Source organism: Rhodovulum sp. YNF3179, from assembly GCF_050586465.1.
GTDB lineage: Bacteria > Pseudomonadota > Alphaproteobacteria > Rhodobacterales > Rhodobacteraceae > CAJXYS01.
In genome coordinates this window covers 1-107,322 of sequence record NZ_JBOCEG010000010.1, presented here as the reverse complement: position 1 = coordinate 107,322, position 107,322 = coordinate 1, and the positions used below count along the sequence as shown (strand labels likewise).

The following is a 107,322-nucleotide window of genomic DNA, read 5'->3' as shown; positions in this document are numbered from 1 at the left end:
CGATCGGCATCCGCTCGACCAGGCGCTCGCCCCAGCCGATGAAGGTGCGCCCGATCAGCCCCTTGGCCATCCAGCCCACCACCATCGTGAAGATGAAGAAGATGATGACGCCGACGCCGCGGACATCGATCCCGATATAGGTTGAGGGCTGGTAGCGCGCGGGCACCCATGGCAGCACCCAGGCGTCGATCACGCCGATGGTCCACCAGACGAGGTAGAGCGTCAGGCCGACCGGTGCGACGACGACGAGACCGGTCAGGAAATTCGCGCGCAGCGACGCGAAGAGACCCGGCCGCTTGCGGCGCGGTTCCAGTCCGCTGCTATGCTCGTCATCCGTCATGGGGCCTCCGGCTACCTTCCGGGTATTTACGCATGGGCGCATCTCAAAACAACAACTAGCACACCCTGCGATGCGCGCGGACCGGTCCCTGCCTCAAAATGCGGCAGTTATGCCGCCGGGCCGGGCGCGGCGTCAGCCGCGGGCGATCTCGGCCGCGATCGCGGCAGCGAGGCGCGCGTTGTTGAGCACCAGCGCGATATTGGCCTCGAGCGAGCGGCCCTCGGTCAGTTCGAATATCCGCGACAGCAGGAACGGCGTGACCTCCTTGCCCGTGATCCCGGCTTCCGCGGCCTCGGCCTGGGCCGCGGCGATCACCGGCGCGAGCCGCTCGGCCGGGATCTCGGCCGCGTGCGGGATCGGGTTGGCCACCAGCTGCCCGCCCGGCAGGGCCATCGCCGCGCGCATCCGGTGGGCCGCGGCGATCTCGGCCGGGGTGTCCATCCGGATCGGCGCGGCCAGCCCCGAGGCGCGCGACCAGAAGGCCGGGAAGTCGTCCGTGCGATAGCCGATCACCGGCACGCCCAGCGTCTCCAGCATCTCGAGGGTCTTCGGCAGGTCGAGGATCGCCTTGGCCCCGGCCGCGACCACCGTGACCGGCGTCTCGGCCAGCTCGCGCAGGTCGGCCGAGATGTCGAAGCTGTGCTCCGCGCCCCGGTGGACGCCGCCGATACCCCCGGTGGCAAAGATCGCGATGCCGGCCAGGCGCGCGCAGATCATCGTCGCGGCGACCGTCGTGGCCCCGGTGCCGCCCGCCGCGACCCAGGCGGCGAGATCGGCCCGGCTGAGCTTGCGGACGTCCTTCGTCTGCGCCAGCGCCTCCAGGGTGCCCGGCTCGAGACCGACATGGATCCGCCCCGCGATCACGGCGACAGTGGCCGGCACCGCGCCGGCCGCGCGCACCGCGTCTTCGACGGCGCGGGCGGTCTCGACATTGCGGGGCCAGGGCATGCCATGGGTGATGATCGTGCTCTCGAGCGCGACGACACCGCGGCCCGCGGCCTGTGCCTCGGCCACCTCGGCGGAGCGGGTCAGGGGCAGGCTCACGGGTTCTCCTCGCTGGAAATATAGGCGGCCGCGGCAGCGAGCGCGGCGTCGAGCGCGGCGCCGCGATCCGCCGTCCGCCGCCCGGCGGCGATATGGGCGGCCATGAAGGTGTCGCCGGCCCCCGTCACGCGGGCGACGGTGACCTCGGGCGGGGGACGGGTGACCACGCCTTCGGCCGTCGCGTCGGCAGCCGGATCGCCGCCATGGGTGACGAGCGCCCGCGCGAGCCCGCGTGCCACCAGCGCGGCCGCGGCGTCCCCGGCCGTGGCCGGGCGCCCGCCGAGAAGCAGCCCGGCCTCCTCGAGGTTGACGTAGAGCGTTGCGCGCGGATGGGCCAGGAACGGCCGCAGCCGGTCGGCCTTGCCGGGCGAGGCCGGCGCCACGCGAAGATCGGCGGCCGCGAAGAGCGGGCTGTCGGCGATCTCGGCCATCAGCGCCCCCGTGAGGTTCCCGTCGAGCGCCACGGGCCCGGCCCAGGGCGCCGCGGCGCTGCCCAGCCGCCCGTCCGCGAGCGGCGCGAGAATCCGGTCGCCCGCGGCCTCGAGCGAGCGCGCATCGGCGATGGCGGCGATCAGCCCGTTGGCGCCCTCGACGGCCATGTAGCGGTCGGTGGGCAGGTCCTCGGCCACGTGGACATGGTCGGTGTCGAGCCCCAGCGCACGCGCGGCCGCCAGCAGGTCGCGCCCCTCGGGATCGGTGCCGAGCGCGGTCAGAAGGGCCGGGCGCATCCCCATCCGCCGCAGCGTCATGGCGATGTTCATCGCGACGCCCCCCGGCAGCCGGGTGATCCGGCCCGGCATGTCGGCGCCATGGCTCATCGTCACGCCGGCGCGGCCGATCACGTCCCAGAGGACGGAACCGATACAGAGGATGTCGGGCCCGGTCATGGACAGGTTTTGCCGTGGACCGCGCCGCACGGCAAGCCTTGACTGCGGGGCAGGGCGGGCGCATGTGACCGATACGGGCTTGCCAACCCTCCCGGCATGGAGTAATGGCACGCCACTGAAATCCGCAGGCGGGGTCTGGGCCGCGCGGGGAGACATCCCGCAAGGTCCGCCGGTTGGGCAGATGCCCTGAAGCCCCGCCAAGGCGCAAACCGGAAAGGATAGGATATGGCGCTTCCTGAATTCTCGCTGCGTCAGCTTCTCGAAGCTGGCGTGCATTTCGGCCACCAGACCCATCGCTGGAACCCCCGCATGGCCCCGTTCATCTACGGGGACAAGAACGGCATCCACATCGTCGACCTGACGCAGACGGTCCCGATGCTGGACGCCGCGCTCAACGTGATCCGCGAAACCGTGTCCAAGGGCGGACGCCTGCTCTTCGTCGGCACCAAGCGCCAGGCACAGCGTCCGATCGCCGACGCGGCCGAGAAGTCGGCGCAGTACTACATGAACCATCGCTGGCTGGGCGGCACGCTGACCAACTGGAAAACCGTGTCGAACTCCATCGCGCGGCTCAAGCAGCTGGACGAGCGGCTCGACGGCGGGGCGGAGGGCCTCACCAAGAAAGAGCGTCTCGGGATGGAGCGCGAGCAGGCCAAGCTGCAGGCGTCGCTCGGCGGTATCCGCGAGATGGGTGGCATCCCGGACCTGCTTTTCGTCATCGACGTCAAGAAAGAGCAGCTGGCCATCGCCGAAGCCCAGAAGCTCGGCATCCCGGTCGTGGCCGTGGTCGACACCAACTGCTCGCCCGAGGGCGTGGACTACATCATCCCGGGCAATGACGACGCCGCCCGCGCGATCTCGCTCTACTGCGATCTCGTGGCCCGCGCGGCGCTCGACGGCATGTCCGCCCAGCTGGGCGCGGCCGGCGTCGATGTCGGCGAACTGGCCGAGGGCATGGAAGAAGAGGCCGTGACCGGCGCGGACACCGGCGAGACCCCGGCCGAGGAAGAGCCCAAGGCCGAGGCCTGAGCCCAGCCCGTCACGAAACAGACACAGGGTCGGGCTAAGCCCCGGCCTGAGATGCAATCGAGCATTTAGGAGACCGATCATGGCAATCACCGCAAAGCAGGTGAAAGAACTCCGCGACCAGACCGGTGCGGGCATGATGGACGCGAAGAAGGCGCTGACCGAAACCGACGGTGATCTCGAAGCCGCCGTGGACTGGCTGCGCACCAAGGGCCTGGCCAAGGCGGCCAAGAAATCCGGGCGCACGGCGGCAGAAGGGCTGGTCGCCCTGGCGGTCGAGGGCGGCACGGGCGTCGCCGTCGAGGTGAACTCGGAGACCGACTTCGTCGCCAAGAACGCCGAGTTCCAGGCGATGGTGAACGACATCGCCAAGGCGGCGCTGAACGCCGACGATCTCGAGGCGCTGCAGGCGGCCGATCTCGGCGGCAAGAGCGTGGCCGACACGCTGACCGACAAGATCGCCACCATCGGCGAGAACATGACCCTGCGCCGGATGGCCAGGGTCGAAGGCGACGCCGTCGCGGCCTATATCCACAACCAGGTGACCGACGGCATGGGCAAGATCGGCGTGCTGGTCGGGCTCAAGGGCGCGGATAACGGCATCGGCAAGCAGATCGCCATGCACGTCGCCGCGGCCAACCCGGCCTCGCTCTCGGAAGACGACATCGACCCGGCGCTGGTCGAGCGCGAGAAGGCCGTGCTGACCGAGCAGGCGCGCGAATCCGGCAAGCCCGAGCAGGTCATCGAGAAGATGATCGTCGGGCGGATGAACAAGTTCTTCGAGGAAGTCACGCTTCTGAAACAGAAATTCGTCATCAACCCGGACGTCACCGTGGGCGAGGCCGCCGCCGAGGCCGGCGTCGAGATCACCGGCTTCGTCCGGCTGGAAGTCGGCGAAGGCATCCAGAAGGAAGAAGAGGATTTCGCCGCCGAGGTGGCGAAGGCCGCCGGCCACTGAGCCGACGCGGACGGGACGAAAATGGACGGTGCCGCCCCGGGGGGCGGCACCGTTTTATTTTGCCTGGGTCTGGGGATGAAAGACCGCATTGGCAATGCACCGGGCCGCAGGCCGAAAAAAGACCCTTGCCCGGCATCCGGGGGTCCCGGACCCGGCGACCGCGTGCCAGAAATACCTGGACCCGGCGCCGGATGTTCCATGGCATCAATTGCCACCACTCACGGAACTTTCTCAGGATGACAGGTTACCCTGCGTCACAAAAGTAAGGGAAACCATACCCCCGGCGTAAGGAGGGCTTTCACTCGATCAGGAAAATCTGGTTCTGGATCGCCGCCTTCATGATCGCATGGGCGGTCGTCTCGGCATCGAGGGCCTGGCGCGCGCGGCGCAGATGCTTTTCCACCGTTGCCGCGGTCAGGCCCATGACGCAGGCCACGTCCTGCACGGTCTTGCCGTCGGCGACCCATTGCAGCACCTCGCGCTGGCGCGGCGAAAGCCGGTCGCCCTTGCGGTAGGGAAGCTGCAGCAGCTTCAGGTGCATCACGTTGTTCATCGCCACGATCTCGCCGCCCGAAATGGCCCAGAGCGCGTCGACCGCCTCCTGGCTCATGCCGGAGCGCGCGCAGAGCCCGATGGCCCCGATCGAGATCGCCGAGACGCCCTTGAAGCTGATCGTGTAGCCGGCCGTCAGGCCATGGGCGCGGTTGAACTCCAGCACGCGCCGTTCCTCGTCCGAGAGCAGCCCGCGCTGCATCCGCTCCGCGGCATAGGCCCAGCTGAGCGCACCGGGATTCTCCGCCGCCCAGCGAACCATCGCGGCCTGGGTGTAGAGACCCTCGTCGATATAGGCGCGGCGGTAGTCCTCGCTGTGATTCGTCAGGATCACCGCGTCGTGCATGTCGGCCATCGTGACCGTGCTGCGAAACCGCGTGAAACCATAGATCATGCGGTCGAAACCGAACTCGGCCATCTTGTCGATATGCCGCGCCCAGACGTCTTCCATCGACCGGGCGAGGGTGATTTCGCGAATATGCTCAAGCGTCGAGGCGCTCACAGTCACATCCGTATCGCGCATCAGCTCGCTCCGGGCGCTAGGAGCCCGGCGAGGGCATCCATCGCCAGGACGTATCCGCGCGGACCGAAGCCACAGATCTGTCCGGCGGCCACCGGGGCGATGTAACTCTTGTGACGGAACGCCTCGCGCGCATGGATGTTCGACAGGTGCAGCTCCACCACGGGCAGATCGACGCCGGCGATCGCGTCCATGAGCGCGACGGAGGTATGGGTATAGGCGCCGGCGTTCAGGACGATCCCGTCATGGCGGCCCGCGGCCTCGTGGATCGCGTCGACCAGCGCGCCCTCGTGGTTGGACTGGGCGAAGGCCAGGTCGACGCCGATGGCGGCCGCGTGCGCGCGGCAGCGACTCTCGATCTCGGCAAGGGTGGTGCGACCGTAGACCTCCGGCTGGCGCCGGCCGAGCAGGTTCAGGTTCGGGCCGTTCAGAATCAGGATGGAGGTCATGAGGCTTTGTCCCTTAAGCCTTGGCAAACTACAGAGAAACTGAGCTATCTGTCGAGGGCGCGACGGTGATTCCGATGCAGGTGTTGCCGCCGCATGACGCTGGGTCAGCTGAAGGAGGCGCCGGTGCCGGACCGGAAGAGCTACGACGTGGTCATCGCCGGCGGGGCCGTGATGGGCAGCGCCTGCGCCTACTGGCTGACACGGTTGTCCGGGGGCAGGGCGCGCGTGCTGGTGGTCGAGCCCGACCCCGGCTACGCGCGGGCCTCGACCGCGCTGAGCGTCGCCTCGATCCGGCTGCAGTTCTCGAACCCGGTCAATATCGAGATCTCGCGCTTCGGTCTGGAGTTCATCCGCAATATCTCCGCCTATCTCGGTCCGGCGGGCGGGCCCGGCGATCTGGGACTGCGCGAGAATGGGTACCTGTTCCTGGCCGGCACGGAGTTGCAAGCCGCAAATATGCGCCAGAACAGGGATATACAGGTCTCTCTTGGCGCAGAGACAGAACTTCTGGACCGGGCGGCGCTGGCCGCGCGGTTCCCGTATCTGGCGCTCGGGGATGTGCGGCTCGGATCCTTCGGCCCGCGCCACGAGGGCTGGTTCGACAATATGGGTCTGCTGGGCGGGCTGCGCCGGGCTGCGCGCGCCGCGGGCGCGGACTACCTGCAGGACAGCGTCACCGGTATCGACGCGGCCGACGGGCGCGTAACCGGGGTGCTCTTGGCGTCTGGACGCCGGGTGACGGCCGGGCATGTCGTCAACGCGGCCGGCACCCACGGCGCCGGGGTTGCCCGGATGGCAGGCCTGGATATTCCCGTAGAGCCGAGGAAACGCACGGTTTTCCTGATCGACGCGCCGCGCACCAAACATCCCGACGCACCGCTTCTCGTCGATCACACCGGGTTTTACCTGCGGCCCGAGGGCGATCACTGGATCTGCGCGACCGTGCCCGAGGACGATCCGCCGGTCGATCACGATGATTTCGAACCGCGCCACTGGGAATTCGAGGACGAGATCTGGCCGCGTCTCTACGCGCGTGCGCCGGAATTCGACGCCGTGAAAGTGCTGCGGATGTGGGCCGGGCATTACAGCTTCAACCGGTTCGACGCGAACGCGATCGTCGGGCCGCATCCGGACCGCCCGAATTTCCATTTCGCCAACGGCTTCAGCGGGCACGGGCTGCAACAGGCGCCCGCGGTCGGGCGCGGCGTTGCCGAGGCGATCCTTTACGGAGAGTTTCGCAGCCTTGATCTGAGCGAGCTGTCGATAGGGCGCATCCTCGCGAACCGTCCGTTCCGGGAAAAAGCCATCGTGTGAGGGATTTACACGCAGGGCTTCACCGGGGCCACCATCTATAATTATTACATAATACCTATTATGAGAATCCCTGATGGCCGATACCGGCCGTCATGCGCAGGCCACCCCGCCTGTTGCAAGGATCACGGTCGCGCGTTCCTGTCCGCCGTTTCGGCGATCGGCAGGATCACCGAGAACGTGCTGCCATGGCCGCGTTCGGACTGGATCTGGAATCGTCCGCGATGGCGGTTGATGATGTGCTTGACGATGGCCAGCCCCAGCCCGGTGCCGCCTTTCTCGCGCGACCGGTGGCTGTCGACACGGTAGAAGCGTTCGGTCAGCCGCGGAATATGCACCGGATCGATGCCCTCGCCCCGGTCGATCACGTCGATCCTGAGCGCGGGTCCGCGGAAGCCCGCGAAATGCTGCACGATCCGGGCCTCGACGCGCACCACGCCGCCCGAGGCACCGTATTTCAGCCCGTTCTCGATCAGGTTGGAGATGACCTGCGTCAGCTGGTCCGGATCGCCCGCCACGGTCGCCGTGTCACATTCGGCCAGGAGGTCGATCTCGGCGCCGGCGCTTTCGGCCAGCGGCCGCAGTGCGGCGATCGTGCTGCGGATGAGCGCGATCACGTCCACCAGGTCGCGCGGGCGGACGCGCTCGTTGACCTCGACCTTGGTCAGTGACAGCAGATCGCTCACCAGCCGGTTCATGCGGTTGGCCTCGCGTTCCATGATGGTCAGGAACCGGTCGCGCGCGGCCTCGTCGTTGCGGGCCGCGCCCCGCAGGGTCTCGATGAAGCCGGCCAGCGCGGTCAGCGGCGAGCGCAGCTCGTGGCTGACATTGGCGACGAAGTCCCGGCGCATCTGCTCGGCTTCCTCGACATGGCTGATATCCTCGAAACTGACGATCACGCCCGAGAGCCCCGATCGCGCCCGGTCCAGCGGAATGGCGACCATGCGATAGGTGGTCTCGGTCGAGGCGCCGGCCCGCATGAAGCGCCCTTCCGACCGGCGGCGGTGGCGCAGCGCGTTCTCGATGCAGTCGAGCGCGCCCGGCTGGCGGATCACGGCGACATAGTTGCGCTCGGCCGGTTCGCTGCCCAGCAATTCGCGCGCGGCGTCGTTGGCGATCCGGATGCGGTTCTCCGAATCCACCACGAGCAGCGGGTGCGGCAGCCCGGCCAGAACGGAATTCAACTGGTTAAGGTCCATCGCCCCCTGCCCTCGCTCGGCGTGTCGGATCGCGGACGGCCACGACACCGCTCCCCTGCCCTGCGAATGTAAAATTTATATGACAAGGCCGCGCGGCCGCCACCGGGTCCGCGGGTGTCAGGCGCGTTCCTCGCGCAGGTTGCGCGGCGCCGCGGCCCGTGCAGCCGCCTCGATCGCGGTCTCGAGTTCGGCCTTCAAGAGCTCGATATCCTCGATCCCGACCGAGACCCGGAAGAATCCCTCGACCAGCCCCAGCGCGTCGCGCTCGGCCGCGCTGAGCGCGCGGTGCGACGAGCTTGCCGGATGCGAAAGGGTCGTGCCGATGTCGCCCAGGGTCGGCGCGAAGGCGATGTTCGGCGCGGCCTCGACCAGCGCGTTCGCCGCGGCACGCCCGCCCGGCAACACGAAACTGACCATGTTGCCGCAATTCCCGTTGAACAGGCGCTGCGCCAGCGCGTGATCGGGATGGTTCGAAAGCCCCGGATAGATCACCTGCGAGACGCCCGGCACGTCCTCGAGGAAATGCGCGAGTTCCTCGGCGTTTTCCTGGGCACGATCGAACCGCACCGCGAAACTGTGCAGCCCCCGCTCGGCCAGCCAGCAGTCGAACGGGCTGGCCGTCATGCCCCAGGTCGCCACGGTGTCCGAGATCGCCTGGGCAATCTCGGGATCGCGCGCGGCAACATAGCCGAGCGTGGCGTCGGAATGCCCGGCGAGCAGCTTCGTCACCGAATGCACCACGATATCGGCGCCGTGATCGAAGGGCCGGAAGGCGCGCGGCGTGGTAAAGGTGTTGTCGACCAGCAGCAGCACCTCGTTTTCCGCCGCGATCTGCGCGATGGCCGGGATGTCGGCCACGCGCAGGGCCGGGTTGGACACGGTCTCGATCACGATGACGCGGGTCTCGGGGCGGATCGCCGCGGCGATGGCGGCCGGGTCGGCGGGATCGGCAAGGCTGACCCGGACGCCGAAGCGCGGCAATTCCTGGCGCAGCATGCGCAGCGTCCGGCCATAGAGCTGCGTGCCGCCGATGACGTGGTCGCCTTCGGACAGCACCGCGAACAGCGCCGCCGAGATCGCCGCCATGCCGGACGCGGTGACGACGCCGCCCTCCGCCCCTTCGAGCCAGTCGATCTTGGAGGCGAGCACATCCGCGTTCGGGTGCCCCTCGCGGGCATAGGCATAGCCGGGCGCGCGGCCTTCATACATGTCGTCGAGCGCGTCCGGGCTGCCCGCCGCATAGACCACCGACGGCATGACGGGTGTCACCACCGGCCGGAAGCTGTTCTCGGGCATGCGGCTGCGTCTCACGATGGAGCGGCTCTCGTCGTCGCGATCGGACATGTCAGTTCCTGGTTAACCTGTACTCAAAAACCATGACGTGGGTGATCTTACAAGGTATTTCAGCCCCCCCGATACCCTCTCTCGTTGCAGGGACGCGCGCATCGGGATAGCTTCGCGCAAGTGTATCAGTGCTCCGTCCATGTGAGAGGTTTACCAGTGATGATCCGTAGAAACACCGTTTCCATTCTGTTGACGATCGCGCTCTGCCAGGGTGCCCTGGCATTCCGCGCGGCGGCGGACGACACGTCCGCGCTGACCGTACACCTGGACGGGGTGACCGGGGACGGCCCCGTCTATATCGGCCTCTACGACTCCGCCGAAACCTTCCTCGATGACAGCGCGTCCGCCTACCAGCTTCGGGTCGCCGCGGGCGTCACCGAAGTCGAGCTGCCCGATTTCGCGGCCGGGCTCTACGCCTTCGCCGCCTATGAGGACCGGAACGGCAACGCGGAACTCGACACCGGTTTGTTCGGCGCCCCGTCGGAACCCTACGCCTTCTCGAAGAACGCGCGGCCGATGTTCGGCGTGCCGAAATTCTCGGCCTGCGCGCTCATGCTGGCGCCGGGGGACAGCGTCACGCTCAAGCTGCGCTAAACCCGCCCCGTGCCGCGTGAGTTTCGCCGACGAAGTACTTGATTCTGCGTCGGGACCGTGCATGGCCGCACGGTTCCGCGGGTGTCGTGGGGCGTGATTGTGATCTGGCGGTCCCGACAGGATTCGAACCTGTGACCTCATGCTTCGGAGGCATGCGCTCTATCCAGCTGAGCTACGGGACCGCACTGCGGGTGGTCTATAGCGGCTCGCCGGCGCCGCTGCAATCGGGAATCAGGCGAAAAGCTCGTGGCAGAGTTCCAGCGCATCCACCAGCGCGTCGACCTCTGCCCGGGTGTTGTACAGCCCGAAGCTCGCCCGGCAGGTCGCGTTCACCCCCATATGCGCCATGAGCGGCTGCGCGCAGTGATGCCCGGCCCGCACCGCGACGCCTTTCTTGTCGAGCACGGTGGAGATGTCGTGGGCATGGGCCGCGCCTTCGAGCGTGAAGGAAAAGATCGCGCCCTTCGTCGCGGAGGTGCCCTGCATGTTGAGCCAGTTGAGCCCGCCGAGCCGCTCCATCGCGTAATCGCGCAGGCCGGCCTCGTGCGCGGCGACGTTCTCCATCCCGAGATCCATCAGGTAGTCGAGCGCCGCGCCCATGCCGATCTGCTGCACGATGCCGGGCGTGCCGGCCTCGAACTTCATCGGCGGATCGTTGTAGCTGACCGCGTCCTTGCCGACCTCGCGGATCATGTCGCCGCCGCCCATGAAGGGCTGCATTTCCGCCAGCCGCTCGCGCTTGGCATAGAGCGCGCCGGACCCCGACGGGCCATAGAGCTTGTGCCCGGTGATCGCGTAGAAATCGCAGTCGAGCTGCTGGACGTCCACGGGGCCGTGCACCGCGCCCTGGCTGCCGTCGACCAGCACCGGCACGCCCTTCGCATGCGCCCCGGCGCAGATCGCCTCGACGTCCACATGCGTGCCGAGCACGTTGGACATGTGGGTGACGGCGACCAGCTTCGTCCGCGGCCCGATCGCGTCGATCACCGCCTGCGGGTCCAGATCCCCGCGGGAGTCGACATCGACCCATTTCAGCACCACGCCCTGGCGCTCGCGCAGAAAGTGCCACGGCACGATATTGGCGTGATGCTCCATCACCGTCAGCACGATCTCGTCGCCCGGCTCCATGCGGGGGGCGGCCCAGCCGTAGGAGACGAGGTTGATCGCCTCCGTCGTGCCCGAGGTGAAAACGATTTCGTCCTCGGAGCCCGCGTTCAGGAAGCGTTGCACCTTGCCGCGCACCGCCTCGTATTTCTCGGTCGAGAGGTTCGACAGGTAATGCAGCCCGCGATGGACATTGGCGTAATCCTCGGCATAGCCGCGGGTGACGGCGTCGATGACAGCCCGCGGTTTCTGGGCCGATGCGCCGTTGTCCAGGTAGACCAGCGGCTTGCCGTTCACCTCGCGCGACAGGATCGGGAAATCGCTGCGGATGGCCTCGACGTCATACACTTTGCGGAACCCCCGGAATGAAAGATGAGAAGAGCCCGAGCAAGATGCTCAACGCGAAGATAATGCCGATCATCGATGCGACAATCCCGGCGAACACCGCACCGGCCGAGGAAAACCCGTGAAGTTCGGTCACGAAGAGCGTGAAAATCCAGAAGAACAGCACGATCGAGACAAGTCCGATCATGGCGGCGAGGGGCGCGAAAAGGATCAGCGCCACGAATTGCGCCGCCTGCACCAGCAGCATCACCACCTGCATCCAGGCCACGATCTTGAGCGAGGCGTCGAAGCTGCCCCGCCCGCCGAAGGCGCGGCCGATCTGGTAGGTCGCGAGCACCGTGACCACGAAGATCGTGCCGTGAGCCCCGAGGACCAGCGCCGGGTTGGACAGCATCTCGGCCATCGGGCCCATCGCGGTCGACGGGTAGAGCAGCGTCGACAGCTGCGAGATAATCACGCTGAGCACGACCGCCAGCGCCCCGATCATCCAGAGCGCCTGGCGCGGCAGGTCTATGGACAGCACCGCCCGGGCCCCGTCTCGCGGCGCGGTCAGGCTCAGCCGCGCAAGGCCGATCATGTCGTTCAGCATGGGACTCCCGGGGTTGGCTGGATCCGCTGGCGCGAAGATAGAGCCGCCCCGTCCCGGCAGCAAGGGCCGGCGATCATCCTGCCGGTCCGCTGCGGCGTTCGGCCTCGAAGAGCCCTGCCAGCCAGAAAAAGAGGAAGACGCCACCGGCGAGGCTGCCGGTGATCGTCAGCGCCGGACCGGCGCCGATGAATCCGGCCACCAGCCCCCGCAGCAGCATCAGCGGCGCGGCCGCCAACAATGCCCAGAACAGCGCGATCCGCGCGCCAAGCCAGCCCCCCTGCCCGCCGAAGATCCGCGCGACGAGATGGCTGAGCGCCGCCAGCCCGTAGAACATCAGCGGGGCGATCACCACCGCGCCCAGCAGCGCCCCGGAGGCCAGCGCCGCAAACGGCGGATCCCCGCCCGAGAGATGCGCCTCCCGCGCGAGCGCGGGCAGTTGCGCCGCGAAGAGCAGCACCGCCGCGGCCATGAGCCATGTCAGCGCCCGGCCCTCGCTCGGCCCGTCGGACAACAGGCGCCGCAGGGTTTCCCGCGGCGCCCGGTAGGTGCGGAGAATGTCGCGCGCGACGGACATCAGCCCTGGCGGCGCCGTGCCATCCAGCCTTCGAGCCGTCCGAGCAGCTCGTCGGCAAGCGTCCGGTCCTCGATCTCTTCCAGCGCCTCGGCGAGGAAGGCGATGACCAGCATGTCCTGCGCCTCGGCCCGCGGCACGCCGCGCGCGCGCAGGTAGAAGAGCAGGTCCTCGTCGATCGCGCCCGAGGTCGAGCCGTGGCTGCACTGCACGTCGTCGGCGTAGATCTCCAGTTCGGGCTTGGCGTAGAACTGGCTGTCCTCGTCCAGCAGCAGCGACTGGCTGATCTGGTAGCCATCCGTGCGCTGCGCGTCGGGCTTCACCAGGATCTTGCCCTGGAAGACCCCCACCGCGCCGTTGCGCAGCACCTTCTTGAAGACCTGCCGGCTCTCGCAATCCTGCGCGTCATGGGTGACGAACACGGTGTCGTCCTGGTGGAACACCCCGTCGCCCACCGCCGCGCCGGCCACATGGGTCACCGCGCGGTCGCCGGTCAGCTCGATCACGCATTCGTTGCGGGTCATCACGCCGTTCACGGTGAGCGTGAAGGACTTGAAGACGCTTTCCTCGCCGAGCCGCGCGAAGACGTGGGTGGCCGAGCGCCGTTCGTGGTCGCGCCCCTGCGCGCAGACATGGTGGAACGTGCCGCCGTCGGCGACGTCCACTTCCATCACCTTGTTGAACCGCGCGGCGGCCGGACCGTTTTCCAGCACGGTCAGTTCCGCGCCGCTTTCCACCCGGATGACGTGATGGAGGTAAGCGTCGGAACTGTCGGACTTATGGAGGTAAATCAGGCTGACGGGTTTCGGCGCCCGGCCGGTGGCCCGGATCACCACGCCATCTTCGGCCAGCGCCGTGTTCAGCGCCGCAAGCGGGCGGTCGACCGGGGTCTGGCCGCGGGTCTCGAGCGCGCCGTAGAGATCCCTGGCCCAGTGGATGTCGGTCCCGGCGGCCTCGCCCAGGCGCTGGATCTCGATATGCTCCATGGCCAGTTCGTCGGATTGCGCGGGATCGAACACACCGTCGACGAAGACCACCTTCAGGCGGTCGACCGCGCCGAAGACCGGGCTTTCGCCCGTTTCCAGGACCGATGCCGCGGGTGGCTCGGCCTGGACCAGCGTCGCCGGGTTGGTGAACTTCCAGTACTCGTCGCGCCGTCCCGGCAGGCCCATGGAGCGCACGCGCGCCAGCGCGGCGGCGCGGGCCTCGTCGGCCCATTTCGCTCCCTTGGGCAGCGGCCGGTCCGCGATGCGGGCCTCGGCGGATTCGCGCTTCGCTTCAGCGACCGCCATCAGGCCACCTCCTTCAGGATATCGCCGTAGCCATTCTCCTCGACCTCGAGCGCCAGCTCGGGCCCGCCGGTCTTGATGATCCGGCCATCGGCCATGATGTGGACGACGTCGGGCACGATGTGGTTCAGCAGCCGCTGGTAATGGGTGATGACCAGGAAGGACCGGTTCTCGGTCCGCAGCCGGTTCACGCCGTCGGACACCAGCTTCATCGCGTCCACGTCGAGCCCCGAGTCCGTTTCGTCGAGAATGCAGAGCCGCGGCTCGAGCACCGCCATCTGGAGGATCTCGTTGCGCTTCTTCTCACCGCCCGAGAAACCGACATTGACCGGGCGCTTCAGCATCTCCTGCCCGATTTCCAGCTCATTGGCCTTCTCGCGCACGAGCTTCAGGAAATCGGCCGAGGAAATCTCCTCGTCGCCGCGGGCCTTGCGCTGCGCGTTGAGCGCGGTGCGCAGGAAGGTCATGTTGCCGACGCCGGGGATCTCGACGGGATACTGGAACGCCAGGAAGAGACCGGCTGCGGCGCGCTCCTCGGGATCCATGTCGAGGATGTCCTGGCCGTCGAAGCTTGCGCTGCCATCGGTCACCTCGTAGCCCTCGCGGCCCGAGAGCACATAGGACAGGGTCGACTTGCCCGATCCGTTCGGCCCCATGATCGCATGGACCTTGCCGGGCTCCAGCTTGAGGTCGACCCCCTTGATGATCTGCTTGTCCTCTTCCTCAAGTTTGACGTGCAGGTTCTTGATTTCCAGCATTTTCGTCTCTTTCTTCGCGTGTGTTTCAGGCAATGGTCACGGCCGTGCCGCTGGCCGAGACCATCAGCATGTTGTTGATGACTTCGTAGTCGAGATCGACGCCCACCACGGCGTTGCCGCCAAGCGCGCGGGCGCTCTCCTCCATCTCGCCGAGCGCGACGCCGCGCGCCTTGGCGAGTTCTTCCTCATAGGCGCCGGAACGCCCGCCGAGCAGGTCGGTGATCCCGGCGAAGACGTCGCGGATGACGTTCGCGCCGAGGATCGCCTCGCCCACGACGACGCCGTGATAGGCGGTAATGGTCTTGCCCTCGACCGAGGGGGTGGTGGTCACGATCATCTCGGGTCTCCTTGCACGGGACGGCGGGCCGTCAGCCCACCGATCCCTCGAGAGAGATCGCCACGAGTTGCTGGGCCTCCATGGCAAACTCCATGGGCAGGGCCTGCAGCACCTCCTTGGCGAAGCCGTTGACGATCAGGGCGACCGCCTCTTCCTCGTCCATGCCGCGCTGGCGGCAATAGAACATCTGGTCGTCGTCGACCTTGGAGGTCGTCGCCTCGTGCTCCACCCGGCTCGAGTTGTTCTTCACCTCGATATAGGGAACCGTGTGCGCGCCGCACTTGTCGCCGATCAGCAGGCTGTCGCACTGGGTGTAGTTGCGGCTGTTCTTGGCCTTGGGATGCATGCTGACGAGGCCGCGATAGGTGTTCTGCGCGCGCCCCGCGCTGATCCCCTTGGAGACGATGCGCGACTTGGTGTTCTTGCCCAGATGCACCATCTTGGTGCCGGTATCGGCCTGCTGGTAGTTGTTGGTGATGGCGATCGAGTAGAACTCGCCCTGGCTGTCGTCGCCGCGCAGGATGCAGGACGGGTATTTCCACGTCACGGCGGACCCGGTCTCGACCTGGGTCCACATGACCTTGGACCGGTCGCCGCGGCAATCGGCGCGCTTGGTGACGAAGTTGTAGATGCCGCCATTGCCTTCCTCGTCGCCCGGATACCAGTTCTGGACGGTCGAGTATTTCACCTCGGCGTCTTCCTCGGCGATGATTTCGACGACGGCCGCGTGCAGCTGGTGCGTCTCGCGCATCGGCGCGGTGCAGCCTTCGAGATAGCTGACATAGCTGCCCTTGTCGGCGATGATCAGCGTCCGTTCGAACTGGCCGGTGTTCTCGGCGTTGATGCGGAAATAGGTGCTGAGCTCCATCGGGCAGCGCACGCCCGGCGGCACGTAGACGAAGGAACCGTCCGAGAAGACCGCCGAGTTGAGCGTGGCGAAGTAGTTGTCAGAGGGTGGCACGACGCTGCCGAGATACTTCTTCACCAGCTCCGGGTGATCCTGGATCGCCTCGGAGATCGAGCAGAAGATCACGCCGGACCTGGCAAGCTCCTCCTTGAAGGTCGTGCCGACCGAGACGGAGTCGAACACCGCGTCGACGGCGACCTTGCGGCCCTCGGCCGGGGCCGTCTCGTCGGCGCCCTCGACGCCGGCCAGGATCATCTGTTCCTTCAGCGGGATGCCCAGCTTTTCATAGGTCGCGAGCAGCTGGGGATCGACCTCGTCGAGCGATTTCGGCTTTTCCGCCATGCTCTTGGGCTTGGCATAGTAATACTGTTCCTGGAAATCGATCGGCGGGTAGCTGACCATGGCCCAGTCGGGCTCCTTCATCTTGGTCCAGCGGGCATAGGCCGACAGCCGCCACTCGGTCATCCATTCCGGTTCGCCGTTCTTGTCCGAGATCAGGCGGACGATGTCCTCGTCCAGGCCCTTCGGCGCGAACTCCATCTCGATCTCGGTTTCCCAGCCGTACTTGTAGCGTTCGCCGACCGATTTGACCGTTTCGACCGTCTCGCGGTCGACGCCTTCGCGGATTTCGGTGTTGTCCAGTGCCGTCATGTGCCTGTCCGTTCTCCTGTTCGCGCCCCGGTCGGGGCCGTTTCGCGTCTCGACTGTCCTCAGGCGGCGCGCGCCTTGTGCTTGCGGTACTGCGCCTCCCAGACATCGGCGAAGCGCATGATTTCGTCTTCCGTCGTCTCCGGCCCCATCGAGACCCGGATCGCCGACGCGGCGGTCGTCTCGTCCTGCCCCATCGCCAGCAATGCGCGGCTGGCCTTGACCTTGCCGCTGGAACAGGCCGCGCCCGACGAGATCGCGAAGCCGGCCAGGTCCATCTGCATCACCTGTGTCTCGCCCTTCCAGCCGGGTACGGCGAAGTTGGACGTGTTGGGCAGGCGCTGGGCGCCCCTGCCGAGGAAGATAGTGTCCGGTGCGGCGTCTGCCAGACGGGCCTCGAGCCGGTCGCGCAGCGCGGCCACGCGGTCCCAGGTGCCGTCGGCCAGCTCCCGCTGCGCGGCCTCGGCGGCGGCGCCGAAACCGGCGATGCCGATCAGGTTTTCCGTGCCCGACCGGCGGCCCATTTCCTGGCCGCCGCCCCTGATCCGGGCCGTGACGTCCAGCCCCTGGCGCAGCACCAGGGCGCCGACGCCCTTCGGGCCGCCGAGCTTGTGGGCCGAGAGCAGCGCCATCTCGACGCCCGACCACGCGAAGCTCACCGGGATCTTGCCGAAGGCTTGCGTGAAGTCCGACACGGCCAGTCCCGCGGGCAGGGTCTGGACGACGCCGGTTTCGCCATTGGCTTTCTGCAGCGTGCTGGCCGCGGGATCGGCGACGGTGACGCGGCCCTCGGCATCGGCCGCGAGCCCGTCGGCCGTCCAGGCCGCGACCGCGTCATGCTCGATGCCCGCCGCGGCGAGATCGCGCCCGGCCAGCGCCAGCGCCGCCGCCTCCGTCGCGCCGGAGGTAAAGACGATATCCGCCCCGCTGGCCCCGAAGGCCTCGGCGATCTGGGCGCGGGCCCGTTCCATCAGCCCCTTCGCGGCGCGTCCCTCGGCATGGACCGAGGACGGGTTGCCGACCACGTCCATCGCCGCGATCATGGCGTCGCGGGCCTCGGGGCGCAGCGGCGCGGTCGCGTTCCAGTCGAGATAGCTCCGTGCCGTCATCCGTCGTCCACCACCTGGAAGAGCGCCGGCACCGCCGGGCAGGGCTTGAGCTGGTTGTCCACGATATCCGACAGCCGGACCTGGTGGAGGAACACATAGACCTGCGCCGACAGGCTTTCCCAGAGCCGGTTGGTCAGAGACTGCGCCCGCGTGCCCGACAGGCCGCCCGAGGCCCCTGCCCCGGTATGCATGGCGCTCACGGTTTCGTCGACGGCCTCGAGCACCTCCGACACGCGGATCGCGTCGGCCATCCGCGCCAGGCGATAGCCGCCGCCCGGCCCGCGCACCGACTCCACCAGCCCCGCGCGGCGCAGCTTGACAAACAGTTGCTCGAGATAGGGCAGCGAGATGTCCTGCCGGTCGGAGATCGCGGAGAGCGAGACGAGCTCGCCGGGCTCGGCCGCGGCCAGATCGGTCAGCGCGACCATCGCGTATCGGCCCTTGGTGCTGAGTTTCATGTCTGTCTCGCTCTGCGTTGGAGTTGACGAAGCCGCGAACGGGGCTTAACTCCGAAATCTCGATGGACGGGAGGCGGCAAGCCTAAATTTAGAATAGTTCTAGGTTCTCTGAGCGATTCCGTCAAGATTCACGGTCGCACAGGGCCCGATCAGACCTGAGACAGGGGACCCGATGCCAGAAGTCATTTTCCCCGGCCCGGAGGGACGCCTCGAAGGCCGGTATCACGCACAGAAAGAACGCGACGCGCCGATCGCGCTGGTGCTGCATCCGCACCCGCAGTTCGGCGGCACGATGAACAACCGCGTGGTCTACAACCTTCACTACGCCTTTCACAACATGGGCTTCACGGTGCTGCGGTTCAACTTCCGCGGGGTCGGCCGCAGCCAGGGCGAATACGACCAGGGCGTGGGCGAACTCAGCGATGCGGCCTCGGCGCTCGACTACCTGCAGTCGATGAACCCCAACGCCAAGCACTGCTGGGTGGCCGGCTTCTCTTTCGGGGCGTGGATCGGCATGCAGCTGCTGATGCGGCGGCCCGAGATCACCGGGTTCGTCTCGGTCTCGCCGCCGGCGAACATGTATGACTTCAGCTTCCTCGCGCCCTGCCCGTCCTCGGGGCTGATCCTGAACGGCTCGGCCGACCGCGTCGCGCCGCCGGCCGACACCAAGGCGCTGGTCGAAAAGCTGCAGGAGCAGAAAGGCATCACCGTCACCCACGAGGAAGTCGAGGGCGCCGGGCATTTCTTCGAGGATCCCTACATGGACCCGATGCTGGAAGCGGTCGACACCTATGTCCGCCGGCGGCTGACGGAAACCTCGCGCTAACCGATGAGACGATCGCCGCTCCCGTGGCGCGCCGCGTAATGCTGGCGTAGCCGCTGGAGCGCTATCCGCAGCACGATCTTCCCGGACCGGGCCGACCATCCCATGCGCTTCTCGGCGGTCTCCAGGCCTTCGAGGAAGCAGCAGCAGCGCAGCGCGATGTCCCCGAGACCCGGACCGAGATCGGCCAGTGCCGCCTGAACCCGCGCCCGGGCCGACCGCGCGCCGCCATCGGCGGCGTCGGCCCCCGCCGCCGCGCTCGGCCGCGCGCCCGCGGTCAGGAACCGATCCCAGTCCTGGGTGATCCGCGGCCCCATCTGCGCCAGTTCGAAATCCTCGCGCAGCCGTTCGCCGGCCTCGACCAGTTCGGGCGGGAGGAACGGTTTTCCGTCCTTGTCCCTGCGCCGTGCCAGCGCGGTCAGGGGCGATTCCGCAAGGTTGTAGCGCAGCTTGCGCGGCGTGCCATCGCGCTCCTCGCGGATCTCGCGCGTCTCCCAGCTGCGATGCTGTTCGGCATAGGGGCTGGGCGCCTCGGCGAAACCGGTCGGCGCCACCGTTTTCTGCCGGTCCTCGGCCAGCAGCCGCTTCAGCGCCGCCCGGCCCGCCGCGGTGATCTCGTAGGCGTTGACGCGACCGCGCCGGAAACAGGCGATCCAGTCCTTGAGCGCGAAGGCCTGCGCGATCTCGCGGTCGACCACCGCGGTGCGGGTGGTCCTGTCATCGGGCATCTCGCGCAGCACGACGGCCTTGTCCATCTCGGGGGCCACCGCGAGGAACGCGCCGGTTTCGCAAAGACGCCGCAGGATGCGGCGGGCTTCCCGGTCGATGCGCGCGGCACCGGACACGTCGCGGATGCGGGCGGAATGGGGCATTTGGGGGCACTCCTCTGCATGGGGGGACGGGCCCTGGCGCGGCCGTGCCCGGTGCAGCCGGTCAAGCACGGCATCGACGAGCGGATCGTCGCGCCGGATCTCGAGCTGACGCACCTGGCGGAGCACGGTGGAGGCGTGGCAGCCCTCGGCCCGCGCGACGTCACGCAGCGAGAGACCGAGGCTCGTATGCAAGAGATAACGCCGCGCGGCCGCCGGCAGCCAGGACGGGAATACCGGACCGAACGCGGGGTCCGGCCGGGTTCGACCCTGCCGCATGCCCACTGCCCCCACGAAAACCATCGCCAAAGCCGAAACAACCTAAGGTTGCTTTGGTTACGGGGGCGTTAAGCCACTTCGATTTTCGTAAAAATGTTTATTCTGCGTTAACGCCCTGTTAGCTTGCGTACGCGCGCTTCCGGCAGCTGCAACAGCATCCCAGGCAGCGCCTAGTCTTCCCGGTATCACAACCCAGGGGAGATTTTTATGTCCGATTTTTTCGCCGCGCTCCACAGCCTTCGCCGGCCGAAACTGCTGATCCGCGCCGCCCGGCTCGGACTGGAGGACTACGTGCGTGACCGCGATCTCGCGCGGATCACCCGGTCAGACGCCCCGCCGCCGCCGGGGCGGGCGCTCGACCGTCTCATGGTCGAGGAGGACCTGCTCGAACAGACCCGCCGCGCGGGGGACGCCGGCTACAGCGTCACCCGCCATGTCGAGTTGCTGATCGCGCTCATGGCCGAAGCCCGGCTTCTGCCGCGGCCCGTTGACCGGCTCAGATAAAGGCGTCGGGTTCGGCGTCCTTCTTCTGCTGGACAAAGGCGCGCAGCGCCTCGTCGATCGCCGGATCGAGCGCGGGCTGCTCGTAGTCCGACAGCATGCGCCGGACCCGCTCTTTCGCCAGAACGCCCGTGTCGCGGGCGCCTTCCTCGTACCAGGTCTCGTAAGGCTTGTAGTCGAACAGCTCGGTTCGCCAGAACGCGCTCTGGTAATTGGCCTGGGTGTGGGCACAGCCGAGGTAGTGCCCGCCCGGCCCGACCTCGCGTATCGCGTCCATGGCCTGGGCGTTCTCGTCCGTGGCCACGCCGGCGGCCAGCTTGTGGAGCACCCCCAGCTGGTCGGCATCCATCACGAATTTCTCGAAGCTCGACACGAGCCCGCCCTCGAGCCAGCCGCAGGAATGCAGCATGAAGTTCACGCCGCCCAGCAGCGCGGCATTCAGCGTGTTGGCCGTCTCGTAGGCGGCCTGCGCGTCCGGCAGCTTGGACCCGCAGAGCGCCCCGCCCGACCGGAACGGCAGGCCGAGACGCCGCGCGAGCTGCCCCGCTCCGTAGAGGATCTGGCTGGCTTCCGGCGTGCCGAAGGTGGGCGCGCCCGAATTCATGTCGATCGAGGTCACGAAGGCGCCAAAGATCGCGGGCGCGCCCGGACGGATCAGCTGGCTGTAGGCCACGCCGGCCATCACCTCGGCCAACACCTGCGTCAGCGTCCCCATGACCGAGACCGGGGCCATCGCGCCGCCCACGATGAAGGGCGAGATGATGCAGGCCTGGTTCGCGGCGGCGTATGTTTCCAGCGCCCCCATCATGACGTGGTCGAAGGTGAGCGGCGAGTTGATGTTGACCAGCGAGGTCATCACCGTGTTCTGGTCGACGAAATCCGCCCCGAAGAGGATCTTCGCCATCTCGACCGAGTCCGCCGCGCGGACCGGCTCGGTGACCGAGCCCATGAAGGGTTTGTCCGACAGCGTCATGTGCGCGTAGAGCATGTCGAGGTGACGCTTGTTCACGGGGATGTCGGTCGGCTCGCAGACCGTGCCGCCGGAATGGTGCAGCCATTTGGACATGTAGCCCAGTTTCACGAAGCTGCGGAAATCCTCCATCGTGGCATAGCGGCGCCCGCCGTCCTGGTCGCGCACGAAGGGCGGGCCGTAGACCGGCGCCAGCACCATGTTCCGTCCGCCGATCACGACGCTTTTCTCGGGGTTGCGGGCATGCTGGGTGAAGCTGCCCGGCGCGGTCTTGATCAGCTCGCGCGCGAGCCCCCTGGGCAGGCGCACCCGCTCGCCCTGCACGTCGGCGCCGGCCTCGCGCCAGCGTTCCAGCGCGGCCGGGTTGTCGACGAAGCTGACGCCGATCTCTTCGAGCACCTGCTCGGCATTGGCCTCGATGATCTGGAGGGCCTCTTCGTTGAGAAGATCCAGGTTGGGAATGTTGCGCTCGATATACTTGACGGTCTCGATCCGGCGTGCGGTCCGCTCGGCGCGGCGTGCGGCGCCACCACCTCCCCGGGAACGACGGCGTGCTGCGGCCTCGGTCATGACGCTATCCTTTATCTTCGGCCGGGCGGCCCGGCTGTGCGATCGTCTGGCCTTGGATTTACCTGAGTCACGCCCGCCGGTTTGCGCGATTTCCGTCCAATCACGTCCCTTAGCGACATGAAGGCGCCGCGCGGGGCCAGTTTGACGCTTGATTGTCGCCCCGCCCGGGCCTATTCCGCCTGCATGACCGACCGATCCCACGACCGCCTTCTCATCGTCGACTTCGGCAGCCAGGTGACGCAGCTGATCGCGCGACGCCTGCGCGAGGCGAATGTCTACTGCGAAATCCATCCCTTCCAGAAGGTCACCGACGCGCTGCTCGAGACGGTCGCGCCGAAGGCGGTGATCCTCTCGGGCGGGCCGTCCAGCGTGACCGAGCCGGGCAGCCCGCGCGCCCCCCAGAAGGTCTTCGAGCTGGGCGTCCCGGTGCTGGGGATCTGCTATGGCCAGCAGGTCATGATGGAGCAGCTCGGCGGGCGCGTGGAATCGGGCCATCACCGCGAATTCGGGCGGGCCTTCGTGGAGCCCGCGGGCCGGCACGGGGGCGACTCGATCTTCTCGGGGCTCTTCGCGCAGGGCCGCGAGGAAGTCTGGATGAGCCATGGCGACCGGGTCACCGCGATCCCGCCGGGCTTCGAGGTGATCGGCACCTCGCCCAACGCGCCCTACGCGATCATCGCCGACACGGACCGGCATTTCTACGGCGTCCAGTTCCACCCCGAGGTGCACCACACCCCGAACGGCGCGAAACTGCTCGAGAACTTCACCTGGCTCGCCGGGTTCCGGGGCGACTGGACCATGGGCGCCTACAAGGACGAGGCGATCCGCAAGATCCGCGAACAGGTGGGCGACGCCAAGGTGATCTGCGGGCTGTCGGGCGGGGTCGATTCCTCGGTCGCGGCGGTGCTGATCCACGAGGCGATCGGCGACCAGCTGACCTGCGTCTTCGTCGATCACGGGCTGATGCGGCTCGGCGAGGCCGACGAGGTCGTGGGCATGTTCCGCGATCACTACAACATCCCGCTGATCCATGCCGACGAGTCCGAGCTTTTCCTCGGCGCGCTGGACGGCGTCGCCGACCCCGAGGAAAAGCGCAAGACGATCGGCAGGCTCTTCATCGACGTCTTCGACAAGCATGCCCGCGAGGTGGGCGGCGCCAAGTTCCTGGCGCAGGGCACGCTCTACCCGGACGTGATCGAGTCGGTCAGCTTCTCCGGCGGGCCGTCGGTCACGATCAAGAGCCATCACAACGTCGGCGGCCTGCCCGAGAAGATGGGCCTGAAGCTGGTGGAGCCGCTGCGCGAGCTGTTCAAGGACGAGGTGCGCGCGCTCGGCCGCGAGCTGGGTCTGCCGGCCAGCTTCGTCGGCCGCCATCCCTTCCCGGGGCCGGGCCTCGCCATCCGCTGCCCGGGCGAGATCACCCGCGACAAGCTGGAAATCCTGCGCCGCGCGGACGCCGTCTATATCGACCAGATCCGCAAGCACGGGCTCTACGACGACATCTGGCAGGCCTATGTGGCGATCCTGCCGGTCCGCACCGTCGGCGTCATGGGCGACGGGCGCACCTACGACTATGCCTGCGCGCTGCGCGCGGTGACATCGGTCGACGGGATGACGGCGGATTACTACCCGTTCAGCCACGCCTTCCTGGGCGAGACGGCGAACCGGATCATCAACGAGGTCACCGGCATCAACCGCGTGACCTACGACATCACCTCGAAGCCCCCGGGCACGATCGAATGGGAATGATCCGCCCGGTCCGGGCCGCCCGCGCCGGAGACCGGACATGGCCCGTGTTGCGCTGAGCGGTGCGCTGCTCTGCCGGTCCCTGGCCGAGGCCGAGCGCGTGGCCGCCCTGCTGCCCGAGCATATCCGCCTGACCCGGGCAGAGCCCGGCTGCCTGCGCTTTCACGTCGCGCGCGCGGCAGATGATCCGACCCGCTTCGAGGTGGAAGAGCTTTTCGCGGACGCGGCCGCCTTCCATGCCCACCAGGCCCGCACGGCGGCCTCGCGCTGGGGGCGCGAGACGCGCGGCCTGCGCCGCGACTTCACGGTCACCGGGCTGCCCCGGGAGACAGGCCCATGACCCAGTCGCAGCCGCTCCGGGCCGCCGCGTGGATGGTCGGCGCCGTCGTCTCGTTCTCGGGGATGGCCGTGGCCGGGCGCGAGCTCAGCAGCGAACTCGATACCTTCGAGGTGATGCTCTACCGCTCTCTGATCGGGGTCGTGGTCGTGCTGGCCGTGGCCCGCGCGGCAGGCACGCTGGGCCAGGTCTCGCGGCGCAGTCTCGGCATTCACACGATCCGCAATCTCAGCCATTTCACCGGCCAGAACCTGTGGTTCTACGCGGTCGCGACGATCCCCCTGGCGCAGGTCTTCGCCTTCGAGTTCTCGCAGCCGATCTGGGTCGCCCTGGCCGCGCCCTTCCTCTTGGCAGAGCGTATGACGCGGACCCGCCTGCTGGCCGCCGGGCTGGGCTTCGCCGGGATCCTGATCGTGGCCCAGCCCGGCGCCGCGCCGATCACGGCCGGCACGGTCGCGGCGATGCTCTCGGCCTTCGGCTTCGCCGGATCGGCGCTGGCGACGAAATTCCTGACCCGCACCGAGACCGTAACCTGCATCCTGTTCTGGCTGACGGTGATGCAATCGGTTCTGGGGCTGGTCTGCGCTGGCTATGACGGCGACATCGCGCTGCCCTCGACGGGCAACCTGCCCTGGGTCGCGGTGGTGGCCCTGGGCGGGCTGCTGGCGCATTTCTGCCTGACGACCGCGCTCTCGCTGGCGCCGGCGGCGGTGGTGATGCCGCTGGACTTCGCGCGGCTGCCGCTGGTGGCGGTGCTGGCGATGCTGCTTTATGCAGAGGCGCTGGACCCGCTTGTGTTCCTGGGCGCGGCGGTGATCTTCGGGGCGAATTACCTGAACATCCTGACCGAGACCCGCGCCGCGCGGCGGGCCGGGATCCCGCGATAGTTGTGGATCCTGCGCCACGTTCCCGCACGCGGGTCGCCGGCGCACCCGGCGCGGTCTTGCCCCCCGTCATGACGCCGCGTAACAGATTGACCGCACACGGGGCGAACGGGCTAGTCTGGCCCGGAAAAACAAGACAAAGGGGAGGAGTAATGAAGCGTTTACCAGTGATTATGGCCGCCCTTGCGGCAAGCGCGACCGCGGCAAGTGCGGGCGGTATCGACCGTTCGGGCCAGGGGATCGGGGTGATCTTCGAAGAGGGCAACTACGCGCAACTGTCCTTCGGCAGCGTCACGCCGGATGTAAGCGGCACAGACGTGGGCTTTGCCACGGGGGCGTCGTCGGGAGACATGACCGGCGACTACACGCAGTTCGGCGCGGCCTACAAGCACGACTTCGGCAACGGCTTCTCGGCCGCGCTGATCTTCGACCAGCCCTTCGGCGCCGACGTGGATTACCCGGCTGGGACGGGGTATTTCGCACAGGCAACGACGGCCGAGCTGGACAGTAACGCCCTGACCGCGCTGGTGAAATATACCACGGCGCAGAATTTCAGTGTCTATGGCGGTCTGCGCTACCAGACGCTCAGCGCAAAAGCCGATATTCCCTTTGCCACAGCCCCCGCAGGGGTTCCCTTTCCGGGTGCACCATATTCCGTGAACGGCGAGCGCGACGGTGCGCTTGGCTACCTGGTGGGTGCGGCTTACGAACGGCCGGACATCGCGCTCCGGGTCGCGCTGACCTACAACTCGCCTGTCGAACATGAGCTGCCGACAACGGAATCCTCCGTTCTGGGGCCGACATCTTCGACGACATCGATCGAAACGCCCCAGTCTCTCAACCTCGACTTCCAGACCGGCATCGCAGAGGATACGCTCCTGTTCGGCTCGGCACGCTGGGTCGAATGGTCGGAGTTCGTGATCGCCCCGCAGGCCTACCAAACCTTCGTGCGCTCACCGCTCATTTCCTACGACGACGACACGATTACCTACAGCCTCGGGCTCGGCCGGCGTTTCAACGAGAACTGGTCGGGCGCGGTGACGCTCGGCTACGAGCCGGCCACGGGCGGCTATACCGGCAACCTCGGCCCCACCGACGGGTTCCGCAGCATCGGCGTCGGCGCGACCTATACCCGCGGCAACATGAAGATCACCGGCGGCGTGCGCTACGTCGATATCGGCGACGCCGAGAGCGAGATCGCCTCGCGGAACATCGCGCCTGCCGGCGATTTCGACGACAACCACGCGGTCGGCGTCGGGCTGCAGGTGGGCTTCTCCTTCTGACGGCCCTGCCCCGCGCGACCCTCGAAGCCCCGCCCGACGGCGGGGCTTTTCGTTTGAGTGCGGGCGCGGCTTGCGCTAGGTCGAAAAAACGGTGCGGAAACGGGGCAACGGCATGGTCTACGAGACGGGCGCGGACTGGCGGGCGGCAGGCGCGAAGCGGGTGCTGCTCTTCGGGATGTCGGGGCTGGGCAAGACCCATGTCTCCAACATGCTGCGCGACTCGGGCGGATGGTTCCACTATTCCATCGATTACCGCATCGGCACGCGCTACATGGGCGAGCACATCGCCGACAACTTCAAGCGCGAGGCGATGAAGGTGCCGCTGCTGCGCGAGCTGCTGCTGTCGGACAGCGTCTACATCCAGTCCAACATCACCTTCGACAATCTCGCGCCGCTCTCGACCTACCTCGGCAAGCCCGGCGACCCGGCCAAGGGCGGCATCCCCTTCGCGGAATACAAGCGGCGCCAGGAGATCCACCGCCAGGCCGAGATCGCGGCGCTGCGCGACACGCCGCATTTCATCGATCGCGCCAAGGAGCTGTACGGCTACGACAACTTCGTCTGCGATTCCGGCGGCTCGATCTGCGAGGTGGTCGATCCCGACGATCCCGGCGACGCGGTGCTGCGGGCGCTCTCCGACACGCTTCTGCTGGTCTGGATCAAGGGCACCGACGCCCATGCCCAGGAGCTTGTGCGCCGGTTCCGCAAGGCGCCGAAGCCGATGTATTACAGCCCCGACTTCCTCGAGGAAAAATGGGCCGAGTACCTTGCCGCGAACGGTGTCGCGGAAGACGCGGTCGATCCGGACGATTTCGTGACCTGGACCTACTCGCAGGCGCTGGCGCACCGGCAGCCGCGCTACGCGGCGATGGCCGAGAACTGGGGCGTCACCGTCGAGGCCGCCGAGATCGCCGCGCTCGGCAGCGCGGAGGAATTCGTCGACCTGATCGGCCGGGCGCTTGAAGACCGGGCCGCGCCGGCCTAGGTTCACGTTTCCTTCAGGATATCCCGCACCCATGCCGATCAGACTGCCCGAAGAGCTGCCCGCCTATTCCGTCCTCGACCGCGAGGGCGTCATGGTCATGGGCGAAGGCCGCGCCGCGCGCCAGGATATCCGGCCGCTGCATATCGGGCTGCTGAACCTGATGCCGAAGAAGATCCAGACCGAGACGCAGTTCGCCCGGCTGATCGGCGCCACGCCGCTGCAGATCGAACTGACCCTCATCCGGATGACCGAGCACCAGACGCGGAACACCTCGGCCGAGCACATGGAGGCCTTCTACCAGCCCTTCCACGAGGTGCGTGCGCGCAAGTTCGACGGGCTGATCATCACCGGCGCCCCGATCGAGCATTTGCCTTTCGACGAAGTGACTTACTGGGACGAGCTCACCCAGGTCTTCGACTGGACGCAGACCCATGTGCACTCCACCTTCGGGGTCTGCTGGGGCGGCATGGCGATGATCAACTACTTCCACGGCGTGAAAAAGCACATGCTGGCCGAAAAAGCCTTCGGCTGCTTCCGCCACACAAACCTGAAGCCCGCCTCGCCCTATCTGCGCGGCTTCTCCGACGACCTGCTGATCCCGGTCAGCCGCTGGACCGAGATGCGCCAGGCCGAGATCGACGCGGCGCCGGGACTCGAGACGCTGCTCGGCTCCGACGAGGTCGGCCCCTGCCTGGTCGAGGACAAGGCGCACCGGGCGCTCTACATCTTCAACCATCTCGAATATGACAGCCACACCCTGAAAGACGAGTATGACCGCGACCTCGGCGAGGGCCGGTCGATCGGGGTGCCGCGCGACTATTTCCCGGACGACGACCCCGCCAACCCGCCGAAGAACCGCTGGCGCAGCCACGCGCATCTGCTCTACGGCAACTGGATCAACGAGATCTACCAGTCCACCCCCTTCGACATGGCTGCAATTGGCCGTTAAGCCCGTCATCTGGATCGCGGCCCTGCTGCTGGCGGGGCTCGCCTTCGCCGCGTGGACGCATTACCGCGCCGCGCGGGCCGAGGCCGCGGCCGAGGCCGCCTATCCGCCGCAGGGCCGCCTGATCGACGTCGACGGCGTGGCCGTGCATGCCCGCGTGATGGGGGCCGGGCCGGACCTCGTGCTCTTGCACGGGGCGAGTGGCAATACACGTGAATTCACCTTCCGCCTGACCGAGATGCTGGCCGACCGCTACCGGGTGATCCTGTTCGACCGCCCCGGGCTCGGCCACAGTGACCCCTTGCACGGCCGCGGCGAATCCCCGCGCGAGCAGGCCCGCGTGCTGCGCGCCGCCGCGGCCGAGCTGGGCGTCGATACCCCCATCCTGGGCGGGCACAGCTATGGTGGCGCGGTGGCGCTGGCCTGGGCACTGGAGGCGCCGGAGGACGTCGCCGCGGTGGTCTCGATCGCGGGCGCGGCCTTTCCCTGGCCCGGCAAGCTTGCCCCCTTCTATCGCTACCTCGATACCTGGGCCGGGCGGCGGATCGCCATCCCGCTGATCACGGCCTACCTGCCGGAGCCGGTGCTGCACGAGCAGGTCGCGGGCGTCTTCGCGCCACAGTCCCTGCCCGAGGGCTATGTCGACCATATCGCCGCGCCGCTCTCGATCCGTCGCGCCACGATGCGCGCCAATGTTCGCCAGGTCGCCGCCGTGAAGCCGCATCTGCGCGCCATGGCGCAGGATTACGCGCGGCTGGAGATGCCGATCGAGATCGTTCACGGCACCGCCGACGATACCGTGCCGCTGGACATTCATTCCGGGCCGCTGGCCGAGACCGCGCCGGGCGCGCGCCTGACCCGGCTCGAGCAGGTGGGCCACATGCCCCACCAGGTTACCCCCGACATCGTCGTCGCGGCCATCGACCGGGCCGCGGAACGGGCCGGATTGCGCTCTGCGGGGCAGACGTCATACTGACCCGACACAGCGACGGAGAAGACCATGGACCTGCCATTCGACGGCGCGATTACACGGTATTACGAAGACGAGGCCCCCGAAGAGGTGCGCCAGGCAATCCGCGACACCCCGCGCGGCGGCCTGCTCGACCCGTCCTATCCCCATGACGCGCCGCTGGGCAAGAAGGACTACCGCGCCGCGCTGGACGCGCTGCAGGTGGAACTGGTGAAGCTCCAGGCCTGGGTGCGGGACTCCGGCACCCGGCTGGCCGTGATCTTCGAGGGCCGCGACGCCGCCGGCAAGGGCGGCGCGATCAAGCGCGTGCGCATGAACCTCAATCCGCGCGTCGCGCGGCTCGTGGCGCTCGGCAAGCCCTCCGACCGGGACCGCGCGCAGTGGTATTTCCAGCGCTACATCCCGCATCTGCCGGCGCGCGGCGAAATGGTTCTCTTCGATCGCAGCTGGTACAACCGCGCGGTGGTGGAGCCGGTTTTCGGCTTTTGCACGCCGGAGGAACGGGAGCATTTCCTGACCCAGGCGCCCGAGTTCGAGAACATGCTGGTCGACGAGGGGATCGTTCTGATCAAGATCTGGCTCAATGTGGGCCGGGCCGAGCAGCTGCGCCGGTTCCTCCGGCGCGAGTCGAACCCGTTGAAGCAGTGGAAGATCTCGGAGATCGACGTCGGCGGCCTGCCGCTCTGGCATGCCTACAGCGATGCGATCGCGGACACCTTCCTGCGCACGCACACGGGTCACGCGCCGTGGACGGTGATCCGCGGCGATGACAAGAAACGCGCGCGGCTGGCCGTGATCCGCCGCATCCTCTCGGCGGTCGACTACAGCCGCAAGGATCGCGACGCGGTCGGTATTCCCGACCCCTTGATCTGCGGGGGGCCCGAGATCTGGAATGGCTAAGCGGGGCTATCACCACGGCAATCTCCGCCAGGCGCTGGTCGACGCCACGCTGGCGCTGATCGAGGAGAAGGGGCCGCAGGGTTTTACCATGGCCGAGGCCGCGAAACGCGCCGGTGTCTCGGCGGCGGCCCCCTACCGCCATTTCAAGGGGCGCGAGGATCTCATCGCGGAAGCCGCCCGGCAGGGGTTCGAGATCTTCGCGGATCTCATGGACTATGCCTATGACAGCGGCCAGCCCTCGGCGCTCAAGGCCTTCGAGGCGACGGGCCGGGCCTATCTGGCCTTCGCGCGGCGCTATCCCGGCCACTACATCGCCATGTTCGAGAGCGGCATCTCGATCAACGCCACGCCGGACCTGGCGCTGGCCGCCAACCGTGCCCACGGGGTGCTGTCGCGCGCGGCCGAGGCATTGTCGGAGCATATTCCCCCGGACCGGCGCCCGCCGGCCTCGATGTTCAGCGCCCATATCTGGGCGATGAGCCACGGGGTGGTCGAGCTTTTCGCGCGCGGCGCACCGGGCGCCCGCGGTCCCTTCTCGCCCGAGGATCTGCTCGAAACCGGCATCGGGATCTATCTGCGCGGTCTCGGGCTGGTTCCGCCGGACGAATAGTTCGGAAATATTACCGCGGTAAATCAGGGGCCTGGACGACGCGCCCGTCTTGGCAACGAAAATTTTCACCCTTCCCCCTTGCGCCCGGCTTCGCCAGCCCCAAGTATGTAAATGTGATTTACATTCACATGAACTGGCAACCACAGGAGACCCCGATGAGTTCCGTCGCCACCTGGCCGTCACAGGCCGAATCCTGGCTCGATCAGCGCGGCAAGGGCGCATGGATCGCCGCCATGGTTCTGGGCTTCATTTTCTTTTGGCCCATCGGCCTTGCCCTTCTCGCTTACATGATCTGGAGCAAACGCATGTTCAACGGATGTTCGACCCGCGCCGAACGCGGCTGGAAAGCGCGCCGCCACGGCTTTACCCCCACCGGCAACACCGCCTTCGACAGCTACAAGGCGGAAACGCTGCGCCGGCTCGAGGAAGAACAGAAGGCCTTCGAGGAGTTCCTGGCCCGCCTCCGCGAGGCCAAGGACAAGTCCGAGTTCGACCAGTTCATGGACGAACGCGCCCGCAAGGCCCGCGACGGCGCCGAGGCCGCGCCGGCCGAAAGCTGAACCCGGACCGGGCCGCCCGCGGGCGGCCCTTCCATTCCCCGTTCCGATCACCTAGATGAGCGCCATGATCGATGATGCCCTCTGGGGGCTGCCCGACCCCGACCGCAGCCCGGAATTCTATGACGGCGTGCCGTTCAAGCGCCTGTTGGCCTGGCTCGTGGACACGATCCTGGTCACGCTCGCCACGCTTCTGATCGTGGCGGCGACGCTGTTCGTGACGGTCTTCATCTTCCCGGCGATCTTTCTCGCCGTGCATCTCGCATATCGCATCTTCTTCCTGGCCCGCGATTCCGCGACCCCCGGCATGCGGCTGGTCGCGATCGAGATTCGCACCCATCGCGGCGACCGGCTGGATGCCGGAATGGCAGCGCTTCATACCCTCGCCTACAGCGTGATCGCCGGGTTCGTGCTGCCCCAGGTCGTCGGGATCGTCATGATGCTTACGACCGCACGCGGCCAGGGCCTGCACGACATGCTGCTCGGCACCACCGCGATCAATCGCCCGGCCGAACGGTTCTGAACCGGTCCGAAAACTGTTGTTGGTGCGATTCGGCCTTGCTAGGCTCGGCCTGTTAAGAACAGGGTGACGGCGGATATGCGGCACACGCTTCCGGTAGCTCCACAGTTTTACGTCACGGCCCCGCAGCCCTGCCCCTATCTCGACGGGCGGATGGAGCGGAAGCTGTTCACGGCCCTGCATGGCGATCATGCGGGGACGCTGAACGATGCGCTGTCCAAGCAGGGCTTCCGGCGCTCGCAGAACGTGCTCTACCGGCCGTCCTGCGCGGAATGTTCCGCCTGTCTCAGCGCCCGGGTGCGGGTGGCCGATTTCAAGCCGTCCCGGAACCAGCGCCGGGCACTCAGCCGGAACCGCGCGCTCCGGCGCAATGCCACGTCGCCCTGGGCGACCGAACGGCAATACGACCTCTTCCGCCGCTATCTCGATGCGCGGCACGCCGATGGCGGCATGGCCGACATGGATATCTTCGAGTTCGCCGCGATGATCGAGGAGACGCCGGTGCGCTCGCGCGTGGTGGAATACCTCGCCCCGGACCCGGAGGGCGCCGAGGACGCGCTCACCGCGGTCTGCCTGACCGACCTGCTCGATGACGGGCTGTCGATGGTCTATTCCTTCTTCGACCCGGACGCCGCGCAGCGGTCGCTCGGAACATATGTGATCCTCGACCATATCGAGATCGCACGCGAGGCCGGCCTGCCCTATGTCTATCTCGGCTACTGGGTGCCGGGCAGCCCCAAGATGGCCTACAAGGCGAAGTTCTCGGCGCTGGAGATCTACAAGGACGGGGTCTGGCAGGATATCGGCGATCCCTCCGATCACGCCGCCGAGGCGCATCCGCTGTCGGTCGATCCGATCGTCGAGCAGGTCGCCAATATCAGCCTGCCAGACACCCGCGCGCCCCGGGGCGAGACCGGCTGACCGCCGCGGAAGACCGCCAGGAAAATCCCTGACAGACGCAGGGCGGGCCCGGCCGGCCCGCCCTGTCCGCCGTCCGTGGCCGCCCCGTCAGCCCGTGGGCATCAGGCTCGGCACGATGGTCACCACCTCGGGGAAGAACCACAGGAGCGCAAGGCCGATCACCTGGATCAGCACGAAGGGTGCAACGCCGCGGTAGATATGGCCGGTCGTCACCTCAGGCGGGGCGACGCCGCGCAGGTAGAACAGCGCGAAGCCGAAGGGGGGCGTCAGGAAGCTGGTCTGCAGGTTCACCGCGATCATGATCGTCACCCATTTCGGGTCGAAATCGCCGCCATAGATGACCGGCCCCACGATCGGGATGACGATGTAGATGATCTCGAGGAAGTCCAGCACGAAACCGAGCAGGAACAGCACCAGCATGACGATCAGGAACACCTTGTGCTCGTCGTCGAAGCTGCGCAGGAAGTTCTGGATGTAGTGCTCGCCCCCGAAGGAGATCACCACCAGGTTCAGCAGCTGCGAGCCGATCAGGATGGTGAAGACCATGCTGGTCACCTTGGCGGTCTCGCGCACCACCGGTGTCAGCACCCCGCCCCGGAACAGCACCCAGCAGCTGTAGAGGATGCCGTACATCGCGAAGTAGAAGGCGCCGAAGCCGACCAGATAGGCGATCCAGTCCTCGAGCCCGACATCCTCGCGCGCGATCCGGAGGTCGAAATTCGCGCCGATCACCAGCATCACCGCGATGGCCATGGCCGCGCGCATGATGATGGTGCCGGACCGGCCCTCGTCCTGGAGCTTGCGATAGGCGGCGAGCATAATCGCACCGCCCGCGCCGAGCGCCGCCGCCGGGGTCGGGTTGGTGATGCCGCCCAGGATCGAGCCCAGCACCGCGACGATCAGCACCAGCGGCGGGAAAACCACCCGGATCAGGTCGTTGCGCGCCAGGCGTTCGGCCGCGTGGCGGCCGCCGTAGAAGATCATCGCCAGCGCCGGGATCAGGATAAGGAAGGTCACGCCCGGTGTCGTCAGCGGCGAGATGAAGAGCGCGTCGACCACGAGCCCCAGCAGGATGCCCCCGGCCCCGATGATCAGGGGGCGGGTATCGTCGGTGGGCGCGACGCCGCGCGCGATCGCCAGCAGCAGCCCGGCCAGCACGAAGAAGGTCAACAGGCCATTGCCGATCGGGTTGATGCTTTCCAGCTTGGCGGCGCGGGCCTCGACCAGTTCTTCCTCGCTCAGCTGGTGCGATTCCTCGACGCCGCCGGCGGCGGCGATTTCGTCGGCGCGCTGCACCGAGGCGTCCCAGGCCTCCTGGCCGTGAAGCTCGATCATCGCTTCCTGGCAGCGCGGCGAGACGTTGGTGCGCAGATCGGGCGTGTCGGCGACCTCGGAATAGCTGCGCACGGTCAGGTCCTGGCTGCCCGCCAGGCCGCCCATGCCCAGCATGAAGGCCCCGCCCACGATCAGCACCGGAATGGCGAGGAACCAGGTCAGCCCCTCCTGGCGGGTGATGACCTCGCCGGTATCGGCGTCCAGCTGGACCGGCGGCGCCTTGGACGGGTTGAAGACCGCGAAGCCGAAGGCGTACGCCGCATAGAGTGCCGCCAGCAGCACGCCGGGCAAGATCGCCGCCTGGAAGAGCGTCCCGACCGAGACGACCGCGGCCTCGCCCAGGTAGGTCAGCGCGTCGGTGCAGCCGAGCGACTGCGCGCGCTGTTCCTGCGCGGTGGCATAGATATCGCCGGCAAGCGTGCCCAGCAGGACGATCACGATCGAGGGCGGGATGATCTGCCCCAGCGTGCCGCTGGCCGAGATGACGCCGGTCGCCAGTTCGGGGCTGTAGTTGTTGCGCAGCATCGTCGGCAGCGACAGCAGGCCCATGGTCACGACGGTGGCGCCCACGATCCCGGTGGAGGCCGCGAGGAACGCGCCCACGACCACGACCGACACCGCCAGGCCGCCCGGCAGCGGGCCGAAGACGCGGGCCATGGTCGTGAGCAGATCCTCGGCGATCTTGGACCGCTCCAGCACGATGCCCATCATCACGAACATCAGCACCGCGAGCAGCGTCTCGATCGAGGCGCCCGCGAAGACGCGCTCGTTCATGCGGTTCACGATGAAGGAGAGGTTCCGGTTCAGGGCCTGCTCCCAGCCGCCCGGGAAGAGCGGCTGCTGCACCGTGGGCAAGTCCGGGTATCGGAAATGCGAGATGTCTATCGGCGGTACGCCCGTCGCCACCAGGTCGCTATAGGCCTGCGACGCGGTGTCGATGGCCTCGTGGCTCAGGATGCCCGCCGAATCCAGCGCCGCGATGATGGCGAAGGAAATCGCGCCCGACCCGGCGATCGCGAAGGCGACCGGGAAGCCGGTCAGGATGCCCCCGAAGAGGAGCAGGAAAACGATAAGGAGACCGACTTCGACGCCGTCCAGTCCGAAAAGCATGGTATCCCGCCCTTAGATCTCGTTGCCGGCGTAGGCGTCTTCGCCCTCTTCGACGCCGTCCTTGTCCAGATATTTGTCGGCGCTCTCCTCGCCTTCGACGAATTCGAGGAAGGAGCGGTAGAAGAACGCGAGGGCCTGCAGGAAGACGAGGCCGGTGAAGGCGACCATCAGAACCTTGAACAGGAAGTAGCCGTCGAACCCGTTCGGCGAGAAGCCGATCGTCTCGACGTTCCATTTCACGATCCGCGACTTCCGCAGCATCAGTTCCAGCTGGTCGCTGGCCGATACCTTGGGCGTGATCAGGTGGCGCCACATGAAGAACCAGGCATACATCCAGACCAGCACCGCGACGGGCATCATGAAGAAGAGCGCGCCGAACATGTCCACCACGCGCTTGGCGCGGTGGCTGATCGCCGAATAGACGAGGTCGACGCGCACATGGCCCTTTTGCACGAAGGTGTAGGAGACGCACAACGCCACCACCATCGCGTTGTAAAGCTTGAGTTCTTCCGAGAACCACCCGACCGACTGCGTGAACCCCAGCCCAAGCGGATTGATCGTGATCTCGCCCAGGCGGAACACCGACTGCAGGAACACCACGATGATCTGCTGGAGCACCATCAGAAGCCCGGCCCAGGCGAACAGCCGCCCGACGCCGTTTGCCACGCCCTCGAGCCCGACCACGACGCCCCAGAGAAACCGGCGGTAGAAGACCCCCGCCACGGTGACCACGAGGACCAGGTCGAGTACCGCGAAGAAAAACTCGACCGACCCGCCGTAATAGATGAAGCGCATCAGCGCCTCGCCGTCGGACCAGTTGAGCCAGCTCGCCGGATGGGTCAGCGCATAGCCGATGTTCCAGAAGCCGAGCGCGATGTTCTGAGCCAGCCACCAAAGCGCGTCCAGCATGGTCGGTCACTCCTCGCAGCAAGGGATTGCGCACGGGTACCGCGCGCAATCCCATTTATTTTCAAGGCTGTAGGCCCTGGCCTTACATCTCCGACAGCACGCGGTTGCGCTGCTGGCTGTAGGCGCTGTCCGACTGGGCCAGCCACTGCGAGGATTCGCGCAGCGAGGCCTGGGCCGAGTTGTGGATCTTGGCGAAGATCTCGTCGTCCATGAAGCCGTTCAGCACTTCCATCGAGGCGTTGCCGAAGGCGTTCCAGATGTCCGCCGAGAACTCCTGGATCTGGGCGCCGCCCGAGATCAGGCGCTGCAGCGCCGGACCGTTATTGGCGATGAAGACCGAGTAGTTGTGCTGGTGCGCATCGGCCGAGGCCACCTCGATCGCGCGCTGCTGCGCCGGGGTGAGGCTGTTGAAGACCTCGAGGTTGCAGGCCACCGACAGCGCCGCGCCCGGCTCGTGGAAGCCGGCGGGATAGTAGTGGTCGCAGACCTCCTGCAGGCCCAGCTTCTCGTCCGACCAGGGGCCGATCCATTCGGTCGCGTCGAGCGCGCCGGTCGACAGGGCCTGGTAGATCTCACCGCCCGGAATCACCTGGACGCTGGCGCCCAGCCGGGACAGCGCCTGGCCGCCGAGGCCCGGCATGCGGAACTTGAGGCCCTTGAAGTCGTCGGCCGACTGCACCGGGCTGCGGAACCAGCCGCCACCCTGGGCGCCGGTCTGGCCGGCGATGAAGCTGCGCAGGCCGAAGATCTCGCCCAGTTCGTGGTGAAGGTCCTTGCCCTCGCCGCCGTAATACCAGGTCATGATCTCGGGCGCGGTCATGCCGAAGGGCACCGCGGTGAAATAGGCAAAGGCCGGGTGCTGGCCGACGAAGTAGTAGTCGGCCCCGTGATACATGTCCGCCTGGCCGGCCGTCACGGCGTCGAACACTTCCAGCGCGCCGACGAGTTCGCCAGCGCCCTTGGCGTCGATGGTCAGCTGACCATCGGTGATGTCATTGACGTTGTTGACCACACGCTCGACCGAGTCCCACACGCCGGCGAGACCGCGGGGCCAGGTGGTCACCATGGTCAGGGTCCGCTTGCCCTGGGCATAGGCCGGGGCGGCCAGCGACGAGGCCGCGGCCGCCGTACCGCCGAGCGCGGACGTTCTAAGAAAAGAGCGACGATCCATTTCATTCCTCCCATTTGAAGCCCGGCGTACGCCCGGGCGGATCGGACAGTGCGGCGGAACCTAGCGTGGCCCCGCGCCTATGGGAATACCTAGTAACCCGTAGAAGCTGCGACAGGACCGCCCTTCACGTCGCGGAACCCGCCCGGCCGGGCCGAGATTGACGCGGCCGGACCGATTTCGCATGCTGCGCTGGCGTCCTGCGGGGCGTCACTGGGGATGGGGGGATGAACCCGAGGATACGTTCTATGCGCCGCGCGTACCGGCTGAGCTATGGCCAGAAAATCTTCGTGCTGGCCACCGTGCCGCTGGTCGTCGCCGTCGCGGCCATCGCGCTTCTGGTCGCCCACCAGTCGCGCGCGTTGTCCGAACGCGAGATCGCCGCGCTCGAGAGCCAGCTGATCGACGCGAAGAAGGCCGAACTGAGAAACTACCTCACCATCGCCAAGAAGTCCTTCTACGACGTCTACGGTCCCGCCCTGCCCGACGATGCGGCGGCCAAGCTGAAGGCCACCCAGACCCTGTCGTCGATGACCTACGGCAATGACGGCTATTTCTTCGTCTTCGACTATGACGGGACGAATCTCGTCGCGCCGCGCCAGACCGGGTTGATCAACCGCAACTGGGCCGGGCTGCGCGACGTCGAAGGCACGCCGGTCACCGACCGCCTGATCGAGCTGGCCCGGATGGGCGGCGGCTATCACAGCTATCTCTGGGAAAAGCCCTCGACCGGCGAGACGGCGCGCATGATCACCTATGTGACCGGGCTGCAGGACTGGCGCTGGGCGATCGGCACCGGTGTGTTCATAGACGACGTGCTCGACGGCGTCGCCGCGGCGCGCGCCACGACCGAGGCGCGGGTGCAGCGCACCTTCCTCTGGATCGGGGCGATCGCCTTCGGGGCGCTGCTGCTGGTCTTTCTGACCGGGATCTTCCTCAATATCCGCGAGCGCCGGCTGGCCGACGCCAAGCTCAAGGAACTCACGCAGCGGATCTTCGACACCCAGGAGGAGGAACGCGGTCGCGTCGCGCGGGAACTTCACGACAGTATCAGCCAGATCCTCGTGGCGGTGCGCTACGCGCTCGAACTGGCGGCGCGCCGGGTCATGGCCGGCGATGCCCGCGCCTCGGAAAACATCGGCAAGTCCATCGAGGGCCTCAACGGCGCCATCCAGGAAGTCCGCCGCATCAGCCGTGACCTGCGCCCGGGCGTGCTCGACGACCTGGGCCTCGGGCCGGCGCTGCAGACGCTGACCGACGAGTTCGAGCGTCGCACCGGGGTCAGGACGCATTTCAAGACCGTGGTTTTCCGCAACCGCCTCGATAAGGATGCCAAGATCGCGCTTTACCGGATCGCGCAGGAAGCGCTGACCAATGTCGAACGCCACTCGGAGGCCAGCCAGGTGTCGCTGGAGGTGTTCGGGCATTCGTCCGGGGCCACGCTGCGGATCAGCGACGACGGCCGCGGCATTGCCCCCGAGGCGCGCGCCGCGGGAACCGGGCTCGGCATCCGCAACATGCAGGAGCGCATGGAACGCCTGGGCGGCACGCTGCGTATCCTCAGCACCGCCTCGGGGACGACCATCGAGGCGCAGGTGCCGCTGACCCACATGCTTCCGCCCGAACAGACCAGGAAGGTGCCCGCCGAATGACCCCGATCCGCGTGCTCATCGCAGACGATCACCCGATGGTGGTCGACGGCATCCGCGCCGTGCTGGAGACCTTCGACGACATCCAGGTGGTGGGCGCCCTGTCCTCGGGCCAGGAGGTGATCGACCGCTTCGAGGCGCTCGCGCCGGACGTGATCCTGCTGGATCTCAACATGCCGAATGTCGGCGGGCTGTCGGCGACGGAAATCATCCTCGAGCGCCGGCCGGAAACCCGGGTGCTGATCCTGTCGATGCATGACAGCCCCGAATACATTTCGACCGCCCTGCGCCACGGCGCGCGCGGCTACGTGCTGAAGGACGTGCCCACCGAGGAGATCCGGACCGCGATCCTGACCGTGCATGGGGGCGCGCAGTATCTCTGCACGGGCGCGGAATCGCGGCTGACCCCCGGCACCGCCGACGGGCGCGAGCCGCTCACCAGCCGCGAGCAGACGATCCTGCTGGAACTGGCACAGGGCAAGTCCAACAAGGCGGTCGCCCTGGCGCTGGAGATTTCCGTGCGCACGGTCGAGACCCACCGAAAGAACATCAAGCGCAAGCTGGGCATCTCCTCGACCGCCGGGCTGACGCGCTATGCGCTCGAACACGGCGTGCTGCAGGGCACCAGTGTCGATCTCTGAGCGATATTTGTAATTTTCTTTCGCAAGGCGGCTCCATGCCGACATTTCCGGTAAAAAATGCGGTTGACGCCCCCCGCCCCGCGCCATAGGTTCCGCCGCACGCAAGGAGACCGCGATGACCAAGACCGTCGTAATCGTAGACGCGTGGCGCATGGGACCGGATCGGTAGATCCACCGGTCATTCCCCATGCGCCCCCGTCCGGTTTCGGGGGCTTTTTTTTGCGGGTTCGACAACACGGAGACCAGGAAGATGACTCGTCAGATGACCGGCGCACAGATGGTGGTTCAGGCCCTGAGGGATCAGGGTGTGGACGTCGTATTCGGCTATCCGGGCGGTGCGGTACTTCCGATCTATGACGAGATCTTCCAGCAAAACGACATCCGCCACATCCTCGTCCGCCACGAGCAGGGCGCGGTCCACGCCGCCGAGGGCTATGCCCGCTCGACCGGCAAGCCGGGCGTCGTCCTCGTCACCTCGGGTCCGGGGGCGACCAACGCCGTCACCGGCATCACCGACGCGCTGATGGACTCCATCCCGCTGGTCGTCCTGACCGGCCAGGTGCCCACCTTCATGATCGGCAACGACGCCTTCCAGGAGGCCGACACCGTCGGCATCACCCGCCCCTGCACCAAGCACAACTGGCTGGTGAAGGACCCGGCGAAGGTGTCCGAGACGATCCACCAGGCCTTCCAGGTGGCGACGAACGGCCGCCCCGGCCCGGTGGTGGTGGACCTGCCCAAGGACGTGCAGTTCGCCCAGGGCACCTACACGCCGCCGCAACAGGCCAATCTCGGGCACTACAACCCGCAGGTGAAGGGCGATATCGACGCCATCACCCAGCTCGTCGAGATGATCGAGAGCGCAGAGCGCCCGATCATCTATTCCGGCGGCGGCGTCATCAATTCCGGGACCGCGGCCAGCCAGCTCCTGCGCGAACTGGTCGACGCGACGGGCTTCCCGATCACCTCGACGCTGATGGGACTCGGCGCCTACCCGGCCAGCGGCAAGTCCTGGCTCGGCATGCTGGGGATGCACGGCACCTACGAGGCCAACCTCGCCATGCATGGCTGCGACCTGATGATCAATATCGGCGCGCGCTTCGACGACCGGATCACCGGGCGCATCGCGGATTTCAGCCCGAAGTCGCGCAAGGCGCATATCGACATCGACCCCTCCTCGATCAATAAGTCGATCCATGTCGACCTGCCGATCATCGGCGACGTGGGCCACGTGCTCGAGGATTTGCTGCGGGTCTGGAAATCGCGCGGGCGCAAGACCGCGCAGGCCGGGCTGGAGAAGTGGTGGAAGCAGATCGCCGAGTGGAAATCCGTCAACTGCCTCTACTACAAGCCCTCCAAGCAGGCCATCAAGCCGCAATACGCGCTCGAACGGCTGGAAGCCCTGACCCGCGGCCATAACCGCTACGTCACCACCGAGGTCGGCCAGCACCAGATGTGGGCCGCGCAGTTCATGGGCTTCGAGGATCCGAACCGCTGGATGACGTCGGGCGGGCTGGGAACGATGGGCTACGGCCTGCCGGCCTCCGTCGGCGTGCAGGTGGCGCATCCCGACGCGCTGGTCATCAACGTCGCCGGCGAGGCGTCCTGGCTCATGAACATGCAGGAGATGGGCACCGCGGTGCAGTACCGCCTGCCGGTCAAGCAGTTCATCCTGAACAACGAGCGCCTCGGCATGGTGCGCCAGTGGCAGGAACTGCTGCACGGCGAGCGCTATTCCCACAGCTGGTCCGAGGCGCTGCCCGATTTCGTCAAGCTGGCCGAGGCCTTCGGCTGCAAGGGGATCATGGTCAAGGATCCGGCCGATCTCGACGATGCGATCCAGGAAATGCTGGAGTATGACGGCCCGGTGATCTTCGACTGCCTGGTCGAAAAGCACGAGAACTGCTTCCCGATGATCCCCAGCGGCGAGCCGCACAACAAGATGCTGCTTGGCGATGCCAGCACCAAGGACGCCATTCAGCAAGGCGGCGCGGTGCTGGTCTGACTCTAACCCGGGGGGCGCCGGGCGCCCCCTGCCCCGACCCGGTTTCCGAAGAGAAGAAGAAGGCCCATGTCAGCGCTGAAGATCAAGAAAGGCACGTCGAAGCATTCCGCCTACGACCTGCGCGACCCGAATGCCGAGGTGATGGAGACCCACACCCTGGCGGTGATCGTCGATAACGAGGCCGGCGTCCTGGCCCGCGTGATCGGGCTGTTTTCCGGCCGGGGCTACAACATCGAGAGCCTCACCGTGGCCGAGGTCGACCACGAGGGCCATCGCTCGCGGATCACTGTGGTGACCACCGGCACCCCGGCGGTGATCGAGCAGATCAAGGCGCAGCTGGGCCGGATGATCCCGGTCTACGACGTCCACGACCTGACCGTCGAAGGCCCCGCGGTCGAGCGCGAACTGGCGCTGATCAAGGTGGCCAATACCGGCGAGAAGCGCGTCGAGGCGCTGCGGCTGGCCGATATCTTCCGCGCCAACGTGGTCGATTCCACGCTCGAGAGCTTCGTTTTCGAGATGACCGGCACCACCGACAAGATCGACGCCTTCGCCGAGCTGATGCGCCCGCTCGGGCTGGTGGAAATCGCGCGGACAGGCGTGGCGGCGATGTCGCGCGGCACCGCCGCCTGAACCCCGGTCAGACCAGGCGCGGCCGCCCGGCCGCGCCCGGCTGCGCCAGGCCGCCCGCGGGCTCGACGCCGTGGGTCAGGGCCGCGGCCTCGAGCTTCAGCATCTCGACCAGCCGGGGCATGCCGTCGCGGTTGACCAGTTCCGCCGCGCGCGCCCGGCGGACGTCACCCTCCTCGTGGAGCGCAAAGAGAATGAGGTCTCCCGAGGCCAGCGCCACCCCGGTGCGCTTGCAGCTGCCGCCTTCACGGGCGCCGTCGAGAAAGGCAAGTTCGGCCTGATCGTCGCACCAGATCACCGCGGAGCCGTCCGCGGCATCGCGCCATAAAACGATGCCGTAAACTCTTTCGATACTCATTATGCAACCTTTTTACTCGTTACGTGGTACTGTAATGGTAGCCTCGAGCTAACCTTTTAAAGGGTTGCGTTTTCAAGAACAGCAGGCGCAACCGGTTGTGTCACCACACGTTTTTTTCCGCGAAAAGTTCAGGCCGGCTGATGCTCATTGGCGTCATTCCGGGGCTGCCTGACACAAAACCCGCGTGGTTCAGGGGTAACGCGTTAACTACCCTTTCCCGGGTTAGGGGCGAGTGGGTAACAATGAAAAAAGTCGAGCTGGACCGTCCCGGTCGTAATACGCCTGCCCGGCAGCGGGCCATTTTTGGCAGGAACCTCAAGGATCTAATCGCGGAGAAGGGCATTTCCGTTTCGGGATTGTGCCGGCAGCTCGGCATCAATCGCACCCAGTTCAACCGCTACCTGTCGGGCGAGAGCTTTCCGCGGCCCGACATCCTCGCCCGCATCTGCAACCATTTCGAGGTTGACGCCCGAATCCTGCTGGAACCGGTGGAGCTGATCAGGCAGCCGGCGACCGGCTTCCTGTCGCATCCCGAACTGGACAGTTTCCTGTCGACCGGGATGGCGACCGTTCCCGAGGACCTGCTGCCGAACGGGTTCTTCCGCTACGTCTTCCCAAGCAGCCTGGCGGAGGGAAAATTCCTCGTCGGGATCGCTTACGTGTACCGCCGTGGCGGCGTGACCTTCATGCGCGGCTACATTCCGCGTTCGGCGATGGCCCATCTCGGGATCGGGTATGCCGGGGGGGCGCATGAAAGCCGCGGCTTCGTCACGCGCCAGGGCGCGGGCCTTGCGGTATTCGCCGTGCGCCGCGGGGCCTCTTCCGCGGATTTCACCTATATCCAGCGCGTTTCCCCGCAGCGGAAACGCTGCTGGCACGGCTTCAGAACCCGCGCGGTACCCGAGTCCGATGCCGGTCTGACCGTCGGCCGTATCATGCTGGAATACCTGGGCCGGGCCGTGTCCGACGCCCTGCCCGCCGCCCGCAAGTCCGGCTACAGGACCCGCGGCGACCTGACCCAGGTGGAGCTCGACCTGCTGCGCCCCGACGAACCCGTGCGCTAGGAACCGGCGCCGGCGCCGCGCGCCCGGCGCGCCGAGATGTCGCAGCCGGTCGGGTGAGCGGTCGCAGACGGGCGGTCCGGCATGGCAGCGCCTGTCTACTCTGGCGGGACAGACCCCGCAAGGAGTGCCGCCATGACCGACATCGTCACCGACCTGTCCGCGGTTCACCGCCCCGTGGCCGAGGCCCGCGGCCTGCCCAACGCGCATTACGTCGATCCCGCCGTCTTCGCCGAAGAGCGTGACGCCGTGCTCTACGGCACCTGGGCCGGGATCGGCTTTGCCAAGGACGTGCCCGAGCCGGGCGACGCCTTCCCGGTCGATTTCCTGGGCTACCCGCTGGTGATGGTGCGCGATCGCGCCGGCGCGGTGCGGGTCTTCCAGAACACCTGCCGGCACCGCGGCATGATCCTGGTCGAGAAGCCCGGCCGCCTGCGCGGCATGATCCGCTGCCCCTATCACAGCTGGTGCTACGGTCTCGACGGCCGGCTGGTCGCCACCCCCCATGTGGGCGGGCCGGGCCGGAACACCCACGAGGCCGTGGATCGCGACACGCTGGGCCTGATCGAGGTGCGCGCCCATGTCTGGCGCGACGTGGTCTTCGTCAACGTCTCGGGCGATGCCCCCGACTTCGCGGAATACGCCGCCGACGTCATGGCCCGCTGGGCCGAGTTCGACCAGCCGCTGTATTTCGGCGGGCCGGAGTCGGCCTTCACCCTCGACGTCGCGACCAATTGGAAGCTCGCCGTCGAGAACTATTGCGAGTCCTACCACCTGCCCTGGGTGCATCCCGGCCTGAACAGCTATTCGCGGCTGGAGGATCACTACAACATCGAGGTGCCCGGCGCCTATTCCGGCCAGGGCACGCTGGTCTACCGCCAGTTCCGGGGCGCCGATGGCGGCACCTTCCCCGATTTCGCCGGCCTGTCGGAGAAATGGAACGAGGGCGCGGAATACATCGCCTTTTATCCCAACGTGCTCTTCGGGGTGCATCGTGACCACGCTTTCGCGATCATCCTCGAGCCCAAGGGGCTGGAACGGACCGAGGAGCATGTCGCGCTCTACTATCCGGCGCCCGACACCGACCCGGAGCTGCGCGCGCAGAACGCCGCCCTCTGGAAGACCGTCTTCGAGGAGGATGTCTTCGTGGTCGAGGGCATGCAGCGCGGCCGGCACGGCGCCGGCTTCGACGGCGGACGCTTCTCGCCGGTGATGGACGGGCCCACCCATAATTTCCACGCCTGGGTCGCGCGCCACGTGACCGCTGCCCGCAACAAGGGCCTGGCGGCGGAATGAGCCCCGAGAACCGGCGCCTCGAGGCGGCGCTCCTCGCCGCCCACGCGACCGGCGATGCCGAGGCGCTGGTGACGCTGTATTTCGAGGCCGGCCGCCGGGCCGAGGCCCGGGCCGAGATCGACGCGGCGTGCTTCTTCTACACCTATGCCTATGTCTACGCGCTGGAACACGGGCATGGCGACGCCCATGCGCTGCATGCGCGGCTCAAGGCCTACGGACGCGAAGAATAGCCTTCAGGGTATTGGCCTGAAAAGAAAAACGGGGGGCAACGTGCCCCCCGGAGTTTCGCTGTCCAGGCTCATAATTCATACCGCTCGGTTTCTGCCTGCGGCCTGAACCGCGTCTAGGGCGAGCGCACCCGCCCCGGAACCCCTCCCCCGGCCCCGCGGCGGGGACCGGAGGGGGTGACCCTCAGCTGCAGCCGCTCGTGCCGCCGCAGGTGTTGCACTTCATGCAGGTGCCGTTGCGCACCAGCGTGTAGTTGCCGCATTCGCCGCAGGGATCGCCCTCGTAGCCCTGCATGCGCGCCTTGGTGCGGGCGTCCATGGCCTGCGAGGTGCTCTCGTAGGTCTGCACCGCCTCGTAGGTTTCCGTGGCGGCGATCGCCTCGACGGCCGCGGCGCTGCCGGTGGCGGTCAGCCCGCCCTGGTGCACCACCAGTTCCTGCGGCAGCCGCTTGCGGAGATACCCGGTCGAAGAGACCTGCTTGAGCCATTCCAGCGACTGGCTCGCGGCCGTGTCGGTGACCTCGGCCACGTTCGGCTTGCCTTCCTCGTCGCCCCGGCCAAGCTCGTCGAAGCTTTGGCCGTTCGGCTTCACATGCGCCAGGTCCGTGCGGTCGAGATAGCTGACCGCCAGTTCCCGGAAGATGTAGTCGAGGATCGAGGTGGCGTTCTTGATCGAGTCGTTGCCCTGGACCATCCCCGCCGGCTCGAACCGGGTGAAGGTGAAGGCCTCGACGAACTCCTCGAGCGGCACGCCGTATTGCAGCCCGACCGACACCGCGATGGCGAAATTGTTCATCATCGCGCGGAAGCCGGCGCCTTCCTTGTGCATGTCGATGAAGATCTCGCCGAGCGCGCCGTCCTCGTATTCGCCGGTGCGCAGGTAGACCTTGTGCCCGCCGACGATGGCCTTTTGCGTGTAGCCCTTGCGCCGCTCGGGCAGCTTCTCGCGGTGGCTGCGGACGAGTTCCTTGACGATGACCTTCTCGACCACCTTCTCGGCCAGCATCTCGGCCTTGGCGTGCATGCTGCCGGTGGCGAGCACCTCCTCGGCCTCCTCGTCGTCCTCGACCAGCGCGGCGGCCAGCGGCTGGCTCAGCTTGGAGCCGTCGCGGTAGAGCGCATTGGCCTTCACGCCGAGCGACCAGCTGAGTTCATAGGCCTGCTGGCAGTCCTCGATGGTGGCGTCGTTGGGCATGTTGATCGTCTTGGAGATCGCCCCCGAGATGAAGCTCTGCGCCGCCGCCATCATGCGGATGTGGCTGTCCACGCTGAGGAAGCGCTTGCCCTTCTTGCCGCAGGGATTGGCACAGTCGAAGACGTGGTAATGGTCCTCGGCCAGGTGCGGCGCCCCTTCCAGCGTCATGGTTCCGCAGACATGATCGTTCGCGGCCTCGATCTGCGCCTTGCTGAAGCCCAGGTGCCGCAGCATGTCGAAGGTCGGGTCGTTGAGCTTCGCCGCCGGGATGCCCAGCACCTCGGTGCAGAAGGCCTCGCCCAGCGTCCACTGGTTGAAGACGAAGCGGATGTCGAAGGCCGAGGGCAGCGCCGCCTCGATCTTCTTCAGCTCGGCCTCGCCGAACCCGTGCCCGATCAGCGCGGTGTGGTTGATGCCCGGCGCGTTGCCGAGGGTGCCGTGACCGACGGCGTAGGAGACGATCTCTTCGACCTGGGCGGGAGTGTACCCAAGCGTCTCCAACGCCGCCGGGACGGAGCGGTTAATGATCTTGAAGTAACCGCCACCTGCCAGCTTCTTGAACTTCACCAGCGCGAAGTCCGGTTCGATCCCCGTTGTGTCGCAGTCCATCACCAGGCCGATCGTGCCGGTCGGCGCGATCACCGAGGTCTGGGCGTTGCGGTAGCCATGGGCCGTGCCGAGGCGCAGGGCCTCGTCCCAGGCCGATTTCGCCAGCGCCACAAGCCCCTCGTCAGGACAGTTGCCATGGTCCAGCGCCACCGGCTTGACCGCCAGCTCCTCGTAGCCGTCGCGGTCGCCATGGGCCGCGCGGCGATGGTTGCGCATGACCCGCAGCATGTGGTCGGCGTTCTTCTCGTAGCCCGGGAAGGGCCCCAGCTCGCCGGCCATCTCGGCCGAGGTGGCATAGGCCACGCCGGTCATCAGCGCGGTCAGCGCCCCGCAAAGGGCCCGGCCCTCGTCGGAGTCGTAGCCAAGCCCCATGTTCATCAGGAGCCCGCCGATATTGGCATAGCCCAGACCCAGCGTGCGGAAGTCGTAGGACCGCCGGGCGATTTCCTTGGACGGGAACTGCGCCATCAGGACCGAGATTTCCAGCGTCACGGTCCAGAGACGGGTGGCATGCATGTAGTCCTCGGCCTGGAACGTGCCGCCGCGGTAGAAGGTCAGCAGGTTCATCGAGGCCAGGTTGCAGGCCGTGTCGTCCAGGAACATGTATTCCGAGCACGGGTTCGAGCCGCGGATCGGGCCGTCCGCCGGGCAGGTGTGCCAGGCGTTGATGGTGTCGTGGAACTGGATCCCCGGATCGGCGCAGGCCCAGGCGGCGTGGCCGACCTGCTCCCAGAGCTCGCGGGCCTTCACGGTCTTGGCCACCTTGCCGTCGGTGCGGCGGATCAGCTCCCAGTCGGCGTCGTCCCGCACCGCCTGCAGGAAGGCGTCGGTGACCCGCACCGAGTTGTTGGAATTCTGCCCGGAGACCGAGTTATAGGCCTCGCTGTCCCAGTCGGTGTCGTAGGTCGGGAACTCGATCGAGCCGTAGCCCTGCTTGGCGTAGTCCAGCACCCGCTTGACGTAGGTTTCGGGCACGCGGACCTGCTTGGCGGCCTTGACCGCCTGCTTCAGCCCGGCGTTCACCTTGGGGTCGTAGGCGTCTTCGGGGGCGCCGTCCCAGCTGCGGATGGCGGCGAAGATGTCGTTCAGCATCGACTCGTGGATCTTGGACCCGGCGACGAGGCTGGCGACCTTCTGCTCCTCGATGACCTTCCAGTTGATGAATTCCTCGATATCCGGGTGATCCATGTCGCAGATCACCATCTTGGCCGCGCGGCGCGTGGTGCCGCCCGACTTGATCGCGCCGGCCGCCCGGTCGCCGATCTTGAGAAAGCCCATCAGGCCGCTCGACTTGCCGCCGCCCGACAGGCTCTCGCCCTCGGCGCGCAGGCTCGAGAAATTGGTGCCGGTGCCCGACCCGTATTTGAAGAGCCGCGCCTCGCGCACCCAGAGATCCATGATCCCGCCGTCATTCACCAGGTCGTCGCCGACGGACTGGATGAAGCAGGCATGCGGCTGCGGATGCTCGTAGGCCGACTTGGACTTGGTGAGCTTTCCGGTCCTGTAGTCGACGTAGAAATGGCCCTGCCCCGGCCCGTCGATGCCATAGGCCCAGTGCAGGCCGGTGTTGAACCATTGCGGGCTGTTCGGCGCGGCCATCTGGCGGGCCAGCATGACGCGCATCTCGTCGAAATAGGCGCGGGCGTCTTCCTCGGTGGAGAAGTAGCCGCCCTTCCAGCCCCAGTAGGCCCAGGCGCCGGCCAGCCGGTCGAAGACCTGCCGCGCGCTGGTCTCGCCGCCGTAGCGGGCATCCTCGGGCAGTTCCGCCAGCGCCGCCTCGTCGGGCACGGACCGCCACAGAAATTCGGGAACGTCCTTTTCCTTCACGGGCTTGCGCCGCGCGGCGACGCCGGCCTTGCGGAAATACTTCTGCGCCAGCACGTCGGAGGCCACCTGGCTCCAGCGCGCGGGCACTTCGATTTCGTCGAGCTTGAAGACGGTGGTGCCGTCCGGGTTGCGGATCTCGGACGACGTCGTGGTGAACTCGATCCCGTCGTAAGCGTCGGCGCCGGCTTTAGTAAATTTGCGTTCGATTTTCATTTCTGCCCCGTAGTCAAATCTCTCCCGGTCCGGCCATGCGGTTGTCCCGCCGTGCCGGTTGCTCTCGTGCCAGTGATGAGGGCCTGGTGGCCTCCCCGCTTTGCCTGTTCTGCGGACCTCTCTGCGCCTGCCGGTTCGCGCTTCCCTGGCGCCGATCGTTGGTCCTGTCAGAACGCCGCCCCGATGACACTAAATGTGGTGGTCGACGATGCGGCCCACACAAGGTGACGTAGGTTGGCCGGTTCGGTCAACGCCATTTTTTGCGGTTTCGTGACATTTTTCCGTTGACCATTCCGGGGTGTCCGGTTCCCGGTCGCGCCCCCCGCCCGCGGCAGACGGATCGGCGGCGCAGGGAACGTCCGGATTCCGGGTGTCAGGCCAAAGATTTATGGGGGCCGGCTGAAGCGCCGCCTGAGGCCACCGCCCGCGACTCGCCCCGGGGTCGAGTCGTCCCGCCACCACGGGCGGGGGTGCGGCGCGGCGGCAACAACGATATCTGGTGGTGGAATATTGGTCGGGGCGGCGAGATTCGAACTCACGACCTTCGGTACCCAAAACCGACGCGCTACCAGGCTGCGCTACGCCCCGACCGATGCCTTCTCTCTATTGCCTGCGTGCCGGCTTGAAAAGCCTTACTCGCACGGCCAGGCCGCGATTTCCTGCGGGATCGCCGGGTGGCGCAGCTCGTCGCCGGGGGCCAGCCCCAGCCTGGCGGCCATCCCGCCATTGATCTCGAGCACCGCCTGCACGCCGGGACCGCCATCGATGGTCGCCAGGCTGCCCGGTTCGGCGTTCTCGTGGATCCGCAGCACGGCGCCGCGCGGATCGAGAAAGATCATGTCGAGGGGAATCAGCGTGTTCTTCATCCAGAACCCGACGCGCCGCGGCGACGGGTAGACGAAGAGCATGCCCGAGAACGTGCCGAGCGACTCGCGGTGCATCAGGCCGTCCGCGCGTTCCGCGGCATCGTCGGCGATCTCGACGGTGAAGCGGGCGCTGCCCCAGTCGCCGCGTATCTCGGCGACGTCGGGGCGGCAGGTCGCACCGGCGGTCCCGGCCAGGACCAGCCCGGCCGCCACACCCAGGAGAAGGCGGATCACGCCTCGTCCTCGTCCTCATCCTCGCGCTGGCCGTATTCCCAGCTGCGCACCTCGGCGGCCATGCGCCCGCGCGGGCCGTCCACGACCCGGAGGCAGACCGCCTCGCCCGGGATCAGGTCGGCCATCCCGCAGCTGCGCAGAACTTCCATGTGGATGAACACGTCCTCGGGCCGGCCGAAGACATTGCCGAAACCGAAGCCCTTGACCTTGTCGAACCATTTGACCCGGGCCGGTTCCAGCGGCACGTCGGCCAGTTCCGGCGGCGTCTCGGCGATCTCTTCCTCGACGTCGCGCGGGGCCTCAATGGCGAGCACTTCGGTCGCCTGTTTGCCGCGATCCGTTTCCTGGACCTCGATCTCGACGACGGATCCGTCCGCGATGGAGCTCTGCCCGAAATTTCGCAGAACATTCGCGTGGAGAAGAATATCTGGCCCGCCATCGTCGGAAACGACGAAACCGAACCCCTTGGTGGCGTCGAACCATTTTACCTGGCCGCGCGTTCGTATTGCAGTGGTCAACTCGGAACATCCCCCGTAGTCATGATTACCCGTACTTTCACCCCCAAACGAGGTAACTAAACGGCAACCCGAGCCGCGATTCAAGCTTAAACTCAAGGGGCCTCACGGGGTGCGCATTTCACGCATCGTGAAATTCAGGGGCTGAGACGGGTGATCGACCACCCCTCGTCAGGGGATTTCCGCGCCCATCTGAACCGGTCGTGCAGCCTGTGCGCCCCATCCGCCCAGAACTCTATCTCGACCGGATGGATACGGAAACCGCCCCAAAAGGATGGGCGCGGCGGATGCAGGCCCTTGGCCGCCCCGATGCGTGCGACCTCGGCCATCAGCGCGCTGCGCGAGTCCAGCGGCTGCGACTGTTTCGACGCCCAGGCGCCAAGCCGGCTCTTCAGCGATCGCGAGGCGAAATACGCATCCGCCTGCGGACCTTCCTCGCGCGCCACCAGCCCGCGGACGCGCACCTGGCGGCGGAGCGACTTCCAGTGCATCACGAAGGCCGCCTTGCCGGCCGCCTCGATCTCGCGCGCCTTCACGCTCTCGTAATTGGTGTAGAAGACGAAGGCCGCCGGCTCGATCTCTTTCAGCAGCACCATCCGGGCATTGGGCAGCCCGTCGGCATCCACGGTCGAGAGCGCGATGGCGTTCGGATCGTTCGGCTCGCTCTTCTCGGCCTCGGCCAGCCAGCTGCGCGCGATCTCGAACGGATCGTCGCCGGCGAAGATCCCGGTGCGGTCGCTCATCCTGTTCCTTTCCCGGACCCGTTGCGCGGCAATCGGGTCGCAACTGCGGCCAGAAAGATGGGCCAGCCTTGCGGCCCTTATCGCTTTGGCCTAAACGAAACCCACGCAATAGGTCGTTCAGGGGCAGAGAATGTCAACCGGGTTGATGCAAGGAAAACGCGGCCTCGTCATGGGGGTCGCCAACGACAAATCCATCGCCTGGGGCATAGCGCGCGCCTGTGCCGAACAGGGCGCGGAACTCGCCTTTTCCTACCAGGGCGAACAGCTCAAGAAGCGGGTCGGCCCGCTGGCTGACTCCCTCGGCGTCGAGCACATCATCGAATGCGACGTCAACAACGGCGAGTCGGTCGACGCGCTCTTCGCGCGGCTCGAGGAAGTCTGGGGCCGGCTCGATTTCCTGGTGCATGCCATCGGCTTTTCCGACAAGGGCGAACTGCGGGGCCGTTACGTCGACACGAGCCAGGAAAACTTCCGCATGTCGATGGACATTTCGGTCTACTCCTTCACCGCCGTCGCGCGCCGCGCCGAGAAGCTGATGACCGAGGGCGGATCGATGCTGACCCTCACCTATTACGGCGCCGAAAAGGTCATGCCGCATTACAACGTGATGGGCGTCGCCAAGGCCGCGCTCGAGGCATCCGTGCGCTACCTCGCCGCCGATCTCGGCCCGCAGAACATTCGCGTCAACGCGATCTCGGCCGGGACGATCAAGACGCTGGCGGCCAGCGGCATCGGCGATTTCCGCTACATCATGAAATGGAACGAGCTGAACTCGCCGCTCCGGCGCAACGTCACCACCGAACAGGTCGGCAACGCAGCGATGTACCTGCTGTCGGATCTCGGCGCCGGCGTGACCGGCGAGGTGCACCACGTCGACTCGGGCTACCACGTGGTCGGAATGAAGAACGTCGATGCGCCGGATATCGAGCGCGTCCTGAAGACCCCCGAAAACAACGGGTCCTGACATGGCCGAACGTCTGCCTCATGAAAAGGGCTTCCACGTCTCGTGGGACCAGCTTCACCGGGATGCACGGGCGCTGGCCTGGCGGCTTGACGGGCACGGGCCGGAAAACGGCGGCTGGCGCGCGGTGGTGGCGATCACCCGCGGCGGCATGGCGCCGGCGATGATCGTCGCGCGCGAGCTCGACATCCGCACCGTCGACACGATCTCGGTCAAGTCCTACAACCACCAGACCCAGAGCGAACCCGTGGTGATCAAGTCACCGGACATGCGCCTCGTCGGCGATGGCGAGGGCGTGCTGATCGTCGACGATCTCGTGGACACGGGCCGAACGCTGGAAGTGGTCCGCGCGCTTTTGCCCAAGGCCCATGTGGCGACCGTCTACGCCAAGCCGCAGGGCCGCGCCCAGGTCGATACCTTCATCACGGAGGTCAGCCAGGACACCTGGATCTTTTTCCCCTGGGACATGGCGCTGCAATACGTCGAACCCTATCGCGGCACGGACTGAGCCGCGTCAGCGCCCCTCGAAATCCGCCGCGCGCTTTTCCAGGAACGCGACCACGCCTTCCTTGAAGTCGCGCGTCTCGCCGCATTCACCCTGCAGCTTCGCCTCGAGGTTCAGCTGATCCTCCAGCGTGTTGGCGAAACTGCCGCGCAGCGCCTCCTTCACGCGGGCATAGGCCGCCGTCGGCCCTTGGGCGAGATGCACGGCGCGGGCGTACCAGTGATCGGCGAAGCCCTCGTCCGGGACCGCCTCCCAGATCATGCCCCAGTCGGCCGCCTGCCGCGCGCCGATCGGCTCGGCGAAAAGCGCCGCGCCCATCGCGCGGGCAAATCCCATCTGGCGCGGCAGCCAGTAGGTGCCGCCGGCATCCGGGATCAGCCCGATCCGGGTGAAGGCCTGGATGAAGCTGGCCGATTCGGCCGCGATCACCACGTCCGCCGCCAGCGCGAGGTTGGCACCGGCCCCCGCCGCCGCGCCGTTGACGGCGGCGATGGTCGGGATCGGGCAGTCGTAGATCGCGCGCAGAAGCGGCTCGTACTCCTCGCGCAGGGTGCGTTCGAGATCGATGTCGGAGACGGCGGTGCGGTCGCCCAGGTCCTGGCCCGAGCAAAAGGCACGGCCCTTGCCGGTCATTACCAGCACCCGCGCGCCCTGCCCCGCCGCTTTCACCGCGTGCAGAAGCTCCGCGCGCATCTGCGCGTTGAGCGCGTTCATCACCTCGGGGCGGCGAAAGGTGATCGTGGAAATCCCGTCGCGAATCCCCAGCCCGATCGTCTGGTACTGCATGGCCGTCTCCGCTCTTGCCGGGGTCCAGCATAGCGCCCCGCGCGGCGCGGGAAAGCCGGACGCGGGGTCAGGATTTCATGATTTCCTCGAGCCGCGTCCGTTCGTCCTCCGAGAGCGCCTCGGCCGGGCTCTCGGTGGCCTGCCGGCGCCGCCGCAGATAGACCCCGCCGATTCCGAGCGCGACCAGCAGCATCGCCGGGCCAGCCGCGTAGAGCAGGATGTTGGCCCCGGTGGCCCGCGGGTTCAGCAGGACGTACTCGCCATAGCGGTCGACCACGTAGTCGATCACCTCGGCGTTGCTGTCGCCGGCCACCAGCCGCTCGCGGACCAGCAGCCGCAGATCGCGGGCCAGTTCGGCGTTCGATTCGTCGATGGACTCGTTGCGGCAGACGAGGCAGCGCAGCTCGGCCGAAATGTCGCGCGCCCGTTCCTCGAGCGCGGGATCGTCGAGCACTTCGTCGGGCTGCACCGCCAGCACGGGGCTGGCCAGCAGAACGAGGATGAGGACCAGTCGTTTCATGCGCCTCACTCCGCCGGAACCGCGCCGTTGGCGGACGTGGCCTTCCGCGCGCCGGCCGCCACGCGGTAGCGCCGGTCGCTCAGGCTGAAGAACCCGCCGACCGCCATGATGATCGAGCCCAGCCAGATCCAGTTCGCGAAGGGCTTGATATAGGTCCGCACGGCATACCCGCCGCCGTCCTGCGGATCTCCGATGACCACGTAGAGATCGCGCGCCAGGCTCTGGTGGATCGCGGCCTCGGTCGTGGGCATGCCCGCGACCGGGTAGATGCGCTTTTCAGGCGTCAGGGTCGCCACCGCCTCGCCGTCGCGCCGGGCCGTGAAGAAGCCCATCGTGGACAGGTAATTCGGCCCCTGAACCTCCTCGACCCGATCGAAGGTGATCGCGTAGTTCCCCACCTCGAAGGTATCGCCTTCGCGGGCAACGCGGATATCCTCGACTTCCCAGGCCATCAGGGTGGCGACGCCGAACATCGTGATGCCGAGGCCGGCATGGGCGATCGACTTGCCCCAGTCGGCCCGGGGCAGCCGGACCAGCCGGCGCAGGCTTTCCCGCGCCGGGACATGGCCCGCGCGCGCCCGCTGCCACAGATCGGCCCCCGCGCCCAGCACGAGCCAGGCGGCCAGCGCGACACCCACCGGGGCCAGCGCGCTCTTGCCGGTCTGAAGCGTCCAGACCAGGGCGCCCAACGCCACCGACAGCGCCATGATGCCCCAGAGCGGGCGCATCACCCGGTCGAAGCGGCCGCGTTTCCACGGCATCATCGCCCCGATCGGCAGAACCATCGCCAGCGCCACCATGAAGGGCGTGAAGGCCATGTTGAAGAAGGGCGCGCCGACCGACAGCTTGCGATCGAAGGCCATCTCGGCCACCAGCGGCCAGATCGTGCCGAAGAAGACCACGAGCGCCGAAACGGAAAGCAGGATGTTGTTGAGCACCAGGGCCGATTCGCGGCTGACGGTGCTGAAGACGCCCTTGGCTTCCATCGCGCCGGCGCGCGCCGCGAAGAGCGTCAGCGCACCGCCCATGAAAAAGGCCGTGATCCCCAGAAGGTAGACCCCCCGCGTGGGATCGTTGGCGAAGGCATGGACCGATGTGATGATCCCCGACCGCACGATGAAGGCGCCGATCAGCGAGAAGCCGAAGGCGAGGATCGCCAGCAGGATCGTCCAGCTCTTCAAGCTTTCGCGCTTCTCGACCACGATGGCCGAATGCAAGAGCGCCGCGGCGATCAGCCAGGGCATGAAGCTGGCGTTTTCCACCGGGTCCCAGAACCAGAAGCCGCCCCAGCCAAGCTCGTAATAGGCCCACCACGACCCGAGCGCGATGCCGATGGTCAGGAACACCCAGGCCGCCAGCGTCCACGGCCGCACCCAGCGGGCCCAGGCGGCGTCCACGCGGCCCTCGATCAGGGCCGCGACGGCAAAGCTGAAGGACATCGAGAGCCCGACATATCCGAGGTAGAGGAAGGGCGGGTGGAAGGCGAGGCCGGGATCCTGCAGCAGCGGGTTCAGATCCTGCCCGTCCATCGGCGGCATCGCGGTGCGCAGGAACGGGTTGGAGGTGAAGATGATGAAGGCGAAGAAGGCCACCGCGATCAGCGCCTGCACGGACAGCGCCCGGGCCTTGAGCTGCGGTGGAAGATTGCCCCCGAACCACGCCGCCATGGCCCCGAACAGCGCCAGGATCAGCACCCAGAGCAGCATCGAGCCCTCGTGATTCCCCCAGACGCCCGTGATCTTGTAGAGCATCGGCTTGGCCGAGTGCGAGTTCGTGACCACCAGCTGCACCGAGAAATCCGAGGTGACGAAGGCCCAGGTCAGCGCCCCGAAGGAGATCAGGGTCAGGAAAAACTGGGCCGAGGCGGCGGGCACGGCCAGCTCCATCCAGCCGTACCAGCGTTTATGCGCGCCGATCATCGGCACGACGGCTTGCACGACGGCGATCAGCGCCGCGACGATCAGTGCGAAATGTCCGAGTTCTGCAACCATGTTACCCAAGATCCATCCTGTTCGGGACCGATCATAGAGATAGCACAGTCAGGGGCAAATCACATCGCGATGCGATCATTCGTCCCGGTCGCGGCGCCAGGCCTCGAGCGCGGCATTCCGGTCTTCCGGCGGCCCGCCGGGCGCCGGCGCGGGCGGTGGCGTCTTCGCCGGCCGGCGGAGGTAGTGCATCTCCCTGGCGCCGAAATAGAACCCGACGACGGCCCCCAGAAGCCACCAGAGCGGTTCGGGCACATGGGCCAGCCCCTGCATCCGCTGCGAAAAGCCCGCCGGATCGGCCATCGCGTAGACGAAGAGCCCCAGCGTCCCGAGCGCCAGCAGCGGCCGCGGCAACCGGTTCAGCGCATCGACCGCCCGGTCGAAGACACCCGTCCGGGCGTGTCTGTATTCCGCCGCGTGGGCCTCGAGCGCGGCGATGTAGGCCGCGTGGCGCTGGGTCATCCGCTTGGTCGCGTTGGGCACGAAGACCTCGGCCACCCCGGTCGCCGCCTGCCCCAGCGCCCGCGTCGCGCCCGCACCGCCGAAAATGCGCCCGATCAGCCCCATGCCGCCACACGGGCCCGATGCTCGGCCTCCGTCAGGTGATAGCGTTCGGCGATGAAGGCCTCGGCGCGGCGGATCCAGCCGCCCTTGCCGCCGTCGCGGCGCCGGGCGAATTTCCGCGCCGCCGGCCGGCGGTCGGCCAGCCGGTAGTAGTAGTTGCGCCGCGCGATACCGTAGGCATCGGCCAGGTGGCGGGGCGCCATGCGGGCCGCGGCATGGGCGGCCCGGATCGTCTCGGGGCCGATGACCCCGTCGACGGCGACCTCCAGCCCCATCTCGCCCAGGAGCCGCTGCAGGATCCGCACGGCATGCGCGCCGGCGTTCACCTGCATGTCGAACACGCTCGCCCGGAGCCGTTCCGGCAGGGCGTCGATCCGCGGGCGGCGATAGTAGTGGGTGATGAAGATCTCGGCGGCCTCCGACCGGCTGAGCCGCTTGACGTCGGACACCGTGACGACCCCGTCTCCGTCCAGATCGACGCCCAGCCGGCGCAGCGTTTCCAGCGTGACGCCGTGCTTGGTCGGCCCGCCCGGATCGTCGGGGTCGTTCACGAACCCGCCTTCGCGTGCGACGATCTCCGCCGCGATCTGCCTGATGTCCTGCATGGCCACCCATCCCTCTCGATGCGTGGCCAAGCCTCCTCAGCGCAGGTTAAGAACCGCCTGCGGCACCGTCCGCCGGTTTGAACAGCCCCTGCTCCTTCAGCGTGTCGGCGACCTCCTTGGGCATGTAATCCTCGTCGTGCTTGGCGAGGATTTCGGAGGCCTCGAACGTGTCGCCCTGCAGCGTCCCGGTGGCGATCATGCCCTGCCCCTCGGCGAAGAGATCGGGCAACACGCCGGTATAGGCGACCTTTACCGAGGCGGCGCCGTCGGTCACGTTGAAGGTGATCGTCTCGCCCTGGCCGCGGACCAGCGAGCCCTCTTCGACCAGGCCGCCGATGCGGAAGCGTTCCTCCGCCGACGGCGGCGTCTCGGCCACCTCCGACGGCGAGCGGAAGAAGGCGATACCGTCGCGCAGCGCGTAGCCGATCAGGCCGCTCGCGACGGCAAGCGACACGAAGGCGATCACGATCAACTGGATTCGGCGTTTCTTTTTAAGACCCTTCATGGCTTACCTCACGGGAAGAGCGGCGCAAGCATCAGCCCCGCCGTTTCATCGAGACCGAGGGCCAGGTTGGCGTTCTGGATCGCCTGGCCCGAAGAGCCCTTGGTCAGGTTGTCGAGTGTCGAAAACACGATCGTGCGCCCGGGCTGGCGGTCCCCCACGACCCCGATATGCACGAAGTTCGAGCCGCGCACATGGCGCGTCGCCGGTGTCTCGTCCATCGGCAGCACCTGCAGGAACGGCTCGTCGGCATAGCGCCGCGTCAGCGCCTCATGCACCGCGCCGGGCGCGCCCTTTACATAAACACTGGCCAGTATCCCCCTGTTTTGGGGCAGCAAATGCGGAGTGAATGTCGCCCGGACAGGAGCGCCCGCCATCTTCGAGAATTCCTGGTCGAACTCGGCCAGGTGCCGGTGCTTGGCGACGTTGTAGGGATGCATCCCCTCGGATATCTCGGAATGGAGCAGGCCTTCCTTGGCCGAGCGCCCCGCCCCCGACACCCCCGTCTTGAGGTCGATGATGATATCGTCGGGCTCGATCACGCCTGCCTCGAGCAATGGCAGGACGGCGTAGTGCCCGGTCGCCGCGTTGCAGCCCGTTCCCGCGATCAGCCGTGCGCCGCGGATCTCGTCGCGGTAGAACTCGGTCAGGCCATAGACGGCCTCGGCCTGCAGCTCGAGCGCGGCATGCGGCTGGCCGTACCATTTTTCGTATTCCGCCGGGTCGCGCAGGCGGAAATCGGCGGAGAGGTCGATCACCTTCAGGTCGCGCGGCAATTCGCGGATCACCGCCTGGCTCGTGGCATGCGGCAGCGCGCAGAACACCAGGTCGATGCCACTGAAATCGATCTCCTCGATCCGCACGAGATCCGGCAGCTCGAGGTGACGCAGATGCGGGAACACCGCCCCAATCGCCATGCCCGCCTTGCGGTCGGCGGCCAGCGCCGCGATCCGCATCGACGGATGGGTCGCGATCAGGCGAACGAGCTCGGCGCCCGTGTAGCCCGACGCCCCGAGAATGGCGATGTTCTGCGTCGTCATGGACGAAGTCCTTCCAGGTTCTGTCTATGATGTAGGGGGTCCGCGGCGCGACCGCAATTCAGGCGGCCTGAAACGTGATCTTGCGTCGCAGGAACTGCGTGGCCTTGCGCGAGACACGCTCGGCGTCGCCGGTCGTCAGGAACGTCCCGCCGGCGCCCGTGCCCAGCATGTCGGGATGGCGATCGATATAGTCCGACAGGCTGTCGGCCACCAGGTTGGCCTGGCTGTAGACGTCCACATCGGCCCCGAGCGCATCCTGGAACACGTCGGCCATCAACGGGTAGTGGGTGCAGCCCAGCACGGCGGCCTCGGGCCTCGGCATCCGGCGCTGCAGCGCCTCCACATGGGAACGCACCAGCGCCTCCGCCAGGATCATGTCGCCGTCCTCGATGGCATCGACCAGCCCGCCACAGGGCTGGGCCTCGACATCGACGCCGATCGCGCGGAAGGCCAGCTCGCGCTGGAAGGCCCGGCTGGAGACGGTGGTCGGCGTCGCGAAGAGCGCCACATGCTTGACCCCCACCTCGCGCGGGGGCGAGTTGTCGCCCCATTGCCGTTCGGTCAGGGCCTCGATCAGCGGCACGAACACGCCGAGCACGCGCTTGTCACCCGGCACCCAGGTTTCCTGCATGCGGCGCAGCGCCGCGGCGCTCGCCGTGTTGCAGGCCAGGATCACCAGGTCGCAGCCATCGTCCCAGAGCCGCTCCACGCCCGCGCATGTCAGCCTGAAGATGTCGTCGGTGTCGCGCACGCCGTAGGGCGCGTGGGCGTTGTCACCGTAATAGACAAGCGGAAGCTCGGGCAGCCGGCGCGCGACAGCCTCGTGGATCGTGAGCCCGCCAAGGCCCGAGTCGAAAATGCCGACCGCCATCAGTTCCTGTGCTTGTCCTCGAACTCGAATCCGTAATCGAGCGATTTCAGTGGCTTTGGCGACAACTTGTACGTCTCGGCGCGCAGGAAGTCCATCATTCCGCGCGGGTCGCCAAGCAGGGGGGCCAGGCGGGTGCGCGAGACCGGCGCACCGACGACCACGCGCACCGGCTCGTCGACCCGTTTGCGGAACTCCTTGATCAGGAGGGCCATCCGCAGCGTGTAGTGGACATGGCTCGCCAGCTGGAACAGGCGCGAATTGGCGCCGTCGAAATAGATCGGGACCACCGTCGCGTCGGACCGCGCGATCAGCTTGGCCGTGAAACTGCGCCAGCCCGGGTCCATCGGGGCGCCGAAGGGGCGCTGCGCGGTCGAGACCGTTCCGCCCGGGAACACCCCGATGCAGCCGCCGGCCTTCAGGTAATCGTGGCTCTGGCGCCGGACCGCGATGTTCTGGCGCGCGGCCTCCTTGGTCTCGTCGAAATTGATCGGCAGGACCACCCGGTCGAGTTCCTCGGCCTTGCGGAAGACCCGGTGCGCGAGGATGCGGAAATCGCCCCGGGCGCGGGACAGGATATGCCCCAGCATCAGGCCGTCCAGGATGCCGTAGGGATGGTTGGCGATCACCACCACCGGACCGGTGGCCGGAATGTTCGACAGCGCCCCCCCGATCACCTCGAGCGAGAGCCCGTAGCGGTCGACCATGACGTCCCAGAACCCCCGCCCGGCCGCGACCTCGTGCTCGTAGCCCTCGGCACGCCGGATCAGGCCGATGCGTCCGGTCGCGTTTTCCATGATCCGGATGAAGGCGCGCCCGCCGCGCGATTTTGCCGATGTGGCGTAGCTGATTTCACGCGCCACCCGTGCCTGCCTGCCCATCTTCCCAACCTCGGAGACCTGCCTCGGCGTCCCGGTAAACCAATCCCGTGGCCATATCCAGTATTTATGACACCCGCGTAACGGCGCGATGACAGCCGGGAACGCAAAAGACCCGCGCCAAGGGCGCGGGTCTTTCCGAGCATGTGCCGTGCGCCGGACGATCAGCGCTTGGCTAACTTGGTGTCTTTGTTTTTGCTTATATTACAACAGGTTGCTGTAGGAATATACTTCACGTAAATTATTTGTTAATCGCGCACTGCGCCTGCTTGCAAAGGCAGTTAGCTAACTGGAACGTGCTTTTGTCGCCAATGCAACCGCCTTATCCAGCTCACCCGTTTCTGCAGCTTTTTTGAACGCCTCAAGCACTGCACCCACGTCCTGCAGCCTGTCCACAAACACAGCGTTACTCTTGCCGTTGATATTCAAAATACGACTGCCGTATCTGCACTGCACATACCAACCGCCATCTTGTTCAAAAAACCAAGCCCTAACACGCTTGTCACGTTCAACCCGCGTTCGTTCGCCCGTTTCGTTCGTTTCCCACCGCTTCACCTTCACCGTGTATTCGTCACCAGCAAGCGCAGCAGCAAGCACCCTACCCTGTTCTTCAATGCCTGCAGCCAGTTTTTCACGTCGCGCTAAGACGGGATCCTTTTGCACGTTACGGTGAACGGTTTTGAGGTTGAGTTTTGCAAGATGCGACATAGCAACAGCTCCTTTTCCATATCAGCTGCTGCAATGCTATGGTCAGCACATAACAAGAACGACCAGAATTTTACTCGTCATCCGTATCTTGTGTTTCTTCAAGTCGTTTCCTGCGCTCACTAAGCGTTTCACCGTCATATTGCCAATACTGCCAACCATTTACAGTGCGCCATTCATAGCCAGCTCGCTGCAAAACTTTTAGAGCTGCAGCACTTACACTTTCTAAAGCACCTTCAAACTCAATTTTCTTGTTGCTTTGTACAAAGGCAGTATTGGTTTCGTCGTTAGCAAACGTAAGCACATCACCACGTTTCAACCCAACATCAAACAGCCCAACAATACGTCGCCTTCCTTCAGCACGTTCAAGTGCAACAAGTCCTTCTTCGTCGTCTGCAATATCTTTATGCGGTGTTACATCACGTCCACCAGTCAGCTTAAGCGCAGAAATTACACGCTGTGGATCAATTTCAAAAAACTCCCTGCCTGAACGCACGCGATGATCTGCAAATGCGTTGTGAACAAGTCTCTCAACACCTGCATCATCGTCAACCTCAACTGCAAACACACAACGAAACGGCAACGGAACACTTGTATTGTCTAACGACCTTAGTCGTTGTTCCAAGTTCGTCGTTCGCCCTACCTTCACGTAACTGTCAAACGCTGGGTTAACCAACACGTATACGACCGCCATTATCTCGCCTCTTGCACTGCCTTTGTGTCAGCACACTATCCAAGCTGTAGTCTTAGTTCAATTTTTCTCTGCCTTTGCAGACAAAGGATAAATAACTGCGAAAGGAACGCGGTTATGAGCAGGAAACAGGAACAACAAGCAATGCGTGACTGGGTTGTAGCTGAAGGTTATGACACATTCTGCACGCTGAAATTTAAAAACGGCTACGACATAGATGAACGACAGGCAGAACGTGTCGTCCAGCTATTTCTACAGTGTGTAGACAGAACATATTGGGGAAAGCGTGTTGAGCGTGAAAATCTACGCTGCCCACGCTTTGTGTTTAAGCAACGTGGCATAAGCAGACAAAATACGCATTTTCATATTGTCATGCAGGCACACGGAGACATGCACACATTCCTTCAAGTTCTACGCAGTACATGGGTAGGCTTTAATGAAGCTTGCCCTATCGCATCAAGATTTGAAAAGGCACGAAACACGGCAGCAACAGGCACCTACTGCACACACGAATGGACACACTTAGGCAGCGAAACATTTTGCGACAAGCTCTCTCACACAGCAAGCACAGCAGGCGCACACGCAGGCAACAACATTCATAAACTACGCAGATTATTAAAGGCACTGTAACACGATACAGGCAGGGCTGCACATAGCGTGGAACGGCGATGCTGAAAACGCTGCAGCATACATGACAGGCAACAGAAGAAAGCAGCGCACTGCAGGCGCTGCTATTCTTCAGTATATTCAAACAAAACAATTAAAGCTAAAACTAATCAACTCAAACAGCAACGGTAAATACAATGGAGGCACAGCACAATGACATTACTTGAAACAACATATAGGCAACTACGCTGCGCAGGGCTGGTGCACTGCGCTGAGGAATTTAGCAGGTACTACTTAGGCAAGAACAGCAACTGGTATGCCTATCAAAAGCACACAGGGCGCGATTACAGCGTGAACGCGGCCATCCAGTGTCTACGCAGCATACGCTCCAAACAGCACAGTAACGAACTGTCCAAAGCGCAGGTGGAAGCATTACAACGTGTAGAGCAACGTATGATCGCGCACTTGAACATGCAGCACTGCATAGCTGAAGTATGCTAACACTTGACATTACCAGCATATTTCACACCATCGTAACAGCATGAACATAGGAGCTGAGCGATGCCAACTGTAAAAGAGCTAATGGAACAAAAAGAACAGCTGGAAAAAGAAATTGACGCGGCAATGAAAGCGGAGCGCAACGAGGCAGTGAAGCAAGTGCGTGACTTATGCAAGACATTCAATATTACCGCTACTGAACTGCGTGGTTGTCTTAAAACACGCAAGGGCAGGAAGGCGAAAGCGAACAGCTAACTAACTTGGGGGGAATGTTATAGAACTATAAATCTATAACATTTCTCCAATACCTCCAACAAAAACAGTGAATTACTTCAAAAGCAAAAAACGGTCGTCCAAAACAATGTGTGAGTTTACGTTTAGACGTAGGAAAACCACACATTTTAGGGAACGACGCTATGAAACAGGCCAAGCTACTTACGCAACAGGAACGCAAGCGGCTGGCAGCTGTGATTGACCACAAACGCCACGCAACTCGCAATCACACAGCTGTGGCGCTTTCGTTTTACGCAGGTCTGCGTGCGTGTGAGATTGCTGCACTGCGGATTGGCGACGTGTTTGACGACACAGGTGCTGTACGTGACACAATTCATCTTCGTGCAGCGCAGACAAAGGGCAAGGAAGCGGCCACAGTTCTCGTTAACAAACGATTGGCAGCACAGCTCAAGCGCTATGCTGCACAGCACCCAAATCGCTTATTGCAACCAACTGCCCCACTCATCTACAGCGCAAAGGGTGGCAGCTTCACAGCGCAGACCATCGTCAATCTATTTCAGTCACTTTATCGTGCAGCTGGCATTTCTGGTGCAAGCTCACACTCAGGTCGCCGTCAATTTGTAACGGAATTGGCAGACAAGGGCATCAACGCACGTGTCATCCAAGCTCTTGCACGCCACAAGCACCTCAACACCACTATGCGCTATATTGATTTGAACGAGAATAAACTGCGTTCAGCTGTTGAGCTGGTGGACTACTGAACGAACGAAAGAACGAAACGGACAGAAGAACAGTATTTGCACTATGCCTGTCGTTCCTTCTATCAAAAGTTTTCACAAGCAAGCTTTGACATGGAAAAATCGTGCAATTATCCGTCACTTGTTCGCACAACTAATCAAGCTTTACAGGTTTTATAGGTGAATTTGCATCAAGCGCACGCTCTTTACTGCGCAGCTTGGTCAAGTTCTTTTCCCAATCTGTTTTGTGCGTGCGAGCAACAGGCTTGCGTCGCTTTTTCTTCGTCTGTTCTGTAACCTCGTATATGCGCAAAATCACCACCTCAAAAACATAAGTACTTCACCAGCTCAAACCGCAGCTGTCAAAGTGCAGCGCTGTAAACTACTTTCACATATTTATGCACGTATTTTCTACGTCACAAACTCAGCTTACGCCCAAGTTTCTTTTCAAGCTGTTCTTTTTCGTCTTGTTCCGTTCTCTCGCCAAGCTCACGTTCCAAATCAGCAATAACTTTTTCCACCACTTGTAGCTTGGTTTCAGTTTTCGTTTGCCATCTACTTAATATGCCGCCGCCCCTATTGTCGTTGCTCCTGCTTGTAACAGGTAACGGCATATGTCCTGGTGCTGGGTGCACTTCATCATTTTCGCTGCCAAACACATCTCTATCAAACCACTGCTGCAAACTTGGGTTAGCTTGCACTTGCTGCTGCACGGTAGCCAACGCCTCTGCATATTCGTTTAGCGCTTGATCTTCAAAATTGCCCTGTGCAGCGCTTCCCTTCGCCTCAAGCGCCTCAGCCCTACTGTTGTAGAAATTAGCATTGTGCAGCCGTTGTTCGTATTCCTGCACTGCAATTGGTTTGTGTTTCAACTCCTCGCGCAAGTCCTGCTGCTCTTGCCAAGCTTCCAAATATGTTTGGTAGTGTTCACAAAGCCAATTCTTAAGCGTTCGTGTATCCACGCCCTGCCCTGTTTCTAACTTGCGAGCAATATCACGCAGTTTACGCAAGCGTGTTTCTTGGTTTTTCACCACAACACTTACTCAAAAAACTTAGAGTAGGTCGTTTCACCAATATCAAACTCGCCACCAGTAAAAAGCGTCTGCCACTTCTCCATATTCGCCTGCATCATAAGCGTCTTTTTTTGACAGCTTGTACATACAGCTTGGTAGGTTTTTGCAGCACCACCAGCAGCACCCAACTTTTCAACTGTTGTTTTGAAAACGAAATTCTCGTCACAACCATCCAATTCACACGCAAATTTACGTATGAACTTTAGATCCGCATCTGTAAGGTTTTGCTTCTTCAATGCCATTCTGCACCTCAGTCAATTTCAAGCTTAGGCAAGTTACGCACGATTTCCATAGTCTCCAAGCTCACAGTTATGACACGCTGGAACAGGTGCAGCGGATAAGCTGGATTGTTCATTGTCTCGTTCGCGTAATCGTTTGCATCGTTCACAATACCGCTTTTCTTGTCCGCCTTAACGCACTGCCGCTCCATCACCCAGTCAAGCGCACTCTTTCCATTTACTACGTAATCGTAAGCAGCAAGCGGTATGTTTGTGATCGTGATATTGTTGTTATAGTGCACTGTGGTTTTGTCTAAATTTGGTCGCTTGCCTGCAAACTTCATTTTCTCAACCCTGTAAAAGCTTACGGGATCGTCAATCGTTGCAAGCTCAAGTGCACCTTCTGCAAACGTAACGGGATATTTGTCTACGCTCTCGTAATTCACGTGCAAGTCACCCAGCTTGCGCCCTGCCTTAGCAAAAGCCCAAAAGTCTGCTTCCTGCTTGACAGCTGGAATGCGTGGAAGCTCTTTGCTTAGGTTATCTGCAAAACGTGTTCTGTAGTCTTCACTGTGCAGCAAGCCATATGTGTAATAAAACACATCTTCCTTTGTTATTGTCGCGTTACTGTAAGCAGTTTGAAAATGTTTCAAACCGTAGTCTGTTATGCCGTCTTTTATGCGATAGCCATTTTCCACGCCATCGCCTGCAAACAGGTCTTCATCGTCAGCGTCTACTTTTTCGTAGAGCTTAAGCGGAAAGTGCTGCGCAGTTTTAAGGGCGTGTAAGTCAGGAAGCAAATTAACCATCATTACCGTAAAATCAGAGCTTTCACCAACACCACTCACTGCAATAGTTCTGTTTTTAGCATTTGAATTTGGGTATACGCGCTGCGTTTGGTACATTCTTTCGTTTAAATTGCGTCCATAGTATAGCTGCTGCTTGGTAAACGGACGGTATATTGATGTTACGAATTGTCCGTCACTTATTTCCAACATTTTTTTCTTTTCAAAATTTGATATGAGTGAAGTTGTCCACGTAATTTTCTTATTATTTTCCACAATGTAGTGAGACGCTACTTCTTCGCTGCCTGACTGCTTATAGATTGCGACTTGGCTATTGTAGTAATTTAACGTATTTTTAACATTTAGTTTGAGGTTAATTGTACTTGAATTATAGCACCAAGCATCTCGCTGTGTTTTTACTCCACTTGTATAGCTTTCAAACAAAACACAGCCCGTTTTATCTTTCTTGTCGCCAATCAACAGATGATTTTCAAAGCTGTTATCGCGCTTGTTTATCCAATCTCCGTGTTCGTCAGCCTCAATCAGTTCCCACGCATCCGCTTTCGTAATACCTTGCACGCTTTCATAAGCTTCAACTTTAGCAAGTTTCTGCTCACGTGTCAGGTAATCACCAATGTCGTTATAGTAAATCTTACCTTTATCAGCTGCGCTCTTGTTCTTAACTAAGAATGACACAGCAACAGGTGCACGACTGCCCTCGCCAAAAGCGTTACCACTCTCTTTGCGTCGCTGTTCGCCGCTTGTGCGTGCATTCCCACGCAAGTTAAAAACATAAATGCTGGAAAATTCTTCCTCTAAACACTTACGCATTCCATCCATTGCATTGCCGTCAACCCAACCACCGTTCGTTACAAACCCAATAACGCCACTGTCACCAATCCTGTCGCTCGCCCAACGTATAGCTTTGATGTAGCTATCGTATAGCGAGTTTTTATTGGTTGAGCTTGTACGAGCAGCGTATGTATCTGCAATTCGTGCATTCAAGTCTTTATAAGTAACGCCCGTATCTGCAACGTTGTATGGTGGATTTCCAACAATAACACGTATGTCTAAAGCCTTCTGCCTGTTGCGTCGCTCACTGTTATCCTCCATCAAACGTGCAACAAGGTCATCGCTTTCATACATTTCAAACGTATCAGTTAAGCATATCCCATTAAACGCAGCGTAATCGCCACCACTAAGTGCGTGATAGGTTGCTTCAATGTTTATAGCTGCAATGTAATACGCCAGCAGTACAATCTCGTTCGCGTGTATCTCGTTCTTGTATTTGTATTCAAGTTGATCTTTTCTAATCAGCCCGCTTTGCAGCAGTCGCGTAATAAACGTTCCTGTACCCGTAAACGGATCAAGTATGTGTACACCTTTGCTGCCAAGTGTTTGTCCAAACTCCTTCTGCAATATGTCGTTTACACTGTGGATAATGAAATCCACCACTTGCACAGGTGTGTATACAATACCAAGTTTTTCAGTTAGTTTTGGAAAGGCGGTTTTGAAGAACTTTTCGTACAGCTCCACAACAATCTTCTGCTTGCCTTCTGCACTATCAATACCACTCGCACGTCGCCTTACGCTTGCGTAAAAACCTTCAAGCGCCTCAGCTTCCTTACCTATGTTCTGCTGCTCAAGTGCAGTCACAACCTTCTGCATAGCTTGGGACACTGGGTTTTGTGCAGCAAAGTTGTAGTCTTCAAACAGCGCATCAAACACAGGTTTGGTAATGAGATGCTGTGCCAGCATCTCAATAGCTTCATCTTCCGTTACAGCCTCGTTCAAGTCGTCGCGTATCTCTGCTAAAAACTCGTCAAACAGTGCCTTTTCTGCATCGCCTGTTTCCAGTGTCGCTTTGATGCGTTCAATATGCTGCTGCGCTATTTTACCAATGTCTTTAGCCCAGTCTTCCCAATACGTTCGTCTTCCACACTTTTGTACGATCTTAGCCCGTATAGCTGCAGGAAATTCGTCAAATATAAAGTTAAGCTGATCTTCTGTGCGTGCGCTTGTGTCACGCTCATCGCCTTCACCGCCACCTTCGCCAATGCCAGCACCTTCCTTGCCTTGCTGTTTTTGCGGCAGGTTTTCAGCAACAGCTACGACTTCAATCTGTCCACCAGTGTCGTTTGTAAGCTCAAGCTTGTTTATCGTTGCATCAAAACGATCATCGTGCGCACGCAAAGCGTTGAGAATTTGCCACACTACTTTGTAACGTTCATTGTCGTTTAGTGCGTTTTCTGGTGTTGTATTTGCTGGAATGACAACGGGCAAAATTACATAGCCCAGCTTCTTGCCTTCTGCCCTACGCATAACGCGACCAACGCTTTGAACTACGTCAATTTGTGATTTACGTGGGTGCAAGAAAAGGATTGCGTCAAGCGCAGGTACATCTACACCTTCGCTCAAACAGCGTGCGTTGCTCAAAATCTTGCATTCACCATCTGCAACATCGTCACCCAGCCAATGCAGCAACTCACCTCTTGTTTTCGCATTAAAACTACCATCAACGTGCTGAACTTGGCAACTTACGTGCTCTTGTGTTTCATCTTCAATCAATCCAACATCATTAAATTCATCAACAACAGCACCAAATTCGCGTGCTATAAGCTTGCTTGAGCGAATATCTTTACAAAACGCGATGGCACGACGCATTGGGTTAGCATCAACGCTAAAATCGTCATTGCTGCCTTGTTTCATTAGCGCTTTGTAACAGCCAATAATCTTTGTTGCGTCGTCCAGTTTCAGTTCGTTGTCAGCTGCAAGCCTGCTTTGAACACTCCTGCTTACAACGCTTTCGTCCATAGCTAACACAACCACCTTGTAGTCAGTCAGCATTCCGTTCTCTACTGCCCAGCTAAAGCCACGTGTAAAAAACGTTGGTCCATATAATGTTTCGTCGTCCATATCGCAAAGCTTCACACTTGCGTCTGCAGCTTTTGCGCGAGCATTTTCGCCGTAAATGCGCGGTGTTGCCGTCATATATAGCCGCTTCAAACCGTTCACGTATTTGTTTTCGTGCACCCGTATAAAATTGCTATCTTCTTCCCCGTCAATTTTCGCGCCCGTCGTCCTATGTGCTTCGTCACAAATAATTAGGTCAAAAGTCTGCAAGCCTTGTTCCTGCGCTGCAGTAATGACTGGAATGCTTTGATACGTACTAAACACCACAGTCATACGCTCAGCGTCTTGTGTAGCTGCACGCTCTGCAAGCTTTGTTGGGTTAGTTGTTGCTGGAAAGTTTAATTCGTGCGCTTCAATCTCAGCAACGTCACTGCTGTTTTTTCTGCGCTTGCCTACTTGTGCATCACTGCAAACAGCAAAACTACGCAGTTCAGTTTCTGTATCGTTCGTCCATTCGCGCACTGTCTGTGCTATAAGTGCGAGCGAAGGAACAAGAAACAGTACTCGTTTGCCTTTACCTGCAAGATTTTCAGCAATCTTAAGTGCTGTAAATGTCTTGCCTGTACCACAAGCCATAATAAGCTTGCCTCTATCGTGTTCCGCAAACCCTGCTTGTACGTGTTCAAGTGCTTGCAGCTGATGGGAGCGTAACGACTTTTTGGTTTGCAGCTTTACTTCTTCCGTTGCTTCAAACACGCTCCAATCAATAGCGCTCTCTCGCAACGCTGTAAGACCAACGCGCACAACTGGGATACTTTGATTTGTAATGGTAGCGTCTGCGTTCTCGCTCCAATCCACTTCTGTTGTGTCAATAAACACCCGTCGTGCAAATGGTTGACGTGAACTTGCACTTAGAAAACTATCAATATCCCGCTTTTGTATGCGATGCTGTGGAGAATAAAACTTGCACTGTATTGCTGCGTAACCTTCTTCATCACGCAGCTTCGCAACCAAGTCAATGCCAGTATCGCGCCCGTCTTCACCGTTTGCAGCAGCCCATTCCCCAAAAGTCCAAACGTCGCTGTATTGCTGCACCTGTACAAGGTCGTTTTTCAAATACGCTAAAGCCAAGCGCTCAAAGTATGTGCCCTTTTCGCGCTCCGTTACTGCCGCGTCTCTATAGCTTTTAAGAATACGATCAAGTGCTGACATTGCTGCTTCACCTCACTGCTGCTTGCAGTTAGCGTAGACCAGCCAAACACGTGTTGCCAGCAAAAATGCAGATATTTTCGTCGTCTAAAGCAAGTCAGCGCCCTGCCAAGCCTGCTACACGCAATGTAAGCGCCCTGCAGCCGTCGTCCAGCGCTGCTGCGTATGCTGACAGCGGACAGCCACCTAAACGCACTGTGTGAAGCACTTTGGCGCAACACCACTTACTCTTATGTTTACGTTGACTTTATCTCCGTCACTGTGTTTAGAATTGAACCGCTTAGCCTCTGCTCCAGCCAGCGAAGAAATGGGTGGAAGACATTAAGTTAGTTGAAAGATAAAGCACTGCCATAGCTTATTTGATCCTTGTTGTTGAGAATATTATGTGGACAGTCGCAGTTTCTAAAATCAGCTATCTTTCTCACGTCGTTGATAAAGATTATAAACCTCTAAAAGGATGTGAAAATGGTAACTTTAAATGAGTTTTCCTCTTATTTTGGCAAATTCGTTTCAAATAAAATAAACGAATTTTACAGCTTTGATCATTGGCGTTCACTCGCGATAGCACAAGGTGATGATGAGCAGGCGCCTGCATCAACTTACGGTGATTTTGAGGTTTTAGGAGATGACTTTAAAGTAGTTTCAATCAACACTAAATCTGAGGAACCCAGTACAGAGTGGTCAGTCCCACTTTTCATTGAATACATTTGGACGTTTAAGGATATTAAATTGAATATCGCCGTCTACATTGAGAATGGTGAATTTTGTGTGGGCTATTGTTGGAAAATAACGAAGGCCTTAGAAGACAGGCTCGTTAAAGAGTTTGACTTAATTAGAGAGTTTGACAAGAGGATGACACTTGCAGCATTGCAAGGAAAGTAGTGTTAGCTAAAACTTGATACTGAACCGCTGATTATAATATCAACATTGCACTGACCATTTTTAAGAAATGCTTCAATCAAGTCGTTGAAGCTTAAGTTGCCCTAACACTGTCACGCCTACAGCCGCCATCAAGCCCTACAACGCACACTGGCAGCGGCCAAGCACCTAAACGCACTGTGTGAAGCACTTTGACGCCTAAACACTGTCACGCTCTCCCTGTGTCTTGTATCCGTGCCGCGTGCGCACCAGTGCTTCCGCATCAATCACGCCGCGCCTAATGTAGAAATTTTCCAAGTAGTCGCGCCCTGTGCCCATATTCACAGCAAGCATATCAAGCACAGCGTGCGTGTGCCCCAGTTCTGCAAACATCTGCTCAGCATAGTAATGGCGCAAGCTGTAAGCACTGCGCCTGTCACCATCTTCCGTGTATAGCAGTCCAGCTTCATCAAGCAGCTTTGCAAACGTTTTATAGAAACCCGTTACTTGCTTTCCCTGCGCATTACAAAATAGCCAATCGTCACGTTCTGTGTGCCCTGTCAGCTTGCATAGTTCTTCGTACCAGTACATCAAATCTGCAGTGCTTGTAACTTCACGTGCGCCTGTTTTCGTGTCTTCTGCAACTTCAATGCCCAAGCCAGTGTCACCAAGCATAGTAAGCGTAAAACTTATGTCCTTGTGCTTTAGCTTGAGCACTTCGCCTGTACGCATTCCAGTGTAAGCAAGAAAGTGAACGTAAATCTGCAACAGCTTGCGATTTCGTTTATGCGCAGCATTTACACGCCTGTCGTTTTTTCCACGCCCTTCAACCCATTGCTGTAAATACTCTTGCAGCTGCAAAAATTCGTGCTCGTCAAAGCTTGCACGTCGCTTTGCTTTTATGCCTTTGCGTGCGTAAGGATTTTGTATTTGCGGTTGGTAGTTGATGAGCTTCATACTGTTAGCCCACCCAAACACCTCACGCAGTGCGCTTTGCTCCATATCCAAGCTTTTTTTAGCAGGATTTATTGCAAAATTAGGATACTTTTTGCGTTCTTCTTCGCTTGCCCGTGCCCAGTATGTTTGTCGCCAATTCCAATAACCTTGCACAAAGCTGTGTGTTAGCTCTTCAACTTTATGATCGCCAAAGTAAGCCAACCAGTACCGTTTTGCGTGTTTTTCATACCATTCCACACGTTTGTTTTTACCATTGCGCCCCTTAGCAAACCACTGCTGTTCAAGTATCTTTTTCTTGTCAGCCCACCACAGCTCGTACATGTCCCTAAAAGTCAGCGTCGTTACAGCTTGCTTCGCACGCGCTTTCAGTCGCAAGTCGTCATAAGCGTCAAGAGCAATACGTCGCGCTTCTTCCAAGTCAGTTTCACCAGTACTGCGCTGTACGTAGGTAACTTTGTTACCTTTAACGTCCTTCATACCCTTCACGTGTATACGCATATGGTAAACTGGACGTTTTGAGTTTTGGCGATGGAACAAAATAATTTGCCCATCTTTTAGCTCTACTTTGTTTAGGTAGCTTTTACTCATCGTCACGCTGCCAGTACCGTTTTGCTGTAAAGTTAACGTAAAATCAGCACTATCCCCTGTCTATCAAAACTGTGTTGTTAAACTTTTGCAATCGCAACATATAGAAAAGGCGCTGCAAAAAACAGCGCCTTTTCAAGCATTTAGCAAATTTGAGCAAGCTCCAAGTCTAACGCTTGGAGAACTGGAAGCTCCGGCGTGCCTTGGCGCGGCCGTATTTCTTCCGCTCGACCACGCGGGCGTCGCGGGTCAGGAAGCCCGCGGCCTTGAGCGGCGCGCGCAGCGACGGATCATACAGCTGCAGCGCGCGACTGATGCCGTGCTTGACCGCGCCGGCCTGGCCCGAGAGCCCGCCGCCCTTGACGGTCGCCATCACGTCGAACTGGTCCTCGACCCCGGCCACCTTGAAAGGCTGGCGCAGGATCATCTGCAGAACCGGGCGCGCGAAATACTTGCTGATCTCCTTGCCGTTGACCGACACCTTCCCAGAGCCCGGCTTGATCCAGACCCGCGCGGTGGCGTCCTTGCGCCGGCCGGTGGCGTAGGACCGGCCAAGCTCGTCGCGGACGGGCTGGCGTTCGATCGCGGTCTCGGGCGCGGCGGTGGCGGCGTCGCCGGTGTCGACCGCCGACTTCAGATCGTCGAGGGATTTGAGTTCTTCGGCCATCGTCATGCGCTCCGGGTGTTCTTGGCATTCATGGATTTGACGTCGACCACCTCGGGGCTCTGGGCCTCGTGCGGGTGCTCGGCGCCGGCATAGACGCGCAGGTTGGTCATCTGCTTGCGCGACAGGCGGCCGCCCGGAAGCATCCGCTTGACGGCCTGCATGACGATCCGCTCGGGGTGGTCGCCCTCGAGGATCTGGCGCGTGGTGCGGTTCTTGATGCCGCCCGGATAACCGGTATGCCAGTAGTGGATCTTGTCGTCCTTCTTGCGGCCGGTGACCTGCACCTTGTCCGCGTTGATGACGATCACGTTGTCGCCCATGTCCATGTGCGGCGTGAAGCTGGGCTTGTGCTTGCCGCGCAGGCGCATCGCGATGATCGAGGCGAGCCGGCCGAGAACGACGCCCTCGGCGTCGATCAGCACCCACTTCTTCTCGATATCGGCCGGTTTTGCCGTGTAGGTCTTCATCTGTGTCACCCTGGGGTTTTGGGATCTGTGGCGCGCGGGGCACGCCGCTTGAAATCTGAGCCGTGGTTCTACCCGAATGCCACGCACAGTCAAGCGCATCTTCCGCTATTTTTTTATCTGAAAACAGGAGGTTGCAATTTTGGTATAATAATACCCCAAACCGCGGACCGGCTGGCCGGAAAGAATTTCGCCGCGTCGCAGAAATGGGGTTGATCGAATCCCGCGTCCCCCCTAGATGCCGCGCAACAAGGGGAACCGATCCCAACTTCGGGCCGTCGTGGTCCGGGGGGGCGCTAAGGGACCTCTGGATTAGTCACTGGAAAGAAGGGGGTGCGGCCATGAAGGACGCCAACCTCTTCCAACTGGGGATCGGTCTGGAGACAGGCGCCCACGCGGAAGACACGACCATCGGCCGTGCGGCCAACATCGATTCACCGCAGGATCTGAAACTCGTCGCCGGTCGCGACGTGCTGGACGGGTCGCGCGACGACCACTTCATCCGCCGCGATGGCAAGGTCTTCGCCGGGACCCATCTCATCATCGAGGTGGTCGACGGCGCGGGGCTGGACGACGAGGCCCGTATCCAGCAAGCCTTCCGCGACTGCGTCGAGACCTGCGGCGCGACGCTCTTGCACATCCACACCCACAAGTTCTCGCCCCAGGGCGTGAGCGGCGTGGCGGTGCTGGCCGAGAGCCACATCTCCGTCCACACCTGGCCCGAGATCGGCTACGGCGCCTTCGACGTCTTCATGTGCGGCGACGCCGAGCCGTGGCGCGCGGTCGATGTACTCTCGCGTGCCTTCGATACCGCCGACGTGCGGGTTCGGGAACTGCTGCGCGGCGACGGGCTCGTGGAGGGTGTGCAATGACGGAGTGGTCGGTCGAAACGCTGCACGATCATTACCGGCAGGCGCTCTCGGTCGACCGTCTGCTCTATGACAGCGCGACCGAACACCAGCGCATCAAGGTCTTCGAGAACGGCAGCTTCGGGCGCGTGATGACGCTCGACGGGGTCGTGCAGACCACCGAGGGCGATAATTTCATCTACCACGAGATGCTGACCCATGTGCCGATCCTGGCGCATGGGGCCGCGCGGCGCGTGCTCATCATCGGCGGCGGCGACGGCGGCATGGCCCGCGAGGTGCTGCGCCACGCGTCCGTCGCGCAGGTCACCATGGTGGAGATCGACGCCGGCGTGGTCGAGTTCTGCAAGACCTACCTGCCGAACCTGTCGGCCGGTGCCTTCGACGATCCGCGGCTAGATCTGGTGATCGCGGACGGCGCCGACTACATGCGCGACTGCGCCGAGCGCTTCGACGTGATCATCGTCGATTCGACCGACCCGATCGGGCCGGGAGAGGTGCTCTTCACTGACAGTTTCTACGGCCATGCCAAGCGCTGCCTGACCGATGACGGCATCCTGGTCACCCAGAACGGCGTGCCCTTCATGCAGGGCGACGAGCTGACCGGCACGATGCGCGCCTTCAAGACGCTTTTCACCGACTGGGGCTGCTACCTGGCGACGGTGCCGACCTATGCCGGCGGGCCGATGGCCTTCGGCTGGGGCACCGACGGCCCGGCCCGCGCGACGCCGGCGGAGGTGCTGCGCGGCCGCTTCGAGGAGGCGGGCATCGCGCCGGATTACTACACACCCGAGGTCCACCGGGCCGCCTTCGCCCTGCCCGGCTACGTCCAGCGCCTGATGCCCTGAGCGACGGCGGGACCGGACCATGGCAGGTCAGCCGCGCGGCGGAATGGAATAGGTCAGGCTCGCGCGGGCGACCGGTGGCGCCATCCCCTCGGAATAGAGCAGCACGTCGCCCACGGCCAGCTGGCGGCCGAGCTTCAGAACCCGCGCCTCGCCCAGCATGTCGGTGGCCGCGGGCCGGCGCATGAAGTCGATGTTGCAGTTCGTCGTCACCGCCAGCGCCCGCGGCCCGATCCGGGCCAGCACCGCGAGATACATCGCGACATCGGCCAGGGCGAACATCGACGGCCCCGAGACCGTGCCACCGGGCCGCAGATGGCGATCGGCCACGCGCAGCCGGACGCCGATCCCGTCCGCGTCCGAGCGTTCGATCCGGAAATCCTCGGCCACCTGCGGGAACTCCCGCACCAGGAAATCCTCCATCTCGGCGATGTTCATCTTCAGGTCCATCTCGCGGCTTTCCCTCTCGGTTCACGGCGCGTAGACTTGCCGGAAAGCACCGCGCGAACAAGGGGGATCCATGACCGAACAGTTGCTTCTGCGCGAGGATCGGGGCCATGTCCGGCACCTGACCATGAACAGCCCCGGGAACCTGAACGCGCTGTCGGACGCGATGCTGGCCGCGCTGCAGAAGGCCTTCGAGGAGATCGAGGAGACCCCCGGCATCCGCGCGGTCGTGTTGCGCGGCGCAGGCAAGGCCTTTTGCGCCGGACACGACCTGAAGGAACTGACCGCCGCGCGCCAGGCGCCCGATGGCGGACAGGCGGCCTTCCGCGATGTGTTCGAGCGCTGCTCGCGCATGATGCAGACGATCCCCCGCCTGCCCCAGCCGGTCATCGCCGAGGTCCACGGCATCGCCACCGCGGCCGGCTGCCAGCTGGTGGCGAGCTGCGACATGGCCGTGGCGGCCGAAGGCACGCGCTTCGGCGTCAACGGTGTCAATATCGGGCTGTTCTGCTCGACCCCGATGGTCGCACTCAGCCGCAACGTGCCGCGCAAGAAAGCCTTCGAGATGCTGACCACCGGGCGCTTCGTCGAAGCGACCGAGGCCGAACGGCTCGGGCTCGTCAACCGTGTCGTGGCCCCGGAGGATCTCGGCACGGAAACGGCGGAGCTGGCCGAAACGGTGGCCGCGAAGCTCTCCACCGCGGTCAAGATCGGCAAGCGCGCCTTCTACGAACAGGTCGAGATGGATCTCGCCGCCGCCTATGCCCATACCGGCGCGGTGATGGTCGAGAACATGATGGATCGAGACACCGCCGAAGGCATCACGGCCTTCCTCGAGAAGCGCCCGCCGGACTGGGCCGATCGCTAAGGCTCAGACGCCGTAGAGCGCCCCGAACTTGGCGTCGAGATAGGCCAGCAGCGGCTCCTCGCTGACCGGGCGTCCGGCCGCGCGCTCGATCACCGTGCGGGGTTCCATCAAGCCGCCATGGCGCTGCACCGACTCCAGCAGCCACGCCACCGCCGGCCGCGCATCCCCGCGGGCGAGATCGTCCTCCAGCCTCGGCAGCGCCGCGGTCAGCGCCGCGTTCAGGCAGCCGGCATAGACGTTGCCGAGGGTGTAGGTCGGGAAATAGCCGAAGAGCCCGACGGACCAGTGCACATCCTGCAGCACGCCGTTCGAGGCCCGGTCCACGGGATAGCCGAAATCAGCCTCGAAACGGGCGTTCCAGGCCTCTTCCAGGTCGTTGACCGCGAGATCGCCGGCGATCATGCGCCGTTCGAGGTCGAAGCGCAGAAGGACGTGGAGGTTGTACTGCACCTCGTCGGCCTCGGTGCGGATGAACCCGCCATGCACCCGGTTCACGGCGGCGTAGAAGGACTCTTCGTCCGGGATACCGAAATCGCCGAAGCGGTCGCGCATCCGCCCGTAAAGCCAGCCGGTGAAGGCCCGCGAGCGGCCGAGCTGGTTCTCGCAGATCCGGCTCTGGCTTTCATGAACCCCCATGGAGACGCCCTGCCCGACCGGCGTCATCGCGTAGCCCGGCTCGATCCCCTGTTCGTAAAGCGCGTGACCGACCTCGTGGATGGTCGAGTAGAAGCAGTTGAAGGGATCGCTCTCGGAGACGCGGGTGGTGATGCGCACGTCGCTGCCGCCGCCCGACGTGAACGGGTGCACCGACGTGTCGAGCCGTCCGCGCGACCAGTCGTAGCCGAAGGCGTCGGCCAGTTCGCGGGCCATGGCCATCTGGATCTCGGCCGGGAAAGGCCCCCGGGGCGCGGGCGGGCTCCGCTCGGCGCCCGCGATCCGGGCGCGCAGCGCCACCAGGCGCGCCCGCAGCCGGTCGAAAAGCGCCTCGAGCTCGTCATGCCGCGCGCCCGGCTCGTAGTCGTCGAGAAGGGCGTCATAGGCGTCCCCGCCATCGGCCAGCGCCGCGGCCTCTTCCTTTTTCAGGCGCACGACCTCCGTCAGGGTGGGTGCGAAGGCGGCGAAATCATCCGCCGCCCGCGCCTCGGCCCAGACGCCCTGCGCCGTGCTGGTGACGCGGGCCAGTTCGGCGGCGAGCCGGGCCGGCACCCGCGTCGCGCGGGCATAATCGTGCCGGATATGACGCATCTGCGCGCGCCCGACGGTGTCGAGCCCGGCGTCGTCGACCGCGGCAAGCCAGTCCCCGATCCGCGGATCGGTGCGCCTTTCGTGCAGGACATGGGCCAGCGTCCCCTGCCAGGCCGCGCGTTGCCCCGCCGCGCCGCGGGGCATCATCGTCTCCTGGTCCCAGCCGAGCAGGCCGGAAATCCCCGCCAGCGCCTCGGTCTCGCGCTGGAAGGCCATCAGATCGTCGAAGGCGCTCATGCGCTGCCCCGCACGCTCTGGGCGGTGGGATACATGGTCTGGAAGCGTGCGCGCAGCACCAGCACGACCACGGCCACGGCGCCCAGCTGATGAATGATCGCGATCTGCCAGGGGGCGGCGTAGAGCACGGTGACGATGCCCAGCACCATCTGCCCGAAGATCGCGACCGCCATCCAGTCGAAGGCCCGGCGGGTGCGGACCAGGGGGCTGCCGCGCGCCTTCCACCACGCGAAGAGCGCGAAGACGAACAACAGATAGCCCGCCATGCGATGCATGAATTGAACGAGACCCGGGTTCTCGAAGAAGGCTCGCCAGGTGGCGCCGTTCTCGGCCCCGGGCACGTAGAAGGCATCGGCCGGGAAGAAAGCGCCGTTCATCAGTGGCCAGGTCGGGAAGCCGCGCCCCGCATCGATGCCCGCCACCAGCGCGCCCAGAAGGATCTGAAGGAACGAGAAATGCAGAACGCCGGTGGCGAGGCCCTTCAGCTTCGGTTCGGCGCCGCGCCGGGCCTGGATCAGCTCGCGCTCCTCGCGGCCGAGCGTCAAGACGTACCACGAAATGAGCGCCAGGATGACGAAGGCGATACCGAGATGGGTGGCGAGCCGATAGGAGGCGACATCCACCATCGTCCCGGTCAGACCCGAGGACACCATCCACCAGCCGATCGCGCCCTGCAGCCCCCCGAGCGCCCCCAGCCCGAGCAACCGGCCGGTCCAGCCGTGCGGGATCTGCCGGCGGACAAGGAACCACAGAAAGCCCGCGGCCCAGACCAGCCCGATCACCCGGCCAAGCTGGCGGTGGCCCCATTCCCACCAGTAGATGACCTTGAACTCGGCAAGGCTCATGCCCTTGTTCTGCAACTGGTATTCCGGGATTGCGCGATACTTGTCGAACTCGGACTCCCAGTCGGCCGCGCTCATCGGCGGCAGCGCCCCGGTCACCGGCTTCCATTCCGTGATCGATAGCCCGCTGTCGGTGAGCCGCGTCAGCCCGCCCACGGCGATCATGACGACAACGAGCGCGAACAACACCATCAGCCACGCGCGGATCGCCCCGCGCGCCCCGCGCCGCGCCCGGTCGATCAGCCCGGTCTGCGGCGCCGCCTCTGCGCGGGCCTCGCTGCCCACTTCCTCGAAAATACTCCGTTTCCCGCTCATGCCTCTCTCCTCCGGCGCAGGCGAACGATAGGCCGCGCCCCTGCCCCCTTCAAGGCGCGTCGGACCCGCCATCCCTGCGGCGGGTGATCGCGCGCATGATGCCGTGCAGCGTCTGCACGTCGGCTGTCGTCAGATCCAGCCGGGCGAACATGTTGCGCAGGTTGCGGCGCATGCCCTCGGCCTTGGACTCGGGCCAGAAGAACCCGACCGCGTCCAGCGCGGCCTCGTAACGGTCGCCGAGCTTTTCTATCTCGACGCCGCTGGCGAAACGGGTCCTGGCCATCTCGACGACCTCGGGCACGGCCTTTTCGGTCTGGCGGCGCCATTCATAGGCCGTCAGCAGCACGCATTGCGCGAGGTTCAGCGAGGGAAAGGCCGGGTTCACCGGCACCGAGATGATCGCGTTGGCCCGCGCCACGTCGTCATTGGTCAGCCCGGCGCGTTCCGGGCCGAAGAGCACGCCCACCTGCTGGCCCTCGGCGATCAGCGCCCGCGCATGCTGCATCGCGCGCTCGGGCGTCATGACCGGCTTTGTCATCTCGCGGCCGCGCGCGGTGGTGGCGAAGACGTAGTTGAGATCACCGAGCGCATCGGCGGTGCCATCGTAGAGCCCCGCGCCGTCCAGCAGCCGCCCGGCGCCGCTGGCCATCGCCACGGCCTTGGGGTTCGGCCAGCCGTCGCGGGGCGCGACAACGCGCATCCGCTCCAGCCCGAAATTCCACATCGCCCGCGCCGCCGCGCCGATATTCTCGCCCATCTGGGGCGCGACCAGCACGAAGGCCGGCTGCGGCCCGGCCCAGGCCCCGCTCTGGCCCGCTTCGCTCGTCATGATCCTGTCTCCCGGAAAACCCGCGGGCGTGATACGCTGCGCGCAGTATCGGTGCAAGGAGATGGGTATGGCATATGACGCGGGGCTGGCGCAGCTGATGCGCGACGACCTGGACGGGCGCGACGGGATCACGGAACGGCGGATGTTCGGCGGCATGTGCTTCATGCTGGATGGCAACATGCTCTGCGGCGTTCACCAGGGCGGCGCGATGTATCGCGTCGGCAAGCAGAACGAGGCGGCCGCGCTGGCGATCCCGGGCGCCGGGCCGATGCAATTCACCGGCCGGCGCATGGGCGGGTTCGTCGACATCGAGAGCGACGCGATGGCCGACGACGCGCGCCGGATGCAATGGCTGGCGCTGGCGGAGAATTTCGTCTCGGGCCTGCCGGCGAAGTAGCCAAGCGGGCTCTGGCGCGTTAAGAGGGCCGAAAGACCGGACGAGGCCCCATGTCAGACGCAGAACAGCCGCAGATCTATCTCATCTCGCCGCCCGCCTTCGACCTCGGCAGCTACCCGGCCACGCTGGCCCGCATCCTCGACGCCGAACCGGTGGCCTGCCTGCGCCTCGCGCTGGCGGCCCCGGAAGAAGACGACCTCGCGCGTGCGGCCGACGCGCTCCGCCCGCTCTGCCACGACCGCGACATACCGCTCGTCATCGACACCCATTACCGGCTGGTCGAGCGGCTCGGGCTGGACGGGGCGCACCTGCCCGACGGGGCGCGCAACGTGCGCAGCGTCCGCAAGGAGCTGGGCAGCGACGCGATCCTCGGGGCCTATTGCGGCGCGTCGCGCCATGCCGGGCTGAACGCGGGCGAGGCCGGGGCGGACTACATCGCCTTCGGCCCGGTGACGGATACGCCGCTCGGCGACGGAACCGTGGCCGGGGCAGAGCTTTTCGCCTGGTGGTCCGAGATGATCGAGCTGCCGGTCGTGGCCGAGGGCGCGCTGACCGGCGACGCGGTCGCGCAGCTGGCGCCGGTGGTCGATTTCTTCGGCGTCGGCCACGAGATCTGGGCCGAGGACGATCCGCTCGCCGCGCTGCGGGCGCTGCTGGCGCCGCTGCGCTGACCGATCAGAGGTCGAGCCCCTCGCGCACGCGGGCCTCGCAATACAGCGTCAGCGCCTTGCGGTGCGGAAACTCCGACACCTTGACCGGTTCGTGGAACACCACCTCGACCGCGCCCTGTCTCGGCGCGGCCAGAACCGTCAGCAGGTGACGGCCGAAATCCATGTCGCCCCACCAGCCATAGAACCGCGGATCCGTTCCCGGCGGCGGGTGGTAGACCACGGTAACCGGCTGGACATGCATGAAGTCCACGATCTCGGGCGCGAAGAAGGCGGCGAAAAGCGTCGACTTGAAGGGCAGCACGCGCACGCCATCGGTGCTCGTGCCCTCGGGGAAGAACAGCAGCTTGTCGCCGCGCCGCAGCCGGGCCTCGAATTCTTCCTTCTGGCGCCGGGCATGGTTGCGGTTGCGCTCGATGAAGACGGTGCCGGTGGCGCGCGCAAGCCAGCCGATACCGGGCCAGCCCCGCACCTCGGCCTTGGAGACGAAAAAGATCCGCTGCGGCGCGTTCAGCGTGAAGATGTCGAGCCAGGACGCATGGTTGGCCACCACCGCCCCCCGGTGGCGCATCGGCGCGCCTCGCACGGAAAACCCGATCCCCAGGATCACGAAGGCCGCCTTGCAGACGAGCTGGGTGATATGGGGCGTGACGGGCCGCCCCCAGGGCCACTCGACCAGGCGCACCGCCAACAGGAGCAACAGGCCGCCATAGGTCACGGCGCCGAGCGTCACGCCGCGCGCCAGCACCCGCAGCCAGCCCGCCGGGCCGATCGGCGGCGTCTCGGGGATGTCGTCGGAATGCCAGGTGGCGCTCATGGCCTCAGCCCTCGCGGCCCCGGACGTAGAAGCTCCGGTGGCGTTCGGACATGCGCGTCGTATCCATCAGCAGGCAGACATCGGTGGTGTTGAAGGCATGATCCACGAAGGCCCCGTCGCCCACGAAGCCGCCGAGCCGGAGATAGGCCTTGATCAGCGCCGGGGTCGCCACCATCGCCGCGCGCCGGTCGACGGCCTCGCGCGGGAGCCGGTCCATCGGCGTGTAATGCGGCGCGATCGCGCGGACCCGCAGGTCCGGCGGCGCGAGATGGTTGTAATGAAGATAGGACAGCGGCTGGCTCAGCGCCTCGGGATCCGTGCCGTGAAAGCTTGCCACGCCGAAGAGGATCTCGATGCCGTTGTCGAGCACGTATTCGGCCAGCGCGTTCCACATGTGGAACATCGCCGTGCCGCCGCGATGATCGGGATGCACGCAGGACCGGCCAAGCTCGAGCAGCTTGCGCCCGGAGGCCAGCAAGGGGGACAGGTCGTATTCCGTCGCCGTGTAAAAGCCTCCCGCCCGGTCCGCATCCGCCCCCTTGAGCAGCCGGTAGACGCCCACAACGTCGTCGAGCGCATCGGCATCCCGGCGCGTGTCGATGAGCAGCAGGTGATCGTAATAGGCGTCGTAGCGATCCGTCTCGAGCCGGTTCTCGTGATCGACGCCCGCGCCGTCACCGCCCAGTTCGGCCACGAACACCTCGTAGCGCAGGCGCTGCGCGGCGCGCAGATCGCGCGCGTCGCGCGCGAGACGCAGCTCGTAATGACTGTCGTCAGGTTTCATCGGTCACGGTCTGCCTGCCCCGCAGGAACGTTCCGGGTTGATAGGCACAGAGCGGTCCGATTGCAACATCGCCGCGCCGGGGTACCAGGCTGTTGCGCACCCGTTTAGGTTGTGCTAGAGATCTTTGTATCGCCATATAGGAAATTAAGGTTCCCCGGCCAGTATGAGTTCGACGCGTTTTCCGTCTATGACGACCTTTCCTTCGTTCTGGAAATTCACCGTGATGCGGCCGTTGATGACGGACTGCACCTGGCCGATTCCCCAATCCGGGGCGTCCGGGTGGCGCACCAGCATGCCGGGTTCCAGGAATTCGTTCATGCCCAGCGACATGGGGCGGTTTCCCCTCGGGCCGGCGACGTGACGGGGCGCGACCACGATCTCGCCAGCCTGCTCGGGTCGCGCGTCTGCCACGACCTGATAAGCCCCCTTGGCGCGATCAGCAATGGTCTCGAGCTGCTGCAAATGGAAAGCCCGGACGACAGCCCGGAACTTGCCCTCATCGCCGACAGCATCGCCAATGCCAACGCGCGGATCCGGTTCTTTCGCATCGCCTTCGGGCTGGCCCCCGACGACGCGATGCTCTCGCGTGCCGAGATCGCCGGCATCATCGACGACAGTTACCGCGGCACGCGGGTCTCCGTCGTCTGGGAACCGGACGGGGACCTGCCCCGCCCCGAGGTCAAGATCGCGTTCCTGTGCCAGCTCTGCCTGTTGCGGGCGCTTCCCCGCGGCGGCGAGATCACGGTCAGCCGCGGCGATGCGTCCTCCTGGCGGCTGCGCGCCACCGGCGCGGTGCTGGCGCCCGACCCGGACAGCTGGGCGGCGCTGTCCCGGCCCGGCGGGCTTTGGGGCGGCAGCCCGGCGGACGTGCAGTTCGGTCTCTTGCGCGCGCTCATGGACAGCGACGGGCTGGCCCTGGCGACGCGGATCACCCCGGCGGAAATCGTGATGGAATTCTGACGTCAGTCGAGCGGTTTCAGACCCGCGGCATACCTGCGGGCGTTTTCCTGGTAGTGCCGGGCCGACTCGCGCAGGCCCTCGATCGCCGCGGCATCCAGCTGGCGGACCACCTTGCCCGGCGCACCGACGACCAGCGAGCCGTCGGGAATTTCCTTGCCCTCGGTGACCAGCGCGCCCGCGCCGATCAGGCAGTTCCGGCCGATCTTCGCGCCGTTCAGCACCGTGGCGCCCATGCCGATCAGGGTCTCGTCCCCGATCGTGCAGCCGTGCAGCATCGCCTTGTGGCCGATGGTGCAATCCCGCCCGATGGTCAGCGGAAAGCCCATGTCGGTGTGACAGACCGTGTTTTCCTGGATGTTCGACCCGGCCCCCACGGTGATCGGCTCGTTGTCGCCGCGCAGCGTGGCCGCGAACCAGATCGAGGCGCCGGTCTCGAGAATGACATTGCCGATCAGGTTGGCGTCGGGCGCGATCCAGACATCCCCGTCCTCGGGCAGGGTCGGCGCGATTCCGTCCAATGCGTAGAGTGTCATTTTCCCTCCTCGAACTCGCTCTGGAGCTTGCGGACATGCTCCGTCAGGCCGGGCTGCTGGCTGCGGCGCAGCCGCTCGGCCGTGACGATGGTCTTCAGCTTCTCCTCGGTGATGTCGAGATCGTCGTTGACCAGCACGTAATGATAGCTGGCCCAGTGGCTGATCTCGTCCCAGCTGCGCTGCATCCGCTTGGCGATGATCTCCTCGCTGTCCTGCCCGCGTTCGATCAGGCGGCGGCGCAACTCGCGGATCGAGGGCGGCAGCAGGAAGATCGACAGCACGTGCTCCTGCAGCGTCGAGTTCGAGATCTGCTGCGCACCCTGCCAGTCGATGTCGAAGAGCACGTCCGAGCCGTTGTCGATCGCATCCTGCACCGGCGCGCGCGGCGAGCCGTAGAAATTGCCGAAGACATGCGCGTGTTCGAGCATGTCGCCCTCCGCCACCATGCGCTTGAACTGGCTCTCGGCGGTAAAGACGTAATCGGTGCCGTCGACCTCGCCGGGCCGGGGCGCGCGGGTCGTCGCCGAGACCGAGAACCGGATGGCCGGGTCCCAGGCCATCAGCCGCCGGGCAAGGGTCGATTTCCCGGCGCCGGAGGGCGACGAGAGAATGATGAGAAGCCCGCGGCGCTGGGTCATGTTCCGGATCACTCCACGTTCTGGACCTGTTCGCGCATCTGATCGATCACGGCCTTGAGGTCAAGGCCGACGGCGGTCAGCGCGCTGTGCCCCGATTTCGAGCAGAGCGTATTGGCCTCTCTGTTGAACTCCTGCATCAGGAAATCGAGCTTGCGCCCGACCGCCCCCTCGGCTGCAAGCAGCTTCTCGGCGGCGGTCACATGGGCGTCGAGCCGGTCGAGCTCTTCCGAGACGTCCGCCTTGACGGCCAACACCGCCAGTTCCTGCGCCACGCGGTCCGGATCGGCGCCCTCGGCATTGTCGAGGATCCGCGCCATCGCAGCGCTGAAATTCTGCGCCATCTCGGCACTGCGCAGCTCGGCGGTCTCGCGGGCGGCGGTGACCAGCCGGCGCAGATCCTCGAGCCGCTGCGCCAGGAGCCGGGCCAGTTCGCGGCCCTCCGCGGCGCGCATTTCGGCGAAGCTGTCGAGCAACTCCGAGAGCGAGGGCCGCAGCGCCGCCACCAGCACCGCGTCTTCGGCCGGATCCTCCGACGCTGCGCCCATCACGCCCCTCAGCGCGAGGATCTCCGCCGGGCTCGCGGCGCGCAGGGCGAGGCCGGCGCGGCCGGCAGCGGCCTCGACCTCGGCCAGGGCGGCAAGAACGGTGTCGAGCTGCGCGCGGTCCAGCCGTTCGGCCCCGTCGCCCCCCTCGCGCTGCAGGCGCAGCGTCAGGGTCAGGCTGCCCCGGCTGACGCGGCGCGCGATCTCGGCGCGGATCATCGGCTCGAGCCCCTCGACGCGATCGGGCGTGCGCACCCGGATATCGAGCCCGCGGGCGTTGACGCTGCGCAATTCCCATCCCCAGGACATATCGCCGGTGCGGCCCTTGACGCTCGCGAAGCCGGTCATGGAGTTAACCATTTATAATCTTCTTTCTCCCGCGCCGGCGCCGGGCCGTGCATATTAAGGATTGGGTAATCAGAACGACGTTACGGTTAACAGACCGACGTGCCGGCGACAACGCGCCGGGCCACCAGGAGGCTCTCGTGACCGACCAGAAACTGAAGAGGCTTCAGGGATACTGGAGCGCGCTCCGGGCGGGCCGGCCGGCCCCGCGACGGTCGGAGATCGACCCGCGCCGGATCGAGCCGCTGCTCGAAAACGCCTTCATCCTCGAGCGCACCGCCCGCGACGCCGCGCGCTTTCGCCTGGCGGGGGCGCATTTCTGCACGCTGATGGGGATGGAGATCCGCGGGATGCCCGTCAACGCGATCTTCGTGCCCGGCTACCGCGCGGCCTGCGACCGCGCGGTGTCCGCGGTCTTCGACGAGGGCGCGCAGGTGCTGCTGGATCTCGTCGCCGAGGAGCCGGGGCGCATGGCCCTTTCCGGGCGCATGCTGATCCTGCCGCTGGCCAGCGAAACGGGCGTGCTCAGCCGGGCGATGGGAGGGCTCGTGACCGCCGGGATCATCGGCGCGCCGCCACGGCGCTTCTCGATCCGCGGGCAGCAGACCCTCGACCCGGCGGCCGGGGCCTATCCGACGCTCCGGGACCGGCCGGGCTTCGCCGAGGCGGCGATACCTTTCCGCACGCGCCCGCTGCGGGCCCTCGACGGCGACGGCCCGTCGCCGGCCCCGCCCAGGGGCCGGCCCGCGCGCTTGCGTCTCGTCGAAAACGACGATTGAGCCGGTCAGCCGGCCGCCGCCTGGCGTGCCGCGCGCTGGCGCGACAGTTCCTCCGACACGAGGAAAGCCAGCTCCAGCGCCTGGCTCGCGTTGAGCCGCGGGTCGCACGCGGTGTGATAGCGATCGGACAGGTCCTCGTCCGACACCGCGCGCATGCCGCCGGTGCATTCGGTCACGTCCTTGCCGGTCATCTCGAAATGCACGCCGCCCGGCCAGCTGCCTTCGGCCGCGTGGATGTCAAAGAACTCGCGCACCTCGCGCAGCACGCTGTCGAAGGGCCGTGTCTTGTAGCCGGTGGCCGACTTGATCGTGTTCCCGTGCATCGGGTCGCAGGACCAGACGACGTTGGCCCCCTCTTGCTGGACGGTGCGGATCAGGCGCGGCAGATGTTCGCCCACGCTGCCCGCGCCGAACCGCGCGATCAGCGTCAGCCGGCCCGGTTCGTTCTCGGGGTTCAGTTTTTCGAGCAGCAGCTTCAGATCCTCGGTGGTCATGCTCGGCCCGCATTTGAGCCCGACCGGGTTCTGCACGCCGCGCGCGAATTCCACATGGGCGCCGTCGGGCTGCCGCGTGCGGTCGCCGATCCAGATCATGTGCCCCGACCCTGCCACCGGCAGGCCGCTGGTGGAATCGATCCGGCAGAGCGCTTCCTCGTATTCCAGCAGCAACGCCTCGTGGCTGGTATAGAAATCCACCGTGTGCAGCTCGTGCGAGGTGCCGCCGTTCACGCCGGCGGCGTTCATGAAATCGAGCGAGTCCGAGATCCGGTTGGCAAGATCGCGGTATTTCTCGGCCTCTTCGCTGTCGGTGAAGCCCAGCGTCCACTGATGCACCCGGTGGATGTCGGCAAAGCCGCCCTGGCTGAAGGCGCGCAGCAGGTTGAGCGAGGCCGCCGCCTGGGTGTAGGCCTGCAGCATCCGGTGCGGGTCCGGGATCCGGGCCGCGGAGGTGAAGTCGATATCGTTGATGATGTCGCCGCGGTAGCTCGGCAACTCGACGCCGTCCTTGGTCTCGGTCGGGGCCGAGCGCGGCTTGGCGAACTGCCCGGCCATGCGGCCGACCTTCACCACCGGGCATTTCGCCCCGTAGGTCAGCACCACCGCCATCTGCAGCATCACGCGGAAGGTGTCGCGGATCGAGTCGGCGTCGAACTCGGCGAAGCTCTCGGCGCAATCGCCCCCCTGCAGCAGGAAACCGCGGCCGGCGGCCACTTCGCCCAGCTGCCGCTTCAGTTCGCGGACCTCGCCGGCAAAGACCAGCGGCGGATACTTGGACAGCTGACGCTCCACCGCTGCCAGGGCCTCGGGGTCCGTGTAGTCGGGCATCTGGACCCGCGGCTTGGAACGCCAGTCCGATTTGCTCCATACCCGTGTCATCGCGCCATCTCCTGCGGTTCGGTCATGCGGACCCTCTATAAAAGCCGCGCGCCCGCGTGGCCAGACCGTGTTTTCGTGATCGGTTGCGGTTCGGCGCCTCTTGATCCCGTGGGGCAAACCTGCTTTCCGTATCGGGTCAGACTCTTGCGGCCTGGGGAAGGCCGCAGCGCGGAGCGTGCCAGATGCCCGATACCCAGTCCACGAAGCCACGGCGGTTCGTCTTCCTGCTCCTCGACCAGTTCACCATGTTGTCCTTCGCCGGCGCGGTGGAACCTCTCAGGATCGCGAACAACATGGCGGGCAAGACGCTGTACGAATGGGCGCTGGCCGGAGAAGGCGGCGACATGGCGTGGTGTTCCAACCGGGCGGGGTTCAAGCTCGACATGGGGCTCGAGGACGTCGGGCGCGACGACGTCATCCTGGTCTGCGGCGGCATCGAGGTCCAGAAGGCCGCCACCCGCGGCATCCTGAACTGGCTGCGCCGCGAGGCGCGGCGCGGCGTCATCGTGGGCGGGCTGTGCACCGGGGCCTATGTGCTGGCCAAGGCCGGGCTGCTGGACGGCAAGCGCGCGACCATCCACTGGGAGAATCAGGACAGCTTCACCGAGGAATTCGACGAGGTCGAACTGACCAAGTCGGTCTTCGTGATGGACGGCAACCGCTTTTCCACCGCCGGGGGCACCTCCTCGATCGACCTGATGCTCAAGCTGATCGCCGACGAGCATGGCGAGGCGCTGGCCAACGCCGTGGCCGACCAGCTGATCTACACGTCGATCCGGACCGACCAGGACACCCAGCGCCTGTCGATCCCCACGCGGATCGGCGTGCGCCATCCCAAGCTCTCCACCGTCATCCAGATGATGGAACAGAACATCGAGGAACCGGTCTCGCCGGCGCTGCTGGCCAAGCAGGTCGGCATGTCCACGCGGCAGCTGGAACGGCTCTTTCGCCGCTACCTCAACCGCTCGCCCAAGCGCTATTACATGGAGCTGCGGCTTCAGAAGGCGCGCAACCTGCTGATGCAGACCGACATGAGCGTGATCAACGTGGCGCTGGCCTGCGGCTTCGCCTCGCCCTCGCATTTCTCGAAATGCTACCGGGCGCATTACAACACCACGCCCTACCGCGAGCGTGGGGCGCATGCGAGCCGGCTCTCGATCTGAGCCGTCCGGCGGGCGCCCGGGCCCGGTCATACCTACTTTCTTTTTCGATGTAGCCGAATTACCGTGCGCGGCACGCAATTACGCCAACACGGGAGTACATGATGAAAAAGCTGCTTCTGGCCACTGCCGCCACGACCCTGGTCGCGACCGGCGCGCAGGCCGAGGACGTCAATATCGGGGTTCTGCTGGGCTACACCGGCCCGATCGAGTCCCTGACGCCGCCGATGGCCGACGCGGCCGAGCTCGCGCTCGCCGAGATCAACGAGAGCGGCAATTTCCTCGACGGCATGACGCTTGTGCCGGTCCGGGGGGACTCGACCTGCGTCGACTCCGCCGCCGCGACCGCCGCGGCAGAGCGCCTGATCACCTCCGACAACGTCGCGGCGATCATGGGCGCGGCCTGCTCGGGCGCGACCATCGCCGTGCTCGAGAACGTCGCCAAGCCGAACGGTGTCGTGATGATCTCGCCCTCGGCCACCTCGCCGGCGCTGACCTCGATCGAGGATAACGGCCTCTTCTTCCGCACCGCGCCGTCGGATGCCCGCCAGGGCCAGGTTCTGGCCAATATCCTCATGGACAAGGGCATCACCGAGGTCGCCGTCACCTATACCAACAATGACTACGGCAAGGGCCTTTCCGACAGCTTCATCTCGAGCTTCGAGGAAGCCGGCGGCACCCACACCATCAACGTCCCCCACGAGGACGGCAAGGCCGACTACTCGGCCGAGGTCGCGTCCATGGCGTCGGCCGGCGGCGAGGTGCTCGTCGTGCTCGGCTATGCCGACCAGGGCGGCAAGGGCGTGATCCAGTCGGCGCTCGACACCGGTGCCTTCGAGACCTTCATGATGGGCGACGGCATGTTCGCCGACTCGCTGATGGCCGATCTCGGCGATTTCATGGGCGGCTCCTTCGGTGCCGTGCCGTGGTCCGCCGGCGATGGCGCCGAGGCCTTCACCCGCATCACCGAGGCCGCCGGCATCAACGGCGACAGCTCCTTCACGCGGGAATCCTACGACGCGGCGGCGCTGATCGCGCTGGCAATGATGGCGGGCGGGGAAGCCACCAGCGAAGCCGCGGCCGCCAATATCCTGACCGTGGCCAACGCGCCGGGCGAGCCCATCCTGCCGGGCGAACTGGGCAAGGCGATGCAGATCCTCGCCAATGGCGGCGAAATCGACTATGTCGGCGCCACCAATGTCGAGCTGATCGGCCCGGGCGAAGCCGCGGGCACCTACCGCGAATACGTGGTCGAGGATGCCGACTACGAAACGGTCCAGTTCCGCTGAGACCGGCCGCCAAGACCTCGGAACAGCCCGGGTTAGCTCGGGCTGTTCTGTTACCGGGGGATCAAGAATAATGATAAGGGTCGAAGACCTGCACAAGCACTTCGGCGGATTCCGCGCCGTCGACGGCGCGACGCTGAGCATCGAGAAAGGCTCGATCACCGGGCTGATTGGCCCCAACGGTGCGGGAAAATCCACGCTTTTCAACGTGATCGCGGGCGTTCTGAAACCCACGTCAGGCCGCGTCTTCATGGAAGACGCAGAGGTCACCGGGCTCGAGCCGCACACGCTTTTCCATCGCGGGCTGCTGCGAACCTTCCAGATCGCGCACGAGTTCGGCTCGATGACGGTGCGCGAGAACCTGATGATGGTCCCCGCCCGGCAGTCCGGCGAAACGCTCTGGAACGCCTGGTTCCGCCGCGGCGCGGTCGCGCGCGAGGAGCGCGCGCTGGCGCGCAAGGCCGACGAGGTGCTCGAGTTCCTGACCATCGATCACCTGGCCGACGAACGCGCCGCGAACCTCTCGGGCGGGCAGAAGAAACTGCTGGAGCTTGGGCGCACGATGATGGTGGACGCCAAGATCGTCTTCCTCGACGAGGTGGGCGCAGGCGTGAACCGCACGCTGCTCGGCACGATCGGCGACGCGATCCAGCGTCTCAACCGCGAGCGCGGCTACACCTTCTGCGTGATCGAGCACGACATGGATTTCATCGCGCGGCTCTGCGACCCGGTGATCTGCATGGCCGAGGGCAAGGTTCTCGCCGAGGGCACCGTCGACGAGATCCGCGACAACGAGCACGTCATCGAGGCGTATCTGGGCACCGGGCTCAAGAACAAGGCCAAGACCGGGGAGGCGGGCGCATGAGCTTCCTCATCGGCGAGAACATGACCGGCGGCTACGGCGCCGCCGACATCCTGCACGAATGCACCGTCGCCGTTGAAAAGGGCGAGATCGCCGTGATCGTCGGGCCGAACGGCGCCGGCAAGTCCACCGCGATGAAGGCGATCTTCGGCATGCTCAAGCTGCGCCGCGGCTCGGTCCGGATCGACGGCGAGGACATCACCAGGCTCTCGCCCCAGGCCCGCGTGCCCAAGGGCATGGCCTTCGTGCCCCAGACCAACAACGTCTTCACCTCGCTCAGCGTCGAGGAGAACCTCGAGATGGGCGCCTATCTGCGCCGCGACGACATCTCCGGGACGATGGAACAGGTCTACGAGCTGTTCCCGATCCTGCGGGAAAAACGCCGCCAGGCCGCCGGCGAGCTGTCGGGCGGGCAGCGCCAGCAGGTGGCCGTGGGCCGGGCGCTGATGACCCAGCCCAAGGTCCTGATGCTCGACGAACCCACCGCAGGGGTCAGCCCGATCGTCATGGACGAGCTTTTCGACCGGATCATCGAGGTCGCGCGCAGCGGCATCTCGATCCTGATGGTTGAACAGAACGCCCGACAGGCGCTCGAGATCGCCGACAAGGGCTACGTTCTGGTCCAGGGCGCCAACCGCTACACCGACACCGGTCAGGCGCTGCTTGCCGACCCGGATGTCCGCAAATCCTTCCTGGGAGGCTGAGATGGAAGCCCTGAACGCCATCGTGGCGCTGTCCAACTTCGTTCTCGTTCCCGCCATCGCCTATGGCAGCCAGCTGGCGCTCGGCGCGCTGGGGGTCACGCTCATATACGGCATCCTGCGCTTCTCGAACTTCGCCCATGGCGACACCATGGCCTTCGGCACGATGGTGGCGATCCTCTTCACCTGGTGGCTGCAGTCGATGGGCGTCAGCCTCGGCCCGCTGCCCACCGCGCTGCTGGCGCTGCCGGCGGCGATCGCGGTGACGGCGCTGCTGCTGCTGGGCACCGACAGGCTGGTCTACCGCTTCTACCGCGCGCAGAAGGCGGTGCCGGTGATCATGGTCATCGCCTCCTTCGGCGTGATGCTGGTGCTCAACGGCGTCGTGCGGCTCATCATCGGCCCCGGCGACCAGCGCTTCGCCGACGGCGAGCGCTTCATCATCACCGCGCTCGACTTCCGCCGGATGACCGGGCTCGACGAGGGCCTCGCGATCAAGACCACCCAGGGCCTGACGCTGGTGACCGCCGTCATCGTGGTGGCCGCGCTGTTCTGGTTCCTCAACCGCACCCGCACCGGCAAGTCGATGCGGGCCTTTTCCGACAACGAGGATCTCGCGCTGCTCTCGGGCATCAACCCCGAGCGCGTGGTCGCGATCACCTGGATCATCGTGGCCGGGCTGGCGGTGATCGCCGGGGTGCTCTACGGGCTCGACAAGTCGTTCAAGCCCTTCACCTATTTCCAGCTCCTGCTGCCCGTCTTCGCCTCGGCCATCGTCGGCGGCCTAGGCAACCCGCTCGGTGCGATCGTGGGCGGCTACATCATCGCCTTCTCCGAGGTCGGGCTGACCTATGCCTGGAAGAAGGTGCTGGGCTACCTGATGCCCGAGAGCCTCGCGCCGGACGGGCTCGTGCAGCTCCTCTCCACCGACTACAAGTTCGCGGTCTCCTTCGTGATCCTCGTGCTTGTGCTTCTGTTCCGGCCCACGGGCCTCTTCCGGGGGAAAGCGGTATGACGACACGCGGCTATCTGCTCTTCGCGCTGATCCCGGTGATGATCATCGGCGTCGGCACGCTGCAAAGCTGGAACCTCGCGCTCGCCATCCTGAACATGGGGCTGATCTCGGCGATCATGGCCCTCGGCGTGAACATGCAATGGGGCTATGCGGGGCTCTTCAACATCGGCGTCATGGGCTTCTTGGCGCTGGGCGGCCTCGCCGCGGTGATCGTCTCCATGCCTCCCGTGGGCGGGGCCTGGGCCGCGGGCGGGCTGCGTGTGCTGCTCGGCCTCGCCTTCGGGGCCGCGACCATCGCCGGCGCCGTGGCGCTCTACAAGCGGATGGCGCCGGGGCGCAAGCGCGCGCTGGTTCTCGCGGTCTTCGTCGTGATCGGCTTCTTCGTCTACCGCGCGATCTTCGACCCGGCGGTGCAGGCGATCGAGGGTTACAACCCCGCGACCAGCGGCTACCTCGGCGGGCTCGGCCTGCCGATCCTCTTCGCCTGGCCCGTGGGCGCGCTCTTCGCCGCCGGCGCGGCCTGGCTCATCGCCAAGACCGCGCTGGGGCTGCGGTCCGACTATCTCGCCATCGCCACGCTCGGCATCTCCGAGATCATCATCGCGATGCTCAAGAACGAGGACTGGCTGAGCCGCGGCGTGAAGAATGTGGTCGGCCTGCCCCGTCCCGTGCCCTACGAGGTCGATCTCCAGAAGTCGCCGGGCTTCGTGGATTTCGTCACCGGCTACGGGATGGACCCGGCCGAAGGCTCGTCCATAGCGGTCAAGCTCGCCTATGCCGCGCTCTTCCTCGTCGTGCTGGCGATCCTCATCTGGCTGAGCGAGAAGGCGCTGAACTCGCCCTGGGGGCGGATGATGCGGGCGATCCGCGACAACGAGACCGCCGCCGAGGCGATGGGCAAGGACGTCAAGCGCCGTCACCTGCAGGTCTTCGTGCTGGGCTCGGCGGTGATCGGGCTGGCCGGGGCGATGATGACCACGCTCGACGGGCAGTTGACCCCGGCCTCCTACCAGCCGCTGCGGTTCACCTTCCTGATCTGGGTGATGGTGATCGTCGGCGGCTCCGGCAACAACTGGGGCGCGGTGCTCGGCGGCTTCTTCATCTGGTTCTTCTGGGTCGAGGTGGAGCCGATGGGCCGCTGGGCGATGGACCTGCTGACCTCGGGCCTGGCCGAGGACAGCGCGTTGCGCGCCCATTTGCTCGACAGCGCGGCCCATATGCGGCTGCTGACCATGGGGCTGATCCTGCTCCTGGTGCTCCGCTTCAGCCCGCGTGGCCTGATCCCCGAACGCTGAGCCCGCCCTTCATCGTTCGGCAAGTATCCTCGGGGGTGAATTGCGCCCGCGCCCGGCGCGGGCGCAAGAGGGGGCAGACGGCCCCCTGCCCCCGCCGGAAACGGGCGCGCGGGCGCGGGAAAGCGACAGATCGCCCCCCGCCGATGTCGGAGACCGGCTTGTGATCGGCCCGTCCCCGCCCGAGACTGCCATCGGGACGAAGCAGGGAGGCCCCATGAAACCCCATACCCAGGTCTGCGTGATCGGCGGCGGCGTCGTCGGCTGCTCGGTGCTCTACCACCTGACCAGGCTCGGCTGGACCGACGTCATGCTGATCGAGCGCTCGGAACTCACATCGGGGTCCACCTGGCACGCCGCGGGCGGCTTTCACACGCTGAACGGCGACACCAACATGGCCGCGCTCCAGGGCTACACGATCCGGCTCTACCGCGAGCTCGAGGAGATCACCGGCCTCTCCTGCGGGCTTCACCACGTCGGCGGGGTGACGCTCGCCGACACGCCCGAACGCCTCGACATGCTCAAGGCAGAGCGTGCCAAGCACCGCTTCATGGGGCTCGAGACGGAACTGGTCACCCCCGAGGAGATCCGCCGGCTCGCCCCGATCACCAATACCGAGGGAATCCTCGGCGGGCTCTACGACCCGCTCGACGGCCATCTCGACCCCTCCGGCACCACCCATGCCTATGCCAGGGCCGCGCGCATGGCCGGCGCCGAGATCGTGCTGCGCACCCCGGTGCTGGAGACCAACCCCCGCCCCGACGGCAGCTGGGAGGTGGTGACCGAACAAGGCACGGTGATCGCCGAGCATCTGGTCAACGCCGCCGGGCTCTGGGCGCGCGAGGTGGGCCGGCTGGCGGGGATCTACCTGCCGCTCCACCCGATGGAACACCAGTATCTCGTCACCGACGACATCCCCGAGATCTACGAACGCGACGCCGAGCATCCCCATGTCATGGATCCCGGCGGCGAGAGCTACCTGCGACAGGAGGGGCGCGGGCTCTGCATCGGCTTCTACGAACAGGGCGCCGAGCCCTGGGCGGTGGACGGCACGCCGCTCGATTTCGGCCACGAACTCCTCGCCGACAAGCTGGAAAAGGTGGCCGACTCCATCGAGTTCGCCTATCGCCGCTACCCGGTCCTGGAACGCGCCGGGGTGAAGTCGGTCATCAACGGCCCCTTCACCTTCGCGCCCGACGGCAACCCGCTGGTTGGTCCGGTCCCGGGCCTGCGCAACTACTGGGCGGCCTGCGCCGTGATGGCGGGGTTCAGCCAGGGGGGCGGCGTCGGGCTGTCCCTGGCCCAGTGGATGGTCGAGGGCGAGCCGGAACGCGACGTCTTCGCCATGGACGTGGCGCGTTACGGCGACTGGATCACGCCCGGCTATACCCGCCCCAAGGTGACCGAGAACTACCAGCGGCGCTTCTCGGTCAGCTACCCGAACGAGGAACTGCCCGCCGCGCGCCTCTTCCGCACCACGCCCATGTACGACATCTTCAAGGACATGGGCGCGGTCTTCGGCCATCAATACGGGCTCGAGGTCGTCAACTACTTCGCCCTGCCCGGCGAGCCGGATTACGAGATCCCGAGCTTTCGCCGCTCCAACGCCTGGGACGCCACCGCCCGCGAGGTCGCGGCGGTGCGCGGCGCCGTCGGCATCAACGAGGTCCACAATTTCGGCAAGTACCGCGTGACCGGCCCCGGTGCCCGGCGCTGGCTCAATACGATCATGGCCGGCCGCATCCCCGCCGAAGGGCGCATCTCGCTGACCCCGATGCTGGCGCCCTCGGGCCGCATCATGGGCGATTTCACCGTGTCCTGCCTCGGCCCCGAGGACTTCCAGCTGACCGCCAGCTATGCCGCGCAGGCCTTCCACATGCGCTGGTTCGAGCAGCACATGGCCAAGGGCGTGACGATCGAGAACGTCTCGGACCGCCTGACCGGCTTCCAGATCGCCGGGCCACGGGCGCGCGCGCTGCTCGCCCGCGTGACCCGGGCCGACGTCTCGGCGGACGCGTTCCGCTTCATGGACGTCAAGCGGCTGGATATCGGCCTGACCCGCGCGCTGGTCCAGCGGGTCTCCTACACCGGCGATCTCGGCTACGAGATCTATGTCGACGCCATGGACCAGCGCGCGCTCTGGGAGGCGCTCTGGTCGGCGGGCCAGGATCTGGGCATCCGGCCCTTCGGGATGCGGGCGATGATGTCGCTCCGGCTCGACCGGTTCTTCGGCGCCTGGATGCACGAGTTCTCGCCCGACTACACCCCCGCCGAGACCGGGCTCGACCGCTTCGTCCGCCATGACAAGGACGCCGATTTCATCGGCAAGGCGGCGATGCTTCGCGACCGCGACGCCGGACCGGCGCGCCGGCTCTGCGCCTTCGCGGTCGAGGCCGCGGATGCGGATGTCGTGGCCTACGAGCCGATCTGGCTCGACGGCAGGGTGGTCGGCTTCTGCACCTCGGGCGGGTATTCCCACCATGCCGGCGTCTCGGTCGCGCAGGGCTTCGTGCCCAGCGACCGGATCACCGAGGATCTCGAGGTCGAGATCGAGATCCTCGGCGACCGGCGCCGTGCGCGGCGGCTGACGACGCCACTTTTCGATCCCGACGGCGCCCGGATGCGCGGATGAGCGGACCGGCGGACGGCGATATCGCGATCCTGCTGCTGGCCGCAGGCGCCGCGCGGCGGATGGGCGGACGCGACAAGATGCTGGAGCCGCTGGGCGACCGCCCGCTGCTGCGCGAGCGTGCCGAGATCTGCCTCAAGACCGCCGCCGCCCGCGTCTACGTGGTGCTGCCGCCCCATGCCCCCGAACGCCGCCGCGCGCTGGAGGGGCTCGACCTCGACTGCGTCGTGGCGCCCCGCGCCGCCGAGGGCATGGCGTTCTCGCTCCGGGCCGGCATCGCGGCGCTGCCGGCCGGAACACGGGGCGTCCTGGTCGTGCTCGCCGACATGCCTGAAATCACATCAGATGACATGGATCAGATGATCCGCGCCGCCGAAACCGGGGGGGACGACATCCTCCGGGCCACCGGTGCCGACGGCCGGCCCGGACATCCGGTGTATTTCCCGGCCTGGTGTTTCGACGCGTTCGGGACGCTCGACGGCGACCGGGGCGCGCGCGATCTGCTGGCCGCGCATGCCGACCGGCTGCGCGAGATTCCCCTGCCCGGCCGGCGCGCCACCACCGATCTGGACACCCCCGAGGACTGGGCGCGCTGGCGGCGGCGTCACCGGCTCTGAGGTCAGTTGGCGCGCCGCAGCGGGGCGTGCCGACGAAAGCGCGTCCGGCGCGGCGGCGTCGCGGCGACGCCGGCGGGGCCCATCAACTCGGGGAAGATGTCGAAAAGCTCGTTGCGCTGCGCGTTGCCCTGCCCGTCCCCGCGCGGGATCGCGGGCTGGTAGCATTCGCTCCAGCAGCCATTGGCCCGCAGCGCGGCATGGGTATCGAGCGTGAAATGGATGTAATGCGTGGCAACGCAGTCCACGCGATGGATCGCCCGGTTGTCCACGAGATGCTTAGCCGCGACGAAGGCCGGGCGCCCGCCGAGCGGCAGGAAGGTATGGTCCTGGCCCACGAGGAAGCGATGATTGGGCGAGACCATCATGTCGCGCGCGGGCGTGCCGGGGCCGAGCGCGCCGGCCTGGATCAGCACGGGCTTCATGTGCGGCGCCGAGAGGAACCGCCGCCAGTCGAGCCGCCGCACGCTCACCCAGCGGATCGTCTGCGTGCCGTGATCCCGGGTCACCACGCGATCGCCCGCGCAGAGCATCTGGACGGGCGCCGGACCGTCGGGCGTCTCGATGGCGGTATGGGGGGTGTGGCAACTCATTCTAGGTCCCCTTCGTGGCGGGTGGGCACGGGTCTTCTGGCGGGGGCAAGGCGGGCCTCGCCGGTGTGTCATCCGCCGGGCGAGGTGATGGGCGCCGGCGTCGCCCGGGCGTGTCATCGCCCCGGGGACGCCGGCGCCGCGCTCCCGCACCCAGCAGGAAAACGCTAGCGGCCCGGCTCGGCCACGGGAAGGAAAACATGGCGAAAACAAGGCAATAAAGGGGCAAACCGGGCCGTTGCCCGGGATGCTGGACCGCATACGGCGGGCGTGGATTGTTTCCGTTTTCACGCAGCCTGAAGCCCCGTCCGCGCCGCTTTGCCGGGGATCTGGCCCGGATCGGCCGGTCATTGTTTCGCCTGCCGCAACGACGGCAGGGGCGGCCCGGCCCCGAATTGGGGCAGCTTCGCCACATTTGCGCCCGAATTCGCATCGTTCGCGCCCGACGGCCAGTGCCGGCAGCGGCCCGGGACTGTGCGCGCCCCCGCAACAACCCGACGCACGGGATCCGAATCAGGCGGCGATGATCAAGGGGGGGACGTGGTGCCCGAGGTCGGACTCGAACCGACACGGTATTGCTACCGGGGGATTTTGAATCCCCTGCGTCTACCATTCCGCCACTCGGGCCACCGATGATCCGTCTATAGCGGCGGCGCCGGTCCGTCAACGCCGCCGGCAAAGCGGCTTGACCGGCGTCCGCGCCCGTGGTGTTAGAAGCCAGGGCAGGGCCGAGGCAGATGATACGATCCCTCTATAACTGGACGCTCCGACTGGCCGAGACGCGCTACGCGCTCTGGGCGCTCGCGATCGTCAGCTTCGCGGAAAGCTCGGTCTTTCCGATCCCGCCGGACGTGCTGATGATCCCGATGATCCTGGCCCGGCCGGGCCGGGCCTGGCTGATCGCGGCGGTGGCGCTGGTTGCCTCGGTGCTGGGCGGGCTCTTCGGCTACTGGATCGGTGCCGAGCTTTACCAAAGCGTCGGCCGCCCGGTACTGGAGTTCTACGGCAAGGACGCCTATTTCGAGGAATTCCGCCAGACCTACAACGCCTGGGGCGCCTGGGCGGTGCTGATCGCGGGCGTCACGCCCTTCCCCTACAAGGTCATCACGATCCTCTCGGGCGCAACGGGGCTGAACCTGACCGTGTTCATGGTGGCCAGCCTCGTGGCCCGGGGCCTGCGGTTCTTCCTCGTGGCGGCGCTGCTCTGGAAGTTCGGCGCCCCGATCCGCGCCTTCATCGAGCGCCGCCTGGGCCTGCTCTTCACGATCTTCGTCCTGCTGCTCCTCGGCAGCTACATCCTGGTGAGGTACCTGTGACACGCAAGACGCTCTGTCTCCTGGCCGGACTCGGCTCGCTCGCCCTGCTGCTCGGCGCGCTTGCCTTCCAGTACTGGGGCGGGCTCGCGCCCTGCAAGCTTTGCATCTGGCAGCGCTGGCCGCACGGGATCGCGGCGGCCGCGGCCGCGCTCGGCCTCTTTGCGCTGCCGGCACGCGCCGCGCTCATCGGGCTTCTGTCGGTGCTGACCGGGGCCGGGATCGCCTTCTACCACACCGGCGTCGAGCGCGGCTGGTGGCCCGGCCCGACATCCTGTTCGGGCGGCGGCGACCTGTCAGGGCTGAGCGGCGCGGACCTGCTGAGCACCGAGGGCGCGGGTGCGATCGTCATGTGCGACGAGGTCGCCTGGGAAATGCTCGGCTTCTCGATGGCCAGCTGGAACGGGCTGGCCTCGCTGGGGCTGGCCGCGGTCTGGGTGCTGGCGCTGCGCGCGCGCTAGGCTTCGAGCTCGGCGTCCCAGTAGAGGAAGTCGAGCCAGCTTTCATGCAGGTAATTGGGCGGGAATTTCCGCCCGAGATTGCGCAGCTGCTCGGAGGTGGGCTGCCCCGGCGGCTTGCGCAGATGCATCCCGCTCTGGCGCAACAGGCGCGAGCCCTTCTTCAGGTTGCAGGGTGCGCAGGCCGCCACCACGTTTTCCCAGCTCGTGCGCCCGCCGCGCGCCCGCGGGATGACATGATCGAAGGTCAGCTCGCCCCGCGCCCCGCAGTATTGGCACTCGAATTCGTCCCTCAGGAAAAGATTGAAGCGCGTGAAGGCCACGCGCTTCTGGGGTTTGACGAAATCCTTGAGCACCACCACCGAGGGTATGCGTATCTCCATCGACGGTGACCGGACGACCCGGTCGTATTCGGCGAGGATGGTCACCCTGTCGAGGAACGCGGCCTTGACGGCTTCCTGCCAGGGCCAGACCGACAGCGGATAATAGGAGAGCGGGCGGTAATCGGCGTTCAGCACCAATGCCGGGTGCGACCTGAGATTGACCGGGTCCCTGACGAAGTTAGTCCTGAAATCGCCGTCCATGAATCATTCCGTCCCCTGCTCTGCCTGCCTCGGGCACCAGAGCGGGACGCACCCGCCCCGGTATGAATCGACTATATCTGGTCTTTCGGACCTGACAAGCCCTCCATATACTGTGAGGAGTTGCCGATGGCCCTTCCTCTAGACGACGGAGGTTACAGCCGCATGACAGACCGCCCCGCACCCCCCGCGATCCTGGAAACCGCGCTTTACGCGCGCGATCTCGACGCGGCCGAGGCGTTCTATGGCGGGCTGATGGGGCTGGAGAAGATCGTGCGGGTCGGCGACCGGCATGTCTTCTTCCGGCTCTCCGGAAGCATCCTGCTGATCTTCAACCCGGCCGAGACCATCCGCCCGACCGGCAACCCCGCCCTGCCCGTGCCCCCGCACGGGGCCGAGGGCGAAGGCCATGCCTGCTTTGCCGCCGACGCGGATGCGCTGGACCGCTGGCGCGCGCATTTCGAGGCGGCCGGCATCGAGATCGAGGCCGATTTCCGCTGGCCCAACGGCGCGCGGTCGATCTACCTGCGCGACCCGGCCGGCAACTCGCTGGAATTCGCCGATCCCGCGCTCTGGGTTGTCCGGGCCTAGCGCCCCAGGTATTCCGTCATGAAGCTGAGCGCGACGCCAAGCCCGTCGGGCGCGATCCCGTGGCCCACCCCCTTGGACACATGGGCGTAGACCGTGAAACCCGCCGCCTCCAGCGCCTCGGCCGCTTCCGGCAGCGCCGCGGGCGGGACCACGTCGTCCTGGTCGCCATGGACCAGCAGAACCGGCGGCTGGCTGATCGCCTCCGACAGCGACTCCGGCGCCAGCAGGCGGCCCGAGAAGCCGACCACGCCGGCCACGCCGGGGGCGCGCCGGGGCGCGACATGCAGGCTCATCATGGTGCCCTGTGAGAAGCCGAAAAGAATTGTATTCTCGGGACCTATACCTTCTTCCTGATGCGTCTTGTCAAGAAAGCCGTTCAGGTCCTCAACGGCGCGCGCCATGCCCTCGCGTGCGGCCTCCTCGCTCGATCCGTCGATCCAGGGGATCGGAAACCACTGGTAGCCCATGGGGCTGGCCGCGCAGCGTTCGGGCGCGTTGGGCGCCACGAAGACCGTGTCGGGCATATGCTCGGCCAGCGGATCGGCAAGGCCGAGCAGGTCGGCACCGTCGGCGCCGTAGCCGTGCAGGAAGATTACGAGGGTCTTTCCCGTGCCGGAGGCGGCGGCCCGGCGGCCGGCAGTCAGCGCGCGCATGTCTATTCCCTTATCCCTTCGCGATCCTTCGCCACCCGGTAATAGGACCAGAGCAGCCGCGCCGCAACGCCCCTCCAGGGGGACCAGTCACCCGACATCGCGCGCAGCGCGCGCTCGCCGGGGCGGTCGGGCAGCGCGAACAGCAGCCGCGCCGACTCCTGCAACGCCAGGTCGCCCGGCGCAAAGACATCGGCCCGCCCGAGCGCGAACATCGCGTAGATCTCGGCGGTCCAGCGCCCGATCCCCCGCACCGCCGTCAGCCGCGCGATGACCTCCTCGTCGGGCAGGTGACGCAGGCCGCGGAAATCCAACCGGCTGGCAGCGAGATCGCGCGCGAAGCCGATCTTCTGGCGCGACAGGCCGCAGGCGCGCAGCTCGTCGTCGCTTGCGGCGAGGATTTTGCGCGGCCCCGTCAGCCGCGCCGCCTTCAGCCGCCGCCAGATCGTGTCGGCCGCGGCCACGGACAATTGCTGGCTGACGATGCTGCTCAGAAGCGCCTCGAAGCCGTCCCGCCGCCGCCGCAGCGGTGGCGGCCCTGCCTGGTCCACCGCATACGCGAAGCGCGGCTCCACGGCACAGAGATGCGCGGTGCCCTCGGCGATGCAGGCATGGGTCTCGATGATGCGTCCGGTCATGGCGTCACCAGCCCGTCCACCCAGTCGAGCGCGTCCGCGACGGTCTCCACCCGGGTGCAGTCGGGCGGCGGCGGACGCCGCAGCATCACCACGCGGATCCCGAGCGCCCGCGCGGCCACGAGCTTGGCGCGGTTTTCCACGCCGCCCGCGTTGCGCAGCACCAGGACATCGACGCCGCGCGCCCGGAAGAGCGCGATCTCGTCCGCGACCCCGATCGGTGGATGGCTCACCAGGAATTCCCCGTTCGGCCAGGGGAACGGCGCCTCCGCACGGCCGATCTGGCGAAAGATCAGGTGCCGCCCATGCAGATTGGCGAACCCCTCCATCCCCTGCCGGCCGGTGGTCAGGAATACGGTGGCCCCGTCCGGGATATGGGCCGCCGCCTCTTCCTCGCGATCGACGAAGACCCAGTCGTCGCCCGGCCCCGGCGCCCATTCCGGGCGCAGGACCAGCAGGTGCGGCAGACCGCGCGCCGCCGCGACGGCCGCACTGCGCGCCGAGATACGGCGGGCAAAGGGATGCGTGGCATCCAGGATCGCCCCGATCCGTTCGGCGTCCAGGAACCGCTCGAAACCCGCGCGCCCGCCGAAGCCGCCGGACCGGGTCGGAACCGGCAGTGGCGCGCGCGCCCGCGCCGCCCCGGAAAGCGAGGCGATCACCGCGAGCCGCGGGTCGCCGGCCAGCGCGGAGGCCAGCGCCCGTGCCTCGCCGCTGCCGGCCAGAAGCAACAAGCGCAGGCGGGAATCCGGCCCCGTGGCCGGGCGGTCGAGAAGCGGGTCTCCGGTCATCGGCGCGAGCCTAGCGCCCCCGCGGGCCGAGGCCAATCGGCAATCGGCGCGCGACCGCTTGCCGCTTGCCGCTCCGCCGGGGCCGGGATAGGACAGGCGGCATGACCGACACCGCCCTCGCCCCCGACTCCGACCTGCGCGCGAAGCGCAACGTGGTCGTGCTGGTCTTCGCCCAGGCGATCCTCGGCGCGCAGATGCCGATGATCTTCACGATCGGCGGGCTGGCCGGGCAGTCGCTGGCGACGAATGCCTGCTGGGCGACGCTGCCGATCTCGCTGATCGTCTTCGGCTCGATGACGACCGCGCCCTGGCTGTCGCAGATCATGCAGCGTTTCGGCCGCCGAACGGGCTTCGTCATCGGCGCCATGGGCGGCGCGGCGGGGGCGCTGATCGGCGCCTATGCCCTTTCCATCGGCTCGTTCTGGCTCTTCCTCGTCGGCAGCTACTTCACCGGGATTTACATGTCGGCGCAGGGCTTCTACCGCTTTGCCGCCGCCGACACGGCAAGCGCGGTTTTCCGCCCCAAGGCGATCTCTTACGTTCTGGCCGGCGGGCTGGCCGCCGCGATCATCGGCCCGCAGCTGGTCAAGGTGACCTCCGACGCCTTCGTCGTGCCCTTCATGGGCACCTACCTGGCCGTCCTCGTCGTGAACGTGATCGGGGCGTTCCTCTTCATCTTCCTCGACATTCCCAAACCGCCGCGCGCCGCACCGGGCGCCGATGGCGGGCGCAGCCGGATGGAGCTTCTGGCCGACCCCCGCATCGCCGTGGCGATCATCTGCGCGATGGTCTCCTACGCGTTGATGAACCTCGTGATGACCTCGACGCCGCTGGCCGTGGTCGGCTGCGGCTTCGAGCAGAACACCGCCGCGGACGTGGTCACCGCGCATGTCCTGGCGATGTTCGTGCCCTCCTTCTTCACCGGCCACCTGATCGCGCGGTTCGGGGTCGAGCGGATCGTGGCGCTGGGGCTGCTGATCCTCGCCGCGGCGGGTGGCGTCGCGCTGGCCGGCGTCGACGTCGAAAACTTCTTCGTCGCCCTCGTGCTGCTGGGCGTGGGCTGGAATTTCGGGTTCATCGGGGCGACCACGATGCTGGCCGGGGCCCATAGCGCGGCTGAACGCGGCCGTGTGCAGGGGATGAACGACCTGATCGTCTTCGGCGGCGTGACGGTGGCCTCGCTGGCATCGGGCGGGCTGATGAACTGCACCGGCGGCAATGCCGAGCAGGGCTGGATCGCGGTGAACCTCGCGATGGCGCCCTTCCTGGTGCTCGCGGGCGGCGCGCTGATCTGGCTGGTCCTGCGCAGCCCGCGCACGGCCTGACGGCGACCGGCGCCCTACCAGCGCCCGGTCAGGGCCCGGAAGGCCAGCGCGCCGCGCTTGCGGAACTCCGACTCGGGCAGGCTGCCCGCCTTGACGAGGTCGGGGTTCCGCGCGGCGGCCCGCAACGTGGCATCGGCCCGCCAACCCGCCAGCAGCGCGGCCGCCGCGCCGCGCGCCACCCGCCCGCGTTGCGCACGGGCGCGCGACAGCCGCGACAGCCCTTCGGCGGCCAGCCGGGCGACGGCCTCGGGCCGGCCGTCCGGCAGCGGCCGGTGGCCGCGGGCCTCCAGCTCGGGGATCGCGCGCAGATAGGCGGCAAGCCCCGCGCCCCAGGCGAAATCCCGCACCACGGGCTCGGCCATCGCGTCTGCCCCGAGCACCTGCGCCGCCGCCCACATCAGGTTGCCGCCAGTCGCGTCGATATAGGCCGACAGCGCGGCGGCATCCTCGGGCGGGGTGCCGTCGATATCGGCGCGCCGGGCCTCTGCGATAGCGGCCAGGAGCGCCGTGTCCAGCCCGTGGGCGCGGATGGTCCCGGCCAGCGGCGCCGCGACCTCGTGGGCCCGCGGGGTCTGGCCCGCGGCGATCTCGTCCAGCGTGTCGATCCACCACTGGATCCGCATCTCCGCGATTACCGGCTCCTGGGTCACCCAGGGGGCGCGGGTCACCTCGACGTTGAAGGCGTAGAGCGTCATCAGGTCAGGCCGCGCCCCGGCCGGCGCGGCAAGCACGCTGCGAAACCGGTCCGGGTCGCCCCGTTCCACCAGCTCGGCGCAGGCCGCGACGCTCATGGCGCCCCGGCCCCGTCGCGCACCAGCTTCCACTCGATCGCGTCGAGAAGCGCCTCGAAGCTCGCATCGACGATATTGGCCGAGACCCCGACCGTGGACCAGCGCCGCCCCTGCCCGTCGGCGCTGTCGATGATCACGCGGGTCACGGCCTCGGTCCCGCCCTGGGTGATCCGCACCTTGAAGTCCACCAGCCGCATGTCGTCGATGATCGCCTGGTAGGGGCCGAGATCCTTGGCCAGCGCCCGCGCCAGCGCGTTGACCGGCCCGCGATCGTTGCCCTCCGGGTCGAGGCTTTCGGAGACCGACAGCTTCTTCTCGCCGCCGATCTTCACCACCACCACCGCCTCGGACAGGCTCACCATGCGGTTGTACTTGTTCTTCCGCCGCTCGACGGAGACGCGGTAGCGCTTGACCTCGAAGAACGCGGGCATCTGGCCCAGTTCGCGCCGCGCCACCAGCTCGAAGCTGGCCTGCGCCGTGTCATAGGCATAGCCCATGTCCTCGCGCGCCTTGACCACCTCGAGGATCCGCCCGAGCGCCGGGTCGCCCGGCGCCACCTCGATCCCCGCGTCCCGGAGCCGCGAGCGCAGGTTCGACTGCCCGGCCTGGTTCGACATCGGGATGATGCGTGCGTTGCCGACCGCGGCAGGATCGATATGCTCGTAGGTGGCCGGGTCCTTCAGGATCGCCGAGGCATGGAGCCCGGCCTTGTGCGCGAAGGCCGAGGCGCCGACATAGGGCGCCGACTTGTCCGGCACCCGGTTGAGAATGTCGTCGAGCATCCGGCTGATGCGGGTGAGCCCGGCCAGCGCCGCCTCGCTCACGCCGGTCTCGAAGCGGCTGCGATAGGGCTCCTTGAGCAACAGCGTCGGGATCAGCGTCGTGAGACTGGCATTGCCGCAGCGCTCGCCCAGCCCGTTGAGCGTGCCCTGGATCTGGCGCGCGCCCGCGTCGACGGCCGCCAGCGTGTTCGCCGCGGCGTTGCCGGTGTCGTCATGGGTGTGAATGCCGAGCCGGTCGCCCGGAATGCCCGCGGCGATGACGGCGGCGGTGATCTCGCCCACCTCGGCCGGCAGCGCACCGCCATTGGTGTCGCAAAGCACGATCCACCGCGCACCCGCGTCGCGGGCCGCCCGCAGGCAGGAAAGCGCGTAATCCGGGTTCGCCTTGTAGCCGTCGAAGAAATGTTCCGCGTCGAACAGCGCCTCGCGTCCGGCCGCCACGACATGCGCGACCGACTGCGCGATGGTCTCGCGATTCTCGTCCAGCGTGATGCCGAGCGCCGCCTCGACGTGGAAATCATGGGTCTTTCCGACGAGGCAGACCGCCAGGGTGCGGGCATTCATGACCGCGGCCAGGACGTCGTCGTTCTCCGCGGACCGCCCGGCGCGCTTGGTCATGCCGAAGGCCGTCAGCACCGCGCGGGTGTCGGGGGCATGCGCGAAGAACTCGCTGTCGGTCGGATTGGCGCCGGGCCAGCCGCCCTCGATATGGTCCACGCCCAGCCCGTCCAGCGCCGCGGCGATGCGCGCCTTCTCGGCGGTCGAGAACTGCACGCCCTGTGTCTGCTGGCCGTCGCGCAGGGTCGTGTCGTAAAGATAGAGCCGCTCGCGCGTCATCGCCCCGCCCCTTCATCGTTCCGGAAATATCCTCGGGGGGCGCGGGGGGCACGCCGTGGCCGACCGGGCCTTCGCCCGGTTGCCGGGGATCGCGGCGCCGGGCCGCGGGCTCGACGCGGTGTTCCGCG

The 107,322-nt window shown here is 65.3% G+C and carries 113 protein-coding genes and 3 tRNA genes (1 of these 116 only partly in view); 52 read left to right on the top strand and 64 right to left on the bottom strand.

The genetic code is table 11. The features are described 5' to 3' along the window. The 3 genes from ACQ5SP_RS16285 to ACQ5SP_RS16275 all read right to left on the bottom strand — a co-directional run. Window positions 1-340, bottom strand: partial view of a DUF502 domain-containing protein gene (locus tag ACQ5SP_RS16285; protein ID WP_430939461.1) — the start only. 371 nt of this gene lie to the left of the window's left edge; only the first 340 of its 711 coding nucleotides appear in the window; the start codon lies at window positions 338-340; its stop codon lies off the left edge, out of view. A 132-nt stretch (window positions 341-472) separates the two neighbouring features. Continuing rightward, a complete protein-coding gene (locus ACQ5SP_RS16280; RefSeq protein WP_430939460.1) occupies window positions 473-1,384 on the bottom strand; it encodes a pseudouridine-5'-phosphate glycosidase in 912 nt (303 codons plus the stop codon). Continuing rightward, window positions 1,381-2,271: a PfkB family carbohydrate kinase gene (locus tag ACQ5SP_RS16275; protein WP_430939459.1), complete on the bottom strand. Its 891-nt coding sequence runs from the start codon at window positions 2,269-2,271 to the stop codon at window positions 1,381-1,383. The genes ACQ5SP_RS16280 and ACQ5SP_RS16275 overlap by 4 nt, the downstream gene beginning before the upstream one ends. A gap of 225 nt (window positions 2,272-2,496) precedes the next feature. On the opposite strand from ACQ5SP_RS16275, the gene rpsB reads away from it, so the two are divergent. After that, complete coding sequence (gene rpsB, locus ACQ5SP_RS16270; protein WP_430939458.1) at window positions 2,497-3,300, top strand: 30S ribosomal protein S2; 804 nt, start codon at window positions 2,497-2,499, stop codon at window positions 3,298-3,300. 79 nt (window positions 3,301-3,379) lie between these two features. Beyond that, window positions 3,380-4,255: a translation elongation factor Ts gene (gene tsf, locus ACQ5SP_RS16265; RefSeq protein WP_430939457.1), complete on the top strand. Its 876-nt coding sequence runs from the start codon at window positions 3,380-3,382 to the stop codon at window positions 4,253-4,255. 298 nt (window positions 4,256-4,553) lie between these two features. Here tsf and ACQ5SP_RS16260 read toward each other — a convergent pair whose 3' ends face one another. Both ACQ5SP_RS16260 and aroQ read right to left on the bottom strand, forming a co-directional pair. Next, window positions 4,554-5,330 carry a LuxR family transcriptional regulator gene (locus ACQ5SP_RS16260; protein WP_430939456.1) on the bottom strand — a complete coding sequence of 259 codons (777 nt, stop codon included), beginning with the start codon at window positions 5,328-5,330 and terminating at the stop codon, window positions 4,554-4,556. Beyond that, window positions 5,330-5,776 (bottom strand): type II 3-dehydroquinate dehydratase, encoded by a 447-nt coding sequence (gene aroQ, locus ACQ5SP_RS16255; RefSeq protein WP_430939455.1) that lies wholly within the window; start codon window positions 5,774-5,776, stop codon window positions 5,330-5,332. The genes ACQ5SP_RS16260 and aroQ overlap by 1 nt, the downstream gene beginning before the upstream one ends. Before the next feature lie 93 nt (window positions 5,777-5,869). On the opposite strand from aroQ, the gene ACQ5SP_RS16250 reads away from it, so the two are divergent. Further along, window positions 5,870-7,090 carry an NAD(P)/FAD-dependent oxidoreductase gene (locus ACQ5SP_RS16250; protein WP_430939454.1) on the top strand — a complete coding sequence of 407 codons (1,221 nt, stop codon included), beginning with the start codon at window positions 5,870-5,872 and terminating at the stop codon, window positions 7,088-7,090. Window positions 7,091-7,212: 122 nt separating this feature from the next. On the opposite strand, the gene ACQ5SP_RS16245 is transcribed toward ACQ5SP_RS16250, so the two are convergent. Next, entirely contained in the window at window positions 7,213-8,286 is a 1,074-nt protein-coding gene (locus tag ACQ5SP_RS16245) for an ATP-binding protein (RefSeq protein ID WP_430939453.1), read from the bottom strand. Between the two features lie 117 nt (window positions 8,287-8,403). Next, a complete protein-coding gene (locus ACQ5SP_RS16240) occupies window positions 8,404-9,630 on the bottom strand; it encodes a trans-sulfuration enzyme family protein (protein ID WP_430939452.1) in 1,227 nt (408 codons plus the stop codon). A gap of 159 nt (window positions 9,631-9,789) precedes the next feature. On the opposite strand from ACQ5SP_RS16240, the gene ACQ5SP_RS16235 reads away from it, so the two are divergent. Beyond that, window positions 9,790-10,224, top strand: coding sequence for a DUF2141 domain-containing protein (locus ACQ5SP_RS16235; RefSeq protein ID WP_430939451.1), 435 nt, complete (start codon window positions 9,790-9,792; stop codon window positions 10,222-10,224). 105 nt (window positions 10,225-10,329) lie between these two features. On the opposite strand, the gene ACQ5SP_RS16230 is transcribed toward ACQ5SP_RS16235, so the two are convergent. The 10 genes from ACQ5SP_RS16230 to ACQ5SP_RS16185 form a co-directional block, all read right to left on the bottom strand. Beyond that, window positions 10,330-10,406, bottom strand: a tRNA-Arg gene (locus tag ACQ5SP_RS16230). Between the two features lie 49 nt (window positions 10,407-10,455). After that, a complete protein-coding gene (locus tag ACQ5SP_RS16225; protein ID WP_430939450.1) occupies window positions 10,456-11,676 on the bottom strand; it encodes a cysteine desulfurase in 1,221 nt (406 codons plus the stop codon). Next, window positions 11,669-12,262, bottom strand: coding sequence for a Yip1 family protein (locus ACQ5SP_RS16220; protein ID WP_430939449.1), 594 nt, complete (start codon window positions 12,260-12,262; stop codon window positions 11,669-11,671). Before ACQ5SP_RS16220 ends, ACQ5SP_RS16225 begins: the two co-directional genes overlap by 8 nt. A gap of 73 nt (window positions 12,263-12,335) precedes the next feature. Next, window positions 12,336-12,836, bottom strand: coding sequence for a YIP1 family protein (locus ACQ5SP_RS16215; RefSeq protein ID WP_430939448.1), 501 nt, complete (start codon window positions 12,834-12,836; stop codon window positions 12,336-12,338). Next, the gene (gene sufD, locus ACQ5SP_RS16210) at window positions 12,836-14,125 is read right to left on the bottom strand and encodes a Fe-S cluster assembly protein SufD (RefSeq protein WP_430939447.1); all 1,290 of its coding nucleotides are present in this window, start codon (window positions 14,123-14,125) and stop codon (window positions 12,836-12,838) included. Before sufD ends, ACQ5SP_RS16215 begins: the two co-directional genes overlap by 1 nt. Beyond that, on the bottom strand, window positions 14,125-14,880 hold the full coding sequence (gene sufC / locus ACQ5SP_RS16205; RefSeq protein ID WP_430939446.1) for a Fe-S cluster assembly ATPase SufC: 756 nt from the start codon (window positions 14,878-14,880) through the stop codon (window positions 14,125-14,127). The genes sufD and sufC overlap by 1 nt, the downstream gene beginning before the upstream one ends. A 25-nt stretch (window positions 14,881-14,905) precedes the next feature. Then, entirely contained in the window at window positions 14,906-15,217 is a 312-nt protein-coding gene (locus tag ACQ5SP_RS16200; RefSeq protein ID WP_430939445.1) for a heavy metal-binding domain-containing protein, read from the bottom strand. Between the two features lie 31 nt (window positions 15,218-15,248). Further along, window positions 15,249-16,775, bottom strand: coding sequence for a Fe-S cluster assembly protein SufB (gene sufB / locus ACQ5SP_RS16195; protein WP_430939444.1), 1,527 nt, complete (start codon window positions 16,773-16,775; stop codon window positions 15,249-15,251). Between the two features lie 59 nt (window positions 16,776-16,834). Continuing rightward, window positions 16,835-17,881: a cysteine desulfurase family protein gene (locus ACQ5SP_RS16190; protein ID WP_430939443.1), complete on the bottom strand. Its 1,047-nt coding sequence runs from the start codon at window positions 17,879-17,881 to the stop codon at window positions 16,835-16,837. After that, the gene (locus ACQ5SP_RS16185) at window positions 17,878-18,339 is read right to left on the bottom strand and encodes an Rrf2 family transcriptional regulator (protein ID WP_430939442.1); all 462 of its coding nucleotides are present in this window, start codon (window positions 18,337-18,339) and stop codon (window positions 17,878-17,880) included. Before ACQ5SP_RS16185 ends, ACQ5SP_RS16190 begins: the two co-directional genes overlap by 4 nt. Before the next feature lie 148 nt (window positions 18,340-18,487). On the opposite strand from ACQ5SP_RS16185, the gene ACQ5SP_RS16180 reads away from it, so the two are divergent. Then, window positions 18,488-19,165, top strand: a complete 678-nt coding sequence (locus ACQ5SP_RS16180; protein ID WP_430939469.1) for an alpha/beta hydrolase — start codon at window positions 18,488-18,490, stop codon at window positions 19,163-19,165. On the opposite strand, the gene ACQ5SP_RS16175 is transcribed toward ACQ5SP_RS16180, so the two are convergent. After that, window positions 19,162-20,310, bottom strand: a complete 1,149-nt coding sequence (locus tag ACQ5SP_RS16175; RefSeq protein WP_430939441.1) for a DUF6456 domain-containing protein — start codon at window positions 20,308-20,310, stop codon at window positions 19,162-19,164. The genes ACQ5SP_RS16180 and ACQ5SP_RS16175 overlap by 4 nt on opposite strands. A gap of 207 nt (window positions 20,311-20,517) precedes the next feature. Here ACQ5SP_RS16175 and ACQ5SP_RS16170 point away from each other — a divergent pair, with 207 nt between their 5' ends. Beyond that, window positions 20,518-20,814 (top strand): DUF6477 family protein, encoded by a 297-nt coding sequence (locus ACQ5SP_RS16170; protein ID WP_430939440.1) that lies wholly within the window; start codon window positions 20,518-20,520, stop codon window positions 20,812-20,814. Here ACQ5SP_RS16170 and ACQ5SP_RS16165 read toward each other — a convergent pair. After that, the gene (locus ACQ5SP_RS16165; RefSeq protein WP_430939439.1) at window positions 20,807-22,351 is read right to left on the bottom strand and encodes a trimethylamine methyltransferase family protein; all 1,545 of its coding nucleotides are present in this window, start codon (window positions 22,349-22,351) and stop codon (window positions 20,807-20,809) included. The two genes, ACQ5SP_RS16170 and ACQ5SP_RS16165, sit on opposite strands and share 8 nt — an antisense overlap. A 183-nt stretch (window positions 22,352-22,534) precedes the next feature. On the opposite strand from ACQ5SP_RS16165, the gene guaA reads away from it, so the two are divergent. The 12 genes from guaA to ACQ5SP_RS16105 all read left to right on the top strand — a co-directional run bounded on the left by guaA (window position 22,535) and on the right by ACQ5SP_RS16105 (window position 33,010). Continuing rightward, window positions 22,535-24,100: a glutamine-hydrolyzing GMP synthase gene (guaA, locus tag ACQ5SP_RS16160; RefSeq protein ID WP_430939438.1), complete on the top strand. Its 1,566-nt coding sequence runs from the start codon at window positions 22,535-22,537 to the stop codon at window positions 24,098-24,100. A gap of 37 nt (window positions 24,101-24,137) precedes the next feature. Further along, window positions 24,138-24,437, top strand: coding sequence for a putative quinol monooxygenase (locus tag ACQ5SP_RS16155; protein WP_430939437.1), 300 nt, complete (start codon window positions 24,138-24,140; stop codon window positions 24,435-24,437). Beyond that, a complete protein-coding gene (locus ACQ5SP_RS16150) occupies window positions 24,434-25,321 on the top strand; it encodes a DMT family transporter (RefSeq protein ID WP_430939436.1) in 888 nt (295 codons plus the stop codon). Before ACQ5SP_RS16155 ends, ACQ5SP_RS16150 begins: the two co-directional genes overlap by 4 nt. Before the next feature lie 149 nt (window positions 25,322-25,470). Beyond that, complete coding sequence (locus ACQ5SP_RS16145) at window positions 25,471-26,601, top strand: OmpP1/FadL family transporter (RefSeq protein WP_430939435.1); 1,131 nt, start codon at window positions 25,471-25,473, stop codon at window positions 26,599-26,601. Window positions 26,602-26,713: 112 nt separating this feature from the next. After that, on the top strand, window positions 26,714-27,586 hold the full coding sequence (locus tag ACQ5SP_RS16140; protein ID WP_430939434.1) for an ATPase: 873 nt from the start codon (window positions 26,714-26,716) through the stop codon (window positions 27,584-27,586). 31 nt (window positions 27,587-27,617) lie between these two features. Beyond that, window positions 27,618-28,535, top strand: coding sequence for a homoserine O-acetyltransferase MetA (gene metA / locus ACQ5SP_RS16135; protein WP_430939433.1), 918 nt, complete (start codon window positions 27,618-27,620; stop codon window positions 28,533-28,535). Then, complete coding sequence (locus ACQ5SP_RS16130) at window positions 28,525-29,508, top strand: alpha/beta fold hydrolase (protein WP_430939432.1); 984 nt, start codon at window positions 28,525-28,527, stop codon at window positions 29,506-29,508. The genes metA and ACQ5SP_RS16130 overlap by 11 nt, the downstream gene beginning before the upstream one ends. A 24-nt stretch (window positions 29,509-29,532) precedes the next feature. Next, entirely contained in the window at window positions 29,533-30,402 is an 870-nt protein-coding gene (gene ppk2, locus ACQ5SP_RS16125) for a polyphosphate kinase 2 (RefSeq protein WP_430939431.1), read from the top strand. Continuing rightward, a complete protein-coding gene (locus ACQ5SP_RS16120) occupies window positions 30,395-31,012 on the top strand; it encodes a TetR/AcrR family transcriptional regulator (RefSeq protein ID WP_430939430.1) in 618 nt (205 codons plus the stop codon). Before ppk2 ends, ACQ5SP_RS16120 begins: the two co-directional genes overlap by 8 nt. A 128-nt stretch (window positions 31,013-31,140) precedes the next feature. After that, entirely contained in the window at window positions 31,141-31,572 is a 432-nt protein-coding gene (locus ACQ5SP_RS16115; RefSeq protein WP_430939429.1) for a DUF2852 domain-containing protein, read from the top strand. 64 nt (window positions 31,573-31,636) lie between these two features. After that, window positions 31,637-32,092: an RDD family protein gene (locus ACQ5SP_RS16110; protein ID WP_430939428.1), complete on the top strand. Its 456-nt coding sequence runs from the start codon at window positions 31,637-31,639 to the stop codon at window positions 32,090-32,092. A gap of 75 nt (window positions 32,093-32,167) precedes the next feature. Continuing rightward, complete coding sequence (locus ACQ5SP_RS16105) at window positions 32,168-33,010, top strand: arginyltransferase (protein ID WP_430939427.1); 843 nt, start codon at window positions 32,168-32,170, stop codon at window positions 33,008-33,010. A gap of 87 nt (window positions 33,011-33,097) precedes the next feature. On the opposite strand, the gene ACQ5SP_RS16100 is transcribed toward ACQ5SP_RS16105, so the two are convergent. The 3 genes from ACQ5SP_RS16100 to ACQ5SP_RS16090 all read right to left on the bottom strand — a co-directional run bounded on the left by ACQ5SP_RS16100 (window position 33,098) and on the right by ACQ5SP_RS16090 (window position 37,535). After that, window positions 33,098-35,455: a TRAP transporter large permease gene (locus tag ACQ5SP_RS16100; protein ID WP_430939426.1), complete on the bottom strand. Its 2,358-nt coding sequence runs from the start codon at window positions 35,453-35,455 to the stop codon at window positions 33,098-33,100. Window positions 35,456-35,467: 12 nt separating this feature from the next. Beyond that, window positions 35,468-36,364 (bottom strand): TRAP transporter small permease subunit, encoded by an 897-nt coding sequence (locus ACQ5SP_RS16095; protein ID WP_430939425.1) that lies wholly within the window; start codon window positions 36,362-36,364, stop codon window positions 35,468-35,470. Between the two features lie 82 nt (window positions 36,365-36,446). Continuing rightward, complete coding sequence (locus ACQ5SP_RS16090; protein ID WP_430939424.1) at window positions 36,447-37,535, bottom strand: TRAP transporter substrate-binding protein; 1,089 nt, start codon at window positions 37,533-37,535, stop codon at window positions 36,447-36,449. Between the two features lie 245 nt (window positions 37,536-37,780). Between ACQ5SP_RS16090 and ACQ5SP_RS16085 the strand changes: the two genes are divergently transcribed. From ACQ5SP_RS16085 to ilvN, 4 genes are all read left to right on the top strand, one after another. After that, complete coding sequence (locus ACQ5SP_RS16085; RefSeq protein WP_430939423.1) at window positions 37,781-39,184, top strand: cache domain-containing protein; 1,404 nt, start codon at window positions 37,781-37,783, stop codon at window positions 39,182-39,184. Then, a complete protein-coding gene (locus ACQ5SP_RS16080; protein WP_430939422.1) occupies window positions 39,181-39,822 on the top strand; it encodes a response regulator transcription factor in 642 nt (213 codons plus the stop codon). The genes ACQ5SP_RS16085 and ACQ5SP_RS16080 overlap by 4 nt, the downstream gene beginning before the upstream one ends. A 250-nt stretch (window positions 39,823-40,072) precedes the next feature. Further along, complete coding sequence (locus tag ACQ5SP_RS16075) at window positions 40,073-41,827, top strand: acetolactate synthase 3 large subunit (RefSeq protein ID WP_430939421.1); 1,755 nt, start codon at window positions 40,073-40,075, stop codon at window positions 41,825-41,827. Between the two features lie 66 nt (window positions 41,828-41,893). Further along, window positions 41,894-42,460 (top strand): acetolactate synthase small subunit, encoded by a 567-nt coding sequence (gene ilvN / locus ACQ5SP_RS16070; protein WP_430939420.1) that lies wholly within the window; start codon window positions 41,894-41,896, stop codon window positions 42,458-42,460. A gap of 7 nt (window positions 42,461-42,467) precedes the next feature. Here the strand turns inward: ilvN and ACQ5SP_RS16065 are convergent, their stop codons facing one another. Beyond that, complete coding sequence (locus tag ACQ5SP_RS16065) at window positions 42,468-42,815, bottom strand: hypothetical protein (RefSeq protein WP_430939419.1); 348 nt, start codon at window positions 42,813-42,815, stop codon at window positions 42,468-42,470. A gap of 242 nt (window positions 42,816-43,057) precedes the next feature. Here ACQ5SP_RS16065 and ACQ5SP_RS16060 point away from each other — a divergent pair, with 242 nt between their 5' ends. The 3 genes from ACQ5SP_RS16060 (at window position 43,058) to ACQ5SP_RS16050 (ending at window position 45,402) form a co-directional block, all read left to right on the top strand. Beyond that, window positions 43,058-43,879 (top strand): helix-turn-helix domain-containing protein, encoded by an 822-nt coding sequence (locus tag ACQ5SP_RS16060; RefSeq protein WP_430939418.1) that lies wholly within the window; start codon window positions 43,058-43,060, stop codon window positions 43,877-43,879. A gap of 132 nt (window positions 43,880-44,011) precedes the next feature. Continuing rightward, complete coding sequence (locus ACQ5SP_RS16055) at window positions 44,012-45,172, top strand: aromatic ring-hydroxylating oxygenase subunit alpha (protein ID WP_430939417.1); 1,161 nt, start codon at window positions 44,012-44,014, stop codon at window positions 45,170-45,172. Further along, window positions 45,169-45,402 carry a hypothetical protein gene (locus ACQ5SP_RS16050; protein WP_430939416.1) on the top strand — a complete coding sequence of 78 codons (234 nt, stop codon included), beginning with the start codon at window positions 45,169-45,171 and terminating at the stop codon, window positions 45,400-45,402. Before ACQ5SP_RS16055 ends, ACQ5SP_RS16050 begins: the two co-directional genes overlap by 4 nt. Window positions 45,403-45,583: 181 nt before the next feature. Here the strand turns inward: ACQ5SP_RS16050 and ACQ5SP_RS16045 are convergent, their stop codons facing one another. The 5 genes from ACQ5SP_RS16045 to pdxH form a co-directional block, all read right to left on the bottom strand. Then, window positions 45,584-49,243: a vitamin B12-dependent ribonucleotide reductase gene (locus tag ACQ5SP_RS16045; RefSeq protein ID WP_430939415.1), complete on the bottom strand. Its 3,660-nt coding sequence runs from the start codon at window positions 49,241-49,243 to the stop codon at window positions 45,584-45,586. 511 nt (window positions 49,244-49,754) lie between these two features. Further along, window positions 49,755-49,831 (bottom strand) — tRNA-Pro (locus tag ACQ5SP_RS16040). A 44-nt stretch (window positions 49,832-49,875) separates the two neighbouring features. Beyond that, entirely contained in the window at window positions 49,876-50,340 is a 465-nt protein-coding gene (locus ACQ5SP_RS16035; RefSeq protein WP_430939468.1) for a DUF192 domain-containing protein, read from the bottom strand. Beyond that, on the bottom strand, window positions 50,340-50,861 hold the full coding sequence (locus ACQ5SP_RS16030) for a cold-shock protein (protein ID WP_430939414.1): 522 nt from the start codon (window positions 50,859-50,861) through the stop codon (window positions 50,340-50,342). Before ACQ5SP_RS16030 ends, ACQ5SP_RS16035 begins: the two co-directional genes overlap by 1 nt. A 134-nt stretch (window positions 50,862-50,995) precedes the next feature. After that, complete coding sequence (pdxH, locus tag ACQ5SP_RS16025) at window positions 50,996-51,601, bottom strand: pyridoxamine 5'-phosphate oxidase (RefSeq protein ID WP_430939413.1); 606 nt, start codon at window positions 51,599-51,601, stop codon at window positions 50,996-50,998. 130 nt (window positions 51,602-51,731) lie between these two features. Between pdxH and fabI the strand changes: the two genes are divergently transcribed. Both fabI and gpt read left to right on the top strand, forming a co-directional pair. Beyond that, on the top strand, window positions 51,732-52,565 hold the full coding sequence (fabI, locus tag ACQ5SP_RS16020; protein WP_430939412.1) for an enoyl-ACP reductase FabI: 834 nt from the start codon (window positions 51,732-51,734) through the stop codon (window positions 52,563-52,565). Window position 52,566: 1 nt separating this feature from the next. Next, window positions 52,567-53,070 carry a xanthine phosphoribosyltransferase gene (gene gpt, locus ACQ5SP_RS16015; RefSeq protein WP_430939411.1) on the top strand — a complete coding sequence of 168 codons (504 nt, stop codon included), beginning with the start codon at window positions 52,567-52,569 and terminating at the stop codon, window positions 53,068-53,070. Window positions 53,071-53,076: 6 nt separating this feature from the next. Here the strand turns inward: gpt and ACQ5SP_RS16010 are convergent, their stop codons facing one another. The 11 genes from ACQ5SP_RS16010 to ACQ5SP_RS15960 all read right to left on the bottom strand — a co-directional run bounded on the left by ACQ5SP_RS16010 (window position 53,077) and on the right by ACQ5SP_RS15960 (window position 62,217). Next, on the bottom strand, window positions 53,077-53,853 hold the full coding sequence (locus ACQ5SP_RS16010) for an enoyl-CoA hydratase-related protein (protein ID WP_430939410.1): 777 nt from the start codon (window positions 53,851-53,853) through the stop codon (window positions 53,077-53,079). Between the two features lie 67 nt (window positions 53,854-53,920). Continuing rightward, window positions 53,921-54,373, bottom strand: coding sequence for a cytochrome c-type biogenesis protein (locus ACQ5SP_RS16005; protein WP_430939409.1), 453 nt, complete (start codon window positions 54,371-54,373; stop codon window positions 53,921-53,923). Window positions 54,374-54,378: 5 nt separating this feature from the next. After that, window positions 54,379-56,364 carry a heme lyase CcmF/NrfE family subunit gene (locus ACQ5SP_RS16000; RefSeq protein ID WP_430939408.1) on the bottom strand — a complete coding sequence of 662 codons (1,986 nt, stop codon included), beginning with the start codon at window positions 56,362-56,364 and terminating at the stop codon, window positions 54,379-54,381. Window positions 56,365-56,439: 75 nt separating this feature from the next. Continuing rightward, window positions 56,440-56,928: a holin family protein gene (locus tag ACQ5SP_RS15995; RefSeq protein WP_430939407.1), complete on the bottom strand. Its 489-nt coding sequence runs from the start codon at window positions 56,926-56,928 to the stop codon at window positions 56,440-56,442. Further along, the gene (locus tag ACQ5SP_RS15990; RefSeq protein ID WP_430939406.1) at window positions 56,919-57,530 is read right to left on the bottom strand and encodes a holin-associated N-acetylmuramidase; all 612 of its coding nucleotides are present in this window, start codon (window positions 57,528-57,530) and stop codon (window positions 56,919-56,921) included. Before ACQ5SP_RS15990 ends, ACQ5SP_RS15995 begins: the two co-directional genes overlap by 10 nt. A gap of 46 nt (window positions 57,531-57,576) precedes the next feature. Further along, on the bottom strand, window positions 57,577-58,035 hold the full coding sequence (ccmE, locus tag ACQ5SP_RS15985) for a cytochrome c maturation protein CcmE (protein WP_430939405.1): 459 nt from the start codon (window positions 58,033-58,035) through the stop codon (window positions 57,577-57,579). A gap of 8 nt (window positions 58,036-58,043) precedes the next feature. Then, the gene (gene argC / locus ACQ5SP_RS15980) at window positions 58,044-59,072 is read right to left on the bottom strand and encodes an N-acetyl-gamma-glutamyl-phosphate reductase (RefSeq protein ID WP_430939404.1); all 1,029 of its coding nucleotides are present in this window, start codon (window positions 59,070-59,072) and stop codon (window positions 58,044-58,046) included. A 58-nt stretch (window positions 59,073-59,130) separates the two neighbouring features. Further along, window positions 59,131-59,943: a glutamate racemase gene (locus tag ACQ5SP_RS15975; RefSeq protein WP_430939403.1), complete on the bottom strand. Its 813-nt coding sequence runs from the start codon at window positions 59,941-59,943 to the stop codon at window positions 59,131-59,133. Further along, entirely contained in the window at window positions 59,943-60,821 is an 879-nt protein-coding gene (locus ACQ5SP_RS15970; protein WP_430939402.1) for a lysophospholipid acyltransferase family protein, read from the bottom strand. The genes ACQ5SP_RS15975 and ACQ5SP_RS15970 overlap by 1 nt, the downstream gene beginning before the upstream one ends. 282 nt (window positions 60,822-61,103) lie before the next feature. Next, window positions 61,104-61,526 (bottom strand): hypothetical protein, encoded by a 423-nt coding sequence (locus ACQ5SP_RS15965; protein WP_430939401.1) that lies wholly within the window; start codon window positions 61,524-61,526, stop codon window positions 61,104-61,106. 70 nt (window positions 61,527-61,596) lie between these two features. Next, a complete protein-coding gene (locus ACQ5SP_RS15960) occupies window positions 61,597-62,217 on the bottom strand; it encodes a GIY-YIG nuclease family protein (RefSeq protein WP_430939400.1) in 621 nt (206 codons plus the stop codon). Between the two features lie 114 nt (window positions 62,218-62,331). Here ACQ5SP_RS15960 and ACQ5SP_RS15955 point away from each other — a divergent pair, with 114 nt between their 5' ends. The 5 genes from ACQ5SP_RS15955 to ACQ5SP_RS15935 all read left to right on the top strand — a co-directional run bounded on the left by ACQ5SP_RS15955 (window position 62,332) and on the right by ACQ5SP_RS15935 (window position 64,313). Beyond that, a complete protein-coding gene (locus ACQ5SP_RS15955) occupies window positions 62,332-62,844 on the top strand; it encodes a hypothetical protein (RefSeq protein WP_430939399.1) in 513 nt (170 codons plus the stop codon). A gap of 61 nt (window positions 62,845-62,905) precedes the next feature. Further along, complete coding sequence (locus ACQ5SP_RS15950) at window positions 62,906-63,037, top strand: hypothetical protein (protein ID WP_430939398.1); 132 nt, start codon at window positions 62,906-62,908, stop codon at window positions 63,035-63,037. Continuing rightward, window positions 63,034-63,321, top strand: a complete 288-nt coding sequence (locus ACQ5SP_RS15945) for a DUF6626 family protein (protein ID WP_430939397.1) — start codon at window positions 63,034-63,036, stop codon at window positions 63,319-63,321. Before ACQ5SP_RS15950 ends, ACQ5SP_RS15945 begins: the two co-directional genes overlap by 4 nt. A 60-nt stretch (window positions 63,322-63,381) precedes the next feature. After that, window positions 63,382-63,573 carry a hypothetical protein gene (locus ACQ5SP_RS15940; protein ID WP_430939396.1) on the top strand — a complete coding sequence of 64 codons (192 nt, stop codon included), beginning with the start codon at window positions 63,382-63,384 and terminating at the stop codon, window positions 63,571-63,573. 161 nt (window positions 63,574-63,734) lie between these two features. Next, a complete protein-coding gene (locus ACQ5SP_RS15935) occupies window positions 63,735-64,313 on the top strand; it encodes a tyrosine-type recombinase/integrase (RefSeq protein ID WP_430939395.1) in 579 nt (192 codons plus the stop codon). A 392-nt stretch (window positions 64,314-64,705) separates the two neighbouring features. On the opposite strand, the gene ACQ5SP_RS15930 is transcribed toward ACQ5SP_RS15935, so the two are convergent. Genes ACQ5SP_RS15930 through ACQ5SP_RS15920 form a run of 3 tightly spaced genes read right to left on the bottom strand, consistent with a single transcriptional unit; the run spans window position 64,706 to window position 70,430 of the window. Further along, window positions 64,706-65,320, bottom strand: coding sequence for a hypothetical protein (locus ACQ5SP_RS15930; RefSeq protein ID WP_430939394.1), 615 nt, complete (start codon window positions 65,318-65,320; stop codon window positions 64,706-64,708). Between the two features lie 8 nt (window positions 65,321-65,328). Next, window positions 65,329-65,604 carry a hypothetical protein gene (locus ACQ5SP_RS15925; protein ID WP_430939393.1) on the bottom strand — a complete coding sequence of 92 codons (276 nt, stop codon included), beginning with the start codon at window positions 65,602-65,604 and terminating at the stop codon, window positions 65,329-65,331. Between the two features lie 8 nt (window positions 65,605-65,612). Continuing rightward, complete coding sequence (locus tag ACQ5SP_RS15920) at window positions 65,613-70,430, bottom strand: DEAD/DEAH box helicase (RefSeq protein WP_430939392.1); 4,818 nt, start codon at window positions 70,428-70,430, stop codon at window positions 65,613-65,615. A gap of 462 nt (window positions 70,431-70,892) precedes the next feature. On the opposite strand from ACQ5SP_RS15920, the gene ACQ5SP_RS15915 reads away from it, so the two are divergent. After that, on the top strand, window positions 70,893-71,309 hold the full coding sequence (locus ACQ5SP_RS15915; protein ID WP_430939391.1) for a hypothetical protein: 417 nt from the start codon (window positions 70,893-70,895) through the stop codon (window positions 71,307-71,309). Between the two features lie 195 nt (window positions 71,310-71,504). Here ACQ5SP_RS15915 and ACQ5SP_RS15910 read toward each other — a convergent pair whose 3' ends face one another. The 3 genes from ACQ5SP_RS15910 to rplM all read right to left on the bottom strand — a co-directional run bounded on the left by ACQ5SP_RS15910 (window position 71,505) and on the right by rplM (window position 73,961). Further along, the gene (locus tag ACQ5SP_RS15910; protein ID WP_430939390.1) at window positions 71,505-72,830 is read right to left on the bottom strand and encodes a tyrosine-type recombinase/integrase; all 1,326 of its coding nucleotides are present in this window, start codon (window positions 72,828-72,830) and stop codon (window positions 71,505-71,507) included. 166 nt (window positions 72,831-72,996) lie between these two features. Then, window positions 72,997-73,494 (bottom strand): 30S ribosomal protein S9, encoded by a 498-nt coding sequence (rpsI, locus tag ACQ5SP_RS15905; protein WP_430939467.1) that lies wholly within the window; start codon window positions 73,492-73,494, stop codon window positions 72,997-72,999. Window positions 73,495-73,496: 2 nt separating this feature from the next. Then, window positions 73,497-73,961, bottom strand: a complete 465-nt coding sequence (gene rplM / locus ACQ5SP_RS15900; protein WP_430939389.1) for a 50S ribosomal protein L13 — start codon at window positions 73,959-73,961, stop codon at window positions 73,497-73,499. A 338-nt stretch (window positions 73,962-74,299) separates the two neighbouring features. On the opposite strand from rplM, the gene speD reads away from it, so the two are divergent. Further along, complete coding sequence (gene speD / locus ACQ5SP_RS15895; protein ID WP_430939388.1) at window positions 74,300-74,830, top strand: adenosylmethionine decarboxylase; 531 nt, start codon at window positions 74,300-74,302, stop codon at window positions 74,828-74,830. Then, entirely contained in the window at window positions 74,827-75,672 is an 846-nt protein-coding gene (speE, locus tag ACQ5SP_RS15890) for a polyamine aminopropyltransferase (protein WP_430939387.1), read from the top strand. The genes speD and speE overlap by 4 nt, the downstream gene beginning before the upstream one ends. 27 nt (window positions 75,673-75,699) lie before the next feature. On the opposite strand, the gene ACQ5SP_RS15885 is transcribed toward speE, so the two are convergent. Continuing rightward, the gene (locus ACQ5SP_RS15885) at window positions 75,700-76,119 is read right to left on the bottom strand and encodes a PaaI family thioesterase (protein WP_430939386.1); all 420 of its coding nucleotides are present in this window, start codon (window positions 76,117-76,119) and stop codon (window positions 75,700-75,702) included. Between the two features lie 70 nt (window positions 76,120-76,189). On the opposite strand from ACQ5SP_RS15885, the gene ACQ5SP_RS15880 reads away from it, so the two are divergent. Further along, the gene (locus tag ACQ5SP_RS15880; RefSeq protein WP_430939385.1) at window positions 76,190-76,984 is read left to right on the top strand and encodes an enoyl-CoA hydratase; all 795 of its coding nucleotides are present in this window, start codon (window positions 76,190-76,192) and stop codon (window positions 76,982-76,984) included. Window positions 76,985-76,987: 3 nt separating this feature from the next. On the opposite strand, the gene ACQ5SP_RS15875 is transcribed toward ACQ5SP_RS15880, so the two are convergent. From ACQ5SP_RS15875 to ACQ5SP_RS15865, 3 genes are read right to left on the bottom strand one after another with little or no spacing between them, the layout of a single operon-like run. Further along, window positions 76,988-78,466, bottom strand: coding sequence for a carboxypeptidase M32 (locus ACQ5SP_RS15875; protein ID WP_430939384.1), 1,479 nt, complete (start codon window positions 78,464-78,466; stop codon window positions 76,988-76,990). Then, a complete protein-coding gene (ctaA, locus tag ACQ5SP_RS15870) occupies window positions 78,463-79,623 on the bottom strand; it encodes a heme A synthase (protein WP_430939383.1) in 1,161 nt (386 codons plus the stop codon). Before ctaA ends, ACQ5SP_RS15875 begins: the two co-directional genes overlap by 4 nt. Window positions 79,624-79,672: 49 nt before the next feature. Then, window positions 79,673-80,452, bottom strand: coding sequence for an RNA methyltransferase (locus ACQ5SP_RS15865; protein ID WP_430939382.1), 780 nt, complete (start codon window positions 80,450-80,452; stop codon window positions 79,673-79,675). Between the two features lie 67 nt (window positions 80,453-80,519). Here ACQ5SP_RS15865 and ACQ5SP_RS15860 point away from each other — a divergent pair, with 67 nt between their 5' ends. Together ACQ5SP_RS15860 and ACQ5SP_RS15855 are read left to right on the top strand one after the other, a co-directional pair. Beyond that, window positions 80,520-80,849 carry a TfoX/Sxy family protein gene (locus ACQ5SP_RS15860; RefSeq protein WP_430939381.1) on the top strand — a complete coding sequence of 110 codons (330 nt, stop codon included), beginning with the start codon at window positions 80,520-80,522 and terminating at the stop codon, window positions 80,847-80,849. A 50-nt stretch (window positions 80,850-80,899) separates the two neighbouring features. Then, complete coding sequence (locus tag ACQ5SP_RS15855; RefSeq protein WP_430939380.1) at window positions 80,900-81,520, top strand: thiamine phosphate synthase; 621 nt, start codon at window positions 80,900-80,902, stop codon at window positions 81,518-81,520. Between the two features lie 4 nt (window positions 81,521-81,524). Here ACQ5SP_RS15855 and ACQ5SP_RS15850 read toward each other — a convergent pair whose 3' ends face one another. The 3 genes from ACQ5SP_RS15850 to ACQ5SP_RS15840 form a co-directional block, all read right to left on the bottom strand. Next, window positions 81,525-82,334, bottom strand: a complete 810-nt coding sequence (locus ACQ5SP_RS15850; protein WP_430939379.1) for a lysophospholipid acyltransferase family protein — start codon at window positions 82,332-82,334, stop codon at window positions 81,525-81,527. 4 nt (window positions 82,335-82,338) lie between these two features. After that, complete coding sequence (locus ACQ5SP_RS15845) at window positions 82,339-83,118, bottom strand: GNAT family N-acetyltransferase (RefSeq protein ID WP_430939378.1); 780 nt, start codon at window positions 83,116-83,118, stop codon at window positions 82,339-82,341. 144 nt (window positions 83,119-83,262) lie between these two features. Beyond that, window positions 83,263-83,436 (bottom strand): DUF3553 domain-containing protein, encoded by a 174-nt coding sequence (locus ACQ5SP_RS15840; RefSeq protein WP_430939466.1) that lies wholly within the window; start codon window positions 83,434-83,436, stop codon window positions 83,263-83,265. Between the two features lie 39 nt (window positions 83,437-83,475). Between ACQ5SP_RS15840 and ACQ5SP_RS15835 the strand changes: the two genes are divergently transcribed. After that, window positions 83,476-84,078 (top strand): histidine phosphotransferase family protein, encoded by a 603-nt coding sequence (locus ACQ5SP_RS15835; protein ID WP_430939377.1) that lies wholly within the window; start codon window positions 83,476-83,478, stop codon window positions 84,076-84,078. A gap of 2 nt (window positions 84,079-84,080) precedes the next feature. Here the strand turns inward: ACQ5SP_RS15835 and ACQ5SP_RS15830 are convergent, their stop codons facing one another. The 3 genes from ACQ5SP_RS15830 to ACQ5SP_RS15820 are packed head-to-tail and all read right to left on the bottom strand — an operon-like array spanning window position 84,081 to window position 86,139. Next, on the bottom strand, window positions 84,081-84,611 hold the full coding sequence (locus ACQ5SP_RS15830) for a gamma carbonic anhydrase family protein (protein ID WP_430939376.1): 531 nt from the start codon (window positions 84,609-84,611) through the stop codon (window positions 84,081-84,083). Beyond that, a complete protein-coding gene (gene gmk / locus ACQ5SP_RS15825) occupies window positions 84,608-85,249 on the bottom strand; it encodes a guanylate kinase (RefSeq protein ID WP_430939375.1) in 642 nt (213 codons plus the stop codon). The genes ACQ5SP_RS15830 and gmk overlap by 4 nt, the downstream gene beginning before the upstream one ends. A gap of 8 nt (window positions 85,250-85,257) precedes the next feature. Beyond that, on the bottom strand, window positions 85,258-86,139 hold the full coding sequence (locus ACQ5SP_RS15820) for a YicC/YloC family endoribonuclease (RefSeq protein WP_430939374.1): 882 nt from the start codon (window positions 86,137-86,139) through the stop codon (window positions 85,258-85,260). A gap of 137 nt (window positions 86,140-86,276) precedes the next feature. On the opposite strand from ACQ5SP_RS15820, the gene ACQ5SP_RS15815 reads away from it, so the two are divergent. Next, window positions 86,277-86,915 (top strand): PAS domain-containing protein, encoded by a 639-nt coding sequence (locus ACQ5SP_RS15815; RefSeq protein ID WP_430939373.1) that lies wholly within the window; start codon window positions 86,277-86,279, stop codon window positions 86,913-86,915. Window positions 86,916-86,920: 5 nt separating this feature from the next. Here the strand turns inward: ACQ5SP_RS15815 and ACQ5SP_RS15810 are convergent, their stop codons facing one another. After that, a complete protein-coding gene (locus ACQ5SP_RS15810) occupies window positions 86,921-88,291 on the bottom strand; it encodes a class II 3-deoxy-7-phosphoheptulonate synthase (protein ID WP_430939372.1) in 1,371 nt (456 codons plus the stop codon). A gap of 182 nt (window positions 88,292-88,473) precedes the next feature. Here ACQ5SP_RS15810 and ACQ5SP_RS15805 point away from each other — a divergent pair, with 182 nt between their 5' ends. From ACQ5SP_RS15805 to ACQ5SP_RS15770, 8 genes are all read left to right on the top strand, one after another. Then, complete coding sequence (locus tag ACQ5SP_RS15805) at window positions 88,474-89,454, top strand: GlxA family transcriptional regulator (RefSeq protein WP_430939371.1); 981 nt, start codon at window positions 88,474-88,476, stop codon at window positions 89,452-89,454. A gap of 101 nt (window positions 89,455-89,555) precedes the next feature. Then, entirely contained in the window at window positions 89,556-90,740 is a 1,185-nt protein-coding gene (locus tag ACQ5SP_RS15800) for an ABC transporter substrate-binding protein (RefSeq protein ID WP_430939370.1), read from the top strand. Window positions 90,741-90,810: 70 nt separating this feature from the next. After that, the gene (locus ACQ5SP_RS15795) at window positions 90,811-91,602 is read left to right on the top strand and encodes an ABC transporter ATP-binding protein (RefSeq protein WP_430939369.1); all 792 of its coding nucleotides are present in this window, start codon (window positions 90,811-90,813) and stop codon (window positions 91,600-91,602) included. Beyond that, on the top strand, window positions 91,599-92,303 hold the full coding sequence (locus ACQ5SP_RS15790) for an ABC transporter ATP-binding protein (protein ID WP_430939368.1): 705 nt from the start codon (window positions 91,599-91,601) through the stop codon (window positions 92,301-92,303). Before ACQ5SP_RS15795 ends, ACQ5SP_RS15790 begins: the two co-directional genes overlap by 4 nt. A gap of 1 nt (window position 92,304) precedes the next feature. Then, window positions 92,305-93,315, top strand: a complete 1,011-nt coding sequence (locus ACQ5SP_RS15785; RefSeq protein ID WP_430939367.1) for a branched-chain amino acid ABC transporter permease — start codon at window positions 92,305-92,307, stop codon at window positions 93,313-93,315. Then, the gene (locus ACQ5SP_RS15780; RefSeq protein WP_430939366.1) at window positions 93,312-94,610 is read left to right on the top strand and encodes a branched-chain amino acid ABC transporter permease; all 1,299 of its coding nucleotides are present in this window, start codon (window positions 93,312-93,314) and stop codon (window positions 94,608-94,610) included. The genes ACQ5SP_RS15785 and ACQ5SP_RS15780 overlap by 4 nt, the downstream gene beginning before the upstream one ends. A gap of 214 nt (window positions 94,611-94,824) precedes the next feature. Beyond that, window positions 94,825-97,239 carry a GcvT family protein gene (locus ACQ5SP_RS15775; protein WP_430939365.1) on the top strand — a complete coding sequence of 805 codons (2,415 nt, stop codon included), beginning with the start codon at window positions 94,825-94,827 and terminating at the stop codon, window positions 97,237-97,239. Beyond that, window positions 97,236-97,853: a nucleotidyltransferase family protein gene (locus ACQ5SP_RS15770; RefSeq protein WP_430939364.1), complete on the top strand. Its 618-nt coding sequence runs from the start codon at window positions 97,236-97,238 to the stop codon at window positions 97,851-97,853. Before ACQ5SP_RS15775 ends, ACQ5SP_RS15770 begins: the two co-directional genes overlap by 4 nt. A gap of 2 nt (window positions 97,854-97,855) precedes the next feature. Here ACQ5SP_RS15770 and ACQ5SP_RS15765 read toward each other — a convergent pair whose 3' ends face one another. Continuing rightward, a complete protein-coding gene (locus tag ACQ5SP_RS15765) occupies window positions 97,856-98,443 on the bottom strand; it encodes a Hint domain-containing protein (protein WP_430939363.1) in 588 nt (195 codons plus the stop codon). A 538-nt stretch (window positions 98,444-98,981) separates the two neighbouring features. Next, a tRNA-Leu gene (locus ACQ5SP_RS15760) sits at window positions 98,982-99,067 on the bottom strand. A gap of 110 nt (window positions 99,068-99,177) precedes the next feature. Between ACQ5SP_RS15760 and ACQ5SP_RS15755 the strand changes: the two genes are divergently transcribed. Then, a complete protein-coding gene (locus tag ACQ5SP_RS15755) occupies window positions 99,178-99,756 on the top strand; it encodes a YqaA family protein (protein WP_430939362.1) in 579 nt (192 codons plus the stop codon). Continuing rightward, complete coding sequence (locus tag ACQ5SP_RS15750) at window positions 99,753-100,214, top strand: disulfide bond formation protein B (RefSeq protein WP_430939361.1); 462 nt, start codon at window positions 99,753-99,755, stop codon at window positions 100,212-100,214. The genes ACQ5SP_RS15755 and ACQ5SP_RS15750 overlap by 4 nt, the downstream gene beginning before the upstream one ends. On the opposite strand, the gene ACQ5SP_RS15745 is transcribed toward ACQ5SP_RS15750, so the two are convergent. Next, window positions 100,211-100,795: an HNH endonuclease gene (locus tag ACQ5SP_RS15745; protein WP_430939360.1), complete on the bottom strand. Its 585-nt coding sequence runs from the start codon at window positions 100,793-100,795 to the stop codon at window positions 100,211-100,213. The genes ACQ5SP_RS15750 and ACQ5SP_RS15745 overlap by 4 nt on opposite strands. A 162-nt stretch (window positions 100,796-100,957) precedes the next feature. Between ACQ5SP_RS15745 and ACQ5SP_RS15740 the strand changes: the two genes are divergently transcribed. Continuing rightward, a complete protein-coding gene (locus tag ACQ5SP_RS15740) occupies window positions 100,958-101,383 on the top strand; it encodes a VOC family protein (protein ID WP_430939359.1) in 426 nt (141 codons plus the stop codon). Here ACQ5SP_RS15740 and ACQ5SP_RS15735 read toward each other — a convergent pair. From ACQ5SP_RS15735 to ACQ5SP_RS15725, 3 genes are read right to left on the bottom strand one after another with little or no spacing between them, the layout of a single operon-like run. After that, window positions 101,380-102,036, bottom strand: a complete 657-nt coding sequence (locus ACQ5SP_RS15735; protein WP_430939358.1) for an alpha/beta hydrolase — start codon at window positions 102,034-102,036, stop codon at window positions 101,380-101,382. The genes ACQ5SP_RS15740 and ACQ5SP_RS15735 overlap by 4 nt on opposite strands. 2 nt (window positions 102,037-102,038) lie before the next feature. Then, window positions 102,039-102,671 (bottom strand): DNA-3-methyladenine glycosylase family protein, encoded by a 633-nt coding sequence (locus tag ACQ5SP_RS15730; protein WP_430939357.1) that lies wholly within the window; start codon window positions 102,669-102,671, stop codon window positions 102,039-102,041. Continuing rightward, window positions 102,668-103,459, bottom strand: a complete 792-nt coding sequence (locus tag ACQ5SP_RS15725; protein ID WP_430939356.1) for a cobalt-precorrin-6A reductase — start codon at window positions 103,457-103,459, stop codon at window positions 102,668-102,670. Before ACQ5SP_RS15725 ends, ACQ5SP_RS15730 begins: the two co-directional genes overlap by 4 nt. A gap of 101 nt (window positions 103,460-103,560) precedes the next feature. Here ACQ5SP_RS15725 and ACQ5SP_RS15720 point away from each other — a divergent pair, with 101 nt between their 5' ends. Next, on the top strand, window positions 103,561-104,784 hold the full coding sequence (locus ACQ5SP_RS15720; protein ID WP_430939355.1) for an MFS transporter: 1,224 nt from the start codon (window positions 103,561-103,563) through the stop codon (window positions 104,782-104,784). Window positions 104,785-104,798: 14 nt separating this feature from the next. Here ACQ5SP_RS15720 and ACQ5SP_RS15715 read toward each other — a convergent pair whose 3' ends face one another. Together ACQ5SP_RS15715 and cimA are read right to left on the bottom strand one after the other, a co-directional pair. Beyond that, window positions 104,799-105,575 (bottom strand): squalene/phytoene synthase family protein, encoded by a 777-nt coding sequence (locus tag ACQ5SP_RS15715; RefSeq protein WP_430939354.1) that lies wholly within the window; start codon window positions 105,573-105,575, stop codon window positions 104,799-104,801. Then, window positions 105,572-107,194 carry a citramalate synthase gene (gene cimA, locus ACQ5SP_RS15710; protein WP_430939353.1) on the bottom strand — a complete coding sequence of 541 codons (1,623 nt, stop codon included), beginning with the start codon at window positions 107,192-107,194 and terminating at the stop codon, window positions 105,572-105,574. The genes ACQ5SP_RS15715 and cimA overlap by 4 nt, the downstream gene beginning before the upstream one ends. Window positions 107,195-107,322: the final 128 nt, after the last annotated feature.

What these genes read in the sequence shown, in the direction of transcription:
- ACQ5SP_RS16090 (WP_430939424.1), bottom strand. Translation starts at nt 37,535, where the DNA reads ATGGATCGTCGCTCTTTTCTTAGAACGTCCGCGCTCGGCGGTACGGCG.
- ACQ5SP_RS15975 (WP_430939403.1), bottom strand. Translation starts at nt 59,943, where the DNA reads ATGGCGGTCGGCATTTTCGACTCGGGCCTTGGCGGGCTCACGATCCAC.
- ACQ5SP_RS16220 (WP_430939449.1), bottom strand. Translation starts at nt 12,262, where the DNA reads ATGCTGAACGACATGATCGGCCTTGCGCGGCTGAGCCTGACCGCGCCG.
- ACQ5SP_RS15730 (WP_430939357.1), bottom strand. Translation starts at nt 102,671, where the DNA reads ATGACCGGACGCATCATCGAGACCCATGCCTGCATCGCCGAGGGCACC.
- sufD (WP_430939447.1), bottom strand. Translation starts at nt 14,125, where the DNA reads ATGGCGGTCGCTGAAGCGAAGCGCGAATCCGCCGAGGCCCGCATCGCG.
- aroQ (WP_430939455.1), bottom strand. Translation starts at nt 5,776, where the DNA reads ATGACCTCCATCCTGATTCTGAACGGCCCGAACCTGAACCTGCTCGGC.
- ACQ5SP_RS15740 (WP_430939359.1), top strand. Translation starts at nt 100,958, where the DNA reads ATGACAGACCGCCCCGCACCCCCCGCGATCCTGGAAACCGCGCTTTAC.
- ACQ5SP_RS16150 (WP_430939436.1), top strand. Translation starts at nt 24,434, where the DNA reads ATGACCCAGTCGCAGCCGCTCCGGGCCGCCGCGTGGATGGTCGGCGCC.
- ACQ5SP_RS15725 (WP_430939356.1), bottom strand. Translation starts at nt 103,459, where the DNA reads ATGACCGGAGACCCGCTTCTCGACCGCCCGGCCACGGGGCCGGATTCC.
- ACQ5SP_RS15860 (WP_430939381.1), top strand. Translation starts at nt 80,520, where the DNA reads ATGGCATATGACGCGGGGCTGGCGCAGCTGATGCGCGACGACCTGGAC.
- ACQ5SP_RS15960 (WP_430939400.1), bottom strand. Translation starts at nt 62,217, where the DNA reads ATGGCGGTCGTATACGTGTTGGTTAACCCAGCGTTTGACAGTTACGTG.
- ACQ5SP_RS15715 (WP_430939354.1), bottom strand. Translation starts at nt 105,575, where the DNA reads ATGAGCGTCGCGGCCTGCGCCGAGCTGGTGGAACGGGGCGACCCGGAC.
- ACQ5SP_RS16010 (WP_430939410.1), bottom strand. Translation starts at nt 53,853, where the DNA reads ATGCAGTACCAGACGATCGGGCTGGGGATTCGCGACGGGATTTCCACG.
- ACQ5SP_RS15790 (WP_430939368.1), top strand. Translation starts at nt 91,599, where the DNA reads ATGAGCTTCCTCATCGGCGAGAACATGACCGGCGGCTACGGCGCCGCC.
- ACQ5SP_RS16115 (WP_430939429.1), top strand. Translation starts at nt 31,141, where the DNA reads ATGAACTGGCAACCACAGGAGACCCCGATGAGTTCCGTCGCCACCTGG.
- ACQ5SP_RS15865 (WP_430939382.1), bottom strand. Translation starts at nt 80,452, where the DNA reads ATGACGAGCGAAGCGGGCCAGAGCGGGGCCTGGGCCGGGCCGCAGCCG.
- ACQ5SP_RS16140 (WP_430939434.1), top strand. Translation starts at nt 26,714, where the DNA reads ATGGTCTACGAGACGGGCGCGGACTGGCGGGCGGCAGGCGCGAAGCGG.
- ACQ5SP_RS16045 (WP_430939415.1), bottom strand. Translation starts at nt 49,243, where the DNA reads ATGAAAATCGAACGCAAATTTACTAAAGCCGGCGCCGACGCTTACGAC.
- ACQ5SP_RS15780 (WP_430939366.1), top strand. Translation starts at nt 93,312, where the DNA reads ATGACGACACGCGGCTATCTGCTCTTCGCGCTGATCCCGGTGATGATC.
- ACQ5SP_RS15830 (WP_430939376.1), bottom strand. Translation starts at nt 84,611, where the DNA reads ATGACACTCTACGCATTGGACGGAATCGCGCCGACCCTGCCCGAGGAC.
- ctaA (WP_430939383.1), bottom strand. Translation starts at nt 79,623, where the DNA reads ATGAGCGGGAAACGGAGTATTTTCGAGGAAGTGGGCAGCGAGGCCCGC.
- ACQ5SP_RS16200 (WP_430939445.1), bottom strand. Translation starts at nt 15,217, where the DNA reads ATGATCGTGACCACCACCCCCTCGGTCGAGGGCAAGACCATTACCGCC.
- gmk (WP_430939375.1), bottom strand. Translation starts at nt 85,249, where the DNA reads ATGACCCAGCGCCGCGGGCTTCTCATCATTCTCTCGTCGCCCTCCGGC.
- ACQ5SP_RS15820 (WP_430939374.1), bottom strand. Translation starts at nt 86,139, where the DNA reads ATGACCGGCTTCGCGAGCGTCAAGGGCCGCACCGGCGATATGTCCTGG.
- ACQ5SP_RS15845 (WP_430939378.1), bottom strand. Translation starts at nt 83,118, where the DNA reads ATGAAACCTGACGACAGTCATTACGAGCTGCGTCTCGCGCGCGACGCG.
- ACQ5SP_RS15775 (WP_430939365.1), top strand. Translation starts at nt 94,825, where the DNA reads ATGAAACCCCATACCCAGGTCTGCGTGATCGGCGGCGGCGTCGTCGGC.
- ACQ5SP_RS16120 (WP_430939430.1), top strand. Translation starts at nt 30,395, where the DNA reads ATGGCTAAGCGGGGCTATCACCACGGCAATCTCCGCCAGGCGCTGGTC.
- ACQ5SP_RS15995 (WP_430939407.1), bottom strand. Translation starts at nt 56,928, where the DNA reads ATGGGGCTGATCGGGCGCATTTTCGGCGGTGCGGGCGCGACGCGGGCG.
- ACQ5SP_RS16075 (WP_430939421.1), top strand. Translation starts at nt 40,073, where the DNA reads ATGACTCGTCAGATGACCGGCGCACAGATGGTGGTTCAGGCCCTGAGG.
- ACQ5SP_RS16185 (WP_430939442.1), bottom strand. Translation starts at nt 18,339, where the DNA reads ATGAAACTCAGCACCAAGGGCCGATACGCGATGGTCGCGCTGACCGAT.
- ACQ5SP_RS15805 (WP_430939371.1), top strand. Translation starts at nt 88,474, where the DNA reads ATGCCCGATACCCAGTCCACGAAGCCACGGCGGTTCGTCTTCCTGCTC.
- ACQ5SP_RS16245 (WP_430939453.1), bottom strand. Translation starts at nt 8,286, where the DNA reads ATGGACCTTAACCAGTTGAATTCCGTTCTGGCCGGGCTGCCGCACCCG.
- ACQ5SP_RS15795 (WP_430939369.1), top strand. Translation starts at nt 90,811, where the DNA reads ATGATAAGGGTCGAAGACCTGCACAAGCACTTCGGCGGATTCCGCGCC.
- ACQ5SP_RS15935 (WP_430939395.1), top strand. Translation starts at nt 63,735, where the DNA reads ATGAAACAGGCCAAGCTACTTACGCAACAGGAACGCAAGCGGCTGGCA.
- sufC (WP_430939446.1), bottom strand. Translation starts at nt 14,880, where the DNA reads ATGCTGGAAATCAAGAACCTGCACGTCAAACTTGAGGAAGAGGACAAG.
- ACQ5SP_RS15840 (WP_430939466.1), bottom strand. Translation starts at nt 83,436, where the DNA reads ATGAACGAATTCCTGGAACCCGGCATGCTGGTGCGCCACCCGGACGCC.
- argC (WP_430939404.1), bottom strand. Translation starts at nt 59,072, where the DNA reads ATGACGACGCAGAACATCGCCATTCTCGGGGCGTCGGGCTACACGGGC.
- ACQ5SP_RS16275 (WP_430939459.1), bottom strand. Translation starts at nt 2,271, where the DNA reads ATGACCGGGCCCGACATCCTCTGTATCGGTTCCGTCCTCTGGGACGTG.
- ACQ5SP_RS15885 (WP_430939386.1), bottom strand. Translation starts at nt 76,119, where the DNA reads ATGGACCTGAAGATGAACATCGCCGAGATGGAGGATTTCCTGGTGCGG.
- speD (WP_430939388.1), top strand. Translation starts at nt 74,300, where the DNA reads ATGAAGGACGCCAACCTCTTCCAACTGGGGATCGGTCTGGAGACAGGC.
- ilvN (WP_430939420.1), top strand. Translation starts at nt 41,894, where the DNA reads ATGTCAGCGCTGAAGATCAAGAAAGGCACGTCGAAGCATTCCGCCTAC.
- ACQ5SP_RS15880 (WP_430939385.1), top strand. Translation starts at nt 76,190, where the DNA reads ATGACCGAACAGTTGCTTCTGCGCGAGGATCGGGGCCATGTCCGGCAC.
- ACQ5SP_RS16240 (WP_430939452.1), bottom strand. Translation starts at nt 9,630, where the DNA reads ATGTCCGATCGCGACGACGAGAGCCGCTCCATCGTGAGACGCAGCCGC.
- ACQ5SP_RS16065 (WP_430939419.1), bottom strand. Translation starts at nt 42,815, where the DNA reads ATGAGTATCGAAAGAGTTTACGGCATCGTTTTATGGCGCGATGCCGCG.
- fabI (WP_430939412.1), top strand. Translation starts at nt 51,732, where the DNA reads ATGTCAACCGGGTTGATGCAAGGAAAACGCGGCCTCGTCATGGGGGTC.
- ACQ5SP_RS16080 (WP_430939422.1), top strand. Translation starts at nt 39,181, where the DNA reads ATGACCCCGATCCGCGTGCTCATCGCAGACGATCACCCGATGGTGGTC.
- ACQ5SP_RS15720 (WP_430939355.1), top strand. Translation starts at nt 103,561, where the DNA reads ATGACCGACACCGCCCTCGCCCCCGACTCCGACCTGCGCGCGAAGCGC.
- ACQ5SP_RS16060 (WP_430939418.1), top strand. Translation starts at nt 43,058, where the DNA reads ATGAAAAAAGTCGAGCTGGACCGTCCCGGTCGTAATACGCCTGCCCGG.
- ACQ5SP_RS15855 (WP_430939380.1), top strand. Translation starts at nt 80,900, where the DNA reads ATGTCAGACGCAGAACAGCCGCAGATCTATCTCATCTCGCCGCCCGCC.
- ACQ5SP_RS15770 (WP_430939364.1), top strand. Translation starts at nt 97,236, where the DNA reads ATGAGCGGACCGGCGGACGGCGATATCGCGATCCTGCTGCTGGCCGCA.
- ACQ5SP_RS15940 (WP_430939396.1), top strand. Translation starts at nt 63,382, where the DNA reads ATGCCAACTGTAAAAGAGCTAATGGAACAAAAAGAACAGCTGGAAAAA.
- gpt (WP_430939411.1), top strand. Translation starts at nt 52,567, where the DNA reads ATGGCCGAACGTCTGCCTCATGAAAAGGGCTTCCACGTCTCGTGGGAC.
- rplM (WP_430939389.1), bottom strand. Translation starts at nt 73,961, where the DNA reads ATGAAGACCTACACGGCAAAACCGGCCGATATCGAGAAGAAGTGGGTG.
- ACQ5SP_RS16215 (WP_430939448.1), bottom strand. Translation starts at nt 12,836, where the DNA reads ATGTCCGTCGCGCGCGACATTCTCCGCACCTACCGGGCGCCGCGGGAA.
- ACQ5SP_RS16095 (WP_430939425.1), bottom strand. Translation starts at nt 36,364, where the DNA reads ATGCTGGACGCGCTTTGGTGGCTGGCTCAGAACATCGCGCTCGGCTTC.
- ACQ5SP_RS15925 (WP_430939393.1), bottom strand. Translation starts at nt 65,604, where the DNA reads ATGGCATTGAAGAAGCAAAACCTTACAGATGCGGATCTAAAGTTCATA.
- metA (WP_430939433.1), top strand. Translation starts at nt 27,618, where the DNA reads ATGCCGATCAGACTGCCCGAAGAGCTGCCCGCCTATTCCGTCCTCGAC.
- ACQ5SP_RS16260 (WP_430939456.1), bottom strand. Translation starts at nt 5,330, where the DNA reads ATGCGCGATACGGATGTGACTGTGAGCGCCTCGACGCTTGAGCATATT.
- ACQ5SP_RS15970 (WP_430939402.1), bottom strand. Translation starts at nt 60,821, where the DNA reads ATGGGCAGGCAGGCACGGGTGGCGCGTGAAATCAGCTACGCCACATCG.
- sufB (WP_430939444.1), bottom strand. Translation starts at nt 16,775, where the DNA reads ATGACGGCACTGGACAACACCGAAATCCGCGAAGGCGTCGACCGCGAG.
- rpsI (WP_430939467.1), bottom strand. Translation starts at nt 73,494, where the DNA reads ATGGCCGAAGAACTCAAATCCCTCGACGATCTGAAGTCGGCGGTCGAC.
- tsf (WP_430939457.1), top strand. Translation starts at nt 3,380, where the DNA reads ATGGCAATCACCGCAAAGCAGGTGAAAGAACTCCGCGACCAGACCGGT.
- ACQ5SP_RS15800 (WP_430939370.1), top strand. Translation starts at nt 89,556, where the DNA reads ATGAAAAAGCTGCTTCTGGCCACTGCCGCCACGACCCTGGTCGCGACC.
- ACQ5SP_RS16235 (WP_430939451.1), top strand. Translation starts at nt 9,790, where the DNA reads ATGATCCGTAGAAACACCGTTTCCATTCTGTTGACGATCGCGCTCTGC.
- pdxH (WP_430939413.1), bottom strand. Translation starts at nt 51,601, where the DNA reads ATGAGCGACCGCACCGGGATCTTCGCCGGCGACGATCCGTTCGAGATC.
- ACQ5SP_RS16110 (WP_430939428.1), top strand. Translation starts at nt 31,637, where the DNA reads ATGATCGATGATGCCCTCTGGGGGCTGCCCGACCCCGACCGCAGCCCG.
- ACQ5SP_RS16100 (WP_430939426.1), bottom strand. Translation starts at nt 35,455, where the DNA reads ATGCTTTTCGGACTGGACGGCGTCGAAGTCGGTCTCCTTATCGTTTTC.
- ACQ5SP_RS15990 (WP_430939406.1), bottom strand. Translation starts at nt 57,530, where the DNA reads ATGCAGGACATCAGGCAGATCGCGGCGGAGATCGTCGCACGCGAAGGC.
- ACQ5SP_RS15920 (WP_430939392.1), bottom strand. Translation starts at nt 70,430, where the DNA reads ATGTCAGCACTTGATCGTATTCTTAAAAGCTATAGAGACGCGGCAGTA.
- ACQ5SP_RS15910 (WP_430939390.1), bottom strand. Translation starts at nt 72,830, where the DNA reads ATGAGTAAAAGCTACCTAAACAAAGTAGAGCTAAAAGATGGGCAAATT.
- ACQ5SP_RS15955 (WP_430939399.1), top strand. Translation starts at nt 62,332, where the DNA reads ATGAGCAGGAAACAGGAACAACAAGCAATGCGTGACTGGGTTGTAGCT.
- ACQ5SP_RS16005 (WP_430939409.1), bottom strand. Translation starts at nt 54,373, where the DNA reads ATGAAACGACTGGTCCTCATCCTCGTTCTGCTGGCCAGCCCCGTGCTG.
- ACQ5SP_RS16145 (WP_430939435.1), top strand. Translation starts at nt 25,471, where the DNA reads ATGAAGCGTTTACCAGTGATTATGGCCGCCCTTGCGGCAAGCGCGACC.
- ACQ5SP_RS15965 (WP_430939401.1), bottom strand. Translation starts at nt 61,526, where the DNA reads ATGTCGCATCTTGCAAAACTCAACCTCAAAACCGTTCACCGTAACGTG.
- ACQ5SP_RS15765 (WP_430939363.1), bottom strand. Translation starts at nt 98,443, where the DNA reads ATGAGTTGCCACACCCCCCATACCGCCATCGAGACGCCCGACGGTCCG.
- rpsB (WP_430939458.1), top strand. Translation starts at nt 2,497, where the DNA reads ATGGCGCTTCCTGAATTCTCGCTGCGTCAGCTTCTCGAAGCTGGCGTG.
- ACQ5SP_RS15755 (WP_430939362.1), top strand. Translation starts at nt 99,178, where the DNA reads ATGATACGATCCCTCTATAACTGGACGCTCCGACTGGCCGAGACGCGC.
- guaA (WP_430939438.1), top strand. Translation starts at nt 22,535, where the DNA reads ATGACCGACCGATCCCACGACCGCCTTCTCATCGTCGACTTCGGCAGC.
- ACQ5SP_RS16190 (WP_430939443.1), bottom strand. Translation starts at nt 17,881, where the DNA reads ATGACGGCACGGAGCTATCTCGACTGGAACGCGACCGCGCCGCTGCGC.
- speE (WP_430939387.1), top strand. Translation starts at nt 74,827, where the DNA reads ATGACGGAGTGGTCGGTCGAAACGCTGCACGATCATTACCGGCAGGCG.
- ACQ5SP_RS16155 (WP_430939437.1), top strand. Translation starts at nt 24,138, where the DNA reads ATGGCCCGTGTTGCGCTGAGCGGTGCGCTGCTCTGCCGGTCCCTGGCC.
- ccmE (WP_430939405.1), bottom strand. Translation starts at nt 58,035, where the DNA reads ATGAAGGGTCTTAAAAAGAAACGCCGAATCCAGTTGATCGTGATCGCC.
- ACQ5SP_RS15850 (WP_430939379.1), bottom strand. Translation starts at nt 82,334, where the DNA reads ATGAGCGCCACCTGGCATTCCGACGACATCCCCGAGACGCCGCCGATC.
- ACQ5SP_RS15945 (WP_430939397.1), top strand. Translation starts at nt 63,034, where the DNA reads ATGACATTACTTGAAACAACATATAGGCAACTACGCTGCGCAGGGCTG.
- ACQ5SP_RS16175 (WP_430939441.1), bottom strand. Translation starts at nt 20,310, where the DNA reads ATGCGGCAGGGTCGAACCCGGCCGGACCCCGCGTTCGGTCCGGTATTC.
- ACQ5SP_RS16050 (WP_430939416.1), top strand. Translation starts at nt 45,169, where the DNA reads ATGAGCCCCGAGAACCGGCGCCTCGAGGCGGCGCTCCTCGCCGCCCAC.
- ACQ5SP_RS15915 (WP_430939391.1), top strand. Translation starts at nt 70,893, where the DNA reads ATGGTAACTTTAAATGAGTTTTCCTCTTATTTTGGCAAATTCGTTTCA.
- ACQ5SP_RS16085 (WP_430939423.1), top strand. Translation starts at nt 37,781, where the DNA reads ATGCGCCGCGCGTACCGGCTGAGCTATGGCCAGAAAATCTTCGTGCTG.
- ACQ5SP_RS15950 (WP_430939398.1), top strand. Translation starts at nt 62,906, where the DNA reads ATGACAGGCAACAGAAGAAAGCAGCGCACTGCAGGCGCTGCTATTCTT.
- ACQ5SP_RS15875 (WP_430939384.1), bottom strand. Translation starts at nt 78,466, where the DNA reads ATGAGCGCCTTCGACGATCTGATGGCCTTCCAGCGCGAGACCGAGGCG.
- ACQ5SP_RS15745 (WP_430939360.1), bottom strand. Translation starts at nt 100,795, where the DNA reads ATGGACGGCGATTTCAGGACTAACTTCGTCAGGGACCCGGTCAATCTC.
- cimA (WP_430939353.1), bottom strand. Translation starts at nt 107,194, where the DNA reads ATGACGCGCGAGCGGCTCTATCTTTACGACACGACCCTGCGCGACGGC.
- ACQ5SP_RS16165 (WP_430939439.1), bottom strand. Translation starts at nt 22,351, where the DNA reads ATGACCGAGGCCGCAGCACGCCGTCGTTCCCGGGGAGGTGGTGGCGCC.
- ppk2 (WP_430939431.1), top strand. Translation starts at nt 29,533, where the DNA reads ATGGACCTGCCATTCGACGGCGCGATTACACGGTATTACGAAGACGAG.
- ACQ5SP_RS16170 (WP_430939440.1), top strand. Translation starts at nt 20,518, where the DNA reads ATGTCCGATTTTTTCGCCGCGCTCCACAGCCTTCGCCGGCCGAAACTG.
- ACQ5SP_RS15735 (WP_430939358.1), bottom strand. Translation starts at nt 102,036, where the DNA reads ATGCGCGCGCTGACTGCCGGCCGCCGGGCCGCCGCCTCCGGCACGGGA.
- ACQ5SP_RS16105 (WP_430939427.1), top strand. Translation starts at nt 32,168, where the DNA reads ATGCGGCACACGCTTCCGGTAGCTCCACAGTTTTACGTCACGGCCCCG.
- ACQ5SP_RS16000 (WP_430939408.1), bottom strand. Translation starts at nt 56,364, where the DNA reads ATGGTTGCAGAACTCGGACATTTCGCACTGATCGTCGCGGCGCTGATC.
- ACQ5SP_RS15785 (WP_430939367.1), top strand. Translation starts at nt 92,305, where the DNA reads ATGGAAGCCCTGAACGCCATCGTGGCGCTGTCCAACTTCGTTCTCGTT.
- ACQ5SP_RS15810 (WP_430939372.1), bottom strand. Translation starts at nt 88,291, where the DNA reads ATGACACGGGTATGGAGCAAATCGGACTGGCGTTCCAAGCCGCGGGTC.
- ACQ5SP_RS16250 (WP_430939454.1), top strand. Translation starts at nt 5,870, where the DNA reads ATGACGCTGGGTCAGCTGAAGGAGGCGCCGGTGCCGGACCGGAAGAGC.
- ACQ5SP_RS16055 (WP_430939417.1), top strand. Translation starts at nt 44,012, where the DNA reads ATGACCGACATCGTCACCGACCTGTCCGCGGTTCACCGCCCCGTGGCC.